60 protein-coding genes and 76 pseudogenes are annotated in these 106,959 nt (G+C 72.4%); 101 read left to right on the forward strand and 35 right to left on the reverse strand.

Annotated elements, in window-relative coordinates; translation table 11 throughout:
• Positions 1 to 6: 6 nt before the first annotated feature.
• The 22 genes and pseudogenes from UK94_RS64575 to UK94_RS64655 form a co-directional block, all read left to right on the forward strand.
• Positions 7 to 534 (forward strand): AMP-binding protein (locus UK94_RS64575; RefSeq protein ID WP_268761607.1); only part of this gene is annotated, 528 nt, incomplete at its 3' end.
• Between the two features lie 1,541 nt (positions 535 to 2,075).
• Positions 2,076 to 2,470, forward strand: a 395-nt coding sequence (locus tag UK94_RS64580) for a TauD/TfdA family dioxygenase (RefSeq protein WP_235489699.1), incomplete at its 3' end; no start/stop codon positions are given.
• Position 2,471: 1 nt separating this feature from the next.
• Positions 2,472 to 3,041: a TauD/TfdA family dioxygenase gene (locus UK94_RS64585; RefSeq protein WP_235489702.1), complete on the forward strand. Its 570-nt coding sequence runs from the start codon at positions 2,472 to 2,474 to the stop codon at positions 3,039 to 3,041.
• The gene (locus tag UK94_RS24875) at positions 3,038 to 4,708 is read left to right on the forward strand and encodes an ABC transporter ATP-binding protein (protein ID WP_055751758.1); all 1,671 of its coding nucleotides are present in this window, start codon (positions 3,038 to 3,040) and stop codon (positions 4,706 to 4,708) included. The genes UK94_RS64585 and UK94_RS24875 overlap by 4 nt, the downstream gene beginning before the upstream one ends.
• Positions 4,705 to 5,124: pseudogene (locus UK94_RS64590) on the forward strand (ABC transporter ATP-binding protein); the annotation flags it as partial. The gene UK94_RS24875 and the pseudogene UK94_RS64590, both read left to right, overlap by 4 nt.
• Position 5,125: 1 nt before the next feature.
• Positions 5,126 to 5,224: pseudogene (locus UK94_RS64595) on the forward strand (hypothetical protein); the annotation flags it as partial.
• A 1-nt stretch (position 5,225) separates the two neighbouring features.
• Positions 5,226 to 6,540, forward strand: a pseudogene (locus tag UK94_RS24880) (ABC transporter ATP-binding protein); the annotation flags it as partial.
• Positions 6,534 to 7,055 (forward strand): iron chelate uptake ABC transporter family permease subunit (locus UK94_RS64600; RefSeq protein WP_235489705.1); only part of this gene is annotated, 522 nt, incomplete at its 3' end. The pseudogene UK94_RS24880 and the gene UK94_RS64600, both read left to right, overlap by 7 nt.
• Position 7,056: 1 nt before the next feature.
• Positions 7,057 to 7,236: pseudogene (locus UK94_RS64605) on the forward strand (Fe(3+)-siderophore ABC transporter permease); the annotation flags it as partial.
• A 1-nt stretch (position 7,237) separates the two neighbouring features.
• Positions 7,238 to 7,580 (forward strand): annotated as a pseudogene (locus UK94_RS64610) (iron chelate uptake ABC transporter family permease subunit); the annotation flags it as partial.
• Between the two features lie 140 nt (positions 7,581 to 7,720).
• Positions 7,721 to 8,635, forward strand: a 915-nt coding sequence (locus UK94_RS24890; protein WP_235489708.1) for an iron chelate uptake ABC transporter family permease subunit, incomplete at its 3' end; no start/stop codon positions are given.
• Between the two features lies 1 nt (position 8,636).
• Positions 8,637 to 8,737 (forward strand): annotated as a pseudogene (locus UK94_RS64615) (hypothetical protein); the annotation flags it as partial.
• Positions 8,738 to 8,874: 137 nt separating this feature from the next.
• The gene (locus UK94_RS24895) at positions 8,875 to 9,168 is read left to right on the forward strand and encodes an MbtH family protein (RefSeq protein WP_011605289.1); all 294 of its coding nucleotides are present in this window, start codon (positions 8,875 to 8,877) and stop codon (positions 9,166 to 9,168) included.
• On the forward strand, positions 9,165 to 9,938 hold a 774-nt coding region (locus UK94_RS64620; protein ID WP_235489710.1), incomplete at its 3' end, for a chorismate-binding protein. The genes UK94_RS24895 and UK94_RS64620, both read left to right, overlap by 4 nt.
• Position 9,939: 1 nt before the next feature.
• Positions 9,940 to 12,203 (forward strand): annotated as a pseudogene (locus tag UK94_RS64625) (chorismate-binding protein); the annotation flags it as partial.
• A gap of 1 nt (position 12,204) precedes the next feature.
• Positions 12,205 to 14,717 (forward strand): annotated as a pseudogene (locus UK94_RS64630) (non-ribosomal peptide synthetase); the annotation flags it as partial.
• Positions 14,714 to 16,435 carry an AMP-binding protein gene (locus tag UK94_RS24905; RefSeq protein ID WP_095212979.1) on the forward strand — a complete coding sequence of 574 codons (1,722 nt, stop codon included), beginning with the start codon at positions 14,714 to 14,716 and terminating at the stop codon, positions 16,433 to 16,435. The pseudogene UK94_RS64630 and the gene UK94_RS24905, both read left to right, overlap by 4 nt.
• Before the next feature lie 450 nt (positions 16,436 to 16,885).
• Positions 16,886 to 17,011: pseudogene (locus UK94_RS64635) on the forward strand (hypothetical protein); the annotation flags it as partial.
• A 1-nt stretch (position 17,012) separates the two neighbouring features.
• Positions 17,013 to 17,092: pseudogene (locus UK94_RS64640) on the forward strand (hypothetical protein); the annotation flags it as partial.
• 36 nt (positions 17,093 to 17,128) lie between these two features.
• Positions 17,129 to 17,971: pseudogene (locus UK94_RS24910) on the forward strand (YqcI/YcgG family protein); the annotation flags it as partial.
• 719 nt (positions 17,972 to 18,690) lie between these two features.
• Positions 18,691 to 19,423 (forward strand): annotated as a pseudogene (locus UK94_RS64650) (AMP-binding protein); the annotation flags it as partial.
• 1 nt (position 19,424) lies between these two features.
• Positions 19,425 to 21,256 (forward strand): annotated as a pseudogene (locus tag UK94_RS64655) (hypothetical protein); the annotation flags it as partial.
• Positions 21,257 to 21,445: 189 nt separating this feature from the next.
• On the opposite strand, the gene UK94_RS24920 reads toward UK94_RS64655, so the two are convergent.
• The coding region (locus UK94_RS24920; protein ID WP_235489713.1) for an MOSC domain-containing protein at positions 21,446 to 21,991 on the reverse strand (546 nt) is incomplete at its 5' end.
• A 343-nt stretch (positions 21,992 to 22,334) separates the two neighbouring features.
• Here UK94_RS24920 and UK94_RS64660 point away from each other — a divergent pair.
• From UK94_RS64660 to UK94_RS64715, 12 genes and pseudogenes are all read left to right on the forward strand, one after another.
• The gene (locus tag UK94_RS64660) at positions 22,335 to 22,496 is read left to right on the forward strand and encodes a hypothetical protein (protein WP_157734426.1); all 162 of its coding nucleotides are present in this window, start codon (positions 22,335 to 22,337) and stop codon (positions 22,494 to 22,496) included.
• Between the two features lie 494 nt (positions 22,497 to 22,990).
• A pseudogene (locus UK94_RS64665) lies at positions 22,991 to 23,102 on the forward strand (FHA domain-containing protein); the annotation flags it as partial.
• Between the two features lie 86 nt (positions 23,103 to 23,188).
• On the forward strand, positions 23,189 to 24,018 hold an 830-nt coding region (locus UK94_RS64670; protein WP_235489757.1), incomplete at its 3' end, for an FHA domain-containing protein.
• 1 nt (position 24,019) lies between these two features.
• A pseudogene (locus UK94_RS64675) lies at positions 24,020 to 24,318 on the forward strand (ATP-binding cassette domain-containing protein); the annotation flags it as partial.
• A 1-nt stretch (position 24,319) separates the two neighbouring features.
• Positions 24,320 to 24,654, forward strand: a pseudogene (locus tag UK94_RS64680) (ATP-binding cassette domain-containing protein); the annotation flags it as partial.
• 1 nt (position 24,655) lies between these two features.
• Positions 24,656 to 25,052: pseudogene (locus tag UK94_RS64685) on the forward strand (hypothetical protein); the annotation flags it as partial.
• Between the two features lies 1 nt (position 25,053).
• A pseudogene (locus UK94_RS64690) lies at positions 25,054 to 25,825 on the forward strand (ABC transporter permease); the annotation flags it as partial.
• Positions 25,826 to 32,489: 6,664 nt separating this feature from the next.
• Positions 32,490 to 32,648: hypothetical protein (locus UK94_RS74980; RefSeq protein ID WP_268761608.1), on the forward strand; the 159-nt coding region annotated here is incomplete at its 3' end.
• A 25-nt stretch (positions 32,649 to 32,673) separates the two neighbouring features.
• A pseudogene (locus UK94_RS64700) lies at positions 32,674 to 32,787 on the forward strand (hypothetical protein); the annotation flags it as partial.
• A gap of 1 nt (position 32,788) precedes the next feature.
• A pseudogene (locus UK94_RS64705) lies at positions 32,789 to 32,949 on the forward strand (cbb3-type cytochrome c oxidase subunit I); the annotation flags it as partial.
• Position 32,950: 1 nt separating this feature from the next.
• Positions 32,951 to 33,896, forward strand: a pseudogene (locus UK94_RS64710) (cbb3-type cytochrome c oxidase subunit I); the annotation flags it as partial.
• A gap of 1 nt (position 33,897) precedes the next feature.
• Positions 33,898 to 34,208, forward strand: a pseudogene (locus tag UK94_RS64715) (cytochrome ubiquinol oxidase subunit I); the annotation flags it as partial.
• A 148-nt stretch (positions 34,209 to 34,356) separates the two neighbouring features.
• Here the strand turns inward: UK94_RS64715 and UK94_RS24950 are convergent.
• Positions 34,357 to 35,457, reverse strand: a complete 1,101-nt coding sequence (locus UK94_RS24950) for a winged helix DNA-binding domain-containing protein (RefSeq protein WP_055751768.1) — start codon at positions 35,455 to 35,457, stop codon at positions 34,357 to 34,359.
• A gap of 490 nt (positions 35,458 to 35,947) precedes the next feature.
• Here UK94_RS24950 and UK94_RS64720 point away from each other — a divergent pair.
• The 5 genes and pseudogenes from UK94_RS64720 to UK94_RS64740 form a co-directional block, all read left to right on the forward strand.
• A partial coding sequence (locus UK94_RS64720) for a toll/interleukin-1 receptor domain-containing protein (RefSeq protein ID WP_235489716.1) occupies positions 35,948 to 36,137 on the forward strand: 190 nt, incomplete at its 3' end.
• Position 36,138: 1 nt separating this feature from the next.
• Positions 36,139 to 37,462 (forward strand): annotated as a pseudogene (locus tag UK94_RS64725) (hypothetical protein); the annotation flags it as partial.
• A 1-nt stretch (position 37,463) separates the two neighbouring features.
• Positions 37,464 to 38,439 (forward strand): annotated as a pseudogene (locus UK94_RS64730) (tetratricopeptide repeat-containing protein); the annotation flags it as partial.
• A 1-nt stretch (position 38,440) separates the two neighbouring features.
• Positions 38,441 to 38,684 (forward strand): annotated as a pseudogene (locus UK94_RS64735) (tetratricopeptide repeat protein); the annotation flags it as partial.
• Positions 38,685 to 38,749: 65 nt separating this feature from the next.
• Positions 38,750 to 39,133 carry a tetratricopeptide repeat protein gene (locus tag UK94_RS64740; protein WP_268761609.1) on the forward strand — a complete coding sequence of 128 codons (384 nt, stop codon included), beginning with the start codon at positions 38,750 to 38,752 and terminating at the stop codon, positions 39,131 to 39,133.
• A 1,827-nt stretch (positions 39,134 to 40,960) separates the two neighbouring features.
• Here UK94_RS64740 and UK94_RS64745 read toward each other — a convergent pair.
• Positions 40,961 to 41,598, reverse strand: a pseudogene (locus tag UK94_RS64745) (phosphotransferase); the annotation flags it as partial.
• 1 nt (position 41,599) lies between these two features.
• A pseudogene (locus tag UK94_RS76485) lies at positions 41,600 to 41,848 on the reverse strand (phosphotransferase family protein); the annotation flags it as partial.
• A gap of 472 nt (positions 41,849 to 42,320) precedes the next feature.
• Here UK94_RS76485 and UK94_RS24980 point away from each other — a divergent pair.
• The 6 genes from UK94_RS24980 to UK94_RS74985 all read left to right on the forward strand — a co-directional run bounded on the left by UK94_RS24980 (position 42,321) and on the right by UK94_RS74985 (position 46,955).
• Complete coding sequence (locus UK94_RS24980) at positions 42,321 to 43,298, forward strand: DUF418 domain-containing protein (RefSeq protein ID WP_235489761.1); 978 nt, start codon at positions 42,321 to 42,323, stop codon at positions 43,296 to 43,298.
• Position 43,299: 1 nt separating this feature from the next.
• Positions 43,300 to 44,364: a histidine kinase gene (locus UK94_RS24985; protein ID WP_095212982.1), complete on the forward strand. Its 1,065-nt coding sequence runs from the start codon at positions 43,300 to 43,302 to the stop codon at positions 44,362 to 44,364.
• Between the two features lie 5 nt (positions 44,365 to 44,369).
• Positions 44,370 to 45,008, forward strand: a complete 639-nt coding sequence (locus UK94_RS24990) for a response regulator transcription factor (protein ID WP_041940701.1) — start codon at positions 44,370 to 44,372, stop codon at positions 45,006 to 45,008.
• Positions 45,009 to 45,387: 379 nt separating this feature from the next.
• Positions 45,388 to 45,900, forward strand: a complete 513-nt coding sequence (locus UK94_RS24995) for a sigma-70 family RNA polymerase sigma factor (RefSeq protein ID WP_235489764.1) — start codon at positions 45,388 to 45,390, stop codon at positions 45,898 to 45,900.
• A complete protein-coding gene (locus tag UK94_RS25000; protein ID WP_055751775.1) occupies positions 45,897 to 46,772 on the forward strand; it encodes a Rieske (2Fe-2S) protein in 876 nt (291 codons plus the stop codon). Before UK94_RS24995 ends, UK94_RS25000 begins: the two co-directional genes overlap by 4 nt.
• A gap of 57 nt (positions 46,773 to 46,829) precedes the next feature.
• A complete protein-coding gene (locus tag UK94_RS74985; protein WP_256789323.1) occupies positions 46,830 to 46,955 on the forward strand; it encodes a hypothetical protein in 126 nt (41 codons plus the stop codon).
• Positions 46,956 to 47,027: 72 nt separating this feature from the next.
• Here UK94_RS74985 and UK94_RS64755 read toward each other — a convergent pair.
• The 4 genes and pseudogenes from UK94_RS64755 to UK94_RS74990 form a co-directional block, all read right to left on the reverse strand.
• On the reverse strand, positions 47,028 to 47,276 hold a 249-nt coding region (locus UK94_RS64755), incomplete at its 5' end, for an OmpA family protein (RefSeq protein WP_235489718.1).
• A 1-nt stretch (position 47,277) separates the two neighbouring features.
• Positions 47,278 to 48,086 (reverse strand): annotated as a pseudogene (locus UK94_RS76490) (hypothetical protein); the annotation flags it as partial.
• Positions 48,004 to 48,630: glutathione S-transferase C-terminal domain-containing protein (locus UK94_RS64765; protein ID WP_235489720.1), on the reverse strand; the 627-nt coding region annotated here is incomplete at its 5' end. The pseudogene UK94_RS76490 and the gene UK94_RS64765, both read right to left, overlap by 83 nt.
• 1 nt (position 48,631) lies before the next feature.
• Positions 48,632 to 48,783 (reverse strand): annotated as a pseudogene (locus UK94_RS74990) (glutathione S-transferase); the annotation flags it as partial.
• Positions 48,784 to 49,142: 359 nt separating this feature from the next.
• Here UK94_RS74990 and UK94_RS64775 point away from each other — a divergent pair.
• Together UK94_RS64775 and UK94_RS64780 are read left to right on the forward strand one after the other, a co-directional pair.
• Positions 49,143 to 49,301: a hypothetical protein gene (locus tag UK94_RS64775; RefSeq protein WP_011605260.1), complete on the forward strand. Its 159-nt coding sequence runs from the start codon at positions 49,143 to 49,145 to the stop codon at positions 49,299 to 49,301.
• A gap of 605 nt (positions 49,302 to 49,906) precedes the next feature.
• On the forward strand, positions 49,907 to 50,202 hold a 296-nt coding region (locus UK94_RS64780), incomplete at its 3' end, for a helix-turn-helix transcriptional regulator (RefSeq protein ID WP_268761611.1).
• Positions 50,203 to 50,727: 525 nt separating this feature from the next.
• On the opposite strand, the gene UK94_RS25020 is transcribed toward UK94_RS64780, so the two are convergent.
• The 4 genes and pseudogenes from UK94_RS25020 to UK94_RS25030 form a co-directional block, all read right to left on the reverse strand.
• Entirely contained in the window at positions 50,728 to 51,423 is a 696-nt protein-coding gene (locus tag UK94_RS25020; RefSeq protein ID WP_268761612.1) for an enoyl-CoA hydratase/isomerase family protein, read from the reverse strand.
• 114 nt (positions 51,424 to 51,537) lie between these two features.
• A partial coding sequence (locus UK94_RS25025) for a DUF72 domain-containing protein (RefSeq protein WP_235489723.1) occupies positions 51,538 to 52,056 on the reverse strand: 519 nt, incomplete at its 5' end.
• A gap of 1 nt (position 52,057) precedes the next feature.
• Positions 52,058 to 52,215 (reverse strand): annotated as a pseudogene (locus UK94_RS64785) (DUF72 domain-containing protein); the annotation flags it as partial.
• Positions 52,216 to 52,329: 114 nt separating this feature from the next.
• Entirely contained in the window at positions 52,330 to 52,545 is a 216-nt protein-coding gene (locus UK94_RS25030; protein WP_011605255.1) for a hypothetical protein, read from the reverse strand.
• A gap of 552 nt (positions 52,546 to 53,097) precedes the next feature.
• On the opposite strand from UK94_RS25030, the gene UK94_RS64790 reads away from it, so the two are divergent.
• Positions 53,098 to 53,640: DUF2637 domain-containing protein (locus UK94_RS64790; protein WP_235489725.1), on the forward strand; the 543-nt coding region annotated here is incomplete at its 3' end.
• Positions 53,641 to 54,460: 820 nt separating this feature from the next.
• On the opposite strand, the gene UK94_RS25040 is transcribed toward UK94_RS64790, so the two are convergent.
• Positions 54,461 to 54,931, reverse strand: coding sequence for a pyridoxamine 5'-phosphate oxidase family protein (locus tag UK94_RS25040; RefSeq protein WP_011605253.1), 471 nt, complete (start codon positions 54,929 to 54,931; stop codon positions 54,461 to 54,463).
• Positions 54,932 to 55,066: 135 nt separating this feature from the next.
• Here UK94_RS25040 and UK94_RS25045 point away from each other — a divergent pair, with 135 nt between their 5' ends.
• The 7 genes and pseudogenes from UK94_RS25045 to UK94_RS25065 all read left to right on the forward strand — a co-directional run bounded on the left by UK94_RS25045 (position 55,067) and on the right by UK94_RS25065 (position 58,652).
• Positions 55,067 to 55,612: a DUF1360 domain-containing protein gene (locus tag UK94_RS25045; RefSeq protein ID WP_011605252.1), complete on the forward strand. Its 546-nt coding sequence runs from the start codon at positions 55,067 to 55,069 to the stop codon at positions 55,610 to 55,612.
• Positions 55,613 to 55,821: 209 nt separating this feature from the next.
• Positions 55,822 to 56,022, forward strand: a 201-nt coding sequence (locus UK94_RS64795; protein WP_235489727.1) for a maleylpyruvate isomerase N-terminal domain-containing protein, incomplete at its 3' end; no start/stop codon positions are given.
• Position 56,023: 1 nt separating this feature from the next.
• Positions 56,024 to 56,394 (forward strand): annotated as a pseudogene (locus UK94_RS64800) (TIGR03086 family protein); the annotation flags it as partial.
• 415 nt (positions 56,395 to 56,809) lie between these two features.
• Positions 56,810 to 57,127, forward strand: coding sequence for a plastocyanin/azurin family copper-binding protein (locus tag UK94_RS64805; RefSeq protein WP_050997403.1), 318 nt, complete (start codon positions 56,810 to 56,812; stop codon positions 57,125 to 57,127).
• Between the two features lie 92 nt (positions 57,128 to 57,219).
• Positions 57,220 to 57,395, forward strand: a pseudogene (locus UK94_RS74995) (metallophosphoesterase); the annotation flags it as partial.
• A gap of 1 nt (position 57,396) precedes the next feature.
• Positions 57,397 to 58,019: pseudogene (locus UK94_RS25060) on the forward strand (metallophosphoesterase); the annotation flags it as partial.
• A 111-nt stretch (positions 58,020 to 58,130) separates the two neighbouring features.
• Positions 58,131 to 58,652, forward strand: coding sequence for a hypothetical protein (locus UK94_RS25065; RefSeq protein ID WP_011605246.1), 522 nt, complete (start codon positions 58,131 to 58,133; stop codon positions 58,650 to 58,652).
• 1,178 nt (positions 58,653 to 59,830) lie between these two features.
• On the opposite strand, the gene UK94_RS64810 is transcribed toward UK94_RS25065, so the two are convergent.
• From UK94_RS64810 to UK94_RS64830, 5 genes and pseudogenes are all read right to left on the reverse strand, one after another.
• The coding region (locus UK94_RS64810; RefSeq protein WP_235489729.1) for an aldehyde dehydrogenase family protein at positions 59,831 to 60,167 on the reverse strand (337 nt) is incomplete at its 5' end.
• A 29-nt stretch (positions 60,168 to 60,196) separates the two neighbouring features.
• Positions 60,197 to 61,303: pseudogene (locus UK94_RS25075) on the reverse strand (aldehyde dehydrogenase family protein); the annotation flags it as partial.
• Between the two features lie 41 nt (positions 61,304 to 61,344).
• Positions 61,345 to 62,091: a cytochrome P450 gene (locus UK94_RS64820; protein WP_313949592.1), complete on the reverse strand. Its 747-nt coding sequence runs from the start codon at positions 62,089 to 62,091 to the stop codon at positions 61,345 to 61,347.
• Positions 62,092 to 62,630: 539 nt separating this feature from the next.
• A pseudogene (locus UK94_RS64825) lies at positions 62,631 to 63,164 on the reverse strand (phosphotransferase family protein); the annotation flags it as partial.
• 1 nt (position 63,165) lies between these two features.
• A pseudogene (locus UK94_RS64830) lies at positions 63,166 to 64,097 on the reverse strand (phosphotransferase family protein); the annotation flags it as partial.
• A gap of 1,107 nt (positions 64,098 to 65,204) precedes the next feature.
• Here UK94_RS64830 and UK94_RS25095 point away from each other — a divergent pair.
• The gene (locus tag UK94_RS25095) at positions 65,205 to 66,095 is read left to right on the forward strand and encodes a LysR family transcriptional regulator (RefSeq protein ID WP_011605239.1); all 891 of its coding nucleotides are present in this window, start codon (positions 65,205 to 65,207) and stop codon (positions 66,093 to 66,095) included.
• Positions 66,096 to 66,141: 46 nt separating this feature from the next.
• On the opposite strand, the gene UK94_RS25100 is transcribed toward UK94_RS25095, so the two are convergent.
• The 5 genes and pseudogenes from UK94_RS25100 to UK94_RS76495 form a co-directional block, all read right to left on the reverse strand.
• Positions 66,142 to 67,011, reverse strand: coding sequence for a glycosyltransferase (locus UK94_RS25100; RefSeq protein WP_011605238.1), 870 nt, complete (start codon positions 67,009 to 67,011; stop codon positions 66,142 to 66,144).
• Positions 67,012 to 67,578: 567 nt separating this feature from the next.
• Positions 67,579 to 68,754 (reverse strand): M13-type metalloendopeptidase (locus UK94_RS64835; RefSeq protein ID WP_313949591.1); only part of this gene is annotated, 1,176 nt, incomplete at its 5' end.
• Position 68,755: 1 nt separating this feature from the next.
• Positions 68,756 to 69,118: pseudogene (locus UK94_RS64840) on the reverse strand (M13 family metallopeptidase N-terminal domain-containing protein); the annotation flags it as partial.
• A gap of 1 nt (position 69,119) precedes the next feature.
• Positions 69,120 to 69,447, reverse strand: a pseudogene (locus tag UK94_RS64845) (peptidase M13); the annotation flags it as partial.
• A 1-nt stretch (position 69,448) separates the two neighbouring features.
• Positions 69,449 to 69,504: pseudogene (locus tag UK94_RS76495) on the reverse strand (hypothetical protein); the annotation flags it as partial.
• A gap of 679 nt (positions 69,505 to 70,183) precedes the next feature.
• Here UK94_RS76495 and UK94_RS64850 point away from each other — a divergent pair.
• The 15 genes and pseudogenes from UK94_RS64850 to UK94_RS64905 form a co-directional block, all read left to right on the forward strand.
• The coding region (locus tag UK94_RS64850) for an AMP-binding protein (RefSeq protein ID WP_235489734.1) at positions 70,184 to 71,017 on the forward strand (834 nt) is incomplete at its 3' end.
• A gap of 1 nt (position 71,018) precedes the next feature.
• A pseudogene (locus tag UK94_RS64855) lies at positions 71,019 to 71,665 on the forward strand (AMP-binding protein); the annotation flags it as partial.
• A 1-nt stretch (position 71,666) separates the two neighbouring features.
• Positions 71,667 to 73,024: pseudogene (locus UK94_RS64860) on the forward strand (thioesterase domain-containing protein); the annotation flags it as partial.
• Positions 73,025 to 73,150: 126 nt separating this feature from the next.
• Positions 73,151 to 73,658, forward strand: a 508-nt coding sequence (locus UK94_RS64865; RefSeq protein ID WP_268761613.1) for an alpha-hydroxy acid oxidase, incomplete at its 3' end; no start/stop codon positions are given.
• A gap of 1 nt (position 73,659) precedes the next feature.
• Positions 73,660 to 74,410, forward strand: a pseudogene (locus tag UK94_RS64870) (alpha-hydroxy-acid oxidizing protein); the annotation flags it as partial.
• A 584-nt stretch (positions 74,411 to 74,994) separates the two neighbouring features.
• Positions 74,995 to 76,320, forward strand: a 1,326-nt coding sequence (locus UK94_RS25125; RefSeq protein WP_235489776.1) for an ABC transporter substrate-binding protein, incomplete at its 3' end; no start/stop codon positions are given.
• Positions 76,321 to 76,714: 394 nt separating this feature from the next.
• A pseudogene (locus tag UK94_RS75005) lies at positions 76,715 to 76,828 on the forward strand (ABC transporter permease); the annotation flags it as partial.
• A 1-nt stretch (position 76,829) separates the two neighbouring features.
• Positions 76,830 to 77,368: pseudogene (locus UK94_RS64875) on the forward strand (ABC transporter permease); the annotation flags it as partial.
• A gap of 388 nt (positions 77,369 to 77,756) precedes the next feature.
• Positions 77,757 to 78,282: pseudogene (locus tag UK94_RS64880) on the forward strand (ABC transporter permease); the annotation flags it as partial.
• Between the two features lie 197 nt (positions 78,283 to 78,479).
• Positions 78,480 to 78,558: pseudogene (locus tag UK94_RS64885) on the forward strand (nuclear transport factor 2 family protein); the annotation flags it as partial.
• A 1-nt stretch (position 78,559) separates the two neighbouring features.
• Positions 78,560 to 79,007 (forward strand): annotated as a pseudogene (locus UK94_RS25140) (nuclear transport factor 2 family protein); the annotation flags it as partial.
• Positions 79,000 to 79,230, forward strand: a 231-nt coding sequence (locus tag UK94_RS64890) for a nuclear transport factor 2 family protein (RefSeq protein WP_235489736.1), incomplete at its 3' end; no start/stop codon positions are given. The pseudogene UK94_RS25140 and the gene UK94_RS64890, both read left to right, overlap by 8 nt.
• A 1-nt stretch (position 79,231) precedes the next feature.
• A pseudogene (locus UK94_RS64895) lies at positions 79,232 to 79,384 on the forward strand (hypothetical protein); the annotation flags it as partial.
• 135 nt (positions 79,385 to 79,519) lie between these two features.
• Positions 79,520 to 79,712: nuclear transport factor 2 family protein (locus tag UK94_RS64900; RefSeq protein WP_268761614.1), on the forward strand; the 193-nt coding region annotated here is incomplete at its 3' end.
• A 1-nt stretch (position 79,713) separates the two neighbouring features.
• Positions 79,714 to 79,909: pseudogene (locus UK94_RS64905) on the forward strand (nuclear transport factor 2 family protein); the annotation flags it as partial.
• Positions 79,910 to 80,465: 556 nt separating this feature from the next.
• Here the strand turns inward: UK94_RS64905 and UK94_RS64910 are convergent.
• A pseudogene (locus UK94_RS64910) lies at positions 80,466 to 80,683 on the reverse strand (helix-turn-helix domain-containing protein); the annotation flags it as partial.
• Positions 80,684 to 81,080: 397 nt separating this feature from the next.
• Positions 81,081 to 81,994 (reverse strand): annotated as a pseudogene (locus UK94_RS76500) (cytochrome P450); the annotation flags it as partial.
• 377 nt (positions 81,995 to 82,371) lie between these two features.
• Here UK94_RS76500 and UK94_RS25165 point away from each other — a divergent pair.
• Together UK94_RS25165 and UK94_RS64925 are read left to right on the forward strand one after the other, a co-directional pair.
• Positions 82,372 to 83,264: LLM class flavin-dependent oxidoreductase (locus tag UK94_RS25165; RefSeq protein ID WP_235489738.1), on the forward strand; the 893-nt coding region annotated here is incomplete at its 3' end.
• 1 nt (position 83,265) lies between these two features.
• Positions 83,266 to 83,364: pseudogene (locus UK94_RS64925) on the forward strand (hypothetical protein); the annotation flags it as partial.
• 334 nt (positions 83,365 to 83,698) lie between these two features.
• On the opposite strand, the pseudogene UK94_RS64930 reads toward UK94_RS64925, so the two are convergent.
• From UK94_RS64930 to UK94_RS64950, 4 pseudogenes are all read right to left on the reverse strand, one after another.
• Positions 83,699 to 84,001, reverse strand: a pseudogene (locus UK94_RS64930) (MFS transporter); the annotation flags it as partial.
• A gap of 25 nt (positions 84,002 to 84,026) precedes the next feature.
• A pseudogene (locus UK94_RS64940) lies at positions 84,027 to 84,123 on the reverse strand (hypothetical protein); the annotation flags it as partial.
• A gap of 1 nt (position 84,124) precedes the next feature.
• A pseudogene (locus UK94_RS64945) lies at positions 84,125 to 84,628 on the reverse strand (MFS transporter); the annotation flags it as partial.
• A gap of 1 nt (position 84,629) precedes the next feature.
• Positions 84,630 to 85,189, reverse strand: a pseudogene (locus UK94_RS64950) (MFS transporter); the annotation flags it as partial.
• 939 nt (positions 85,190 to 86,128) lie between these two features.
• On the opposite strand from UK94_RS64950, the gene UK94_RS64955 reads away from it, so the two are divergent.
• The 18 genes and pseudogenes from UK94_RS64955 to UK94_RS25200 form a co-directional block, all read left to right on the forward strand.
• On the forward strand, positions 86,129 to 86,510 hold a 382-nt coding region (locus UK94_RS64955; RefSeq protein ID WP_235489740.1), incomplete at its 3' end, for an ABC transporter substrate-binding protein.
• Between the two features lies 1 nt (position 86,511).
• Positions 86,512 to 86,719 (forward strand): annotated as a pseudogene (locus tag UK94_RS64960) (ABC transporter substrate-binding protein); the annotation flags it as partial.
• A gap of 1 nt (position 86,720) precedes the next feature.
• Positions 86,721 to 86,886, forward strand: a pseudogene (locus UK94_RS64965) (ABC transporter substrate-binding protein); the annotation flags it as partial.
• Position 86,887: 1 nt separating this feature from the next.
• A pseudogene (locus tag UK94_RS64970) lies at positions 86,888 to 86,968 on the forward strand (hypothetical protein); the annotation flags it as partial.
• A 1-nt stretch (position 86,969) separates the two neighbouring features.
• Positions 86,970 to 87,058 (forward strand): annotated as a pseudogene (locus tag UK94_RS64975) (hypothetical protein); the annotation flags it as partial.
• A 1-nt stretch (position 87,059) separates the two neighbouring features.
• Positions 87,060 to 87,293 (forward strand): annotated as a pseudogene (locus UK94_RS64980) (ABC transporter substrate-binding protein); the annotation flags it as partial.
• A gap of 1 nt (position 87,294) precedes the next feature.
• Positions 87,295 to 87,373 (forward strand): annotated as a pseudogene (locus tag UK94_RS64985) (hypothetical protein); the annotation flags it as partial.
• A gap of 21 nt (positions 87,374 to 87,394) precedes the next feature.
• Positions 87,395 to 87,509, forward strand: a pseudogene (locus UK94_RS64995) (hypothetical protein); the annotation flags it as partial.
• Between the two features lie 598 nt (positions 87,510 to 88,107).
• The coding region (locus UK94_RS65000; RefSeq protein ID WP_235489783.1) for an ABC transporter permease subunit at positions 88,108 to 88,536 on the forward strand (429 nt) is incomplete at its 3' end.
• 1 nt (position 88,537) lies between these two features.
• Positions 88,538 to 88,779, forward strand: a pseudogene (locus UK94_RS65005) (ABC transporter permease subunit); the annotation flags it as partial.
• Positions 88,780 to 89,140: 361 nt separating this feature from the next.
• Positions 89,141 to 89,214, forward strand: a 74-nt coding sequence (locus UK94_RS75015; protein WP_268761615.1) for a hypothetical protein, incomplete at its 3' end; no start/stop codon positions are given.
• A gap of 1 nt (position 89,215) precedes the next feature.
• A pseudogene (locus UK94_RS65010) lies at positions 89,216 to 89,685 on the forward strand (ABC transporter permease); the annotation flags it as partial.
• A 9-nt stretch (positions 89,686 to 89,694) separates the two neighbouring features.
• Positions 89,695 to 90,178 (forward strand): ATP-binding cassette domain-containing protein (locus UK94_RS65015; RefSeq protein ID WP_235489742.1); only part of this gene is annotated, 484 nt, incomplete at its 3' end.
• A gap of 1 nt (position 90,179) precedes the next feature.
• Positions 90,180 to 91,488 (forward strand): annotated as a pseudogene (locus UK94_RS25190) (ABC transporter ATP-binding protein); the annotation flags it as partial.
• Between the two features lie 644 nt (positions 91,489 to 92,132).
• The coding region (locus UK94_RS65020) for a cytochrome P450 (protein ID WP_235489785.1) at positions 92,133 to 92,584 on the forward strand (452 nt) is incomplete at its 3' end.
• Between the two features lies 1 nt (position 92,585).
• Positions 92,586 to 92,777 (forward strand): annotated as a pseudogene (locus UK94_RS65025) (cytochrome P450); the annotation flags it as partial.
• A gap of 26 nt (positions 92,778 to 92,803) precedes the next feature.
• Positions 92,804 to 92,862: pseudogene (locus UK94_RS75020) on the forward strand (ferredoxin); the annotation flags it as partial.
• A 1-nt stretch (position 92,863) separates the two neighbouring features.
• Positions 92,864 to 93,022: a ferredoxin gene (locus UK94_RS25200; protein ID WP_235489788.1), complete on the forward strand. Its 159-nt coding sequence runs from the start codon at positions 92,864 to 92,866 to the stop codon at positions 93,020 to 93,022.
• Between the two features lie 152 nt (positions 93,023 to 93,174).
• On the opposite strand, the gene UK94_RS65030 is transcribed toward UK94_RS25200, so the two are convergent.
• The 6 genes and pseudogenes from UK94_RS65030 to UK94_RS76505 all read right to left on the reverse strand — a co-directional run.
• The coding region (locus UK94_RS65030; protein WP_235489744.1) for an aldo/keto reductase at positions 93,175 to 93,742 on the reverse strand (568 nt) is incomplete at its 5' end.
• Between the two features lies 1 nt (position 93,743).
• A pseudogene (locus UK94_RS65035) lies at positions 93,744 to 94,098 on the reverse strand (aldo/keto reductase); the annotation flags it as partial.
• A gap of 95 nt (positions 94,099 to 94,193) precedes the next feature.
• Positions 94,194 to 94,452, reverse strand: a 259-nt coding sequence (locus UK94_RS25210) for a hypothetical protein (protein WP_235489747.1), incomplete at its 5' end; no start/stop codon positions are given.
• A 1-nt stretch (position 94,453) separates the two neighbouring features.
• Positions 94,454 to 94,580: pseudogene (locus UK94_RS65040) on the reverse strand (hypothetical protein); the annotation flags it as partial.
• Positions 94,581 to 94,845: 265 nt separating this feature from the next.
• Positions 94,846 to 95,023 (reverse strand): annotated as a pseudogene (locus UK94_RS65045) (LuxR C-terminal-related transcriptional regulator); the annotation flags it as partial.
• A 1-nt stretch (position 95,024) separates the two neighbouring features.
• A pseudogene (locus UK94_RS76505) lies at positions 95,025 to 95,637 on the reverse strand (LuxR family transcriptional regulator); the annotation flags it as partial.
• A gap of 3,072 nt (positions 95,638 to 98,709) precedes the next feature.
• Here UK94_RS76505 and UK94_RS65050 point away from each other — a divergent pair.
• From UK94_RS65050 to UK94_RS65075, 10 genes and pseudogenes are all read left to right on the forward strand, one after another.
• Positions 98,710 to 99,010: winged helix-turn-helix domain-containing protein (locus UK94_RS65050; protein ID WP_235489790.1), on the forward strand; the 301-nt coding region annotated here is incomplete at its 3' end.
• A 1-nt stretch (position 99,011) separates the two neighbouring features.
• Positions 99,012 to 99,066, forward strand: a pseudogene (locus tag UK94_RS75030) (hypothetical protein); the annotation flags it as partial.
• Between the two features lie 15 nt (positions 99,067 to 99,081).
• Positions 99,082 to 99,522, forward strand: a 441-nt coding sequence (locus UK94_RS65055) for an AfsR/SARP family transcriptional regulator (protein ID WP_235489749.1), incomplete at its 3' end; no start/stop codon positions are given.
• Positions 99,523 to 99,973: 451 nt separating this feature from the next.
• Positions 99,974 to 100,455, forward strand: a pseudogene (locus UK94_RS25225) (3-oxoacyl-ACP synthase); the annotation flags it as partial.
• Positions 100,456 to 101,493: 1,038 nt separating this feature from the next.
• Positions 101,494 to 101,739 carry a 2-oxo acid dehydrogenase subunit E2 gene (locus UK94_RS65060; RefSeq protein ID WP_235489796.1) on the forward strand — a complete coding sequence of 82 codons (246 nt, stop codon included), beginning with the start codon at positions 101,494 to 101,496 and terminating at the stop codon, positions 101,737 to 101,739.
• Positions 101,736 to 102,033 (forward strand): annotated as a pseudogene (locus UK94_RS65065) (alpha/beta hydrolase); the annotation flags it as partial. The gene UK94_RS65060 and the pseudogene UK94_RS65065, both read left to right, overlap by 4 nt.
• Before the next feature lies 1 nt (position 102,034).
• Positions 102,035 to 102,815, forward strand: a pseudogene (locus UK94_RS25240) (alpha/beta hydrolase); the annotation flags it as partial.
• A partial coding sequence (locus tag UK94_RS25245) for an alpha/beta fold hydrolase (RefSeq protein ID WP_235489751.1) occupies positions 102,815 to 103,638 on the forward strand: 824 nt, incomplete at its 3' end. The pseudogene UK94_RS25240 and the gene UK94_RS25245, both read left to right, overlap by 1 nt.
• Positions 103,639 to 103,712: 74 nt before the next feature.
• The coding region (locus UK94_RS65070; protein ID WP_235489753.1) for a polyketide synthase at positions 103,713 to 104,279 on the forward strand (567 nt) is incomplete at its 3' end.
• A gap of 2,202 nt (positions 104,280 to 106,481) precedes the next feature.
• Positions 106,482 to 106,959 (forward strand): acyl carrier protein (locus UK94_RS65075; RefSeq protein WP_235489799.1); only part of this gene is annotated, 478 nt, incomplete at its 3' end.

A 106,959-nucleotide genomic window follows, 5' to 3' on the forward strand; every position in this document is an offset into this window, starting at 1 on the left:
GTGTGGATGTTGGCGGGGCATGCGATGCATGTTCTGCCGGATGGTCTGATGGGGGATGCGGCGGGGATCGTGCGGTTGGTCCGCGACGAGCGGATCGATTTCGTGGATGTGCCTCCGTCGTTGTTGGAACTGCTGGTCGATGACGGTCTGCTGTCCGGTGAGTGGGTGCCTTCGGTGGTGGCGACGGGGGCGGAGGCGGTGGGTACCCGGTTGTGGGATGCGCTGGGTTCGGCGGGTGTGCTGGGGTTGAATTTTTATGGTCCGACGGAGTGCACGGTGGATGCGACGTGGACATCCGTGGAAAGCGGTTCAGGGCCGCATATTGGCCGGGCGGTCGCGGGGCTGCGGACGTTTGTGTTGGACGGCGGGTTGTTGCCGGTGCCGGTCGGGGTGCCGGGAGAGTTGTATGTGGGTGGTGCGGGTGTGGCGCGTGGTTATGCGGGTCGGTCGGGGGAGACGGCGTCGCGGTTCGTGGCGGATCCGTTCGGGGATGGGGTGCGGCTGTACCGGACGGGGGATCTGGTGCGGTGGCAGNCCGAGGGCACGTTGGAGTTCCTGGGCCGAGCGGACGAGCAGGTGAAGATCCGTGGCTATCGGGTGGAACCCGGTGAGGTCGAGGCGGTGTTGGGTGGGCTGCCTGGGGTGGGCCAGGCGGTGGTGGTTGCTCGTACCGACAGTGGTGTCACCCGTCTGGTCGGCTACGTCACCGCCGATCACGCCAGCACGGTCGACCCTGATGGGCTTCGTGCCGCTGCGGCGGTGGTGTTGCCGGACTATCTGGTGCCTGCGGCCGTGGTCGTGTTGCCGGCGTTTCCGGTTTCGCCGAACGGCAAGCTGGACCGCCGGGCGTTGCCCGCGCCGACGTTCACCGGCGGGGCCACCACCGGCCGAGCCCCGGCGAACGACACGGAGCGGGCGCTGTGCGAGATCTTCGCCGATCTGCTCGGTCTGCCGGAGGTCGGCCCGGACGACTCGTTCTTCGCCCTCGGCGGGCACTCCCTGCTCGCCGCCCGCCTCGTCGTGCGCATCCGCCGGGACCTGAGCGCCGACCTGCCGCTGAGCGCTATCCTGCGCGCGCCCACGCCCGCCGGCATCGCCGGTCGCCTGGACGGGACCGCGGACCTGGTGGCGGACACCGCCCTGGACACCCTCCTGCCGCTGCAACGCCCGCCGTCGCGGGACCGGGGCACGACGGCGGCCCCGCTGTTCTGCGTGCATCCAGGCCTGGGCCTGAGCTGGACCTATGCCGGGCTGCTGCGCTATCTCGGCCCACAGCGGGCGATCTACGGCCTGCAGGCGACCGAGATCGACCCGGACGTGCCGCCCACGGTCCGCGCGATCGCCGAGCGCTACGCCGACGTCGCGGCTGCGGCCGAACCCAGCGGACCGATCCACCTGCTCGGCTGGTCCCTGGGCGCCGTGCTGGCCCACGCGGTCGCGTGCGAGCTTGAGGCGCGGGGCCGCGAGGTTCCGTCGATCGTCATGTTGGACGGCTATCCCGAGCTGGACGGTGGCGCCGGGGACGCCGGTGGCGCCGGGGACGCCGGGGGAGGCGGGGGAGGCGGCCAGGGTGCCGCATCAGGCGGCGCCGCGTCCGCCGAGCCGGTGAACACGGTCTCCCGCTTTCTGCACACCCTGCTGCAACGCTCCGGGCATCCGGTCGACGACCTGCACCCGGACGAGGTCACCCCCGCCGTCGCCCACGCCCTCGCCGAGCGGACCGGCAGCCTGCTGGCCGGCGCCGGTGAGCGGCGCATCGGCGCGGCGGCCCGCAGCCTGCTGGCCGTCGCGTCGGTCGACACCGGTGTGAAGCCCCGGCGGTACGGCGGGCGGGTGGAGTTCGTCCGGGCCCTGCCCGAGCCCGGTGAGACACCGGCCGACCCGACGGACTGGGCGCCTTACGTCGCCGGCGGGCTGCGCGTCCATGCCGTGGACCTCGCCCACGAGGACCTGCTGTCCCCGGCGGCGTTGCCGGCCGTCGGCCCCCTCGTCGCGCAGGCGTTGCGCCCGTGACGAACCTCCCCTCCACCGCAACGACCGATCCGCACAGCCGAGCGAGAAGGGCCGAACCCGCCATGACGGACGCGATCGGGTGGCCGGCGGGCGATCCCGGCGCCACCGGGCTTCCCCTGGTCGTCGAGGGCGACGGGCCCGTCGTCGACCTGCTGCGCCGCGACCGGGACCGGCTGCGCGACCACCTCGCCGCCCGCGGGGCGGTCCTGCTGCGCGGGTTCGACGTCGGCGGGGCCGAGGGGCTGGAGGAGGCGGTGCGGGCGCTGTCCGGCACGCCGCTGCCGTACACCGAGCAGTCCTCACCCCGCAGCGTGATCAAGGGCAACGTCTACACCTCGACGGACTACCCGCCGGCCGCGGAGATCCCGCTGCACAACGAGATGTCCTACCAGGCGACCTGGCCGCTGACCCTGTTCTTCCACTGCGTCGAGCCGGCGCTGACCCAGGGCGCGACGCCNCTGGCCCACGTCCACGCGGTGCACGAGATGATCGACCCGGACGTCCGCGCGGAGTTCGAGCGCCGCCGCTGGATGGCCGTGCGCACCTACGGCGAGGACGTCGGCCTGAGGTGGCGGACCGCCTTCGACACCGACAGCCGCGCGCAGGTCGAGCGGCTGTGCGCCCGCGGCGGGCTGACGCCGACGTGGCTCGGCGCCGACGGGCTGCGGACCACCGCCGTGCGCGACGCCGTGCACCGCCATCCGGTCACGGGCCTGCCGGTGTGGTTCAACCACGTCGTGATCTTTCACGAGAGCAGCCTGCCCGCGGACGTCCGCGAGGTGCTGCTCGACGCCTACGGACCGGACGGCTTCCCGAACAACTCCCGCTACGGCGACGGCGGGGTGATCCCGGACGACGTCGTCGCGCACCTGCGGCAGTGCTACCGGGCCGCGTCCGTGCGCTTCGACTACGCGCGCGACGACCTGCTCGTCGTCGACAACATGTCCGTCGCCCACGGCCGGGAGCCCTACACCGGCCCACGCCGGATCGCGGTGGCGATGGCCGAGCCGTCCGCGGGGGCCCGATGACCCCCGCCGTGCTGCGCCGGTCGATGCTCGCGCACCGGCGGCGGATCGTGGCCGCCGCGACGCTGCTCATCGGCTACCAGAGCGGCGAGGCGCTCGTCCCCGTCCTCATCGGCGTGGCCGTCGACCAGGCCACGGCCACCGGGGACCGGGCCCGGCTGCTGCTCTGGCTGGCCGTGCTGGTCGTGGACTTCGCCGTGCTGTCGCTGTGCTGGCGGTTCGGGATGCGCGTCGCGCTGCTCGGCGGCGTCCGGGCCGATCGGGACCTGCGCCTGGCCGTCACCGCGCGGGCCCTCGACGACCGCGGCACCACCCGGACGGACCTGCCGGCGGGCGCCCTGGTGAGCATCGCCACCGCGGACGTCCGGCGCACGACGAGGGTGAACTTCCTGCTGCCGCACGGCGTCGCCGCGGTGGTCGGCATCGGGGTCGCCAGCATCGCGCTGCTGGTCGTCTCGGTGCCGCTCGGCCTGCTCGTCCTGCTCGGCACGCCCGTGCTGCTGCTGGTGGCGCGGTGGCTGAGCATCCCGCTGGAACGCCGGGCGGAGGTGCAGCAGGACAGCGCCGCGCGGGCGGCGGGCGTCGCCGTCGACCTGGTCCGCGGCGTGCGAGTCCTCAAGGGCATCCGCGCCGAGGAGGCCGGGCGGGCCCGCTACCGGGCCGTCAGCCGCGACTCGCTGGCGGCGACGCTGCCGACCACCCGCGCCGAGGCCGGGCACGCCGGCGCGCTGTCCACGGTGACGGGGCTGTTCCTCGCGCTGGTCGCGCTGGTCGGCGGCCGGCTGGCGGCGTCGGGCGAGATCTCCGTCGGTCAGCTGGTGTCCGCGGTGGGGCTCGCCCAGTTCCTGCTGACGCCGCTGAACACGTTCGGGGAGATCATCGCGGTGCTCGCCGCCGGCCGGGCGTCCGCCACGCGAATCGGCGGTGTTCTGGAGGCGGCGCCGGCGACCCCGCTCGGGCAGGCCGGGCTCGGCCCGTCGATCACCGGCGAGATCACCCTGGCGGAGGTGCGCGGCGGCGGCCTCGACGGCGTCACCCTCACCGTCGAGGCCGGCGAGCTGGTCTGCGTGGTCTGCGCCGACCCGGCCACCGCCGGCGCCCTCGTGCGCTATCTCGCCCGCGAGGCGGACCCGTCCGACGGGCGGATCCTGCTCGACGGGACGCCGTTCACCGCGCTGGCGCCCAGCGCGCTGCGCCAGGCCGTCCTGGTGTCCCCGCACGACGCGAGCCTGTTCGAGGCAACGATGCGGGAGAACATCGTCGCGGGTCGTCCCGGCGACCCGGCCCGCGCGGTGCGGGCTGCCCGGGTCGACCAGATGACCGCCGTCTTCCCGGCCGGGCTGGACACCCCCGTCGCCGAGCGGGGCCGGTCGCTGTCGGGTGGCCAGCGTCAGCGCGTCGCGCTCGCGCGGGCGCTGCACGCCGACCCGCCGGTGCTCGTCCTGCACGATCCGACGACGGCGGTGGACACGGTCACCGAGACGGAGATCGGCGCCGGCCTGCGCGCGCTGCGGGCCGGGCGCACCACCCTGATCGTCACCAGCAGCCCGGGGCTGCTGGCCGTGGCCGACCGGGTGGTGTTCGTCGAGGGCGGCCGGGTCGGCGCCGACGGCCGCCACGACACCCTGGTGCACGCCAACACCTCCTACCGCGAGCTGGTGCTGGCATGAGCACACCCGCGGACGCCGGGCGCGTGCCGGCCGGCGAGCCCCTGCCGGACGCTGGGCTTCTGCCGGTCGCCGACGCGCGCACCACCCGGGCCGCGGTGCGCGTGCTGCTGGCCGCGCACCGGGCCCGGGCGGCGTTCGCCGCGGTCTGCCTGCTCGCCGCGGCGGCGTGCAGCCTGGCGGCGGCTCCGCTGCTCGGGCGGATCGTGGACCTCGCCGCCGACGGCGACGCGTCCGGTCTGACCAGGCCGGTGCTGCTGCTGGCCGGGGCGGCGATCGGGCAGGGGGCGTTGGCCTACGCCGGGATGGCGGCCGTCGCCCGCCTCGGCGAGGAGGTCCTCGCGACGACCCGGGAGACGTTCGTCGACCGTGCGCTCGACCTGCCGCTGGAGCGCATCGAGCGGGGCGGCTCGGGTGACNTGACCTCGCGCGTCACCGAGGACATCGCGATGGTCAGCGAGGCCGTCCGCGGCGCCGTCCCGGAGTTCGTCCAGTCGGCGCTGATCATCGCCCTCACCCNGGCCGGCCTCACCGCCCTCGACTGGCGTTTCGCCGTCGCCGCGCTGGTCGCACTGCCCATCCAGGCCCTGACCGCACGGTGGTACGTGCAGCGGTCGGGCCCGATCTACGGTGCGCGCCGCCGGGCCGCGGGCGGGGAGCAGCAACAGTTGCTGGAGACCGTCGGCGGGGCGGCCACCGTCCGCGCGTTCGGCCTGGCCGGCGCGCACGTCGACCAGGTGGAACGCCGGATCGACCGCAGCATCTCCGCGACCGTCGCGCTCACCCGCTTGCACACCCGCTTCTTCGGCCGGCTCAACATCGCCGAGGCGGTGGGGCTCAGCGCCGTCCTGGTGACCGGGTTCCTGCTCGTCGACGACGGCGCGGTGACCATCGGCGCGGCCAGCGCCGCGGCGCTGTACTTCGCGAACCTGTTCGGGCCGGTGAACTCGGCGCTGTTCCTCCTCGACACCCTGCAGTCCGCCACCGCGAGCCTGGCCCGGATCGTCGGGGTGACCGACCTGCCCGCGCCACCGCGCCCGCCGGACCCGGTCACCTCCGCGGGGGCGGACTCGCCGGCGGACCTGGACGCGGCGCCCGCCGACGGCTCGTTGGCGGTGCGGGACCTGCGCTACACCTACCTGCCCGGTCAGGAGGTGCTGCACGGCGTGAGCTTCGACGTCCCGGCGGGCGGGTCGGTGGCGCTGGTCGGCGGCAGCGGCGGCGGGAAGACCACGCTGGCCAAGCTGCTGGCCGGGGTGCACGCGCCGAGCGCGGGGACGATCCGGGTCGGCGGCAGCGGCGGCACCGGGACGGATCCGGTCACCCTGCGAGCGACCGTCGCCCTGGTCACCCAGGAGGTCCACGTCTTCGCCGGCACCCTCGCGGAGGACCTCCGGCTCGCGGCGCCCCGGGCGAGCGAGACGGAGCTGTGGAACGCGCTGGCCGCCGCCGGCGCGGCCGACTGGGTGGGCGCCCTGCCGGACGGGCTCGACACCGTCGTCGGTGACGGCGGCTTGGCCCTCGACCCGGCGCGGGCGCAGCACCTGGCCCTGGCCCGCCTGCAGCTGGCGGACCCGGCGGTGGCGATCCTGGACGAGGCCACGGCGGAGGCGGGCAGCAGCGGCGCCCGGCAGTTGGAGGCCGCCGCCCAGCGGGTGCTGGCGGGACGCACCTCGGTCGTCGTGGCGCACCGGCTCAGCCAGGCCGCCGACGCCGACCTGATCCTCGTCCTCGACGACGGCCACGTCGTCGAGCGGGGCTCGCACGAGGACCTGCTGGCCGCGTCCGGCCGGTACGCCCAGCTCTGGCGCACCTGGTCGGCACACCGATGCTGACCTCGACCGAGGTGCGCAGCGCCACGGCCGGCGGCGGGGCCGACCGGCACCGTCCGCTCGTGCGCGGCCTCGGGTTCGTCGTCGCGCTGGGCGTCCTCGCCTGCGCCGTCGCGCTCAGCCTCGCCGTGGGCGCCAAGCAGATCGACCTGGGTACCGTCTGGCACGCGCTCGGCCACGACGACGGCAGCGACGACGCGTTCATCGTGCGCGAGCTGCGGCTGCCGCGCACGGTGCTCGGCGTGCTGGTCGGCCTCGCGCTGGGCCTGGCCGGGGCGGTCATCCAGGGGCTGACCCGCAACCCGCTGGGCGATCCCGGCCTGCTGGGGCTCGAGACCGGCGCCTCGGCGGCGGTCGTCGTCGCCATCGCGATCCTGGGAGTGTCCACCCCGGCCGGCTACGTCTGGTTCGCGCTGGCGGGCACCGCGGCGAGCGCCGTCGTGGTCCACACGCTCGGTTCGCTCGGCCGGGCCGCGTCGCCCGAGCGCATGGTGCTGGCCGGCGCCGCGGTCAGCGCCNCACTGACCGCATTCATCGGGGCCGTCCTCCTGATCGACGGGCAGGCGTTCGACCGCTACCGGTTCTGGGCCGTCGGGTCGCTCGCGGGTCGGCCGATGACCATCGTCTGGGAGGTCGGCCCCTTCGCCGTGGTCGGCGCGCTGCTTGCCCTGGGTCTCGGCTCGAGCCTCAACGCGCTGGNGCTGGGGGAGGAGACCGGGCGGGCGCTGGGTGTTCGGGTCGGGACGGTCCGGGCCGTCGCCGCGCTCGCGGTGACGTTGACGTCCGGGGCGGCCACCGCGATCGCGGGGCCGATCGGGTTCGTGGGGCTGGCCGTGCCGCATGCCGCCCGCCTGGTCACCGGGCCGGACAACCGCTGGGTGCTGGCCTACTCCGCGGTGCTGGCGCCCGGCCTGGTGCTGTTGGCCGACGTGATCGGCCGGGTCGTCGTGGCCCCGAGCGAGCTGGAGGCGGGGATCGTCACGGCCCTCATCGGAGCCCCCGTCCTGATCGCCCTGTGCCGCCGCCGGACCGTGGCGCTGTGAGGGGCGCTGCCAGGGGCGCTGTGGGAGGCACCCGGGCGGTCGCCGCCGACACTGGATCGCCGGTGCCGCCGGTGCCGCCGGTGCCGCCGGTTCAGCCGGTTCAGCCGGTTCAGCCGGTTCAACCGGTTCCGTGGCGGGCCGTGCGGTTGCTGTCGGGCCGCGTGTCGATCCGGGTCCGGCCGCGCGCCGTCGTGGTCGGCGTCGTGCTGGCGGCGCTGGTACTGATCTTCGGTGTCTGGACGTTGATGACCGGCGAGTACCCGGCGACGGTGGGCGAGGTGCTGCGCACCCTGTTCGGCGCGGGCCCACCGGGCGCGGAGATCATCGTGACGCGGTTCCGGTTGCCCCGGCTGGTGATCGGCATCGGGGTGGGTGCCGCGCTCGGCGTGGCCGGAGCGCTGTTCCAGAGCCTGTCCCGCAACCCGCTCGGCAGCCCCGACATCATCGGTTTCACCACGGGGTCGGCGACGGGTGCGCTTCTGGTCATCCTGGTCTTCCCCGACAGTCCGATCGGCACCCCGGCCGGCGCGATCCTCGGCGGGCTCGTCACGGCCCTGCTCGTGTACGCCCTGGCCTACCGCCGCGGCATGCAGGGGACGAGGCTGATCCTCGTCGGGATCGGGGTGTCCGCGGTCGCCGAGGCGGTGAACTCCTACCTGCTCAGCCGCTCCTCGCTCGACGCCGCGCAGGAGGCCCAGCGCTGGCTGGTCGGCAGCCTCAACGGCCGGAGCTGGGAGTACGCGGGCCCGCTGTGGGCGGCACTCGCCGTCCTGCTGCCGATCACCCTGCTCCTCGCCCGCCGCATCGAGATCGTGGAGCTGGGGGACGATCTCGCGCTCGCGCTGGGGATCCCGGTCGAGCGGGTGCGCCTGTCGCTGGTGGTCTGCGGGGTGGCCCTGACCGCGGTGGCCACGGCGGCGGCGGGTCCGATCGCCTTCGTGGCGCTGGCCGCGCCGCAGACAGCCCGCCGGTTGGTGCGGGCCGGGACGACGTCCCTGGTGCCCGCCGCGCTGACGGGATCGCTGATCATGGTGGCCGCGGACTTCGCCGGGCAGNGGCTGCCGCACGCGATCCAGCTGCCCGTCGGGCTCAGCACCGGCGCGATCGGCGGTCTCTACCTGATCTGGCTGCTCAGCGGAGAGCTACGCCGAGGCTGAGCCGGCCGGCGCGCGCCGAGAACGGGAGATTGTCGGCGGCGGGCGGGGGGTAGACGAAGGTGTCAATTTTAGGTAAACCTTACTTAAGGGAAACGGCGACGGATGTCGCGGGCTGAGATCCAAGGAGACGGCACCTCATGTCGACCAACCCGTTCGATGACGACAAGGGCAGCTTCTTCGTCCTGACCAACACCGAGGGTCAGCACTCGCTGTGGCCGACATTCGCGCCCGTACCGGCCGGGTGGACGAGCGTGCACGGCGCCGCGAGCCGGTCGTCCTGCCTCGAGTACGTCGAGGCCCACTGGACGGATCTACGCCCGGCGAGCCTGATCACCCGGATGGAGGCCGACCGCGCGGCCGCCTGCGGGGCGGCGGGCGATCTGGACGCGCAGGGTAATCGCGGCGATGTCGACTCCGGCGCTGCGCGATGACGGCGTCGGTGGTCTACCACGAACGGACGGTGCCGCTCGCCGGCGATCCGCTGGCGGCGGCGGCGCGGTTCGCCCGCCACGCCGCGGCACCGGTGAGCGTCTACGAGCACGACGGCGCCTGGCTGTGCGGTTCGGGCGTCCTGGCCGAGATCGTCCTGTCCTGGGACGAGATCCGGTACCGCGCGGGCGGGGAGGACTGGCGAGTCGAGGCGGTCGACGGCGCGCCGCTGCGCGTCCTGGCCCGCGTCCTGGCGAACCTGCCGGTCGCCGACTGGCGGGCGGCCGGCTGGGCCGGCTTCGAACTCGGACCCCGGGCGCTCGGGCTGCCCGGGCCGGTCGGCCCCGACCCGCTCGTCCACCTGGTCATCCCGGCCCGCGAGGCGCGGCTGGCGGCGGACGGCGCGCTGCTGCGCGCGGCCGAGGCGGCCGACCTCGACACGCTGGCCGAGACCATCGGCGGTCCGGCCGACGCGCAGCCGGGGCCGGCGCAGCCGCTGGCCGATCTCGACCACGGCGCCGAGGACTACCGGCGGATCGTGGCGGGTGCCGTCGAGGACATCCAGGCCGGCCGGTTCCGCAAGGTGATCCTCTCCCGGGTCGTCCCCGTCGAGGGCGAGATCGACTTGGTCGCGACCTACGAGCGGGGGCGGCGCGGCAACACCCCGGCCCGGTCCTTCCTGCTCGATCTGGACGGCGTGCGCGCGATCGGGTTCAGCCCGGAGACCGTGGTCGAGGTCGGCGCCGACGGCCGGGTTTCCACCCAGCCGCTGNCCGGCACGACGGCGTTCGACGGCGGTGTCGGGCCGGACGGCCCGGGCGGCGACCGGGCCCGGCGGGAGGCGCTGCTGCGCGACCCGAAGGAGATCTACGAGCACGCGGTGTCGGTGCAGGTGGCTCAGGACGAGCTCCGGCCGCTGTGCGCGCCGGGCACGCTGGTCGTCGACGAGTTCCTGACCGTCCTCGAGCGGGGCAGCGTGCAGCACCTGGCCTCGCGGGTCAGCGGCCGGCTCGCCGCCGGCTTCGACGGGTGGGACGCCCTGGGGGCCGTCTTCCCGTCCGTCACCGCCAGCGGGGTGCCCAAGGACGCCGCCTGCGCGGCGATCCGGCGCTACGAGCCGTCGCCGCGCGGCCTCTACAGCGGTGCCGTGATCAGCGCGACCTCGGACGGCGCCCTCGACGCCGCCCTCGTCCTGCGGACGGTGTTCCAGCGCGGCGGCCGGACCTGGCTGCGCGCCGGGGCCGGGGTCGTCGGGGCGTCGCGCCCGGAGCGGGAGCTGACGGAGACGAAGGAGAAGCTGCGCAGCGTCAGCCGCTTCATCGTGCCGGCCCAGCCGGTCCCGTCAGCCCAACCCGTCCAGGCGGACCCGGTCCCGGTCCCGGCGTCGGCGTCGGCGACCGCGGTCGACGATCTCGAGAGGCTCCGGTGCATCGCCGCCGAGCTCGTCGAGGAGGACCCGGCCGATCTCGCCGACGACGACAACCTCTTCGAGCGCGGCCTGGAGTCGATCGCGCTCATCCGCGCGGTCGGGCAGTGGCGGCGGGCCGGCATCGAGGTCAACTTCGCGGAGCTGGCCGAGAACCCGACTGTGGACGGCTGGTTCACGCTGCTGGCCAGCCGGCAGCCCGCAGCCGCGCGCCAGCCAGGGGCCGAAGGACCTGCCGGCGAGCCGGCCCCGGCCGGCCCGACGACCGTCGCGACGCCCCACGCCGGAGCGGAGGCGAACGGGGTCGAGGTGGCCGGGGTCGAGGCCGGCGAGGGCGAGATGGACGGCGCCGAGTTCCCGCTGGCGCACATGCAGCACGCCTACTGGATCGGGCGCGGCGACGGGCAGACCTACGGCGGCGTCGCCGCCCACCTTTACACGGAGTTCGACGGCAGCGGTCTTGAGCCGGCCCGGCTGACCGCCGCGATCGAGCGTCTCGTCGAGCGGCACGAGGCGCTGCGGACCCGGATCACCGACAACGGCGCTCAGATCGTCGAGGCGCGCTCGGGCTGGCGCGGCCTGACCGTGCACGACCTGCGCGAGCTGGACGCCGACGAGGTCACCGCGCGCCTGGCCGCGGTGCGCGACCGGCTGTCCCACCAGATGCTCGACATCGAACGGGGCGAGGTCTTCTCGACCGCGCTGAGCCTGCGGCCCGACGGCACCACCCGGTTCCACCTCGACGTCGACATGGTCGCCGCCGACGCGGTCAGCTACCGCGTCCTGCTGGCCGACCTGGCCGAGGAGTACGGGCGCCCGGACGAGGTCGCTCCGGCTCCGGCACCGGCCTTCACCTACCGCCGTTACCGGGCGGAGCGCGACGTCGACGCACGCGCGGCGGCCGAGCAGGCCCGGCGGGCCTGGCTCGACCGCCTGCCCGGCCTGCCGGGGGCACCGCAGCTCCCGCTGGCACCGCATCTCCCGCTGGCACCGCAGCTCCCGCTGGCACCGCAGCCGGGCGCCGCCGGCGCGCCGAGCGGAGCGCCCCGGGTGTCCCGGCGGCACTTCCGGCTGCCGCCGTCGGCCCGTGCGGCCCTCGGCCGGGCGGCCCACCGCCACGGACTCACCCCGGCCATGGCCGTCGCGACCGCGTTCGCCGAGGTGCTCGGCGGCTGGAGCGCGCAGCCGCGATTCCTCCTCAACGTCCCCCTGTTCGACCGCGAGCCGATCCACCCCGACGTCAACCGGATCGTCGGCGACTTCACCAGCTCGGTGCTGCTGGAGGTCGACCTGACCGACAGCATCCCGTTCGTCGAGCGGGCCCGCCGCCTCCAGGCGCGGCTGCACGCCGACGCCGCCCACGCCGACTACTCCGGCGTCGAGGTGCTGCGTGACCTGGGCCGCCTGCGCGGCGAACCGGTGCTCGCGCCGGTCGTGTTCACCAGCGCGCTCGGCCTCGGCGAGCTGTTCGACGCCTCGGTGCGCCGGGAGTTCGGCGAGCCGGAGTGGATCATCTCGCAGGGCCCGCAGGTCCTGCTCGACGCCCAGGTCACCGAGCTCGACGGGGGCATGCTGGTCAACTGGGACGTCCGCGAGGACACCTTCGCGCCCNGCGTCGTCGACGCGATGTTCAGCGTGTTCGAACGGCTCGTGCGCGGCCTGGCCGACCTCGGCCCGACCGACGGGAGCGCGGTGACCGGCGCGGCCGCCGTCGCCTGGGACCAGCTCGTCGACGGCCTGCTCGACGCCTCGACGAGGGCGGTGCGCGCCCGGGTCAACACGATCGCCGGGCCGCTGTCCACCCGCCTGCTCCACGAGGGGTTCTTCGCGGCGGCCCGCGACGACCCGAACGCACCCGCCCTGGTGTGGGACGCACCGGCCGGCGGCGCACAGTCGCCGGTGCGCCGGTCGCTGTCCTACGGCGAGCTCGCCGGGCAGGCGACGGCGGTGGCCGGCGCGCTCGTCGCCCGGAGCGTGCGGCCGGGCGACCTGGTCGGCGTCAGCCTGCCGAAGGGGCCGGAGCAGGTCGTCGCCATCCTCGGCGTGCTGGCGGCCGGGGCGACCTACGTGCCGATCGGGGTGGAGCAGCCGGCGGCCCGGGTCGCGCGGATCGTCGACACCGCCGGCCTGCGCACGGTCATCACCGTGCCGTCCACCGCCTCGTCTGCCGATCGGGCCTCGTCTGCCGATCGCGCCTCGTCCGCCGATGGGTCGGCGGCACCGTCCGGGCCGGACTGGCCGGTCGGCGTCCGGCCGCTCAGCCTCGACGACGCGCTCGCCGCCGGCGCGGCCACTGCGTCCGGGGCGCTCACGCTGAGCGCGGCCGACGATCCCGCCCGCCTGGACGAACCGGCCTACGTGCTGTTCACCTCGGGCTCGACCGGGCAGCCCAAGGGCGTCGAGGTCAGCCACCGGGCCGCGATGAACACCATTGACGACCTGGCCGACCGGCTCGGCCTCGGCCCGGGCGACCGCACGCTGGGCGTGTCGGCTCTCGACTTCGACCTGTCGGTCTTCGACGTCTTCGCCCCGCTGTCGTCCGGCGGCGCGGTGGTCGTCGTGGACGAGGAGTCCCGGCGCGAGGCCACCCGCTGGGCCGAGCTCATCGCGGCCCACCGGGTCACGATCCTCAACTGCGTGCCGGCGGTGCTGGACCTGGTCCTGGCCACCGGGGTGCCGCTGGGGGCCAGCCTGCGCGCGGTGCTCCTCGGCGGGGACCGGGTCGGGGTCGACCTGCCCGGCCGGCTTGAGGCCGCCGTCGCCGGCTGCCGGTTCCTCGGGCTCGGCGGCACGACCGAGACGGCCATCCACTCCACCGTCTGCGAGGTCGTCGGGGGCGGGCCGGTGCCGCCCGCGTGGCGCTCGGTGCCCTACGGCACCCCACTGCGGGGCGTGCGGCTGCGCGTGGTCGATGGTCTGGGCCGCGACTGCCCCGACCACGTCGTCGGCGAGTTGTGGATCGGCGGGGCCGGCGTCGCCCGCGGCTACCGGGGCGACCCGGAGCGCACGGCCGACCGGTTCGTCCGCCACGCGGGCGAGCGGTGGTACCGCACCGGCGACCTCGCCCGCTACCTTCTGGACGGCACCGTCGAGTTCCTGGGGCGCCGCGACCATCAGGTCAAGATCAGAGGCTTCCGGGTGGAGCTGGGCGAGATCGAGGCGGCGCTCGCGTCGGTGCCCGGCGTCCGCGCCGGGGTGGCCGCGCTGACCGGTGGCGCGGACGGACATCCGAGCGCGCTCGGGGCCGTCGTCGTCCTGACCGCGGCGGAGGGGCCACCGCGCCCGGCCGACCAGACGGATCCGGCCGACCAGACGGACCTGGCGACGGTCCGCGCCGGCCTGCGGGCCGTCCTGCCCCCGCACATGGTGCCCGACCGGGTCGTCGCGGTGGCCGAACTCCCGCTGAGCGCCAATGGGAAGATCGACCGCAAGGCGGTCGGCGCCCTGCTCGAGCGCGATCTGGACGGGACCCGGCCGGCCGCCACCGCGCCGACCTCCGACCTGGAACGGGTGATCCTCTCAGTCTGGCGGGAGATCCTGCCTCGCGACACGGTCGGGGTGACGGACACAGTCCGAGCCGCCGACACAGTCCGAGCCGCCGACACAGTCCGAGCCGCCGACACAGTCCGAGCCGCCGACACAGTCCGAGCCGCCGACACAGTCCGAGCCGCCGACACAGTCCGAGCCGCCGACACGGTCGGTGCCGCCGGGGAGTTCGGGGTCTCCGGAGCGTTCGGAGTCACCGACGAGTTCTTCGCCCTCGGCGGCGACTCCGTGCTCGCCACCGCGATGGTGGCCCGGCTGCGCGACGAGCTCGACACCGGAGAGGTGACGGTCCGCATGCTCTTCGGCGCGCCGACGGTCGCCGCGCTTGCGCAGGCCATGCGCGCGGCCGAGTCCACCCCCGGCCGGCTCGATCGTGTCGCGGCGATCATCTGGGAGATCGCCTGCCTTTCCGACGACGAGATCGAGGCGCGGCTGCTCGACCCGGCCGGGCCGCCCGGCCCCGCCGACACGCCCGACCCCGCCGCGATCCCCGACCCCGCCGCCATCCTCGACAGGGCCGGCCTGTCCGACGACGCCGGCCTGACCGACGCTGCCCGCACGGCCGGGAGCGAACGGTGAGCGGCGCCCCGCTGGTCACGGCCGCGCCGGCCGCGCCCGCCGAGGCGGGCAGGGTGGACGGCTGGGTCCGTTGGCCGGACGATGTCGCCCGTCGCTACGTGGCCGAGGGCTACTGGGAGGGCGGGCCGCTCGGCGACCGGCTGCGGGCCTGGGCCGAGCGGTCCGGCTCCGCCACCGCCGTCGTGGCAGGTCCGCCGTCCCGGCCGGTCCGCCTCTCCTACGCCGATCTCGACCGGGCCGTCGACGACCTGGCCGTCGGCCTCGACCGGCTCGGTCTCGCCCCGGGCGAACGCGTCCTGGTCCAGCTGCCCAACCGCGTCGAGTTCGTCACGCTGCTGTTCGCGCTCCTCCGGCTGGGCGCGATTCCGGTGCTCGCGCTGCCCGCGCACCGCCGGGTCGAGATCGAGCACCTGGCCCGGCTGGCCGGCGCCGTCGCCTACGCCATCCCGGACACGCACGAGGGCTTCGACCACCGGACGCTGGCCCAGGAGATCGTCGCCGCGGTCCCGTCGGTGCGCCACGTGCTGGTGGCCGGCGAGGCCGGTCGGTTCACCGGCATCGACGCGGTCGCGGCGGCCGGCGCGGACGCCCGGGCCGCGGCGGCGCCGACGCCCGTCCCATCGACCTCCGTCCCGTCGACGCCCGTCCTGCCGGCCCCTGATCCGGCCGGCGTCGCGGTGCTGCTCATCTCGGGCGGCACGACCGGCAAGCCCAAGCTCATACCGCGCACCCACTGGGACTACGCGTACAACGCGGCGGCCAGTGCCCGGCTGTGCGGGCTGACCGCCGAGGACGTCTGTCTGGCCGCGCTGCCCGCCGCGCACAACTTCCCGCTGGCGTGCCCGGGCATCCTGGGAGCGCTCGGGGTCGGCGCGACGGTGGTCCTGGCGCCGTCCCCCAGTCCCGAGATCGTCTTCGAGCTCCTCGCCCGGGAACGGGTGACGGTGACCGCCCTCGTGCCGGCGCTGGCCCGGATCCTCGTCGACGCCGCCGAGTGGGAGAAACCGGACACCTCCAGCCTGCGACTGCTCCAGGTCGGGGGAGCCCGGCTGGACGCCGAGCTGGCCCGGCGCATCCCGGCGGTCCTCGGCCCGCGCGTCCAGCAGGTCTTCGGCATGGCGGAGGGGCTGCTCAACTACACCCGCCAGGACGAGGACGCCGAGCTCTCCTTCACCACCCAGGGCCGGCCGCTCGCGCCGGCCGACGAGATCCGGATCGTCGACCGCGACGGTGCCGACGTCGCTCCCGGCGAGATCGGCGAGCTGTGGACCCGCGGACCCTACACCGTCCGCGGCTACTACCGGGCCGCCGAGCACAACGCGACCGCGTTCAGCCCCGACGGCTTCTACCGCACCGGCGACCTGGTCCGGCTCACCGCGAGCGGCAACCTGGTCGTCGAGGGGCGGATCAAGGATGTGATCAACCGCGGCGGGGAGAACGTCTCCGCCACCGAACTCGAGGAGCACCTGCTCGCCCACCCCGCGATCGCTCAGGCGGCCGTCGTCGCGGCGGCGGACGAGCAGGTCGGCGAGAGCGTCCGGGCGGTCGTCGTCCTGACACCCGGGGCGGGGCTGACCCTCAAGGTGATCAAGGCGTACCTGCGCGGGCGCGGGCTGGCCCGGTTCATGCTTCCCGACCTGCTCACGGTCGTCGACACGCTACCGCTCACCCCCGTCGGAAAGATCGACAAACGGGAGCTGCGCCGCCGTCTCGGCTAGCGCCGCCCGGCGCCGCCGCGGACGCGGACTTGGACAGGTCCGCGCAGGCCTGCGCGGACCTGCACGGGCCCGGGTCTGCACCGGTCTGCGCAACCGTGCCGCGCGCCGCCATCCCGTGGCCGTGCCCGCCTCCCAGGGACGGCCACACGAAGCCGCACCACCTCCCTCACCGGCAGTCGCGTCGGCCGGCTCGAACTGAGTGCACCCCACGACCGCGGGTCGGGATCGGCCCGCGGCTGAGCAAAGAGAGAACAAACAGTGCGAGACACGCCGAAAGCCAGCGGGCGCAGCACGGCCGGCCAGACCGGCCAGACNAGCGCGACCGACGCGTTGCGCGAGGAGATCCTGGATCTGGCCATCGGCCCGATGNCGGGCTGGGGCACCGGATGCGCGCGGGACATCATGGCGACGCTGAAGTCCGACAGCGAGCCCNTTCCCTGCGTCTTCGCGGTGGCCGCGGCCCACAGGGGCGGGCTGCGGTTCGGTTTCGTCGAGGATCTGCGCGACGAGCGGACCTGGTCCGTCCTGCCGGACATCCTGGCCACCTACCTGTCGGTCTACCAGTCGATATCGCGGNACACCTCGCTGGTCGTGTTCTTCGGACCCGGCGAGGGGGCGGCGGGGCAGGACAACGACGACGTCCTGTCCTACGAGCAGNGGTTCTGGTCGATCCTGAGCTACCTGCACGACCGNGACGGCGAGCCCTGGCCGTCGGACATCCCGACCGACACCGACGATCCCGGCTGGGAGTTCAGCTTCCGCGGCACCCCCATCTTCGTCGTCTGCAACACGCCGGCGCACCGGCGGCTGCGCAGCCGCAGCGGTCCGGTCTTCACCATCACGTTCCAGCCGCGCTGGGTCTTCACCGGGCTGGAACCGACCAGCCCGCGGGGCGCGGCCGCACGGAAAGTCATTCGCGAACGCCTCGCCCGGACGGACGAGGTGGATTCGACGCCGCTGCTCGGCTCCTACGGCGACCCGGCCAACCGGGAATGGAAGCAGTACTACCTGCGCGACGACGCCTCGGTCGCCGACAGCTGCCCGTTCCACGCCGGAGCCGGCCGCCGGTCGGCCGACACCGCCGCCGGGAAGGCGACCGTCGAAACGCCCCGGGCGATGGCCGGGGCATCTGTGGCCGGGGCATCTGTGGCCGGGGAATCGGTGGCCGGGGAATCGGTGGCCGAGTCGGCGCGGCCGGCGCCGACCGAGCCGGGCGCGACGGGTCCGTTCAAGGTGGTCGTCAACCAGGAGCAGCAGTACTCGGTGTGGCCGCACGGGCGACCCAACGCGCTCGGCTGGTTCGACACCTCCGTCACGGGCAGCCGGCAGCACTGCCTGGACAACATCGAGCTGACCTGGGCCGACATGCGGCCACGCAGCCTGCGCCGGCGGATGTCGGGACACGCCGGCGCCGGCTCGTCCGGCGGCGCCAGCTCGTCCGGCGGTGCGCCGCGGGTGCGCTCCGGCCGGTACGGCGTGGTCGGCGGCCCGGATCCGGCGGCGGGCCGCGGGCCGGTCGCCACGAGTTCCGTCTGATCGGCGGGGAGAACCATGGTCACGAGCCGGCCTTCCAGCCCCACGCCGGGTTCCCCCGGCGACGCCGCCCAGGGCGGCATCGACCTCGGCCGGCGGGAAGCGGACGCGGAGGACTTCTCCACCGGGCGGGTGGACCCGCTTGTCGGGCGCTCGCTCACCGCCCTGGTGGCCGAGGCGACCCGCCGGACACCGGACGCAACCGCCATCGTCGACCTGGTCGACCTGGTCGACCGGGAGGCGGACGGAGCCGTCACCCTCACCTACGCCGACCTCGAACGACGGGCCGAGGCCCTCGCCGCGTCGTTGCGCGCAGTCGGCGTCGGCCCGGAGGTGACCGTCGGCGTGTGCCTGCCACGCTCGGCCGCTCAGGTGGTGGCCCTGCTCGGCGTGCTGCGTGCCGGCGGCGCGTTCGTCCCGTTGGACGCCTCCTGGCCGGCCCGGCGCATCAGCGCGGTGGCCGACGAGGCCCGGATCTCGGCGGTGGTGGCCGGGACGGCCGGCGCCCCGCCGCAGCTGTCGGCCGGCGCCGGCTTCGTGCCGCTGCTGCGGCTGGACCCCGCCGGCCGGCTCGCCACCGCCGGCACGTCCGCCCGGGCGGTACCGGCCGTGGACCCGAGCTCCGGCGCGGACCCGCACTCGGCTGGGGGCCCCTACTCGGCTGGGGGCCCCTACTCCGCTGTGGATCTGGAGAACCTCGCCTACGTCATCTACACCTCCGNATCGACCGGGACGCCCAAGGGCGTGATGATCCGTCATCAGGCGATCTGCAACCGGCTGCGCTGGCAGGTCGACCTGCTGGGCCTCACCGGCGACGACACGGTCCTACACAAGGCGCCGCTGAGCATCGACATCTCGATCAACGAGATCTTCCTGCCGCTGGTCGCCGGGGCGCGCATCGTGATCGCGCCGCCCGGAGCCGAGACGGAGCCGGGCGCGTTGCTCGCGATCGTGCACGCGCAGGCGGTGACGTTCTGCTATGTCGGGCCGGCCATGCTCGGCGCGATGCTCGAACGTCCGGACGCCGAGGAGGCGGGACGGTCGCTGCGGCACGTCTGGTGCGGCGGCGAGGTTCTGCGCGACGAGGCCTACCGGCGATTTCGGCAGCGGTGGCGGGCCCGGCTCTACCACGGCTACGGCCCGGCCGAGGCGACGATCGGCGTCTCCTGCCGGGTGTTCGACCCGGACCAGGCCACCGCCCGCGTGTCGATCGGCCGGCCGAACCCGAACACCCAGATCCGGGTCCTGGACGCCGACTACAACCCAGTGCCCCTCGGCGCCACCGGCGAGCTGTTCATCAGCGGGTTGCCGCTGGCCCGGGGCTACCTCAACGATCCGCGTCGCACCGCGGACCAGTTCGTGCCCGACCCGTTCAGCCCGGTTCCCGGCAGCCGGATGTACGCCACCGGGGACCTGGGCCGCTTCCGCGCCGACGGGGAGATCGAGTTCCTCGGCNGGGCCGACAACCAGGTGAAGATCCGCGGCTTCCGGGTGGAGCTGGAGGAGATCGAGAACGTGCTGTGCGGTCAGCCCGGCATCCGCCACGCCGCCGTCGTCGTCGTCCCCCGCGCGGCGGGCAACGGCGCGGCGGGCGATGGCAGTGCGGGCGACGGCAGTGCGGGCGACGGCGAGTCGGTCGACGACGAGCTGCGGGCGTACTGCGTGCGCGCGGGGGCGGGCGGGCCGGCGAACCTGCGCGCCGTGCTGGCCGGCCAGCTGCCTGCGCACATGGTCCCGGACACCTTCGTCGACGTCGCCGAGCTGCCGCTGACCGCGGCCGGCAAGATCGACCGGCGCGCGCTCGCCGCAGCCGGCCCACCCGCCGCCCACGACCAACCCCGTACGGGAGGGAACTCCATGCTTTCCGACCAGTTCACGGCGCCGGCGCCGGCCGACCAGATCACGGCGCCGGCGCCGGCCGAGCGGATCACGGCGCCGGCCGAGCAGACCGGCCCGTTGGAACCCGTCGAGCCGGCCGGGTTCGACGAGCTGGCCCGCCGGGTCGAGGCCGCCCAGGACGGCCCGGGCGCGCACGCGCTGGTGCGCTCGTTCGCCTCGAACCCCGCCTTCCGCCCGGCCGCATGGGAGGAGCTGACGACCGAGGACGACCCGTACCGCCGCCCGGTCCGGCCCGCCGACCTGGCCTGGCTGGACTACGGCACCGCGCTGCGACCGGACGACACGCTGAAGCTCTCGGGCCTGCTCGGGCACCGGATGCTGCGCAACATCTACGACGCGGACCTGCTGTACCTGCCGCCGAACCGCAATGCGGCGGCCGATCGCGACGGCGCGGACTTCTACGGCGCGGGCAACCGGCTGCGCGGCGCGCTCGCCCAGCCGGTCCTCGAACGCCACCTGTTCTCGTTCCTGGCGTCCCAGCGCCCGTCCCGCCCGGCCGGCCCGGCCGGCCCGTCGGTCGACGGGGTGCTGGGCGAGCTGCGCGGCTACTGGGAGGAACGCCGGGACCGTCCGGGAGAGGCGTTCGCGGTGCTGCGCGGCACCCGTGAGCGCCGCGAGGCGACGACGTTCGCGCTGCTGCAGCTCTCGGCGTTCCTGCCCGCGGCACGCACGGCGACCGCCCGCGCGTCGCTCGGCGAGTACGGGCCCGCCCACGCGGCCGCCCGGGAACTGCTGCTCGACGACTACCGGCGCTGGGTGGCGGACTCGTCGGCGTGGACGGCCCTGCTCGCCGCGGCCGGGCTCACCCCGACGGTCGGGGCGTACTGGCAGCTCCACCTGAACACCTCGCTGGCCCGCGGCAACCATCTGCACCTGCTGTCCCGCGCGCCGCACCGGCACGCCGAACTGCTCGGCGCGTTCGTGCACCAGCGCATCGACGACGCGGTCGTCGCCACCGCCTGGGCGGACGCGGTCGAGGACGGCCTCGGCGAGCGGCCGGCCCTGTTCACCACGCGACCGCCGGCGGTGACCCCGGACGCCCTGGACGACCTGGTCGGCCGGCTGCTCACCCCGCTGGTCGCGCTGTCGGGCGACGCGGCCCTGGCCGCCTTCCACGCCGGCTTCGTCGACGCCGCCGAACTCGCCCGCCGGTGGGACCGCGACCTCGCCGCGCAGATCGCCTGGGCGGACTCGATCGAGGAGTACAAGGCGAAGGCGCGGGCCATCGACGCCCACCTCACGACCGAGGGGATCGAGGTCGACCTGGACACGTTCGTCGAGTCGTGCGACGAGACGTCGACGACGCACGTCCACGACGAGCACCGACTGGTCATGATCGAGTCAGGCGACATGCACTTCTGGAACAACGTCACCCACAAGATCGCGTTGNGTGACGGCGACAAGGTTCTCATTCCCAGGTCCCGGCTGCACGGATCCACCGTGCTGTCCGGATCGTGCACCTACCACCAGCCGATCATCCCGGACGACATGTACCTGAAGTTCTGAGCGCGCGCCGGTCGGGCGATGCCGCCCGCGCTCCCGGCCTCGCGCGACCGGCGCGGCTACCCGCCGGCGCGGCTACCCGCCGGCGCTGGCGGCGGATCGGGCCAGCCGGCGCTGGACCCGGTGGCGGATGTCCTCCGGGAGCAGGTCCGTGATGCCGCCGAGCGCGGGCAGCTCGTCGGGGTCGGTCATGACCGCCCGGAAGACCTGCCCGACGGTGATCCCGTGATCGGGACGGTGCAGGACGGTGACCGGGTCCCCGGCGGCGACCTCGCCTACGGTCAGCACCCGCAGGTATGCGCCGGGCGTACCGCGCCGCGAAAAGCGCGCAACGAGATCGGGGACATCCCAGAACCCGGCGAAGACGCGGCACGGGGTGCGCGGCGCGGTCACCTGGACCACGGCGGACCCGACGGCCCAGATCTCGCCGATCCGCGCGCCGGTGACGTCCATTCCCACCGAGGTCAGGTTCTCACCGAAGCCACCGGGAGGAATATCGCGGTCGAGGAGACTCGACCACCAGGAGAAGTCCTCGTGCGCGAACACGTACACGGCCCGGTCGACACCGCCGTGAAACGTCAGGTCGCAGATGGTGTCTCCGCGCAGGCCGACCCGGCCGACNTGCACCGGCCCCTCGACGGGACGCTTGTCGATCCCGCTGCGCCCCTGCCTCCCGGTCCACGCGTCGGTCCGGACCACGGCGACGTTGACAGTGAGGACACATCCCATCAGGGGCCACTATCCTAGGGTCGAGCGAAATCCCGAGAATTCCGCCGGCGGTCCGCACGCCCCGCCGCTGTTATCCGCGAATGTCTGTCATCTGCGCACGTCAGTTATCCGCGCACGTCAGTTATCCGCGCACGTCGCACCCCGATTCTATCGGACCCGCCGCTTCCGCCGCTTCCGCCACTCCCACCGGTGCGCTGACGGTCCTTGCCCAGCTCGCCGCCGTCGGCGCGGCCCTGTGGAGTTGGCACTACCCGCCATCGCCTACCCCTCGAAGATCCCCGGCATGGCGCTGACGGGCCTCGGGCTCGGCCTGGTCCTCTCACCGCTCACCACCGACGCGCCGAGTCGCGTCAGCGCCGACGACCGTCCGCAGGCATCCGGCCTCGTCCAGACGTGACGGTTCGGCAACTGGGTGGCACGCTCGGGGTGGCTGTGATCGGATCGGTGATCCTCGCCCGGCAGAGCCGCACTCCGCACCCGGACACGTCGTGCAGGACACGGCGCACGCATGGCCGCCGGCTTCTGGGTCACGGTCGCCGTGGTCGCGGCCGGCCTGCTCGCCGCCTGGACGCTGCTGCCCCGCGACGCCCGGCGGGCCGCTCGGNGGACCGCGTGGTCGGCGTCGCTCGCGGGCTGAGCGGTCGTGCACCGGTCCCGCGGGACTGGTGCGGGCGGGCCCGTCGCGGGCCGACAGGGTGGGTGTTTTCCTGCGTGGGCCCCACACGGGGCTTGTTCGACGACCGCGGGACCGAAAGGATTCGTGGAACTCGGCGGGGCTGACCGCCCGGTGTTTCGTCCTGAAGGGGGAGACCCGTGTCCACGGCAGTTCTGACGGTGACGAGCGAGGCCGGCGAGGTGATCGTGCCCGCGGGGCGACCGCGGTTCATCATNGGCCGAGCGCGCAACGCGGACCATGTGATCGCGGACGGCCGGGTCTCCCGGCAGCACCTGATGATCGAGGAGACGGACCGCGGCTGGGCCGTGCGGGACGTCAGCTCCAACGNCACCTGGGTCGACGGCAGCCGGATGCTGCACACGGTCGAGCTNCACGCGGCCGGCCTGCACGCGGTCGAGCCGCAGGCGGTCGAGGTGGGCCCGGTCGGGGCGAGCCCGGTGGTGAGTCGCGGCGAGGCCCGGTTCCGGCTCGGCACGTCGACAGGCCCCGAGGTCGTCATCCGCACCGAGCCCCCCTCGCCGCGGTCCGCCCCCGACGAGCTCCCCGGCGGGGGCGCGGACATGCAGACCATGCTGCCCCACCAGACCGGATACCTCCCGCCGCGCACGGCGAACCAGGCCACCCGCCCGCCGCGGCGCGAAGACCTCGACGCCGGCCGCCGCGCCACCCCCGCCGGTGCCACCCCCGCCGGTGCCACCCCCGCCGGCGCCTCCTCCGCCGATGCCACCCCCATCGGCGCCTCCTCCGCCGATGCCACCCCCATCGGCGCCTCCTCCGCCGGTGCCACCCCCGTCGGGGCCTCCTCCGCCAGGGCCGTTCCCGGCGGCGCCTCCTCCGCTGGTGCCATCCCCGTCAGTGCGTCCTCTGCCAGCGCCGTCCCCGCCAGCGCCGTCCCCGCCGGCGCCGCCCACGACCAAGCCGAGCGCGGCCAGGGTGACGGCGGGCAGGGTAGCGGCGGGCAGGGTGACGGTGGCCAGGCCGAGCGTGGCGGCCACGCCCGCCTGGACCGTGAGCACGAGCGTGGCACCACCTACCCGCTGCGCCCGGGGACGATGACGATCGGTCGCGCTCGCGACAACGACATCGTCATCTCCGACCTGCTTGCCTCCCGCCACCACGCCTCGCTGACCGTCCAGGGTCCGAGCGTCGAGCTCGTCGACCTGGACTCCGCCAACGGCACGTTCCACGACGGCCGGCGCATCCAGCGCGCACAGGTCGAACAGGGCGACATCATCGCCATCGGNCATCACGTCTTCCAGCTCGAGGGCAACCTGCTCGTCGAGTACCTCGACTCCGGCGACGTCAGCTTCGAGGCCGAACACCTCAACGTGTGGGCCGGCGAGAAGCAGCTCATGCACGACATGACCTTCCGACTGCCCGGCCGTGCGCTGCTCGGCGTCGTCGGCCCGTCGGGCGCCGGAAAATCGACGCTGCTCAACGCGCTGACCGGCTTCCGGCCGGCGGACTCCGGCGCCGTCCGGTACGCCGGGCGGGACCTCTACACCGAGTACGACGAACTTCGCCGCCGGATCGGCTACGTGCCNCAGGACGACATCCTGCACGCCTCGCTGACCGTGCGTAAGGCGCTGGAGTTCGGCGCCACGCTGCGGTTCCCCCCGGACGTGACGGAGTCGGAGCGCGCCAGGCGGATCGACGAGGTCCTCGCCGAGCTGAACCTCACCCCGCACGCGGACACCGTCGTCGCCAAGCTGTCCGGCGGCCAGCGCAAGCGGGTCTCCGTGGCGCTGGAACTGCTCACCCGGCCCACGCTGCTGTACCTGGACGAGCCGACCTCGGGCCTCGACCCGGGCATGGACCTGCAGGTCATGCAGTCGCTGCGCACGCTCGCCGACGACGGCCGCACGGTCATCGTCGTCACNCACTCGGTGGCGCAGCTCGACCTGTGCGACTACGTCCTGGTGCTCGCGCCGGGCGGCTACGTCGCCTACTTCGGTCCGCCACGCGACGCACTGCCGTTCTTCGGCGAGCAGGGCTACCCGTGGGTCTTCCTGCGCCTGCAGGAGACCCCGGGGGCCGAGTCGGCGGCGCGTTTCCGCCAGTCCCGGCATTACGTGCCGGCGTCGGTGACCGCCCCCTCGGCCCGGCCCGCGCCGGAGGAGCTGCCGAGCATTCGGCAGCAGTCGGTGCTCTCGCAGCTCGTCACGCTGAGCAGACGGACGTTGGCGGTCATCGCGTCCGACAAGGGATACCTGCGCCTCGCGGTCGCGTTCCCGTTCGTGTTGGGCCTGATCCCGCGGGCGATCAACGGGAATTTTGNCGACACCCACGACAGGTTCACGCCGAACTCGGACGGGCCCACCATCTTCCTGATCATGGTGCTGTGTGCCTGCTTCATGGGAATGTCGAACTCGGTGCGCGAGATCGTCAAGGAACGGGCGATCTATCAGCGAGAACGTGCGATCGGCCTGTCGAGAGGGGCCTATGTCGGCTCGAAGGTCGGAGTGTTGTTCATCATCACCGTCCTGCAGGTGATCCCGTTCACGCTCATCGGCCTCGTCGGCCGGCAACCCCCGGGCCACCTGGTGTTCGGTAACACGCTGCTGGAATGCATGCTCGCGGTGTTCGTGGTGGGTTTCGCCTCCGGCATGATCGGACTGATGATCTCGGCGTTGGTGGACAACGCCGACAAGACGATGCCGCTGCTGGTCATCGTCACGATGGTGCAGCTGGTGTTCTCCGCCGGCATCGTGCCGATCGGGGGGAAGGCGGGCCTGGAGCAGGTCGCCGTGGTCTCGCCGGCCCGGTGGGGCTTCGCCGCGATGGCCGCGGACGCGGACTTCAACACGATCACCCGGGCCGGCGTCCAGCGGCCGAAGACCGTCAACGGTGTGCCCGTCGCCGGGCAGACCGTGCCGGTCAACCCGCGCGCGCCGGAGCCGGACAGGCTGTTCAGTCACACAAAAAAGCAGTATCTGACCGACCTTGGCGCCGGGTTCGCCGCCGCCGCGGTCTACATCGCCATCACCTACCTGCTGCTGCGCCGCCTGGACCCGAAGCGGAGCAGGAGACGAAAGCCGGCCACCCAGTGACCGGCCACCCAGTGACCGGCCACCCAGTGACCGGCCATCCAGTAGCCGAGCTCGAAGCGATCCACCTGGGCCATCCGTAGGGTGGCGAGGTGGACATCGAGCTGGTAATGGCCGGTCCGTTCCATGNGGACGCAATGCGCAGCCTGTGGAACTGGCTGGGCCGGGAACCGGACCTGCGAGGTCTCGTCCGTCTCCGTGAGTCNCCGCCGGCCGCCGGGGAGATGGGGCCGAAGCTCGACGCGGTCGTCGTCACGCTGCGTTCCTCCGCCGGCCGCTCAGTGCGAGCCCTGGAGGTAGCACTGACCGAGTGNCTCGCCGCGCAGCGGCGGGGCCCGGACGGGACCGGATCCGTGCGAATGACCGTGCGTACCTCGGACCACAGCTTCGAGCTGTCGACCGACACCATCGGGATGACGGACCCCGCGGTACGCCAGCATTTCGAGGACCTTGCTCGGTTCGCGCAGGCGCAGCTCGCCGCTGAGCCGGTTCGTCCGACGTCAGCCACGGTGCAGGACGGCGCGGCTGCAGACGTGCTCACCCCGGAGCAGGTGCGCCTGCTCGCGGAACTGTTCAGCACCCCGATGGCGGCGGTGCGGCTGCTGCGCCACGCGGGACTTGCGCCGGAGCGTTTCCCGACCTTCGACGCCGCCCCCCACGCGGAGGGTTTCTGGGCCGCCGTCGCCGTCGAACTCGCTCACGGCCGGGCCCCGGGCGGCGCGCGTCGCCTGCTCGACACGGCGAAGAGCGAGTACCCGGGTAATCCGGCGTTCGCCCGCGCGCCGCGGAGTTGACAGCGCTACTTCGGGCAGATGCGCTGGTAGGGCATTCCCGGCGCGTAGCGAGCCCATTCCTGCCGGTCGGGGCCGCCGCCCGNGGCAACGCACGCCAGTCGGACCGGATCTCGATGGGACTCCGTATAGGTCGTCAGATCCCACAAACGGGCGGGACGCCCCACGCCCGTGGTGAGGACAAACCGACCGTTGGCCGCGATCAGACTGGTGGTCCAGGCGCTGTTGCCGGTGACCAGCGTGCTGCGTCGGGCCGGATCGGAGAGGTCGGAGACATCCCAGAGTACGGTATCTCCATNGTAGCCCGACGTAACGAGGGTCTTCGAATCGGGCATGAATGCGACCGATGTGAGTCCGCTCTGATTCACAGCCAGCGTCGCCCGGCGAACCGGATGCGCCGGATCGGCGACCTCCCAGATGATCGCGACGCCCCCACTGTCTCCGCTGACGAGACTGTGTCCGTCCGGCGAGAACGCCAGCGCCGTGACCCATTCGGTGTATCCGCCAGCGATCGAGCGCAACACCGGCCGGCGCGGATCCCCGATGTCCCAGAGCGCGATCCCGTCGTCCTTCGGAGCCGCGAGGGTCCGACCGTCCGGTGAGAGGGCCAGCCCGCCGCCGCCCTTCTGGCTGACGCCTGGTAGCCGAGACAGCCGCCTGGGCCGTGCGGGATCGGTGACGTCCCANAGTTCCGTGGCGTTGGCCCCCGCCGCGCCGAGCATCATCACGTTCCCGCTCGGTGCGATGGACACCGATTCGATGTGATCTAGTCCCGTCAGCGTGGCCCGTCGGACTGGTCGCGCCGGGTTGGTGATGTCCCAGAGCAGCACGAGCCCGCTCGCTCTTCCGATGCTCGACGTGACCAGGAGTCGGCCGCTTTGACTGATCGCCATTGCGGCGATGTTGTCGGCCGGATCGGCGACGGTGCCGCGGCGAGACGGACGCCGCGGGTCGACGAGGTCCCACAGGGTGGCAGTGGGGCCGTCCGCGATCGCTGCGATCGGGTCCTCCCCCCCGAGTGCGGGCGCGCCACCGCCGCCGACCAGATCAACCAGTGGTGTCGGACGCGCCCGGTCGACACTCCAGAGCAGCACCGAGCCGTCATCCCCGCCGCTCGCGAGCATCCGCCCGTCAGCGCTGAAGGCCAGTTCCCCGATCTCGCCGGTGTGGCCGCTGAGTTCGGGGCCGCGGACCGGCCGGCCGCGATCGGTGATGTCCCACGTCGTGATGCGTTGATCCGATGGTGATGTCGTCACCAGCGTGCGGCTGTCCGGCGTGAACGCGACGGCGGCGATCGCCGCGTTACTGGCCACGGTGCCGAGTTTGCGAAGATCGCCTCCAGGCGAGATGTTGAACAGTACCGAGGACGTGGCAGCGGTCCGATCCTCTGATGCGGTGGCGAGTGTGCGCCGATCTGGTGAGATCGCGATCTGGGCTACGGATCCTGAGGCTGGATCGCTGGTCCGGGTCAGTAGGCGCGGCTTCGTGCCGAAAAGAGACCACACTGCAATGCCGGCCTCGCGTGAGCCGGTAGCAAGGAGATCTCCGTCGTCGAGGAAGGCCACTGCGCGGACCTCCTCCGGGAGAGGCGGCGTTACGGCGCGTAGGTGCGGATGGGCGCGATCCGTGAAGTCCCAAACACTGGCTCTGCCATCGTCGGCGGCGAGTGCGAGGGTGTGCCCGTCGGCGGCCAGCGCGATGTCGTTGACGTGGCTGTCCACAGTGATCGCCGCTGTCACCGTGGGCCGGCGGGAGTTGGCGACGTCCCACACGACGGTGCGGCCGTCGTCGCGTCCGGCGCCGATCAGGTAGATGCCGTCCGGCGTGAACGTGAGCGCCGAGAGCAAACCCTGGTGCTCACGCATGGTCGCCCTGAGTACCGGACGGGCGGGGTCGCTGACGTCCCACAGGTAGACCAGCCCGGCGGTGCCGTGGGCGCCCTGGTCCCAGGAGGCGCTCGCCATGAGCCGGCCGTTGGAGGTGACCGCCAGCGCGGTGACCATCTTCGGGTGCTTGCTGGTGGCGCCAGTCCTGTACGGCTGGGCGAGCGTCGTGAGCAGGCTGGCCCGGGTCGCGTCGGTGGGGTCGAGGGCCATCGCCGCCGCGCCGAGCCGCAGCGACGTTCGCAGGTCGCTGCTACGCAGGGTGTCGGCCTGCGCGGTCAGGCCGCGGGCCGTCGCGACCCGGCGTTGGTGCAGGGCACTGCGCCACTGCGCCAGCGCGAGGCCGGACGCGAGCAGCGACAGGACGAGCAGGACTGCCAGTCCGGTGAAGACGCCGCGACGCACGAGCGTCCGGCGGCGCTCGGCATTCTCGCTCGCGGCGAGAAAGTCGCTGGCGATCGCGCCTAGAGTCCGTCTACCGGCCGCGGTGTCGTCCGCTGAAACTGCTCTCCCGGTCGGCCGATGGCGTTCGCGTGAGGCGCTGCCAGCGGGGGAGAACCGCTCGACGGCGAGAGCGAGCCGGTTGCCGCGGTACAACGCGGCGGGGTCGCGGCCGTCCATCTCCCAGGAGTGGGCGTCCTCGGTGAGGCGCAGTTCGACCAGCGTTCCCGCCCGGTCCTCGTCGATCCAGCTCCGCAGCGTCGGCCAGGAACGGATGAGTGCCTCATGCGCGATTTCGACGGTGTCCCGATCGACGGTGACCAGCCGCGCGCTGGGCTCGGCGAAGGCGGCGAGGATCACTCCGGCCCGGTCGGGGTCGNCATGTTCGGACAGCAGGTCCGCCCGGTCCCGACTGCGACGGATGTCGTCCGAGCCCCCGGCGGTGACCCGGACCATCCCGAGCATCAGGCCGCGGGCGACCACGCGGTCGGCTTCGCGCAACGCCTGGTACACGCGGTCGGCGGTGGCCGCGATGGCGCCGTCAATACCGCCGGTGGCCTGGTAGCCCCGCACGGTCAGGAGGTCGCCGGACCTGTTCTGCCAGGTGGCGCGAAGCGCGTGCGCGAGCGGCGGGAGCGCCCCCGGGTCGTGTTTGGTGCTGCGGGCATGCATGCCGATGTCGCGCAGCAGCAGTTCGACGAGCCCCGCCTGCAACCCGAGGCCGACCTCGCGGGCCGGCCCCTCGATAGCGTGGCGGACCTGGTCCTGGCTCATCGGCCCGACGACGACGAGCCCGTCCTCCAGGGCGTCCCNCAGTTCGGGGAACTCGGCGCAGCGGCCATAGAAGTCCGCCCGGACCCCGATCAGGACGACGGCGGGGGCCGGTCGCCCCGCGGCCACCGCCTCCCTGCCGGCTGGCGCGTGAGCTGCTTCACCTGGCGTCGCGACGGCGATCAGCGCGCGCACGAACGCCGTGCGGTCCGCCTCATGAATCGACTCGTCGAACAGCTCGTCAAACTGGTCGACGATCAGCAGGAGCCGGGGATCCCGGTGACCGACGTCAGGCCGGTCCGACGGGTTCAGAGAATCCGACGGCGCGTGCGGGTATGAGGGGTCCACCGTCGAGTGCGGCTCCTTGCCGCCGTCCGCCGAGGCGCGCCTGCCCAGCGTCGCGCGGGCCAGCTCGCGGGCTGTCGCGGGGTCTGCGGCGAGCCGCGCGCGCAGCTCGGCCGCGTCAGCGCCCAGCACCTCGGCGAGGGGCTCGGCCAGCGCGTCCAGAGGGTCGACCCGGAGCCGGATGGTGAGCTGTGGCCAACCCGATGATCCGGCGAGGGCGGGAACACCGGCACGCAGCGCGGGCACGACACCGGCACGCAGCAGCGAAGACTTCCCGGCCCCCGACGGGCCGATGACGATCAATGGTTTTGGTTCGGTCAGCCGTTCGCCAATCCGGCGAAGGACGTCGGCGACCAGATCGTCGCGGCCGAAGAAGTATCTCGCCGAGGCAGTGTCGAACGGCTCCAAGCCTGGGTATGGGCAGATCTCCTCGTCATGGGGGGTGCCCTGCGGGTCCGCGGGCTGCTCGCGGGACGGCTGCTCCTCGTCGTACGGGGGAGGCCGATAGGCGTGGTTCGGGCCGAGGACGAGGTCACCGCCGAGATCCGCGCTGTGCCGATGCGGCCGTGGGTGGCCGGCCGCGGGTAGCGTCCTGGCGAGATGCCGGAAGGCCCGTTCCAACGTGATCCACGGAGGTCCACCGGGCTCACCGGATTGCATGAAGTCGATCAGCGAGNCGGTGAACGCGGTCCGCCGCTCGCCGGCTGGGGCGAGCGCTCGTGAGTTCCGGGCCGCCGCCGTCAGCAGAAACCCAGCCTGTGCCCCAGCGAAACCGTAGACGTCGTCCGCACCGGTGACCTGCGCCGGTGTGGCTCGGGCGGAGAAGCAGCAATCCAGGATGACCACGACAGCCCTCGCCGAAGACCGGGAGAGTGCATCCTGAACAATGCGGTACGGCAATGCCTGGTACTCGGGCGGTAGGTCGTCGTTGTTGAGGTCGATGGTCGCATGCGTCGCCAGGTACAGCTCGCCCCGGGCATCGACGAGACCGTGTCCGACGTACCAGACGACCAGGACGTCAGTCGCTTCCCGCGCGGCGATGGTGAGTGCCGAACCCACGTCATGAGGCCACGCCGGATCGAGGATGGTCGTGATCGATGTGGGCGGAACTCCGCAGTCGGTCACCAGGGTTGTCACGAGATCGCCGATGGTGGTCGACACTGGCGGCAGATCGGGCAGCAGCGAGCCCGGCCGGTGACTCGCGGCGCCAACCACGAGGATCCGGCTTCCCTCACCCGCCAGATCAGCGCTCGTCCAACGTCGACTCGCCANGCCCAGTTCCCCATTTTCATGAGCACGTCAGGTGTCGGGCAGGCCCGCGAAATCCCGTCAGGTATCAACCTGAGGCAAGCAGTGGACAGCGCGAATATGCAACGTGTCCGATCGGAGACGAACGCTATCACGAGACCGCCGACACCGATCCGTACCCCCGGTTCCGTCCGGGAAGGCCCAACTCGCGACCCATCTGGGCGCTGTTCTGAGTGCGGCCCGGGAGAACAGTGCGGCCATCGGCTCCGGTCCCAGCCGCCTGCGGGCCCTCGTCAACCCGCCCGACGCCGGTGAGACGCAGCGCGGTGATGGCGATGTTGCGCAGGCTGGCCAGTACGCGGGGGCCGTTGCCGGTCCTGGCTTGGCTGAGGTCCTCGGTGAAGGTGACGTCGCGGACAGCAGGCCGGCGCGGACGGGCAGACCGTGCCGGTCAACCCGCGCGCCCCGGAGCCGGACAGGCTGTTCGAACACTCCCGCCGNCAGTACGTGATCGACATCGGTGCGGGAAGCGGTGCCGCCGCGGTCTACATCGGCATCACCTACCTACTGCTGCGTCGCCTGGACCCGAAGAAGGGCAGGAAACGACGGCGGGCCCCGCAGACCGCCGGTCCGGCGAAATAGCGGCGCGTGAGGCGCGCGAGGCGCGCGATCGTCGTCGCGGCCTCGCGCAGCCGGTCGGGCGGGCCGCCCGTTCGGGTGGAGAACCGGAAGTTCGGAGGTTCGGCCCGCCGGCCGGCCGTCACGGCTGATCTGATCGTCCGCGGACGTCGTCCCGGGCGGGGTGACGACCCGCGTTGCTCGTTCCGCGTCATGGAACATGCTGGTGGCGGGCCGTGAGCCGAGCCGAAACACCGGCGGCGGTCGGGCCGGTCACGGGCGGACCGGCCGGCAATAGGACGTTGTGCGCCTGGCCCGGGTGCCGGAGTTCCCCCGATTGTGGGTCGTCAGNCAGGGTCGGGGCAACCGGTGCGTGGATAACGTGACCAGCGCCGGCAGGTTTTCAGCCGGTGCGCCGAGCCGCGCGGCCCGGGGCCGTCTATCCGTCGGGCCCGTTCCCGCCGACGGTGACGACACATTCATTGTGGGCTGCCCGGCGGCGGTCGTGACACCCGTCGCCGGGACCGCGCGCGCCACCGCCGGCAGCGGCAACACGATCGGGAGTGGAATGTGACACTCGTGCACGATACGCCGGCCGGGCATTCGGACCCGCCGGTGGACGAGGCCCCGCCCAGGGTCGTGAGGAACCTGTTGCAGTACGTGCGGACGACGTCCCACAAGGACATCGCCCTGATGTACTTCATCGTCTCGCTGCTGTTCTTCGCGTTCNCCGGAGTTCTGGCGATGTTCNTGNGGGCCGAGCTCACCCGGCCGGGCCTGCAGTACATCTCGAACGAGCAGTACAACCAGCTGTTCACGATGCACGGCACGCTGATGCTGCTGATGTTCGCGACGCCGATCGCTTTTGNGTTCGCGAACTACCTGGTCCCGCTACAGATCGGCTCGCCGGACGTGGCGTTCCCACGGCTGAACGCGTTGTCGTTCTGGTTCTGGTTCTTCGGCAGCCTGACGGTCACCGCGGGCTTTCTCACGCCGAACGGTGCCGCCTCCTTCGGCTGGTTCGCCTATGNGCCGCTGTCGAACACCGCCTACTCGCCGGGTGTCGGCAGCGACCTGTGGGTGGTGGGCCTGACGGTCTCCGGTCTGGGCACCATCCTGGGCGCCGTCAACTTCATCACGACGATCCTGTGCCTGCGGGCGCCCGGCATGACGATGTTCCGGCTGCCGATCTTCTGCTGGAACCTGCTGGTGACGTCGATCCTGGTGCTGATCGCCTTCCCGGTGCTCGCGGCCGCGCTGCTCGCCCTGGAGGCCGACCGCCGGTTCGGTACGCACATCTTCGACGCCAGCAACGGTGGTGCCATCCTCTGGCAGCACCTGTTCTGGTTCTTCGGCCATCCCGAGGTCTACATCATCGCGCTGCCCTTCTTCGGGATGATCACCGAGATTCTCCCGGTGTTCTCCCGCAAGCCGCTGTTCGGCTACAAGGGGCTGGTCTACGCGACCATCGGCATCGGGGCGCTGGCGATCGCCGTGTGGGCGCACCACATGTACGTCACCGGCGCGGCGCTGCTGCCGTTCTTCGCCTTCCTCACGTTCCTCATCGCGGTGCCGACCGGGGTCAAGTTCTTCAACTGGATCGGCACGATGTGGCGCGGGCAGATCACCTTCGAGGCGCCGATGCTGTTCGCCGTCGGCTTCCTGGTGACGTTCCTGTTCGGCGGTCTGACCGGTGTTCTGCTGGCCAGCCCGCCGATCGACTTCCACGTCTCGGACAGCTACTTCGTCGTCGGCCACTTCCACTACGTCGTCGCCGGCCTGCTGTTCGCCGGTTTCGGCGGGGTGTACTTCTGGTTCCCGAAGGTCACCGGTCGGATGATGAACGAGCGGCTCGCGAAGATTCACTTCTGGACGATGCTCGTCGGCTTCCACACGACCTTCCTGGTCGATCACTGGCTCGGCGTCCGGGGCATGCCGCGCCGGTACGCCGACTACAGCCCGGCCGACGGCTTCACCNCCCTGAACACCATCGCCACCGCCGGCAGCTTCGTGCTGGCGCTGTCCACCCTGCCGTTCCTGTACAACCTCTGGTCGTCCTACCGGAAGGGTCCGATCGTCACGGTGGACGACCCGTGGGGCTACGGAAACTCATTGGAGTGGGCGACGTCCTGCCCGCCGCCGCGGCACAACTTCAAGACGTTGCCGCGGATCCGCTCCGAGCGGCCCGCGTTCGACCTGCACTACCCGGAGGTCGTCGGCCTCGTCGACTACCACGCGACACCGGAGCTCGGCGGCGCGCACACCCAGCTCCCACGGCGCAAGGAATAGGAACCACGCACCCGCACCCGCACCCGCACCCGCACGCCACCGAACCGCCCCGGCTTCCCACGAACCCGGGGCGGTTCAGGTGTCGCCCGTCAGTGCCAGCCGCCGGGCCCAGCCGCCGGGCCCAGCTGCCGGAGTCAGTCGTCCGGAGTCAGTCGTCGAAGTCGACGCTGACGAGCCGGGCCTGGCGGAATGCGGCGAGCCGCTCGGCCTGGTCGGTGATCGACGCGCGTAGGGCCGGTGGGACCGGCCGCCACGGGGTCACCAGCAGCCGCAGCTTCGCGCCCGACGCGCGGGGGCGCCACAGGCCGGCGATCTCGCCGTCCACGAGCACGGCGCCGGGGCGGCCCAGCACCGGCCACAGGGCCTTCGCCCGTGCCTGATCGCCGACCAGCACCGACCTGTCCCGGGCCTGCAGGAACAGGTCGAACGGCCCCAGCAGGCGGACGGTGCGCACCGGCCCCGCGGCCAGCCGCTTTTCGTCGGCGGCCAGCACCCACCGGGACTCACCGCCGACGGCCACCTCGACGGCGTCCGCCGGCCAGCGGGCCTTCACCTCCTTCACCGGGGAGTCGAGGAGCTCCGCCACCTGCTTCGGGGTCGCCGGGCCGAGCAGCCGTAGGCAGGCGCGGACGACGTCGAACCGCTCGGGCACCGAGGCGGCGCGGGTGAACCCGGGAAGGGGCTGCAGGACCGGGGGAGAGGTGCCGGCCGCCAGCTCCAGGCCGGCGCGCAGCGCGGCCAGCCGGAACGGCTGCTCGTAGAGGTGAGTGGCCTGACAGGACCGGCAGGCCCGCAGGTACGGCTCGTCCATCACCTCCGCCAGCCGGCCCGACACCTCGCCTTTGCCCATCGGGCCGGTGACCAGCTCGCGCATCGCCGCGGCGACGACGTCCAGCGCGGTCAGCGGGCTGATGCCGGCGGCTCGCAGCGGCTTGGCCGCATCGAAGATGCGTCGTGCGGCGTCGACCTCGGAGAAGGGCTCGACGGCCGCGGCGACGGCGGGCAGATCGCCTCGGCGGTAAAGGTGCGGTGCCCCGCGCAGCGTCCAGACCGTCGCGAGCTCGTCGCCGCCCTCGGCCGGAACGTCGACCCCGCGCACCGCCAGTGCCCACCGGCCGCCGTCGGGACCGGTGTCCTGGACGCCGAAGTCCAGGACGGCCGCGTCGGCCAGCGCGGTGGACGCGCTGTCGAGCTGCTGGGCGCGCGCCCGGAAGGCCAGGACCTCCGCCCGCGTGACCGCGTCGACCATGGGACCAGGGTAGACGCGGCCTCCGACAGTTCGGGCGTCCATCGCGAGGAGGGCCTGCGTCGTCTTCCGCCGGACTGCTCGAGGGAAAATCGTCATGTCCGAGTCGCGAAGACGGTTCTGATCGCCGGCTCGCTCGCCGACGCGGGCGCGGAGATCGCCCTGGCGGACATGCTCGACCTGGCGGCGAGTTGCGCAACCGCGGTCGCAACGGCTACACCGTCCAGCACCTGCGCTCGGTCGGAGCCCGACACGGCCGGCGACCGGGTGAACATCGCGATGAGCGGCACGTTTCTCCCCTACCGCCACTCCTGACAGCTGCCGATCAGCGGGGCGGGTTCGGGGACCCCCGCTGAGGTGCGGTCCCGCGACAGCACGTCCTCCGGTGGCGACCCCGCCGATCGGACGTCACGTCGGGATCGAGTGGTTTGGGTGACTGTGTCATCCTGTTCGGGTGACGGGCGGGGGCGATGGTCGCGCTCTCGATGTCTTCGTGTCCTGCGCCGCGGACGGGCTCGGCTGGGCTGAGTGGATCGCGGCGACGCTGGAGGACGCCGGGCATCGCGTCCAGCTCGGCGCCTGGGATGCGGTGCCCGGCACCCATCGGGTTTCCTGGCTGGACGGGGTGACGCGGCGGGCAAGCCACACCATCGCGGTGGTCTCGGACGGCTACCTGGACTCGCNGACGGCGCCGGCGGAGTGGGGCGCGGCCTGGTCCCCGCGGATCATGGGCGGCGAGCGCCGACTGCTGGTCGCGCGGGTGACGGACCGGCCGATTCCCGGCCTGCTCGGCCAGCTCGTCCCGATCGACCTGATCGGCCGCAGCCCGCTCGCCGCGCAGACCATGCTGCTCGCGGCGACGCGCGGTGAGGCACCGCCCGGCGAGGCGGGGCGGGGCGCGGTGGGGTGGGGCGAGACGGCGCGCGGTGGGGCGACTCTCGGTGAGGCGGGGGACGGTCGGAGGCTCCCGGACCGCCAGGGCGCCTCTGGCGGGGTGGTGTTTCCCGGGGAGTTGCCGGCGGTGTGGAACGTGCCGCGGGTGGCGGCGCGGTTCGTCGGTCGGGCGCCGGCGCTGGGCCGCCTCGACGAGGCGATGGGGCGTGACGGCGGGCTGGTCGCCGTGACGGGACTGGCGGGAATCGGCAAGACGCGTCTGGCCGTCGAGTACGTCCACCAGCAGCGGAGGGGGTTCGACGCGGTGTGGTGGGTGCCGGCGGGGCGCCCGGAGCTGGTCGGTGAACGGGTGCGGGCGCTCGCCCCCGCCCTCGGCCTGCCGGCGCAGGCGGAACCGGCGGCGGTCCTGGCCCGGCTCGATGCCGCGGACGGCCGCTGGCTGCTCGTCCTCGACGACGCGGCCGGCCCCGGCGAGCTGCCCGGCTGGCTGCGGGCGTCGAGCGGGGCGGGTCGGATCCTGGTGACGTCGCGCATCGACGGCTGGGATGACGCCGGGGTGGTCGTCCCACTCGGGCCGATGGAACGGGCGGAGTCGGTGGCCCTGCTCACCGACCGGCTCCCGGCGGTCGAGCGGACCGTCGCCGGACGGATCGCGGACCGGCTCGGTGATCATCCCCTTGCTCTCGATCAGGCGGCGCATCGCATCCGCGAGGCCCGGGCGCCGGCGGAGACGTACCTGGCGGCGTTGATCGAGCGGCCGGCGGTCGTGCTCGGGCAGGGCGAGGTGCCCGGCCGGCCCGGGGTCACCGCGGCGACGCTGTGGGCGGAGCCGTTGCGCCGCCTGGAAGCGGACGCGCCGGCCGCCGGTGAGCTGCTGCGTCTCGCGGCGCACGGCGACGGCTCCGCGCCGCTGCCGCTGCGGCTGCTCGCGGCCGACCCGGAGGCGATCGACGGCGGGGCGCTGCGCGCGGTCGCGGGCGACCCGCTGGAGCTGGCCGACACCGTGGCGACCCTGGAACGGTCCGGTCTCGCCCATCGGGACGGCTTCGCGTTGGCCGTGCATCCCCTGGTCCGCGCGGCCGTTCGCGCCGACACGAGCGCCGAGCACGCCGACNGGCTCGCCGCCACGCTCGGCCGGACGCTGCACGCGACCCTGCCCGAGGATGTCATCGCCAACCCGCAGGCCTGGCCGGCCTGGCGCGAACTCCTCCCGCACGTCCTCGGCACCGTCGAGGCCACCGACTCCACCGCCGACACACCCCACACCGCCTGGCTCGCCGAGCACGCCGCCGCCTACCTCACCGAACAGGGCCACCCGGAGCAGGCCGAGCCGCTGGCCGCCCGGGCGGTCGCCGCCCACGAACGCCTCGACGGCGCCGACCATCCCGACACCCTCACCGCCCGCGAAACCCACATCCGCGCCGCCCTCAACGCCGACCACCTTGCCGTCGCCGGCCCGCTGGCCGAACGCAACGCCACCGACCGCGAACGCCTCCTCGGCCCCGACCACCCCGACACCCTCACCAGCCGCGAAACCCTCGCCCGCGCCTACCAGCAGGCCGGCCACCTCGACCACGCCACCGACCTGTTCCAGCAGAACCTCGCCGACCGCCACCGCGTCCTCGGCCCCGACCATCCCGCCACCCTGGAAAGCCGCCACCGCCTCGGCGCCGCCCTCGACGACGCCGGCCGCGGCGACGACGCAACTCGCATCCTGCGACCCACCCTCACCGACCGCGAACGCCTCCTCGGCGCCGACCCCGTCGACCCCCTCACGACCCGCCACCAACTCGCCGCCACCTACCGACGCATCGGCGCCACCGGCGACGCCGTCGCCCACGCCGAACCCACCCTCACCGCCCGCGAACGCGTCCTCGGCCCGGACCACCCCCACACGCTCGACAGCCGCCACCAACTCGGCGTCACCTACCGCCAGGCCGGCCGCGTAGTCGAGTCCGCACACGAACTCGACGTGGCACTTACCGGCCGCGAGCGTGTTCTAGGACCCAACCATGCCCGCACCCTCGACAGCGTCCACGCCCTTGCCCGCACCCATCGCTCAGCCGGACGTCCAGACATGGCCGTGTCCCTNTTCGACCGTGCCCTGACCGGACGTGAACGCGTTCTCGGCCGCGACCACCCAAAGACCACTCGAAGCAGGGAACAGCTCGCCGTGGCCTACCTCGCTAACGGCCGACCGGGCGACGCTGCCCCTCACCTCGAACGTGTCCTCGACCGCCACGAACGTCTCCTCGGCCACGCGGACCCGCGCGCCATGGAGGTCCGAGGCAAGCTCGCGACTCTTTATCAGGCGACCGCGCAGCCCGAGGCGGCTCNCCACCACCTCGAACGCCAGCTCGCCACACGNGCCCGAAACGACGGCGTCGCCGACGAACGAACCCTGCGCACAGCCACCGGCCTCGCCGAGGTGTGCCGCCAGACCGGCCGGCTAACCCAGGCCGTGGACCTCGACGAACGCGTCCACGCCATCCGGACCCACACTCTCGGTCCGGACCATCCCGAAACCCGCGCCAGCCGGACCACACTCGCCGACACCTACCGCCAAGCCGGCCGGCACGCCGACGCCGCGCCCCTCTATCGCGACGCTCTTACCGACGCCATGCGTGACCACGGCCCCTATCACCCTGACACGATTCGCTTCCGCCGCGCTCTCACCGACACCACCCGCCAGTCGGACGCCAACAGGCCACCCGCAGCCGAACGGCCACATATGCCCGAACGGCCGCCGTCTACCGAAGCCGGCTACTCCCGTCTGGGCCCTTAACCAGCCGGCTATGGCTGCCCGTCAACGCGTCTCCGGGGACCCGTTGCCATCACCGTCCGGGGAGTCCGCCTCCGCCTCATCGGACGAACGGTCGAGCCTCCCTAACTTGTCGAACAGACGGGACCTCGAATCGTCGCCAGCACGCCACTCACGCGTCGCGCGATCCCTTTCCCNCTCTTCACGAGCCTGCGCCTCCCGCGCATCCGAGTCTGCCTTCAGCTTGTCCACCAGCTCGGCCATCGTCTGGTCAAGCTCTCGCTGCTCCAACTCGAATTCGTGTTCATCAAAGAGGCGATTCGCCAGGTCGTTGTCGTCGCGGGACTGCCAGGTGCGGGTGAACGAGCCGTCCCAGTCGACCGGGCGTAGCGGCGGGTGGGCCGCGGACGACGCATCCGGCGGTTCCGCGGAACCGCCCCGCGGTGGATCGGCCGGCTCGGGGCCGGCGCCACCATGGTCGGCCGGCGGGGACGGGACGGCGTCCCGGTCGGCCTCGGGAGCCTCGTCGGGGCCGGGGTCGGTCGGGGAACTGGACACGGAGATCCTCCCTGTGGCTGGCACCGCCGGTAATGATCCCACTGCGGCCGGTCTGTCGGGCGGCCGAGGGTCAGACGGACGAGGGGCGGTCGGNGTCGGCCTGGACTGACGAGAGGGCCCGGGGTTGCGGGCGGGGAGCGCTGCGGGCGGGGCGAGTGCTTCGGGTGCGGGAGGAGTGCTGCGGGCGGGGGAAGTGCTGCGGGTCGGGGGAGTGAGGGGTCGGGGGAGAGAGGGTCGGGATCGGCACGTGGCTGCGGCGCGGNTGCTGGCTGGGTCCTCGTCGTGNCCGGCGACCTGCGGGACCCCGCGATGGTTCGATGGGACGCGTGACGTCTTCACGATTCACCCCGCCCGGCCCGTTGCTGATGAGCGGGGCCTTCCTGGTCAGCGGGGTGACGCACCTGGTGCGTCCCNCCGTCTTCGAGCCGCTGATCCCCCGGGCGCTGCCCGGTCCCCGGGCGGTCGTCTACGCCAGCGGCGTCGCCGAACTGGTCTGCGCGGCCGGGTTGCTGACGAAGGCCCGGTGGGCGGGACCGGCCAGCGCCGCCCTGCTCGTCGGGGTGTGGCCGGGGAACCTGCACTCGGCGCTCGACGCGACGGCCAAGGCCCGCCGCAGCGGCGGCCGGCCCCGCGACGTCGCTCGGGCCGCCGCCATGTGGGCTCGCCTGCCGCTGCAGATCCCGATGATCCGCGCCGTTCTGTCCAGCTCCCGCCGCGCCGCCTGACGAACCGTCGCTAACCTCCGACCCCGACCCCGACCCCACCACAGCCCCGGCCCCGGCCCCGGCCCTGATCACAGCCCCGGCCCCGATCACAGCCCCGGCCCGGGGGATTGATCACGTGCTCCGAGTCCGGCTCCGGGAGACCCGGCCTTGACGATCGTGGCGGTCCCTACAGGCTGGGCTGCGCGACGTTTCGGTGCTGGGTGATCCACGATCCCGCCGGGCCGTTGAGCATGCGGGCCCGGTGGAGGCGGNGGTGGAACAGCGCGACGAGCTCGGCGTCGTGGCGGCCGTCGTCGGCGAGGACGAAGTCCTCCAGCTCCCGCTNGCCGTTCGCCCAGGACCGCGGGCGCCGACCGATCAGGGCGGCCGTGTCGTCGAGGTCCGCGGCGACGACCGCGGCCCCGATCTCGTCGATCCGCTGCAGGTGTCGGGCGAGCCGCACGGACATGCGGTTGTGGTACCGCTGCGCGCCGGCGCCGAGGTCCTGCCGCTCGAGGGAGCGGGTCAGATGNCGGTGCGCCGGGCCGTAGGCCGACCCNACCGGCTCGGGTTCGTCCACCTCCACGANGTCCACCCCGACGACGGTGGCGATTCCCTCGAGCGCCATCAGGTTGGTCTCGATGCACCAGTGCAGGTTGAGCATGTAGTCCGTGCCGGGCACCGGGTCGGCGAGCACGGAGTGGAACTCGAGCTGGTTCGACAGGGCCCACAGAATGTAGTGGTAGTGGACGGCCTGGAGGTCCACCGCGGTGCCGCTGCGCTCCTCGTAGCGGCGCATGAGGGGGGCGAGGTCGCCGAGGGCGACGAACGGGCTGCGCACCCACATGCCCCCGAGATCCTGCATGGGGTCGCCGACGTGCCCGAACTCCAGATCGAGCAGCGCGGTGATGCGACCGTCGGAATGCAGCAGCTGGCCGGCGTCCCAGACGATGGCCGACTCGCGGCCGCGGGAGTCGGGACGATGCCGTGACAGCCAACCCAGCACGAACTCCTGGAAGGGGTCGGGCCGCTTCTTCAGCTTCCGGTAGGCACTGTCCTCGAAGTGCCGCAGGCCCACCGCGCCGGGATCCTCGCCGGGACCGGCGCGCACGATGCCCGCGTCGACGAACGGCGCCACGTCGAGCGCGTGCAGCCGGACGAGAATGTCGATGTAGTCCTCCATCGCCCGGCGGCGTTCGTCGTCCGGCACCCCCTCGAAGGAGTCCCNTCCCTCGACGCGCGCCATCACATACGCCCGGGGCTCCTCCGACCAGCCGTACACGGCCGGCACCGGAATGCCGTGCTCCTGCAGGACCGACTGGAAACGCATCTCGTGCCGGAGCGGGAACGCCGACGGCGAGTCGACCCGCTCGCCCCGCACATACAGGGGCAGGATCTCGCCGTCGCGTTCGACGTCGACCCACCAGGCCGGGCGCCACCGCGCCTGCCGCTCGATGCGGACGACCTTCCCGCCCACCTCACGTTCCAACCAGCCGGTTATCCACTCGCCGTGTCCTTCGCCGGATGCAGACAACCCGACCTCCCCGCTTCATCGCGAAAGGTCATCATGAGCGTCCTGGCACCGGATGTCACGCCGGATGNGCGCATCACGGATGGACCTGTCCGAGTGCGCAGGGGGTTCAGGCCCCCGCCGAAGAGGGTGTCCAGGCCCCTCGTGGCGGTGNCCGGGCGCCACGAGTCTGAGGGNCATGACGCAGACGCCTCCCGCGACGGCCGCCCCGCCCGGACCCCGGCACTCCCCGCAGCGCGCGCTGGCCCCCGACCTGGCCCGCGGCGCGATGCTACTGTTTATCGCGCTCGCCAACGCCGGGAACTGCGCCTTCGCCGGCCAGCCCGGCATCGACAGCACGCCGCATGGCGCGGAGCGGGTCGTGGACTTCCTGATGATCACGCTGGTGAACAGCCGGGCGTACCCGGTCTTCGCGGTCATGTTCGGCTACAGCCTCGTCCAACTGGCCCGCCGCCGGGCGACCGATCCCGACGGCGGACGGCGCATTCTGCTGCGCCGCAACGCCTGCCTCGTCGGATTCGGCTTCGTGCACGCGACGCTGCTCTACTTCGGCGACTTCCTCGGTGCCTACGGCATCGTCGGCATCGTCGCGACCTGTGTCCTGCTCCCTCGAGGCGACCGCTTCCACCGGCTCGTGCTCTGGCTCTGGGGGATCCAGACGCTGGAGGCGGCGGCCGTCGCGGTGGCGGTCGTCCTGCGGTGGCGACGGGGACCTGCGACGCTGACCAACGCGGCCGACCCGTCGCTGGCGGCGTCGTCCTACGGGCGCTCGGTCCTCGACCGGCTCGCCGAGTGGCCCGTCCACACCGCGACCGTGATTCCCTTCATCGTCATCGTCTGGCTGGGCATCTGGGCGGCGCGGCGGCGCATCCTCGAGGACCCGGCCGCGCACCGGCCGCTCCTGCGTCGGGTCGCCTGCGCCGGCCTGGGTGTCGCCATCGTCGGCGCGCTGCCGTACGCCTTCGTTTCGGCCGGTATCGCGCATGTCGACGCGGGTACAGTGCACCGCATGTCGTGGCTCCACGCGGTCACGGGCGAGTATGCCGGCCCCGGTTACGTGGCCCTGTTCGGCCTCGCGGCGGCACGACTGGCCCGGCCGCGGCACCCACGCTCGGATCGGGCCGTGCGCTGCGTGGACGCCGTGGCGGCGCTGGGACAGCGGTCGCTGACGGCCTACCTGGCCCAGTCGGTGGCGTGGCTGGCACTGTTCTCCCGGTGGGCGCTCGACCTCGGCGGTTCCACCTACGTCGCCACCGTCGCCGGCCTGCTCGTCTGGACCGGGTCGGTGGGGTGGGCCTACGCGATGGATCGGCGCGGCCGCCGGGGGCCGGCCGAGACGGTGCTGCGCCGCATCGCCTACGGCGTCCCCGCGCGACCCGCGCACCGGGCGGTGTGAGGTGAGCGGGACGGCGGGGCGGTCGACGGCCGACCCGCGGGTCCCGACCGCCCCGGCGGTGGCCGCGGTGTCCGTGGTCGCCGTGGTCGCCGTGGTGGTGTGCGCGGCGGTCGCGATCGCGTGGGCGGTGGCCGGCGGCGGCTACTTCTGGCCTCGATGGGTCTGGTTCGGGGTCGCCACCACCGCTGCCGCCGCGTTCCTCCTGGGTTGGACACGGCGCCAACCGCCGGGCCGGCGGCGCCGACTCGCGGCCGGGCGAGCGGTGTTGGTGCTCATCGTGCCGGTCGACGTGACGGTGTGGGCGCTGTCCGGGGGTGGGTACTTCTGGCCGCTGTGGAGCATCACCGCGTGGTCGATCCTCTTCTGCGGGTATGTCTGGGTGGTCAGCCGCCTGCCGGACAGGCGGGAGCAGGAGCTCACCACCAGGGTCGCCGTCCTGGCGCACACCAGGCGCGCGGCGCTGGACGGGCAGGCCGCGGAACTCGCGAGGGTCGAACGGGATCTGCATGACGGTGCCCAGGCGCGCATGGTCTCCCTCGCGCTCAGCCTCGGCATGGCGGAGGACCTGGTCCGCGCGGACCCCGAGGCGACCGCGCGGCTGCAGCGAGAGGCCCGGTCCACCGCGGTCAGCGCCCTGGACGACCTGCGTACCGTCATGCACAGCATCCACCCCGCGGTGCTTGCCGACCGCGGCCTCGCCGGCGCGCTTCGGGCCCTCGCCCTGGACCTCGCGCTGCCGGTGACCGTCGACGGCGACGCCCCGGCGCAGTTGCCCGCGGCGGTGCAGTCGGCCGCCTACTTCGCCACCGCCGAGTGTCTCGCCAACGCCGTCAAGCACAGCCAGGCCACGGCCGGCGGGATCAGCCTGCGGCACGACGGGGCCGTTCTGCGGATCGTCGTCACCGACGACGGGATCGGCGGCGCCGACCCCGCGGCGGGGCTGGGGCTACGCGGCGTCAGGCGCCGGCTCGAGACGTTCGACGGCCGGCTCGACCTCGACAGCCCGCCGGGCGGGCCCACCGTCATCACGATCACCGTGCCCCACGGTCCGGGCCGCCTGCCGTGAGCCGGCTGCGCATCGTGCTCGCCGAGGATCTGACCCTGCTGCGCGACGGGCTCATCCGGCTGTTCCAGGCGCACGACTTCGAGGTCGTCGCGGCGGTCGACAACGGTCCGCAGCTCGTGCGGGATCTCGTCGCGCTGCGCCCGGACGTCGCGGTGGTCGACGTCCGCCTGCCACCCGGTCACACCGACGAGGGCCTGCGGGCGGCGCTCGCCGCCCGCCAGCAGGTTCCCGGCCTGCCGGTGCTCGTGCTGTCCCAGTACGTCGAGCAGCTCTACGCCCGGGAGCTGCTGGCCGACGGGCTCGGCGGCATCGGCTACCTGCTCAAGGACCGGGTCTCGGATGTCGGGCAGTTCATCGCGGCGGTGCGGCGCGTCGCCGCCGGCGGCACGGCGCTCGACCCGAGCGTCGTGGCGAAGCTGCTCGACAGCCGCCGCCGGCCGCTGGACCGGCTCAGCCCGCGGGAGCGCGAGGTGCTCGCCCACATGGCCCAGGGCCGCTCGAACGCGGCGATCGCGGCCAGCCTGGTGATCACCGAGAAGGCGGTCGGCAAGCACACGGCCAGCATCTTCACCAAGCTCGGACTGCAGCCGTCCGAGGACGACAACCGGCGGGTGCTCGCCGTCCTCGCCTACCTGGAGGGGTAGCGCCTGCCCGCGCCGGGATGCACGGGCCGAGGTTCGGGCCCGTGCGCGCCGCCGACCCGCCCATCCGCAGTGGTCGTGCCGAGGTGTAACCCTGCCGTCTATCTGTACGGGTGAGGCGAGAGATCGGCGACGATGGCGAGCTGTGAGGCGGTGGCGACCGGTGGCGGGTGGTCGGGCGTGGATCCGACGACGCACCCTGGCGGAGGAGGAGGCGGTCGGCGGCACCGGCGGCGGCGCGTCGGGCGACGGCTGTGGCGGCTGTGACGGCGGTGACCTGGGTGGCGAGGGTGGCCGAGCCGGAACCGGCGTCGGAACCGGCCGGGGCGGCGGCGCTGGCGTCGGCGTGTTGTCGCGTCCTGACCCGCCGCGGTTGCGGGTGGTGTCCGATGACGTCTATCCCGGCTGGGAGGAGATCTATCGCGACAACGTGGAGCGGGTGTATAAGATCATGTTCGCGAAGGTGGGGAACCGTCCGGACGCCGAGGACCTGACGGCCGAGGTGTTCATGGCGGCGCTGCGTCCCCTGCGGGTGTCGGCTAGCGTCGGTGAGGTGCGGGCGTACCTGGTCGCGACGGCCCGGACGGTGCTCGCCGCGCACTGGCGGCGCACCCTGGGAGTCGCCGTCACGACGCTCGACGAGGATTTCGCTCAGACGATGTTCGCCACCGTGGGCGCCCCGGTCGGCCCGGCGCGGGACAACCCCGCCCGCGCGGAGGCGATCCTGGCCGCGCTGCCCGACCGGTACGCCCGCATCCTGCGGCTGCGGTTCCTGGAGGCGTGCACGCTGCGGGAGGCCGCCGACGAGCTCGGGATCACGGTCGGGAACGCGAAGGTTCTTCAGCACCGCGCGCTGCGCCAGGCGGCCCGGCTCGGCGACGAGATGACCCCGTGAGCGGGCGGGGACTGCGCCGGTTCGTCGAGGACCTCCTCGGCCACCGGCGGCCCAGGCGGTTCGACGCGGGCCCGCAGGACGCCGCCGCCCTGCGCGCGGCGATCACGCTGCGGGCAGCCCGACCCGGCAGCGACGTGCCGAGCGAGGAGTTCGTCGCCCGGCTGCACCGGCGTCTCGCCGACCAGGCCCTTTCCGACCAGACCAGCTCCCACGAGGCCGCCCGTGACCAGGCCGGCCCTGCCTGGGCCGCCTCGGACCGGGCCGCCTCAGACAGCGCGGCCTCGGACCGGGCCGCGTCGGACCGGGCCGCGTCGGACCGGGCCGCGTCGGGCATCGCGGCCGGCGGTGGGGCGGGCGCGGGGCGGCGACGTGGTACGCGGCGCCGGTTCGTCCAGGTCACCTCGCTCGCGGCCGGCTCGGCGGCGATCGGGGCCGGGGTGGATCGGGCTGTCGGCGAGCGTGGCCCCGGCGGCGGTGACCGGGCGGACCCGGCGGTGGCCGGACCGGAGCCGGCGGCCGGGCCCGGCGGCACCCTGGTTCCCGCGGCCGGCATCTGGCGGACCGTCGCCACCACGCCGGACCTGCCCGAGGGCGGCGTGCGGGCCTTCGACACCGGCACCGTGGTCGGGTTCGTGCGGCGGACCGGCGGGCGCGTCCGCGCGACGTCGGGCATCTGCACGCATCAGGGCTGCCGGCTGGCCCTGGACCCGGCGCAGCAGCGGCTGAACTGCCCCTGCCACCGCATGGCCTTCTCCCTGGCCGGTGAGGTCGTGAACTACAAGATCCGCACCCCGCCGCGCCCGCTGCCCAGCCTCATCGTCCGCGAGGTCGACGGCGTCGTGCAGGTCTACGTGCCCCCCACCCCCACCTGAGCACCCCGGGCGTGCACCCTTCCCGGCGCCTGCACCGCAGCGCCGTCTGCCGGCCCGGTGTCACGATCGGGAACTCGGCGACCCGCCTACATCACGATGCTCGACACCCAGGACACGCCCGCGCTGACCCGCCTCCTCGCGGTCGCGCTCGCCGACGAGGCGGCCCGCCGCACCGCGACGTAGCCGTGTTCAGGACGCCGTCCCGCGCAAGACCGCTCTCATCCTGCGGACTCCTGGCCCTTCGGCCGGGTTCGGCTACTGGTGGAGGCGGACGACGAGCTCGACGCGACGGTTGAAGCGTTGGCCCTCGGGGTCGGGGGAGCCGTCGGGGTTGGCCTCCTCGGCCAGGGGGTGGGTGCTGCCGAGGCCGACCGAGGTGACCGAGGCCGCCCGGGTCCCGTGATCGACGAGGTAGCGCCGGACGGTGTCGGCCCGTCGCTCCGACAGGGTCTGGTTGGAAGCGGCCGATCCGGTCGCGTCGGTGTGGCCGCGCACCTGGATGTCNCCGCCGGCGTAGTGGGAGTTGATCAGCCTGATGGTCGCGTCCAGCGTGTCGGTGCTGCCGATGGCGAAGCTGCCGGTGTCGAACAGGGCGTCACTGTTGAAGATCAGGATGAAGGTCTCGCGGCCCGCGGCGTCGGTGGCGGCGAGGTTCTCGCCGGAGATGCCGGTGAGGTCGACGTCGTCGGGCCCGGGCAGCCGGTAGAGCGAGTTCGCCACCAGCCTCGTCCCGTCCTCCGGGGTGTGCGCGTACTGGCTGAAGTCCCCGCAGGGCAGCCGCAGCACCAGCCCGGCGCCGAAGTCCTGGGTGCCGCACGTGGGGTCGGGCGTGCCGTCGCCGGTGACGTCATGCAGACCGGGCTGCGCTCCGGGCGGCAGCGCCGACGCGGACGGGTCCGCCGACGGCGTGCTCGCCGCCGGCTGGGCTGTCGCGGCGGCGCGCGGCGTGCGCGGGGCCGTCGACGCGTCCCCGCGCGAGCCCGGGGAACCTCCGCACCCACCGGCGAACAGCAACCCGGCCGCGACGGCCACCGGCAACGCAACCACGGTCCTGCGCTTCACACCCGCCCCCACGTGCCTCGATGGGCGGGAGGTTACGCGCGGTCGACCCCGGAAGGTCACTGCTGCCGGATAGCTGACAGAAGCGCGGTACAGCGACGGCAGCCGTGCGTGCTGCCGGTATGGCGACGGCAGCCGCGGCGCTGCGGCGACGGCTGCCGTGCCGAGGCGGCTACGCGTCGTCGCCGGGCGCGACGTCCCAGCCCGCCAGGACGGCGTCCGGCTCCGTGAAGGTGGCGAAGTCGGTCGTCGCACGGAAGGCGGGGAGCTGGTAAAGGGCGCGGGCGTAGGCCCACAGGTGCGGGTAGTCCGACAGCGGCGGCAGAGCCGCCAGGTCGTGGCGGCGGCCGCGGTAGCGGACGAGGGAGACCCACAGGCGCACGTCGGCCTCGGTCAGTTGGCCGCCGACCAGGTAGGGGGCGTCGGCGAGCCGGGTGTCGAGCTTCGCGAACGCGTCGAGCAGCGTCGCGCGGACGTCGTCGTCGTGGGCCGCCCGGTGCGCCCCGTGGTTCACCGCCGGGCCGATCCAGGAGTCGAGCTCGGCGATCTCGGCGCGCAGGTGCTCGGGGTAGGTGTCGGCGCCGTTCGACCAGCGGCCGAACTGGGTGGCGAGGTCGATGCCGAGGCTGGTGAAGTCGTTGGACACGACCTGACCGGTCTGGCGGTCCCACAGCGTCGGGACGGAGACGTGGCCGTCGAAGCCCGGCTCGGTGCGCTCGTAGGCGTCGCGCAGCAGGGTGAAGCCGTTGACCGGGTCCGGGCCGTAGCTCTCGCGGAACCCCCAGCCGCGGGCGTCGCGNCTGCCGTCGACGTAGGAGACGCTGATGACGTCCTCGAGCCCGTGCAACGCGCGTTCGAGCAGGACGCGGTGGGCCCAGGGGCAGAACCAGCCGGAGTAGATGTGGTAGCGGCCCGGCTCGGCCAGGAATCCACTCGACCCGTCCGCGGTGATCCGCCCGGCGAACCGGTAGAGCGGCCGGGTGTCCGNGGGATCGCGGTTGATCGTGTACTCGCCGTAGGTCGCCACGTCGGTCGGGCTGGCGTACACCGGCGTCGTGGTCCCNGTGGCGCTGGTGGTCCCGGTGGCGCTGGTGGTGGTCTGGGAGACGGTGGTGGTTTGGGAGACGGNGGTGGCCTGGGACATCCGGGTCCTCCTNGGGGCGCGGCTGGCGGGGCCACGCCGATCACGGGCCCGCCCTGCTCAAGGCCGACGAGCTCTGCGCTATTCCGATCGGGTGAGCAGAGATACCGGCCGCGGCGGTCTTCGAGGGGGCGACCTTCCCGGCTGCCGGCGGCATCGAGGCGCGACCCGTGGCGGTGCCCTACGGGGCGAGGCGGGCCGGGTCGGCGGGGACGACGCGGAACCTGCCGCCCACGATTCTGCCGTACATCTCCGCCGACATCGGCCCGGGAAACGTGGCCCCGACCGACGTGGGTGAACCGTCGTCGTCGACGAAGACGACGGCGTAGGAGTCCGGCGCGGAGCATCTGCCGCAGAGGGGGGACTCGGCGCGGGTCCAGCCTGCGTCGGGCCGAGCGGGACGGCGGGGCGCTGTCATACCGACCCTGCGCCGGGTCGCAGCGGCAGGGACCGGGCTCTCGCCGGCGCCTCCGCGAAAAGGTGAACTAATTTGCCCTCGCCGAAGAAATGAAATGCCACCTTGNCGGCCTCGGCAAGCCGGTACGTTCTCGCCATGCTCCCCTCCTCGTCCTTGGGAGTGCCGGTTACGGCTGTCACCCGCCTGGGTGCACCTACGACGCTCGCGGATGGCGGCCCGCTTGGCGAGGGTGTGAGAGCCGTCATACTGGGTAAGGAAAGGCCGCTCCGGCGGCCTGACGGCAGTGGGCCACCCGTGGTGCGGGGGAGACCTGGTTGCGTGCGACGATCAGCCGACAATCGGTCGACAATCAGTCGACGAGCCGGTCCGGCCTGGCAGCCCGCGCCCGCTGAGGGGTGTGACAACAAGCAGACCAGGTGGAAAAGTCCGGCGACGAACCAGAACCGAGGACTCCGGGTAGACGATGTGATGGACATGCAACCGTGCCTTGNCACCCTCCTGGCGAGCATCGTCGGGCTGAGGAAGGCGGCCGGGCTGAGCCAGGCCCAGCTCGCCAGCCGGGTCCGCTATCAGCCCAGCTACCTGTCCAAGGCCGAGCGCGGCCTGCTCGGGGTGCCGTCCCAGTCGCTCGTCAGCGCGATCGACGCCGAGCTGAACGCCGGCGGTCGGCTGGTCGAGCTGCGGCGGCACGCCTGGTTGGAGGACAAGGGGAGCCAGGAGGGCATCACCTGGCCACGAGCACTGGAGGAGGTGGACACCACGGATCGTCGACAGCTCATGGTGGGGGGAAGTGCCGCCGCCGTCGGTCCCGCNGCGAGTCCGCAACCGCCCGCAACCGTGCCGTCCCCGGGCGGCGTGGGTCGTCGGGCCGGTGGCGGCGTCAACCTGTCCGGGCGCTGGTGGACGGCGTGGCAGACGTTCCGGGACGGCGAGGAGATTCATTCCTCGCAGGAGGCGGCTCTGGAGCAGGCCGGCACGAAGATCCACATCGAGGCGGTCACCCGCGGCCTTTCCACCGAGGAGGGTGGCTACCTCTGGTGGGGTGAACTACAGATCTTCGACGAAGAGATNATCATGGGTTGGTACGTCAGTTCGGAGGGTCCGGTTCGCTCGAAGGGCTCGCTGTTCCTGTCGTTGAATCCGCACGGCGACCGTCTCACCGGGCGGTGGGTCGGGNTGAGCTACGACGGCATGTTCATCGAGGGGTGGGGTGCCGTGGCCCGGGACGAGCAGACCTCGCTCGCCCTCATCGAGCGGCTCAAGAAGCAGTATCCGAGGGTCGCCTGAGTCCCGCCCTTTGCCCGCCTGGTCGGCGGTGCCGCCGGCCGGTCGGGGTCTCACCCGGTGAAGAAACTCTGGTGGCGCCGAGCTTCGGCGTCGACGAACTCCGCCAGGCCGCTGCGTTCGGCCAACAGGAGATTGGCCTTCGTTCCGCGCACGGAACTCAGCGGGCGCGATCCCAGCTCGGTGACCATCGCGGCCACCAACGCCTCGAACCGGTCGTCGGGAAACACCCGGGCCACCAGCCCGATCCGCCGGGCATCGTCCGCGGTCAGTTTTGCCGGTAGGAAGCAGAGGTCACGGGCCGCGGCCCCACCGAGCGCGCGGGACAACGTCCACGGCAGGCCGAGCTCGCTGGTGAGGCCGAGCTGGGGAAACGCGACGGAGAAACGGGCGCGGGCGGCGGCGACCCGCAGATCGCACGCCGCCGCCCAGGCGAACCCGGCACCGGCGCACCCGCCGTTGACCGCGGCGATGGTGAGCTGCGGCATCTCGTGCAGCAGGGTCGCCGACTGGTAGGCCGCCACCGGCGGGAGGTCGGGGCCGCGGTCGCGGTCGGCGAGCACCGCCGTCAGATCCGCCCCCGGGCAGAACACCCGGCCGGCGCCGGTGAGGACGACGACGGACAGCGTGTCGTCCCGGGCGAGCTCCGTGAGCACGGCGTGCATCTCGATCATCATGGTCGTGGTGACGGTGTTGTGCGCGTCCGGGCGGTGGAACCGGACCCAGGCGACCGGCGCACCGACGCGCACGTCCAGGGTGGTCCAGGGGCCCTGCGCCGGATGCCGCGACGNCTCGGTGGTCATCATCCGTCCAGTCTTCTCGTCCGGGCATCTCCGCGCAGACCGTGCCTGGTCGAGCACCGCTCACACGCCGCACAGGCGGCGCAGGCGGCGGGAGTCCTCGACGGCGTAGCCGTGGCCGTCGTTGTTGAAGTAGGCGTAGACGTCCAGGCCGGCGCGCGCCCATTCGTCGATGCGGGCGGCCCACCAGCGCAGCGCGTCGTCGTCGTAGGAACCGGCGTAGAGGGTCGTGGGGTCGGGGCCGTGCAGGCGCACGTACACGAACGGCGCGGTGGCCCGCAGGACACACGGCAGGCCGGCGCCGCTCATGACGCAGTAGGCCGCGCCGTACCGTTCGAGGATCCGGTAGACCGCCTCGTCGTGCCAGCTCGGATGGCGGAACTCGACCGCCACCCGCATCCACGGCGGCACCCCGGCCAGGAAGTACTCCAACCGGGCGTCGTCGCGGCTCTGGCGTCCGTCGAGCTGCACCAGCACGGCCGCTCGCCGGTCGGCCAGCTCCTGCCAGGCGCCCGCGATCCGACTCGTCCACGCCTCCGGTGCGTAGAGCCGCTTGGCGTGGGTCAGGCCGCGGGACGCCTTNACCGACATCACGAAGCCCGGCGGCAGCTGGCGGCGCCAACCGGCGAACGTCGCGTCGGCCGGCCAGCGGTAGAAACTGGCGTTCAACTCGACCGTGTCGTACTCGGCCACGTAGAGCGCAAGGCGGCGACCGGGCGGCGTCCCCGGCGGGTAGAGCACGCCGTCCCAGTGGCCGTAACTCCATCCCGAGGTACCGATGTGGATCGCGATCGACGCTCAGCCTCCTCAGGTCGATGGGCGCCGTGCCCCGCGCGCGACCGCGATCGCGGCGGGTCAGCCATGCGTCGGATGGAGAACGACCTTGGTCCAGCCGTCCTCGCGGTCGTCGAAGTGGCGGTAGGCGTGGCCGTGGGGGTCATGGGCCTGCCAGCCGACGCATTCGCACCCCTTGTCCGCGCCTTCACCGCCGGTCAGGTCGAGGACCTGCTCGACCGGGTCGCCCAACGCGTCGTCGACCGCGATCGCGCCGATCTTCTCGGCCAGCCGCAACCGGTCGGGGTGGCGGTGTTCGTGCGCCCCTCGTACATGTGCAGGTCGGAACCGCTCCGTGGGTCGTTCTCTTTTCGGTGGGTCGTTCTCTTTCCGCCTCTTTCCGCGGGTCGTACTGTCTCGTGGGCCGTTCTGTCGCTGCGTGGGCCTCCGGTCGGCGACGCCATACCCGGCATCGGNCCGCTAACCCGGCCGTCGAGGCATATCTGCGNGGCGGCCGACATCACCCGGGCCAGGAACCACCTGGGCAGGTACTACAAGAAGACGGGCGACGACGCCCCCCGGGAAGCGCGGTAGGCGGCCGGACCGGCGGAGCTCCCCCGAGGTCGGTCCGGTTGAGGGATCGACCGCCTGCAACAGATCCGATTCGAACGGTCAGGGNACACGGTCGCCCGTGGTGACCTGGGAAATGCGCAGGCGGACCCGNCTATCACGGATGGCACCGGGGTGAATACCGACATTCCGTATCGTTCGGGGTGTTCGGACCACGCTCTCGGCTTCGGCGCAAAATGTCCTCTGACGGGGCATTCCGGAGCAGGCGAGGAGATCGGTGTGGACGGTGATCAGCCGGTGAGCGAGGGTCGATCCTCCGGTGTCCGGGCGGAACGGGCGATTCGGATCACCACGGTGGTGGCGGTGGCGACGGTGGCGGTGGTGGCGGCCTTCGTCTCCTACCGGCACATGCGCGGGGTCGCGATCGCGCACGGGGAGGACGCGATGACGGCGGCGGTGCTGCCGTTCAGCGTGGACGGGCTGATCGTGGCCGCGTCGATGGCGATGCTGGCGGACCGGCGCGCCGGGCGGGACCGGTCCTGGCTGGCGTACCTCCTGCTGGCGCTCGGGGCCTGCGCCTCGCTGGTCGCGAACGTCCTGCACGCCGAACCGACGTTCACCGCCCGGATCATCGCCGGGTGGCCGCCGCTGGCCCTGCTCGGGTCCTACGAGCTGCTCATGCGTCAGATCCATCCGGCCGGACGCCGGGCCGCCGGCGATCCGGTCACGACAACCCTCTCCATCCCCCCGCAACGAGGCCCGACGGCCTCCGTCACCACCGCCACCACCATCGCCACCGCCACCATCGCCGCGCCCACGATCNCCGTTGCCACCGCCGTCGACGGGGCGGGCACCGACCGTCCGGCTGTGGCGCCCCCGCCCGCCGGGCCGGAGGGCGGGGCGGACCGGGTCACCGGGATGGCCCGTGCGGGGGAGCCTGCCGCGGGGACGGCGCACATGGCCGCGGGGCTGGACGCCGGGGCCGACCCGCCCGCTGTGCTGGACGTGGCGATGGTGGTGGACGCGGTGGTCGACCCGCCCGCTGTGCTGGACGCGGGGGTGGACGCGGCCGCCGGGGGAGACGGTGCGGCGGACCCGGCCGCGAAACGTGAGGCGATCGCGCGCACCCTCGACCAGACCGGCGGGTCTGTCACCGAGACGGTCGCGGTACTCGCTGCGCAGGGCATCACGGTCAGCAGGAGCTGGGTCTACCAGGTCCGGAGGAACACCCCGTACGCCGACGTCAACACCGGCCCGCCCACCCGGCCCGCGCGCCGGCCCTCCGTCCGTGGACGGCGCCGCGGCATGGCTTCCGAGCGCACCCTCGTCCCGACCTCCAGCCAGTAGCCGACCCGCCCCGCACCCGGCCGTCGCCGGCGAAGGCCCGAGGGCTGCGACTCGACGGCGAAGTGGACGCGACAGCAGGACCGCTGCTCGTCGATGATCGCTCACGGTCCGGGGCGGCGGAGAGAAACGTGTTCCACCGGGCGCGCGCCGCGGTTCCGCGGAACACCAAGATCATCTAGAGCTGCATAAGGTGCATAAGGGCCAGGCGGGCTGAAGCATCTTCGTGGAACCNAGAGCGGCGCCGGCCAACGAGGTGCTCGCACACGCCGTCCGCTGATGGCGAGCGGGGACGCGGCTACTCCCGCTCGACCCTGCGCAGTCCTTGCTCCGGCGTCCAGGACTCGATGACGAGCCTGGTCGCCTCGGCGTTGAGGTGGGTGAGGACGACCTCGGTGATGTCGGCGACGAACATCTCCCCGTCGGGAGGCTCACTCGTCTCGGCCGTCGTCACCGGACCGGCGGGAACGGCCCGCCCGGCGATCTTCGCCTCACCCGGCCAGTCGCCCTCCCTGCCCTCCTCGGGATGGAAGGTCGGGCCGTGCAGCGCGAAGCGGGGATCCCGGCGCAGGTCCGCGCCCTTGCGGGCGCCGGCCATCGAACCGAAGCGGAGCTCGCCGTCGGCGAACGCGCACTCGATGCCCGAGATGCGCGGCGAGCGATCGGCGCGCAGAGTGGCGATGGTCTTGTGGCGACCGGCGTCGAACAGCCGGCGCACCCGCTCGGCGAACTCCGGTTCCGCCTGCTCGATCGCCTTCCATGCTGGCACGCGGCGCAGCATACCGGCCAAGGCCGATCGGCCATCCCACCCCGGGGGCACAGGAGCGCGTCCGGGGCACAGGCTCGCGCCCTTCACGGCGTCGCTCGGTTTGGGGCCCTCGGTCGGGGTACGGCCGGAATAGTGATGACAGCATGGGAAACGACCGCCCGCCAGGTCGCCGATCGGGTCGCCGGGGTCGCGCGGCGGGAGGAAGCGGAGTACTCCGGCGGCGAGCCGCGCCCGCTGGGCGGCTACCTGGCCACACTGGGAACCTACGGCGGCCTGTGTGCCTCGATGGTCGGGGTCGCCCGGCTCGTCGGGGCGACGCCGCCGCAGCGGGTGAGCGCGGCCGACCTCGCGTTGGTCACCGTCGCGACGCACAAGCTCAGCCGGGTGCTGACCAAGGATCCGGTGACGAGCCCCCTGCGGGCGCCGTTCACTCGGTTCCGGGGCCAGTCGGGTCCGGCCGAGCTGGCCGAGGACGCGCGCCCGTCAAGCGAGGTCCGGCACAGCGTTGGCGAGCTGCTCACCTGCCCGTTCTGCACCGCGCAGTGGGTGGCCACCGGCTTCGTGTTCGGGCTGGTGGTCGCCCCCCGGTTCACCCGGCTGGCCGCCTCGGTGTTCACCGCCGTGGCCGGTTCCGACGCCCTCCAGCTCGCCTATGCCCGCCTGGAGCAGGCGGCCGAATAGTCGGCAGCCGGCCGGGACGGGGCCCGGCGCTCCCCGTCCCGTCCCAGCCGGGCGTCCGAGCCCTCGGCTGGGAACCGGGGGGAGCGGCCACGCCGCTTTCGTCACAACTATGGGCATTGGATCCACCGTTAGGCTTCCGTGGGAATCCGGTCGATCACGAAAAGTCACAGCGCTGGTCGGCGCAGGGATTCTCGACTCGGAGGTACACGGTGCCTGACCTGCTGCGGCTCGACGCCGCCGCCCTCGTTCTCGTCGGCCGGGAGGTCGTGACGATTCCGGACGCCGCGCTGGCCAACCCGACGCCGTGCGCCGGCTGGACGGTGCTGGACCTGGTGCGGCACATGAACTCCGAGCACGAACGGGTCTCAGCGTTGGCGCGCGGCGCGCTGTCGGCCGACGCGGCCGGGGATNAGGACCCGCGCGACGATTTCGCGCTGATCGCGGCCCGCTGGGTCGCGACACTCGAGCAGGCCGGCCCGCAGATCGCCGTCCCGAAGGTCGGCCGCGAGGTTCCCACGCACGAGGTCACCGCGGTGCACTTCGTCGACATGCTGGTACACCGCTGGGACCTCGCCCGGGCGCTGGGCCGCCCGTATGCCGCGCCGGACGAGCTCACTCGTGTCGCGCTGCCCATCGCCCGCAGGATCACCGGGCCGGGCAGCGGACTCAACGGTCCAGGTGGTGTGTATCGGCCGCCACTGCCCGAGGATCCGGCTCTCGACCCGGTCGACAATCTCGCCGCGCTGCTCGGCCGGGATCCGCGCTGGCGCACCGCCTCCTGAACCGTTGCGGCGGGGTCAGCCGCGCGCCACGCCCCCCGACGACCGACTGCCACCGGGTGATCGCCCGGGCCGTGTAACCACCCCGGCTATTGACAACCGCGACGACGGTTGCGGTCCACGAGCCGAACAGGGTGGGCCCCTGGCACTGGCCCGGATGACGGGCCGGAAAGGCAGTTATCCGATGTGGTCTTCTTTCGCGATACGCCGACCTCGGCGGCTGTTCGCGGTCGCCGTTCTGGCGGTGGCCATTCCCGGTCTTGCGGCCTGCGGCGGCGGGTCGGACGGGACCTCGCAGGCCGCGGCGCCTGCATACGCTCCGAGCGCAACGGCGACCTCAGGGGCCGGGGCCTCCGGGGCCGGGGCGAACGGTGGCACGACGCCGACCCCGATGCCGGGCATGGCGGGGATGCCGGGGATGGCGTCGGCTTCGGCGGGCGCGGCGGGTGGCGGTGGTGCGGCGGCGGACGGAAAGCCGGTGTCGACGGCCAGGGTGGCCATTCAGAACTTCGCCTTCTCGCCGGCGACCGTCACGGTGAAGGTCGGCACGACGGTCACCTGGACGAACCAGGATTCCGAGCCGCACACGGTGACCGCGAAAAGCGGGCCGGGCCCGGACTCACCGACCCTCGACCAGGGGGCGACCTACCAGTACACGTTCACCAAGGCGGGCCAGTACGCCTACCTGTGCACCATCCACCCCTTCATGGTCGGCACCGTGGTGGTGACCCCGTGAGCGCCGGCGACGAGCGTGGCCCCGGCGATGCCCGGCCCGGCGATGCGCGGCCCGGCGATGCCCGGCCCGGCGAGGCGGACCGACCGGGTGGCATGAGCCGACGGCAGCTGGCCCGCCACGGCGCGTGGTTCGGGGCGGCGGTGGCGCTTAGCGTCGTCGGCGGCGAGGTGATCAGCTCGGTCGTCGGTGGGACGACGCCGAGCGCCGCGGCGGCCGACGACACCGCCACGCTGCGGTTCGTCCAGCTCAGCGACAGTCATCTGGGCTTNACCGGAACGGCGAACCCCGACGTCACCGGGTCGTTCTCCCGGGCGATCGACCAGGTCAACGCGCTGCCGTACCGGCCGGACTTCGTCATGCACACCGGCGATCTCACCCACCTGTCCACCGCCGCCCAGTTCGACCAGGTCAAGCAGATGCTCGGGGGCGTGCGCGCCGGCAGTGTGCACACCGTGCCCGGGGAGCACGACGCGGTCGGCGACCACGGCCGGGGCTACCTCGCGACCTTCGGCGCCGGCTCCGCCGGGGACGGCTGGTACAGCTTCGACCTCAAGGGCGTCCACGTCATCGCGCTGGTCAACACCCTGAGCCTGGAGCGGCTCGGCCACCTCGGCCCGGCCCAGCTCGACTTCGTGCGCACCGACGTCGCCGGCCTGTCCAGCGACACGCCGATCATCGTCTTCTCCCACATCCCGCTGTTCGCCATGTATCCGGCGTGGGGCTGGGGCACGGACGACGCCGCGCAGGCCCTGAGCCACCTGCGGCGGTTCTCCTCGGTGACCTGCCTCAACGGCCACGTCCACCAGCTGTTCACGAAGACCGAGGGCACGGTGACCTTCCACAGCGCCACGACGACCGCCTACCCCCTGCCCCGGCCCGGGGTCGGTCCGGCNCCGACGCCGCAGACCCTGCCCGCCGGCCGGCTCCAGGCCGCGCTCGGCATCCGCGAGGTCAGCCACGTCCAGGGCCGGACCGCCCTGGCGATCAAGGACAGTGTTCTCGCATGAGCGAGACGGGGGCGCAGACGCAGCCGGAGACGGAGACGCTCGCGGCGCCGCGCGGGCCCGGCGCGCCGGGCTGGGCCTCGGCCGGGCAGGCGCGGATCGCCCGGGCGGCGGCGAAGGTCGTCGTGGCCACGCTGCTGGCCTGGAGCGGCTACATCCACTACGACCTGTACGCCGACCACGGGTACCGCCACATCCACACCATCGGCCCGGCGTTCCTCGTCCAGGCCGCGGGTTCGTTCGCCGTCGCGTTCCTGCTCGTGGTCAGCGTGGCGCTGCCCGGGTCGGTCCTGCTGTCGATCCTGGCCGCGGGCCTGTCCGGGGGCGCGCTGGTCGGCTTCGTGCTGTCCCGGACGACCGGCGTCGCCGGGTTCGAGGAACGCGGCTTCACGCCCTCCCCGGACGCCGCGATCAGCGTGGCCGTCGAGATCGGGGTGCTGGTGGTCCTCGCCGCCGTGGCCGCCCCGGCCGCCGTGGCCGCGGTGAGTCGACGTTCCGGCCCCGCTCAGGTCAGCAGGTAGACCAGGACGAACAGCGNCGCCGTCAGGCCCATGCACCAGGCGAAGACCAGCACGGACTCTCGTCGCAGGGCCGCGCCGTCCGCGGGTGGCAGCATTCTCGCCCGGAGCCCGCGCGGATCGTCGTCGGGCGTGCCCGTGTTCATGNATTCCTCCGCGGCTGGGGGACGTTGAAGGCTGGGGGACGTTGAAGGCTGGGGAACGTTGACGGCTAGGGAACGTAGACGCTGTCGTGGCCGGTGAGCGCGCGCATCGCGACCAGCGGCAGGACGAGCATGACGAAGAAGGTGACCTGGAAGACCACGAACCAGGCGCCGAAGCGGGCGAGTTCGAACTTCCACCTCGGTAGGGTGACGTCGAAGTCGAGCCGGGCGTCGTGTTCCTGCCGGCGGTCGAGCCGCCGCCGAGCGGCGAGCTGCCGGGGTGGCCGGACAAGCACGGCAGCGTCCCCCGGGCCGCCCGCCGTCCACGGTGTGCCGAGGTCGGCGGGCGGCGTTTCGGGTTCGCCACGTCGTGGGGTGGTGAAGCGTTCCAGCCCGAAGAAGCGTTCGAAGTAGTTGAGCGTGTGGACGGGCGGTTTGCCGGCCCAGTACGCGATCAGGTTCGGCCATAACGACATCAGCCCGATCGTCCACAGCACGGTGAACCTTCCGCCGTTGCCGAACTCGATGTGGGGACCGAACCCCGGGTCGTAGACCCACCATCCCATCGCGGCGGCGAGGCTTTCGACGAGGAAGTCCCACGTGTAGTTCACCGGTATCGCGAGTACGGCGATGGCCCGCAGCAGGCTCCACCCGAAACGCCNCACGAGGAACTGGCCGATGNGCAGCACGACGAAGGCATGCACCGTCCAGTAGCAGGCGTNGGCGAAGGGCATGAACAACGGATCGTGTGGCGTCTTGACCGGCAGCCAGTCGAGCAGATGATGCTGGGCGAAGGCGGGGCTGTAGACGAGCTGCTGACCCCAGTCGCCGACGGTCTCCATCCAGTAGACCAGCATGCTGTTCGTCAGGAACAGGAAACCCCACGTCAGCCGTCGCCGCCGGATGGTGTCGGCGACGGCCAGGGCGATGATCAGTCCGCCGAGGAGCGGAATGACCCAGTTGAAGAACCACGCTCCGCTGGGGTCGACCAACGCCGGCGGTACCGGCGGTCCGGCGGCAGCCATGATGCTCTTCCTCTCAGCCGCGCCCCACGCCCCAGACGACCGACTTCGTCTGGAGGAACTCGTCGAGCCCGTGTTCGCCCCATTCGCGGCCCAGTCCGCTCTGCTTGTAGCCGCCGAAGGCGGCGTGCGGGCTGAGGCCACCGCCGCCACCGTTGATCGTGACGTACCCGGCGCGGAGCTGCTTGGCGAGGTCGTAGGCGCGGATCGGATCCTTCGCCCAGGCGGCGGCGGCGAGCCCGTAGGGGCTGTCGTTGGCGATCCGGACGGCGTGGGCGTCGTCGTCGAACGGGATGATCACCCCGACGGGGCCGAAGAACTCCGTGCGCGCGATGGTCATGGCGTTGTCGACCNCGGTGAACAGCGTCGGCTCGACGAAGTNCCCCCGGTCGAGCCCGGCCGGGCGACCACCGCCGAAGGCGATCCGGGCGCCCTCCTTCTCCCCGGTGCGGATCAGTTCCTCCACCTTGGCCCGCTGCGCCTCGCTGATGAGCGGGCCCATGGCGGTGTCGGCGTCGGCGGGGTTGCCGACCCTGACCTGGGCCAGCGCGGCGCTGACCTTCTCGACGAGTTCGTCGTGCCGGGACCGGTGCACGAGGGTGCGGGTGAGCAGGGAGCAGCCCTGCCCGGCGTGCAGGGTGATGCCGGCCAGCACGTCGGCGAGCGCGAGGTCGAGGTCGGCGTCGTCGCAGATGACGTTCGCCGACTTGCCGCCGAGCTCCAGCACCACCTTCTTCAGGGTCGGCGCGGCCTGGCTGTAGACCAGCCGGCCGACGCCGTCCGAGCCGGTGAAGCTGACGAGGTCGACCATCGGGTTGGTGGTCAGCTCCTGACCAGCCTCGACGTCGCCGGTGACGACGTTGAGCACGCCGGGAGGAAGCCCGGCCTCCTCGGCAATCTCGGCGATGAGGAAGGACTCCAGCGGCGTCGTGGGCGCGGGCTTCAGCACGACGGTGCACCCGGCGGCGAGGGCGGGCGCGAGCTTCATCATGCTGAGGAAGAAGGGGAAGTTGTAGGCGGAGATGAGCCCGACGACGCCGAAGGGCTCGCGGCGCAGCACGCCCTGGCCGATGCCGGCGCCGACGAACGGCAGCAGCGGCTTCTCCCAGGCGAACGACGGCATCACCCGCTCGGCCATGTCGCGCAGGTGCGCGATCGGGATGCCCACCTGGACGGATTCGGCGAGCCAGCGGACCGACCCCGCCTCGACGATGTTCAGCTCGACGATCTCGGCCAGCCGGCGTTCCATGACCGACGCCATGCGCAGCAGGACCCGGGCGCGTTCCGCCGGTGTCAGCCGCGGCCAGGGCCCGTCGTCGAAGGCCCGCCGGGCCGCCTCGACGGCCCGGGCCACGTCGGCGCGGGTCGCCTGTGGCACCCGCCCGATGACCTCCTCGGTCGCCGGGTTCAGCACCTCCAGCTGCGTCGCACTCGCACCGTCGGACCACGTCCCGTCGATGTAGAGCCGGTAGGAGAGATCGGTGGCCATCACTGCCCCTTTCGAAAGATCGGTGCCGCCTGCGGGCGGCGTCAGACGGCCCACCGCAGGGGCAGGGACTCCAGGCCCCACACCCCGCCGCCGTGTTCGAGGGGAAGCTCGGCCAGCTCGTAGTCGGGAATGAGCCGGTGCCAATCCTGTAAAAGCACGGCGAGTTCCTGGCGGGCAAGGTGGGAACCGAGGCAGCGGTGGGGGCCGCCACCGAAGGAGAGATGACGGGTCGTCGGGCGATCGAGATCGACCCGCCGGGCGTCGGGATAGGCCTGCTCGTCCCGGCCGGCCGCGGAGAGCGGGAACGCCGCCATGTCGCCCTTCCTGATCGGGCAGCCGTGGAACTGCGCGTCCCGGGTGGCCTTGCGGGCCGTCTGCACGATCGGATAGGCCCGCAGCAGCTCCTCCACGGCGTGGGGGATCAGCGCGGGCTCGGCGACGATCCGGGCCCGGTCGGCCGGGTGCGTGGCCAGGTGCAGCAGGGCGTAGGAAGACTGGCCGGCGACGGTGTCGAGGCCGGCCATGAACAGCAGCAGCAGGCAGTTGAGCACGTCCGCGTCGCTGACCGGCTCCCCGTCGATCTCCCAGGAGATCGCGGCGCTGACGACGTCCTGGGCGTGGGGATCGGGGTTCGCCCGCCGCTGCGCGACGAGGCCGGCGAAATAGGTCTGGACGGCCTGCATGCCCGCGAGCCGCACCGAGCCGTCGGGATCGCTGTCGTTGTTCTGGTGCAGGATCATGTGCTCCCACCGCAGGAACTCGCCGAGCTGTTCCCTCGGCATCCCCATGATCTCCAGAAAGATCGTGCTGGGGAACACCTGCGCGAAGTCGCGCACGAAGTCGCACCCGCCCTGGTCGCGCAGGCCCTCGACGAGCTCGACGGCGAGCCGGTNCTGGCCGGCCCTCATCGCCTTCGTCCGGCCGGGCGAGAAGTACGAGCCGAGCAGGTGGCGCCATTTCGTGTGTTCCGGCGGGTCGAGCATGATCGGGATCCATCGGTAGGGCGGATCCGACTCCGTGGGGACGATCACCGAGCTCGACCAGAGGTCGGGCTGCTGGAGCCCTTCGAGGATCACGTCATGGTCCGTGAAGATCCAGTACCCGCCCGCCTCGCCGGTCCGGACGGCCGGGCGGNCGGCGGCCTGGTGGTCGTCCATGCGCTGGAACAGGGACAACGCCGGGGCGGGTGGCGGTCCGGTGACGTAGTCCACGACCGGGCAGGCGTGGGCGTCGGGTCCGCCCTCGGTCGCGGTACTGGTCTCGGTACCGGTACTGGTGTCGGCGTCGGCGTCGGTCATGATCACTCCGTGGTGGTCGAGGGGCGTGCTCAGGACGCGTCGGTCAGCGGCGGCCAGGTGCGACGGTGCAGGGCACCGGACGCGTGGCGCATCACGTGGTCGTCCCGCATCACCCGGTTCCACAGGTAGCGCGTGACATCCTCGTCGCTGACCCGCCGGGCGGCGTGCGCCGCGGCGAGCGCGTCCCGCCCCGCCGGCAGCGACGCCGGCGGATGTCCGAGAAGCAGGGCGAGGTCGGAGCGCTCCAGCTCGTCGCGTTCCCGGCCGCAGGCGTCCAGCTCCCGCAGGTGCCGGACGATCCGTGCTGTTCCCTTCAGCCACTGGGAGGCCAGCGGGTCGTCGACCCGTGGTGTGATCGTCTGCAGCATCGCCAGCACGTCGGCGTACAGGGGCTGCCAGTCGCGTGGTTCCGTCGGCTCCGGCATGACCGGACTGGTGAGTCCGAGACCCATGACGGCGTTCAACGCCTCCAGCCACAGCCGGCGGTGGAGCTGGAGATAGAGCATGAGGTTTCCGGCGTCCTTCTCGGCAGCCGACTGGTCGTCGTCCGCTGCCGGGGTGCCNTCCCTCGCCGGGGTATGGGGGCCGTCGTCGGGAGCGAGTGTCGCCATCGTGGTCTCCGCGAAAACCCGGTAATACAGGATGCGGTCGACGTCGATCGCGTGGCCGGAGAGCTTCTCGTATTCGGCGAGGCGGTCGGGCAGGTGGGTGAAGGTGTCCTGCACGGTCCGCAGGGACAGCCAGGCGATGTCGTCCATCGGATCCCCGACATGGCACAGTTCCCAGTCCAGGACGGCCGTGACCCGGCCGTCCCGGTACAGGAAGTTCCCCGGCCCGGTGTCACCCTGGACCAGCACGACGGGGCCGTCGTAGTCGGGCACGTGGGCTTCCAGCCAGTCCGCCGACAGGCGGACCAGGGGGTCGATCGACCCGTCCGGAGCGGTGGCGCGCCGGCGGATCTGCGCGATGCGCTCCAGGGCATGCTCCCGGGCCGACCGCACCGGCCCGAGCGCGGGCACGTCCAGGCGGGCGGGGTCGAGGCGATGGATCCTGGCCAGGCTTCTGATGAAGTCCTGTGCCACCCGGACCTGCTCGTCGGGATCACGGATGCGGGCGAACCAGGTATCGCCCGGCACCCGTTCGAGCAGGACCGCCTCGTCCACCGGATGGACCGCGTACACGGCGGGAACCGCGATGCCGGCGCTGCCCAGGGCCCGCAGCACCTCGGCCTCGGTGGCCAGCCGGTGGAAGGCGCTGCGGGCGGGCAGCGGCTGCGGGCTGTACCGCAGGAACAGCTTCCCGCCGGTGTCGCCGGTGTCGCCGATCCTGCCGGTGTCACCGATCCTGCCGGTGTCGCCGATCCTGCCGGTGTCGAGGTCGATGAACCAGCCCTGGCGGGTGCCGCCGCCCGGTATCCGCGTCGCGCGCAGAACGGGATGCCCGACCGCCTTCTCGATCCACTCCAGGATGGCGGCCGGCAGGGTCAGGCCGCCCATGCGACGCTCCCGCGGCGGTGCAGCCGCCACTCGTCGATCGGCCAGACGTCCTGGTCCTCGCCGTGCAGGGTGCGGCCGTCGACCGTCCACCGCAGCGCGGTGTTGATGCAGACCGNGGTCCCGCCGGGAAGGATCATCCGGCTCGTGCCCTCGGCCCGGCCGACGGTGGCGCGGCCGTGCTCGTCGACGACCTCGAGGTCGACGCCGGTGATCCAGCCGTGCGCCGGATCGCGGTGCACGGCGCGCCGCCCCTCGACGATCCGGGCGAGCGTGCCGTCGCGGCGGACGTAGCCGGAGTGCACGCGCTCCGGGACCGTGCCGCCCTGATGCGCCTGCGGCGAGGTGTAGGTGAGCAGGCTCAGCCCGGGGGAGGCTGCCCAGGTGTAGCCGACCCGCCGGTAGCCGCGCTCGGCCCGGGGCCCCCAGGAGCGGTCCCGCATGGCGTGACAGTCGATCTCGACCCGCTCACCGTCGAGCAGCAGATGGCCGGTGACGTGCCCGGTCTGGTCGTAGTGCGAGGCCTTCGGATACGGCGGCGCCCCCCGGCGCAGCGGCACCGGCGGTTCCAGCGCGTCGAAGCGCAGGTCGACCCGGCAGCGGCGGCGGTCGTCGTAGCCGAGGTGGTAGGACGTGGCGGGCTCGCGCACCTGGACCGTCATCCCGGTCGGAAACGTCAGGCGGCCCGGCGACGGCTGGCTTGGCGCCTTGAGGTGCGCGAACTGCTCGTAGAAGGGAATGTCCCACGGCGCGCTGCCGGTGGCGTCCCAGATCCAGCAGCCGCCCGCCGTTCCGCCGGCGTTGTGCTTGACCGACGCGTAGAGCCAGGCTCCGAGCGCCCGGTCCGGCACGAAGAACGAGAACCAGAACGTCTCGGTCTCGTAGTAGTCCTCCGACGCGGTGTGCAGGCCGTCGTCGGCGGGGGTGAAGCGGTCAGGGTCATCGTCCATAGCAGCTCCCCTCGTTGCGGGGCCGTCTTCTGGGCAGCTGATCGACCGATGTCGCCGGAATCACGTGCGTCGGCCGTCCCGTGAGCTTCCGCCGGGCCCGGCCGCGGATCAAGAGCCGTCCGGTTGACGCACCGTTTCCCGTCCGAGGACGATCCTCCGCGTGGACATCGAGCACTTAGAGGTGTTTGCCACCCTCGCCGACGAGCTGCACTTCGGCCGGACCGCCGCCCGGCTGGGCCTGAGCACCTCCGGTGTCAGCAAGCGCCTGCAGGACTTCGAGGCCGGCGTCGGCATCCGGTTGTTCGCGCGCACCAGCCGCCGCGTCGCCCTCACCCCGGAGGCGGGGCCCCTGCTCGACCAGGCGCGCCTCGTCCTCGCCAGCATCGAGAACTTCCGGGCCGTCGCCGCCGACACGGCGAACGGCACCGCCGGCACCGTCGGTCTTCTCCACGCCAACAACCACTTCGACGTCGTCTCGTCGCTCGTACGGTCGCTGCGGTCCCGCCACCCCGACCTCAGGCTCGAGTACCGGGAGAAGCCGAACCAGAAGATCGCGGCGTCCGTTCTCGGCGGGCGGGCGGCCCTGGGCATGTGCTGGGGGGAGCTGCCCGTGGGGCTCGACTCCTACCGCTTCGACGTCCTCCTGCTCGACACGGTCTTCGTCTGCTCCGGCCATCGCCTCGCGCGCCGATCCGCGATCGACCTCGACGACCTCGACGGCGAGACCTTCCTGCTGACCGGCCCGGATCCCGCCGCCCTCTGGCAGGCCGCCGGCATCACCATCACCGTCCGCTGCCCGCCGATCCACGGCCGCGACGAACTCGCCACCCGCATCGAGACCGGTGAGGGCCTCGCGCTGACCGCCTCGCGGGCGGTGCCGCGCTACCGGCACCGGGCCGTCGTCGCGGTCCCGCTCGCGGACCCCGCCGCGTGGGGCCGCCTGGATCAGCTCCTGATCTGGCGGACGGGCGAGGACAGCCCCGCCGTCCGCAACGTCGTCGAGACCGCGAAGAAGCTGGCCCTCGCGGGTGCACCGGCCGGCGATCGGTAGGTCGCGGGCCACGGTCGGCGCGGGGGCCCGGGCGCGAGCAGGTGCGTCATCCCCTGCGTGGGGGGCGCCTGACGAGCAGGTGCGCGGGCGGCGGGCCGAACCGGCCGTGGAGGAAGTCGAGCAGCGCCCGCAGGCGTCCTTCGAGGTCCCAGTAGGGGCCGCGCCGGGCCGGTACGACGACACCCGAGGCGAGGTGCCACAGCGCGATGCAGAGTCGAATGAACGCGTGGTAGCGGCCGGAGTGCTCCCGCACGAGCAGCAGGGTGTTGCGAAGCTGCAGGTAGTCGATGGCCGCGGAGGTCGAGCTGATGTGCGGGTTGGTGACCATCGCGCCGCGCACGAGTCCGGACTCCCAACCGGCGGACCGCGCCCGCAGCGCGAGGTCCGCCTCCTCGCAGTACGCGAAGTAGCGCTCGTCGAAGATCCCGACCTCGTCGAGGCAGGCGCGCCGGGCGAACATCAACGTGCCGTGCGGGTGGCCGGCCGGCTCCCAGCCCTCGGCGACGCGCGCGGGCGCGAGGATCCCGCCGAAGTACGGGTCGAGAACCGGCGTCGCCCCGTCGCCGACGTCGGCACAAGCCAGCCCCGCCCGCGGCTGCTCCGCCAGGACGCTCAGCATGCGACTGAGGCAGGTGGGCGCGGGCAGCGCGTCGTGGGGCGCGAGCACCACCCACTCGCCGGCGTCCTGGTCGGCGAGGAACGCCCGGTAGCCGATGTTGGCCGCCGGGCCGAACCCCAGGTTGCCGCCGGCCAGCACGACCGCGACGTCGGCGGCCTCGACCGGCGGCGGGACCACCGAGCCGTTGTCGACGATCGTGATCGTGACGGGGACGTCCTGGGCGCGGAACGCGTCGATCGTGTCGACGAGCCGCGTCGGCTGGTCGCGGTGAACGATGACGACCCGAAGAGGCTGCACGACCTCAGTGCTACACCAGCGCCGCCGACACGCGCGGTGCACCCGCGGGCCGGGCACGGCGGAGGCCGCCCGNCCACCGATCCGTTCGCTGCTCGACGCGACGTTCCGGGAACGCGCGCCGAGTAGCGAACGGTGGCCGGCGCCTGGTTACTGCCGGGCCTGGGCTACTGCCGGGCACCGAACGACTGGCCCTGCTGGCCGCCGCCCACGCCCGTCAGCTGCCNCAGCCGGTTCTCGACGTACTGCTCACTGTGGTGCGTCCTGTCCGCAATCCGCGCGACGAGGTCGTCGATGCCGGTCGCGGCATCGAGNTCNGCCGAGCTGNCCTGATTGAACTGGTCGAGAATGCGGTAGCGAAGCTGCTGCCAGTTCCGGCGCAACTGCTGCTCCACCTGCTGGCGCTGCTCCTGCTGCTCCTGCTGGGTCACCGTGTGATCCCTTCTGGTCATTCCCCGAACGCGGTGAAGGTGCGGGTGGACGGTACCCCGGCCGGTCCGGACAGCGCCAAACCGAAATCGGAATTGAAATGTTAGGCGCCTCTTGTGAACCTGTGGAAGGCGCCATTCTCTACCAGATGCGGACCCGGTCGGTCGGATCCAGCCAGAGACCGTCGCCGGGGGCGGTGTCGAAGACCTCGTGGAACTCGTCGAGGTTGCGCACGATGTTGGCCCGCAGCTCCGGCGGGCTGTGCGGGTCGGTGGTGAGGAACTGCCGCTCGAGCTCGAGCCGCCGCTTGGTGCGCCACACGTAGGCCCAGTTCATGAACAGCCGGCGCCGGTCGTCGCGCGACGCCTCGCCCCCCTGGGAGATGACGTAGGCCTGGTGCGCGATGGTCAGGCCGCCGAGATCGCCGATGTTCTCGCCGACCGTGAGCGCGCCGTTGACCTTCTCGCCCGGCAGGTTGCGCGACTCGAACGCGTTGTACTGCTCCACCAGCGTCTTCGACTTCACCTCGAAGGCGGCCTTGTCGGCGGGCGTCCACCAGTCGTTGAGGTTGCCGGCGCCGTCGTACTGCGCGCCCTGGTCGTCGAAGCCGTGCCCGACCTCGTGGCCGATGACCGCGCCGATGCCCCCGTAGTTCTCGGCCGGGTGGGCGTCGGGGCTGAAGAACGGCCTTTGCAGAATGCCGGCCGGGAAGCAGATCTCGTTGGTGCCGGGGTTGTAGTAGGCGTTGACGGTCTGCGGGAGCATGAACCACTCGTCGCGGTCGACCGGTGAACCTATCTTGGCCAGTTGCCGGTCGGTCTCGAACGCGGCGGCGGCGCGGGCGTTGCCCATCAGGTCGTCACGGCGGACCCGCAGCTGCGAGTAGTCCCGGAACCGGTCGGGGTAGCCGATCTTCGGCCGGAACGTCTCGAGCTTCTCGTACGCCCGGAGCTTGGTCTCCTCGGTCATCCAGTCCAGCCGGGAGATCGACGCGCGGTAGGCCGCGAGCAGGTTCGCGACGAGATCGTCCATCTGCGCCTTGGCGCGCGGCGGGAAATGGCGGGCGACGTACTCCCGGCCGACGGCCTCACCGATCGCGCCCTGGACGAACCCCACCGCGCGCTTCCACCGGGCCCGCAGTTCGGGCGTGCCGCTGAGCGTGCGGCCGTAGAAGTCGAAATGCGTCTCGACGAACTCGTCGGGCAGGTAGGCCGCGGCCGACCGCAGCACGCGGCTGACCACCCAGTCGCGCCACACCTCGATCGGCGTCTCGGTCAGCACGGTCGACAGGTGCGCGAAGAACGACGGCTGGCGTACNCACGCCTGCGCCACCGTCGCGTGCGGGCCGGTGAGTTGGCCGCCGAGACCGGTGACGTAGGCGTCCCAGGCGAACGCCGGGCAGAGCGCCGCCAGCTCCTCGGCCGTGGTCAGGTTGTAGGTCTTCTGGACGTCGCGGGTCTCGGCCCGCTCCCAGTGGCCCTTCGCGAGCAGGGTCTCCAGGTCGAGGATCTGCTGAGCGGCGCCGGCGGGGTCGGGATGTTCGCCCAGCCCGAGCAGGCGGGTCAGGTGGGCGACGTACTTCTCGCGCGTCTCGGCGAACCGGTCGTCGCGGTAGTACGACTCGTCCGGCAGGCCGAGGCCGCCCTGGCTGAGGTGGAACAGGTAGCGGTCGGAGTTGCGGNCGTCGGTGTCGACGTAGGAGCCGAACAGCCCGGGGCCACCCTCACGCTCGAGCTCGCCGAGGAACGCGGCGAGCTCGCGGACGTTGCCCAGGGCACGCGCGGCGTCCAGCCGCGCCCGCACCGGGTCCAGGCCGAGCGCCGTGATCGCGTCGGTGTCCAGGAAGGAGTTGTAGAGGTCGGAGATCTTCCGGGCGTCCTCGCCCTGGGTGGCCGGGTCCTGCGCGGCGAGGTCGGTGATGATGTCTCGGACCTGCTGCTCGGCGGCATCGGCGAGCTGCACGAACGGGCCCCAGCTGGAACGGTCGGACGGAATCTCCGTCTCGGCGAGNCACCGGCCGTTCACGTGGCCGAAGAGGTCGTCCTGCGGTCGGACGTCGAGGTCCATGCCCTCGCGGGCGTCGTCGAGGATGCTCACGGAACGAAAGTCTCCAACCGATCGGGTGTTCAGGGAAGGACCTCGCCGGGAACCCGCCGCCACGGTCACCGGGCGACGGCTCGCCCGCGCGCGGGGGCAGGGGCTCCGCGCGGCGGCCAGGCACGATCAGGTAGCGGGTCGAGGTGCCCGCCCGGCCGGCTCGTCCCGGCGTCGGGCGCAGGCCGGACGATCGCCGGCCCGCCGAGGAAAACGTACCTCGGGAATGCCGGTCGACGGACCTGCCGGTATCGCGTCCGCCAGGCACCGGGGGACGGTCCGATGACAGTGACGTGAGCGTTGTCGATACCGGGCTCGATGGGAGTTCCCCCTCGGTGGNGGTGCCCAGTTCTCGATGGGCGGGGTCAGTCGTAAGTGCCATCGGATTCGTGTGAAATCTGCCACCGGGCACCGAAGAGCTGGTGGTGCCGAGATGCGGTGGCGCTTCGTGGCGGCCCGGGTCGGGAGGGCAGGGGTTCCGGGCAACCACGCATTTACGTCAATGATTACTACGGAGGTGGGTGGCGGGTCGCAAAGTCGTTCGTGTTGAATCTGAGCCGATCGGAGCGCGCGGTCACGGCTCCCCTACCAATGCCCGCCCGGGAGGCGCCATGACAATACCGTCCGTCCCTGGGCGACCGACCCGGCTGACATGAGGAAAGGCCCGCTCTCCCCGCCGACGTCGGTGTCGAGGTCGGCGCCAACGCCGGTGCCGGTGCCGGCGTCGGCGTCGGTCGCGCCGCCGGCGCCGCCGCCGCTGCGGCCCGACGACCGGTTCGGCAACGTCGTCGACCGGATCAGGGTCGTCGCCGCGGTCTGCCGCGACGTCGTGGCGGTCCGCGACGAGCACCGGGCCGTCACCTTCGCCGAGCTCGTCGCCTGGGTGGACGTCGTCGCCGAGCGGATCCTGCGGGAGCCGGCCGCGGCCGACCCGGACACGCCCGTCGCGGTGCTGCTGCCCCACGACGCGAGCGGGATCGCCGCCGTCCTGGGTGTCATCGCGAGCGGCCGGCCCTGCGTGCCCCTCGACCGGCTGACTCCCCCCGACCGCCTCGCGCAGATCGTCGGACTGGCCGGGGCCCCGGTGTGCGTCACCGGGCCGGTCGGCTCCGCCGACCAGCGGACCGCCGCCGCGCTGCCGGGGATCGCGACGACGGTCGACGTCGGCGACGAGCGCGCCGCCGGCTGGTCCCCGGCGCTGGCCGCCAGGGTGGCGTCGACCGCGCCGCGCCGGGTCGACACCGATCCGGCGGTGCTCATCTTCACCTCCGGCTCGACCGGAGTGCCCAAGGGCGTCGTGTGGCACCACCGCGCCCTGCTGGGCATCCACTACGCCATCCAGGTCCGGGACGTGATGCGGCCGGTGCCGGGCGACCGACTGCCGCTGTTCCTGCCGTACTCCTTCATCTCGGGGATGAACCGGATGATCGGCGGCCTGGTCTTCGGTACCACCCTCGAGATGTACGACCCCCGGGTCCGCGGCGTGNGCGACCTGGCCGACTGGCTGCGCGCCACCCGGCCGGCCGGCATCGTGGCCACGCCGGCGCTGATCCGTACCGTGTTCGGCTGCCTCGAGCCGGACGAGGTGCTCGGCGACCTGCGGTTCGTCCTGTCGGTCGGCGAGGCGATCTACGCCCGCGACGTCGCCCTGGCCCGCAGTCACCTGCCGGCAACAGCGGCGTTCCTGGTCTCCTACGGGGCCTCGGAACTCGGCACCGCGACCTGCGCGCCGATCTGGTCGGACGAGGACCTGCCCGACGGCGTGATGCCGGCCGGGCGGCCGGTCGTCGACGTCGCGGTCCGGGTGATCTCGCCGGACGGCGTCGAGCTGCCCCCCGGACAGACGGGTGAGATCGTCGTGGCGGGCCACTTCATCACGGGCGGCTACTGGCGGGCGCCGGCGGTGAGCGCCGCGCGGTTCGGCGTCGATCCGGACGGCACGCCCACCTACCGCACCGGCGACCTCGGGCGCCTCGACGCCGACGGCCAGCTCCGCGTCGTCGGCCGCAACGACGCCGCCGTGAAGATCCGCGGGTACCTGGTCGAGCCGATCGAGATCGAGTCCGCCCTGCTCGCGAGCGCGGACGTGCGCGAGGCCGTCGTCGTGGCCGATCGGAGCACGCAGCGCACCCGGNTGGTCGCCTACGTCGTGCCCGCGACCGGCGCCCGGGTCTCCCCGGCCTCGATCAGGCGCCTGCTGCGGGCCAAGCTGCCGTCCTACATGGTGCCGGCCGTCGTCATGCTGGTCCCCGCGCTGCCGCGGACCGACCGCAGCAAGGTCGACCGTCTGAACCTGCCCCCCGCCCCCACCGGCCCGAAACCGGAGCAGGACCCGCCCCGCGACCAGTGGGAGGAGGCCGTCGCCGGCGTGTGGGCCGCCGCCCTGCACCTCGACGACGTCGGCATCCACGACGACTTCGTCGAACTCGGCGGCGACTCCCTCATCGCCGAGGAGCTGCTCACCAGGATCGCCGACGAGCTCGGCGTCGACCTGCCCACCTCCACCGTCGCCGACGCCCCCACTGTCGCCGAGTTCACCGTCCGCCTGCGCAACGTCGGTACCGACGTGCTGCGCCACCCGACCGTCGTGCCGCTGCGCACCACCGGCGACGGGCCGCCCCTGTTCTGCTTCTGCGGCGCCGGCGGACTGGCCATCGGCATGCTCGGCTTCGCCCGCCACTTCGACGGCGAGCGCCCCGTCTACGGCATCCAGGCCCACGGCCTGGAATACCGCGGCCTGCCCGACTGGTCCATCCACGCCGCCGCCCGCCGCCACGCCCGCACCCTGCGCCTGCTCCAACCCGCCGGCCCCTACCATCTGGCCGGCCACTCCTTCGGCGGCCTCGTCGCCTTCGAGACCGCCCGGCTGCTCACCGAGGCCGGCGGGCACGTCGAGCTGCTGATCCTCATCGACAGCTTCCCGCCCGACCCGGCCGGCGGCGTCTTCGCGGGCGGGGTGCTGCCCTCCGCGCTGCCAGGGAGCCCGACCACGACGTCGCACCCGACCACGACGTCGCACCCGACCAGGACCTCGCACCCGGCCGCGGCTGCGGACCAGGCTGGGCGATCGGACCAGGCCGGGCGATCGGACCAGGCCGGGGGACCGACCACGGGACCGGCGCGCGCCGCGGGAGTCGCCGCACGGGCGGCCGCACGGGGCCTGCTCAGCCGGGCCTGGCGCGCGGCCCAACTTCCGTTGGCCGGCGTCGTCCAGTTCAGGGGCATGAACCAGTACGACGTCTTCTACGACCAGTCCCGGGTGCTCACCAGGCTGTACCGGCCCAGGCCCTGGAACGGGCGGGCGCTGGTCTACACGGCGACCGCGTCGCCGGCGCACCGCCGGGACGTCTGGCGCGCGCTGCTGACCGGCGAGGCGACCTACCGCACCGTGGGCGGCGACCACGACACCGTGCTGCGCGAACCCGTCGTCAGCGAGATCACGGCCGACATCCGGGCGGTCCTCGCCGGCCGCACCAGTCCCCGCAGGGCCTGACCGGCCGGCGCGTGGGTGCTCCTGGCGTGAGGCCGGCCGGGCGGCTGGTGGACCGACTGACAATCCCGGCGGCGGGGAGGATCACGCTCCCGTGACCCGCCGACAGCGAAAGGTCCGTTCGTGAGGGTGCAGGACGCAGTCAACGTCGAGGACGTCCGGAGGCTGGCGCGCCGACGGCTTCCCCGGGTGGTCTTCGACGCCCTGGCGGGCGGCGCCGGCGACGAGGTGTCGCTGCGGCGCAACCGCACGGCGTTCGACCGCATCGAGTTCCGGCCGCGGCCGCTCGCCGACGTCGCCACGCGAGACCTCTCGACGACCGTGTTCGGCGAACGTCTGTCGATGCCGATCATGCTGGCGCCCACGGGCGCGGGCCGCCTCGCCCGATCGAGCGCGGAGATCGCCGTGGCGAGGGCCGCGGCGCGGGCGGACGTCGTGTACATGCAGAGCACCGTGGCCGCCTTCCCGCTCGAGGACGTCGCCGCGCACTCGACCGGCCCCCTGTGGTACCAGCTCTACCTGCCCCCCGACCGCGCCGAGGTCGACGACTTCGTCCGGCGGATCGCGGCGGCCGGTTACCGGGCGCTGGCCATCACCATCGACACGCCGGTCCTCGGTAACCGGGAGCGCGACACACNCAACCGACTCATGAGTCGACCGCCGCATCCCAGAACGCTGCTGCAGGGGGCCGGCAAGCCGGCGTGGGCGGCCGACTTCGTCCGCGGCAAGGTCGACTACCTGCGCGGCCAGCTCGGCGTCGGTGGTGCCGGCGGTCCCGGTGGTGCCGGCGGTCCCGGTGGTGCCGGCGGTCCCGGTGGTGCCGGCGATGCCGGTGGTGCCGGTGGTCCCGGCCGTCCGTCGCCGCTGAGCCTCGACCAGACCCGCGCGACGATCGCGTCGTCGTCGGACTGCGTCACCTGGGCGGATGTCGAGCGGATCCGGTCGTTGTGGGCGGGCCCGTTGCTCCTCAAGGGCCTGATGCGCTCCGACGAGTGCGACCGGCTCGTCGAGCTGGGCGTCGACGGGGTTGTCGTCTCGAACCACGGCGGACGGCAGCTCGACGGCGTCCCCGCGACCATCGACATCCTGCCGGAGGTGGTCGACGCGGCGGCGGGCCGGCTCGCGGTGTTCCTCGACGGAGGTGTCCGGCGTGGCAACGACGTGGCCAAGGCGCTCGCCCTCGGCGCCGCGGGTGTCTTCGTGGGGCGGCCCTACCTGTACGGCCTGGCCGCGGGCGGTGAGGCCGGCGTCCTGCGGGTGATCGAGCTGCTGCGCGCCGAGTTCGACCGCGCGATGGCCCTGCTCGGCGCCGCGACCGTGGCGGACCTCGACCGCAGCCTCGTCTCGGGCGCGCGCATCCCCGCCACCCTGTCACCGTCGACGCCGTAGGCCGGCCCGCTCTACCGGTGGTGCGTGGTGGGGAGGGCGCCGCGGCCTCGATTCCCAGGCCGTCGAGCATGGCCTGGATGCCGTCGGAGTACAGGCGTTCCCGGGCGGTGTCGTCGGCGGTCGGGCTGTCGGCAGTCGGGGTGTGTGCTCCGTTTCCGCTTTAGCCGCGCTTCAGGGACGTTCGAGAGAATTCTTGGAGTCGTACGGACGACTGCCATTCCGCGGCTGCCGAATCCNAAGAGCAGCTGGAAACCCGCATTCTCGTCGCGGTCGGCACTCGTCGGATCATTTGGGGGAGTTTTTTCGTGGCAATGCGCGGTTTCCGGTTCGTTCGTATACTGCCCATCGGGCTGGTGGCCATTCTCGGATTTGGTCTCGCCGGGTGCGGCGGCAGCGGTGGCCCGGCGGGCGCCGGGGGCGCGGGGGGCGACGNGCCGCCGCGGACNGGTGGGAACCTGCGCCTGGGCCTCGGTGTCGATCCGGTCTGCCTCGATCCTGCGCAGTCGGGTATCGCCGACGCCGTCAACATCGAGCGGTCGATCGTCGACTCGCTGACTGCGCAGGATCCGAAGACGAACGCCATCGTGCCGTGGCTCGCCTCGTCGTGGCAGGTCAGTCCGGACGCCACCGCGTTCACGTTCCACCTGCGGCCGGGAATCACCTTCAGCGATGGTTCGGCGCTGAGTGCGACCACGGTGCAGGAGAACTTCGACGCGGTCGTCCGGGCGGGCGGGCGGGCCCCGCTGGCGTCGAGCTATCTCGCCGGCTACCGGGGGACCGACGTCGTCGACTCGCTGACGGCCAGGGTGCGCTTCGGCCAGCCCAACGCGCAGTTCCTGCAGGCCACGTCGACGGTGAGCCTGGGACTGCTGTCCTCGGCCACCGTCGCCCGGCCGCCGGCCGACCGCTGCCTCGCCGGGATCGTCGGTTCCGGGCCGTTCGTGCTGGACTCCTACGTGCCCCGGCAGTCCGTGACCGTGCACCGGCGGGTCGGGTACCGCTGGGCGCCGGCCACCGCGCGGCACACCGGCGACGCCTACCTGGACAAGATCACCTATTCGATCATCACCGACGGCGGGGTGCGGGCCGGCGCGCTCAGGTCCGGGCAGGTCGGCGGCGTGACCGCACTGCCGGTGCAGGACACCGGCCAGGTCCGGCAGGCAGGCCTCACCGTCGCGACGAAGGTCATCCCCGGGGTCGTCGCGTGCCTGTCACTGAACCCGTTCGTCTCCCGGCCCGCCATCGACGACTCGAGTGTCCGCCGTGCCGTGGTCAAGGCGGTCAACCGCGCGGAGGTTGTCAGCACGGTGCTCAGCGACGACTACAAGGTCGCGACGAGCATCCTGGCGGCCTCGACCCCGGGATACGTCAATCTCGGTGACTCCCTCGCCTACGACCCGGCCGGTGCCAGGAAACTGCTCGACGCCGCGGGCTGGGCGGCGGGGCCGGACGGGATCCGACGGCGCGGGGGACAGCGGCTGACCCTCGCGGTCGCCTGGACGACCAACGGCGGCGCCGACCAGCAGGTGCTGGAACTGATCCAGCAGCAACTGCGCGACGTGGGCGTCGAACTGACGCTGCGCCAGTTCGTGACCGGGCAGGCATTTCCGGCCATGCAGCGCGGAATCGGTGACTACGCCTGGGGAGCGGGGGCCTTCCGGACGGACCCGGACATCCTGCGGGCCAAGATCGTGCTGCCCGGGCCCGTCATCCCGCCGGCCCCCGGCTCACCCGCGGATCGCCTCAACGCCGCCCTGGCCCGCCAGGCGGCCACCGTGGACGACGCGCAGCGCAGGAAGGTGGTCGGCGAGGCACAGCAGCTCGCCGTCGACGACGGCATCACGGTACCGGTGTACGAGATCCCGGCCGTGGTGGGACTGGCGAAGAACGTGCGCGGATTCTCCTTCACCNCCTCCGCGAACCTGTTCCTCTACGACACCTGGCTCGGCAATGGCTGAGCTGGCCGCCCCCGCCCCCGCCGCCGCACGGGGACGGGGACAGGGACAGGCGCTCGGGCGTTACCTGGCCGTCCGNCTGGNGCATTCGGTATTCGTCGTGTGGGCGGCCTACACGCTGTCGTTCGTCATCCTCTACCTCGTGCCCGGGGATCCGGTCGAGATGATGGTGAGCAGCAGNGGCGTCATCTCGGTGACCTCGCAGCAGATAGCCCAGCTGCGGNCCGAGTACGGCGTCGACCGCTCGCCCCCCGCCCAGTACCTGACGAACCTCTGGGATGCCCTGCACCTGGACTTCGGCCGGTCGCTGCAGCGTGGCCAGTCGGCGCTGGACATCATCGGCGGCGCGTTGCCGTCGACCATCGAACTCGCCGGCGCGGCGCTCGTCGTCGCCGCGCTCGTCGGATGGGCGCTGGCACTGGGGGCCACCGCCACCCGCGCCCGCTCGACGCAGCGGTTCCTGNTGGCCCTGCCGGCACTCGGGGTGGCCGTCCCGTCGTTCTGGATCGGGCTGGTCCTCCTCCAGGTGCTCTCGTTTCACTGGCACCTGCTGCCCGCCTTCGGTGACACCGGGCCGCGGGGGCTGATCCTGCCCGCCGTCACGTTGGCGGTGCCGACCGCGGCCTTCCTCGCGCGGATGCTGGCCGCGAGCCTGTGGCGGGTCCTGGCCGACCCGCACGTGACGACCGCGCGGGCGAAGGGGCTCGGCCGGTGGCGCATCCACCAGCGCCATGCCCTGCGCAACGCGCTGCCGCCGGTGCTGGCCGTCGCCGGCGTCCTGGTCGGCAACCTGCTGGCAGGGTCCGTCGTGGTGGAGACCGTGTTCTCCCGCCCCGGGCTGGGTCGGGTGGTCGAGGCCGCCGTGACCTCGAAGGACATCCCTGTCGTGCAGGCCCTGGTCGTGTTCTTCGCGGTCGTGTTCGTCACCGTCAACCTCCTGGTCGATCTGGCGCATCCCCTCCTCGACCCGCAGGTCACGCTGACCGGAACCAGGCGCCGATGAGTGGGCTCGCGACGGCCCGCGGCCCTGCCCCGCACGACGGTGGCATCGGTGGGCCGCCGGCCGAGCGGGNTCGCGGCGGCCGGTCCCGGCGGGGCCGGGAGATCGGTCGTGGTGTGCTGCGCCAGCCGATCCTCGCGGCCTCCGTCGTCGTCGTCGTGCTGGCTGTCGCGGCGGCGCTGGCCCCCGCCGCGTTCACCGGCACGGATCCCCTGCGGGTGCGGCCCGCCGCGAAGCTGCACCCGCCCGGCGGCGCGCACCTGTTCGGCACCGACCAGCTCGGCCGCGACCTGTTCGCGCGGGTCGTGCACGGGGCGGGCCTGTCCCTGTCCTGCGCGGCCATCGCCGTGCTGGTCGGACTGGTCGCGGGGTCGCTCGTGGGCCTGGCCGNGGGCTTCGTCGGGGGGATGGTCGATGCCGCGGTCATGCGGCTCGTCGACGTGGTCCTTTCCGTGCCGTCGCTGCTGCTGGCGACGATGCTGGTCACCGCGTTCGGTTTCGGCCCCGTTCAGACGGCCCTCGCGGTCGGCACGAGCTCGATCGCGAGCTTCGCCCGGCTCATGCGGGCGGAGGCGATGCGGGTGCGGGATCAGGCGTACGTCGAGGCCGCCTTCGTCGCGGGCGCGCGGCCACTGTCGGTGCTGCGCCGGCACATCCTGCCCCACACCCGGGGGCCCGTGCTCGCGCTGACCGCGCTGGAGTTCGGCGGGGCGATCCTGGCGGTCGCCGCGTTGGGGTTCCTCGGCTTCGGCGCCCAGCCGCCGACCCCGGAATGGGGGGCACTCGTCGCGGACGGTCGGGGCTACCTCGACACCGGCTGGTGGATGACGGCCGCGCCCGGCCTCGTCGTCGTGGTCACCGTCCTGGCCCTCAACCGGATCTCCCAGGCCTTCGACACCCCGGCCGGCCCGCGCTAGATGACCGGACACCCCCGTCCGCCGTGCTCCACGGCCCGCGCCCGCGGTGCCGCGACCCCCACGGCCGCTCGGTCGCCGCCGGACGGACGGCCCTGCACCCGACCGGCCTGCACTCGACCGGCCTGCGCCCGACCGGCCATGACTCGGCCGGTCTTCGCTTCATCAGGAATCCCTCGACCGGACCTACAAGGAGACCCGTGACCGATATCGGGGACATCCGTACGCTCATCGCGCGGTTCGCGCACCTGGGCGACCGCGAGCGCCACGACCAGTGGGNCGAACACCTCGTCGTCGACGACTTCACCTATCGGACGGAGGACGATCCGCTGCCGGAGGGCGATGGGCTGTACCAGGGCCGTGGCGAGGTCCTGGCGCACTTTCGCGCTGGGGCGTCCGGGCGCTGGCGCGCCACGCACTTCCTGAGTGAGCCGGTGATCGATGTCGCCGGCGGGCGGGCCCACGCCGCCACCGACTTCGCCCTCGTGCGGCTCGCCGACCGGCTGCCTGCGGCCGCGGGTGCGGGTGCCGGAACCGGGCCAGCGCCCGCCGATGCCGTCGAGCACCGGTACGAGGTCGCCGCCGCCGGCCGGTACGAGGACGACTTCGTCCGCGGCGCCGACGGGCGGTGGCGGTTCACCGCCCGGCTGGTCACCCACATGCCGCTCGCCGCGCGCCAGCCGGCCGGCGCGGAGCACTCGCTCGTGGCCGGAGGCGGACATGAGTGACGACGTCCAGGACGTCGCGACCGTGCTGGCCCGGGTTGCCCAGGCGCACGACGACCATCGCGACGAGGAGTGGATCGCCCAGTACACGAGCGAGACGACCGTCTGGGGTGCCCTGGCCGAGGGGCCGCAGGCGGTACGCGCCCTGCTGGGGCTCGCGCCACCCGCAGAGTCCCACACCGTGAACTTCCTGAGCATCCCGGTCATCGAGATCGACGGGCCCGTCNCCCACGCCTCGACCGACAGCTTCACCGTCCGTCTTGACCCGGCGGGCGGCTTCTCGATCACGTCGGTGGTCCGGCTGGAGGACGAGCTGGTCCGGGACGGTGCCGGCCGCTGGACGTTTGCACGGCGGCTTCCCACCCCCCTGCTGCCCCCGGNTGGCCGGCCGGCGGCCGAAGGAAGCGAGGGCGACGGCCATGCGTGACATCGGGCGTGACGGTGACATCGGGCGCGACGGTGATGGCGGGCCGGACGGTGATGGCGGGCGGGACGTGGAGNACGACATCGAGCAGATCCGTCTTCTGATTGCTCGGCTCGTTCAGCTCTACGACCGCCATCGCCACGACGAGTGGATTGCGGCGTACCTGGCCGACGACACGGTCCTGACCTCGCCGGGCGGCACCCTCTACGGCCGGGAGGCGATCCGAGCAGAGATCAACAAGGTCCCCGACACCGGGTGGAGCGGCGTGCACCTGATCGGGGAATNGGCCATCACGGTCACCGGTTCCAGCGCGCACGCACTGACCGACGTCGTCAACATCAAGGTCACCGAGGCCGGGACCTACGCGGTGACCGGCTTCGGCCGCTACGACGACCGGCTGGTCCGCGCCGCCGACGGTACGTGGCGGCTCGCCGTCCGCAATCGTTCCATCGCCCGCGCCGCGGCGCCGGCCGCCGACTGACCACCCGTCCGGACCTCGNCCCGGCCCGGTGATCGTGGGGTTCCCCAGGGGCCGCGCCGGGTGTCCGGATTCCGGCGCGGCGCCTTGTCTCGACTGCTGCGAGCAGGGTGGGTGCGTGGGAGAGCGGTTCCCTGCCTCCTCCACAGGGTTCGGTGTCTGATTTATCCCAGTGGAGAAGGCAGGGAGTGCCGTTCCCAGGAGGACCGCGTCCTCGTCTCGCCGACGTCCCGGCGGCACTCGCGCCACAGTCCTCCAGGGCGACGGCTTGACANGGTCATGCAGATTCNGCGGAACCCGCGCCGCGGGTGCTGACCCCGGCCAGGATGAGTTCGAGGAAGCGCACGCTGCCGTCCGGCCCCGCGGGGGAGTTCTCCCGGACCCAGNCCGCGCCGGTGAGCAGGTCGAACAGCTCGTCGGGGGTGAGGTCCGCACGGACCTGGCCGGCGTCCTGGGCGGCCCNCAGCAGCCGTGCACCGCTGCCGTGCATGGCTGCGCAGGCGGCGTGGGAGGGAGTGCCGTCGTCGTACATGCTGCGGGTGAGGATGCTCACGAGGCNCCGGAAGGTGCTGAAGTGCTGGATGGCCTGGCCCATCCAGGAGCGCAGTGCCTCGAACGGGGGGAGCGAGGCGCGGACCTCGTCGGCATAGGAGATCAACGAGGCGAGCCCGTCACGGGTGGTGGCCTCGACGAGCGCCGCGCGGGTCGGGAAGTGCCGGTAGAGGGTGCCGATCGCGACCCCCGCCTGCGCCGCGATGTCCTCCAGGGAGGCGTCGGNGCCCGCGGTCTCGAAGGCCTTGCGCGCGGCGGCCAGCATCGCGTCGTAGTTGCGGATGCCGTCGGCCCGCCTGGGGCGGTGGGCGATGTACGGCGCGGCGTCCTCCACGTGACCCCTCCTGGGCGGCACCGGTAACCTGAGGCAGTCTCATGCTACCTCGGTGGAGGGGTCGTGCTCCGCCGCCGAGCGCCCTACCAGGTGACGGGGAGNCGGTGGACTCCCTGCATGGTGCTGCCGTGGCGCATGGGCAGCTCGTCGCGCGGCACGGCGAGCCGCAGGTTCGGGATCTTCTCGAACAGGACGCGGTAGGCGATCTNCAGCTCCATCCGGGCGAGATTGCGCCCGATGCACTGGTNGGGGCCGTGGCCGAAGGTCAGGTGCCGCCGGGTGGCCGGNGGGTCGTCCGCCGAGCGGCGCACGTCGAACTCGTAGGGCGCGTCGTAGACCGCAGGATCCCGGTTCGCCATCGAGTTGCAGAAGATGAGGCCCTCGCCCCGCGCGATCACCTGTCCGTCGATCTCCACGTCCTCGGTGGCGACCCGGACGCCCGCGAGATCGGTGACCGACACCATGCGCAGCAGTTCCTCGACGACACCGGGTAGCGCCGAGGGGTCCGACCGCAGGATGGCGAGCTGGTCGGGGTGGTCCAGCAGCGTCACCACGCCGAGGGCGATCATCTGGCTGGTCGTGTCGTGCCCGCCGACGAGCAACGCCAGCGCGATCTTGTTGATGATGTCGCGCCCCAGCCCCTCGTCGTGGACGTGCTCGCCCAGCCGGGACAACAGGGTGTCGTCGGGATCGCGCTCCCGGAGCCGGATCTGCTCGTCCAGGTAGTTCAGCAGCTCCTCACCGGCGGCCTCCGCGCCCTGAGGGGTGGTCGCCTGCAGCAGCCGGACGGTGGCGTCCTCGAAGAACTGGTGGTCGGCGTAGGGGACGCCCAGCAGGTCCGCGACCACCATCGACGGGATCGGCAGGGAGTAGTCCAGGACGAGGTCGGCGGGCGGCCCGGCGGCCAGCATCCGGTCGGCGAGCGACTCGACCAGCCGCTCGATGGATTCCCGCTTGGCGCGCACCGAGCGCATGCTGAAGTCCGCCGTCAGCAGGCCGCGCTGCAAACCGTGCTGCGGCGGGTCGAACCCGATGATGGCCAGGGGCTTGAACACGTCGGCCTCAAAGCGGGGGAGCACGACGGGGAAGTCGGGGCGGGACCGGTCCGCGGAGACCCGCGGGTCGGCGAGCAGGCGGCGGGAGTGCGAGTGGCCGGTGACCAACCACGCCGTTGCGCCGTCGAACAGGGTGACGCGGTTCATCGGCCCCCGCTCGCCGAGTTCCTGGTACTCGCGGCTCGGCTGGTAGGGACACGCACGAGGCCGGGGATACGGCGGAGCGTCCGGGAGCGTCGGCGTGGGGNTGGTCATGAAGGCAGCCCTCCTCGCTGTCCGTGCCGGCGCGGGGTCAGGATCGCCGGGTTCGACGCGGTCACGCTAGATGTGGCACCTGGCGATGACAATGGACGTCTCGGCCGGCTTTAGAACGGCTTTATCGCGCGGCGGGACGGCCGGCGGATCCGCAACCGGGCCGGTGACGAGGGCATGTTGACAACGTGAGGCCAGCTCAGCTTGACTGATCGAGTCGAAATCGAGCCTGCCTCACATTACGTTGGGGAGGCAGCCAGGAGAGGAACCCGATGGTCGAACCATCCTTCGTCTCGGTGCACGACACGGTGCCGGTGTGGCGGTCCGGCACAGCCGCCGACGCGCTGCGGGACACCGTGGATCTCGCCCGCGCGGTCGAGGCGCTGGGCTACCGCCGGTACTGGGTCGCCGAACATCACAGCACGCCCGCGCTCGCCACCTCGGCTCCCGCCGTGCTTGCCGGGCAGATCCTCGCGGCCACCGGCACGATCCGGGTCGGCTCGGGCGCCGTGCTGCTGCCCAACCATGCGCCGTACGACGTGGCTGAACAGTTCGGCGTGCTCGGGTCCCTGCACCCCGGGCGGGTCGACCTCGGGATCGGCCGGGCTGTGGGGGGCTCGGCCGCCGTGGGCGCTCGGTTGGGGGACCCGCGTCCGCGTGGCTTCCCGGCCCAACTCGACGAGCTCGTCGGGTATTTCCACCGCGCAGGCGGGCCCGTGCAGGCACGCGCGGTTCCCGAGCCGGCGGTCCCGCCCGAGTTCTGGCTGGTCGGCTCCAGCCCGAGCAGCGCCGCGTTCGCGGGGGCGCGCGGTCTGCAGTACGTCTTTGCGCACACGATCGTGCCGGGGCTCGCGCCCGTCGCGCTCGACGCCTACCGCAAGGCCTTCCGGCCGTCGGTGCACCTGGAACATCCACGCGGCGCGGTGTCCGCCATCGTGGTGCTCGCCGACTCGGACGACCGTGCGCACTCGCTGGCCGACGCGTTCGTCCTCGGCCAGATCATTCTGCGCACGACCGACCCCGACACCCTGCTGCCGACCGAGGAGGAGACGCGGCGGCACCGCTTCAGCAGCGCGGAGGAAAGCTTCCGCCGGGAGCGGATCGACCCGCAGCTCGTGGGTTCGTTGGCCACCGTGGCGCCGAGGTTCGAGGCGCTGGTGCGTGANTCCGGTGCGGACGAGTTCTTCGCCCTTTCGCAGATCCCCGGGCTGGAGCAGCGGATTCGCTCCTACGAGCTGCTCGCCAAGGCCGCTGCCGCCCTTTGATTCAGCTGTTACCAAGGACTCCGTTGGCACCATTGTCGGGCACTGGCGGCGTCCGGCGCGGTGGTCTCCTGCCGCGCTCACCGCCATCGTCGGCCGTGGCCGGCGGGTGACGGCCAAGAAGCCAGTCGATGGTGGGAAGTCCGGCGGTCTCCGCATCGCAGAAGCGGGCGGCGAGGTTGCCGTCACCGACGGGGATGCGGTTCGTCGCGGCGTTTCTGGTTTTCAGCGGCGTTTCTGGTTTACACGAGCCATTTCTGCGTGCTCGGCTGTTTCAGCCCGCGGGTCAGACGCGCCCCGCACCTGGACAGGTGCGGGGCGCGTCGCGCCGGTGGGGTCAGGACCGGGACTCGACCGCCGCGGGCTCCCGGGGGGCGGGCGGCTCGGGGGCCGTCGCCTCGGGGGAGGACGTGCGGGTGGCGGATGGACGCAGGCCGGGACCGAACCAGAACAGCACGGCTACGACGAACCCGGCGACGCAGTCGACGGTGGCCCAGGTGAAGACGGTGCTGATGTTCTCCGCGACCGGGCGGCCACCGGCGTTGAACGGGATGAGCAGCACCGCCAGGCCGATGCTGCCACCGACGGTCAGCGCGGCCTGCAGGATGCCCGCGGTGATGCCGACGTCCTCCGGACGGCTNGTCGACAGAATGATCATGTTGAGNGGGATGATCGCGAGTCCGACCCCGAGGCCCATGACGACGAGGCCGGGCAGCACCCCCTCCGCGTAGGCACTGTCCGCATCGAGGCGGATGAACCAGGNCACGCCGAGGGCGAGCAGGGCGAGCCCGATGGTGCCCCGGGTCGTGAGGCCGAGACCGCTGAGCCACTTCGTGAGGAGCTGCGTGGTGACCAGCAGCGCGAGGCCGAAGGGGAGAATCGCCAGGCCGGTGCGCAGGGCGCCGTAGTCCAGCGTGGTCTGCAGGTACTGGGACAGGTAGAAGACGAACCCGCCGAGCACGGACGACAGCAGCAGCAGGTTGATGAACCCGCCGACGCGGGTCCGGTTGGTGAAGATCCGCCCGGGCAGCAGCGGCTCGGGGGCCCGGCGGTCCACGACGAGCAGCGCGGCCGCGACCACGACGGTGATCGCGAGCGGCACGACCGTCCACAGGTCGCCCCAGCCACGGTCGGCCGCCTGCACGAGACCGTAGACGAGCGCGGTGAGGCCTGCGGTGACGAGCGCGGCGCTGGGCAGGCTCAGGGACCGGCTGCGGGCGCCGTCGGCGGCCGTTCCGAGTGATCGCAGGGCGATCACCAGGATGATNAGCCCGAAGGGAACGTTGACCAGCAGGCACCAGCGCCAGCTGCCCAGCCCGCCGGTGAGGATGCCGCCGAGGATGAGGCCGGTGGCGGCGCCGAGACCGGTGATCGTCGAGTAGAGGCCGAAGGCGCGTTGCTGGCGCTCGCCCTGGAACACCATGGAGAGCAGGGCCAGACCGGTGGGGCCGGCGAGGGCGGCGCCCGCGCCCTGCAGTACCCGCCCGGTCAGCAGCACGCCGAAGTTGGGCGCGAGGCCGGCGAGCAGCGAGGCGCCGGCGACCAGGCCGATGCCGAGAAGGAACAGCCGGCGGTGGCCGAACACGTCGCCGAGCCGCCCGCTGAGGAGCAGGAGCCCGCCAAAGGCGAGGAAGAAGCCGTTGAGCACCCAGGAGGCCGAGGTCGTCGAGAGACCGAGATCGCTCTGCGTGTCGGGCAGAGCGACGTTCACGATCATCCCGTCGACCTGGAGCATGAACTCCGCTCCCACAATCGCGGTCAGGGCCAGGCCCGATCCGCCCGGTGGCGCCGCCGTTGCGGCGCCCTGCGGACTGGTGGCTGTGGTCATGGCAGGAACCTCCGCGGCTGCACACGTCCCAATATCCTGAGCCAGTCTCAGGTTAATTGACGATCAGTTAACCTGAGGCTGCCTCGGGTAGTCAAGGGTTTGGGTGGACGGCCCGCGGGCGGTGCGCCGTGCACGGCGTGACCAGGCCTGACTCGGCTGGTCAGGGCCCGCCGCAGCGCAGGCACCTGCGCCTCGGGCGAGGCCTGGCCCACCTGCGCCGCCGGCGCCTTCACCTCGAAGACGTGGAACGCCCCGGGATACGGGTGCAGCTCGGTCGGCACACCGGGCGCGGCGAGCCGGCGGGCGTACTCGATGATCTCGTCGCGGCCGACCTCCCACTGCCCGTGGGACAGGTAGGTCGGGGACAGTGCACGGGAGACACCACCACGCAGCCGATCTGCTGCGCACGGTAGTCGAACAGGGAATCGAACTGGGCCCGACGGGTCACCCGGGGTGGCCCGTCGAGGATGTCCCGCACCCCCGGCCGAGGAGACTGGTGGGCGGCCGGAGTTCCNGTCGAGATATTAGGTCAGAGCAGTCAGATCAACTACGGACGGCTCACGCGGACCCATGGGATCCAGCACGGTACTCCCTCGGTACTCCCCCGGTGTCGGTCCCGTCGGCCGAGCCATTGTTGCAGGGCGGGCCGGCGGTCGCGCTGCGCCCTGGCCGGCGTACGGCTCGACTTCAGAACGGCTTTAGACGGCGACCGTAACGTCATGGCCGGCGGAGCCTCCGCAGGCCACCGGCTTACTCGGAATGCCCTGCACGAGGCCGCCGGTGGCTTTTCAGGAATTGCCCGGCACTGTGACGCGCCGTTGCGGTGTATTGGGAATCCGGTGTGCCGCCGGCGCCCGCGGCCGCCCTGCGCCCAGCTCCGCGCCGAGGCGCATCGCCGAGGCTAACCAGTCAGTTCGATGAGACAATTATGGATGTTGGATGAATTCCGGAGTTCGGTTTCGTGCGGCCCCGAGAAGACGGGTGGTGCCGGCGGTCGCGCTCGGCGCCGTCCTGGCGCTGGCATCGTCCTGCGCCGGCGGATCGGGTAGTTCCGCGGACGGGGAAGCCCCCCGAGACGGTGGAACGCTGAACCTCGCCATCGGCAGGGAGCCCGACTGCCTGGACCCGCATCAGAGTCCGAGCGCCGCCGCCCGCGTGGTTTCCCGGCCGATCGTGGACTCGCTGGTGTACCAGGACCCCAAGGGGGCGATCAAACCCTGGCTGGCCAGTCGTTGGACCATCGCCGCGGACCACAAGGCCTACACCTTCACCCTCCGGGACGACGTGCGGTTCACCGACGGTGCACGCTTCGACGCCGCGGNGGTGGTGGCGAACCTGGAACACATCGTCAACCCGAAGACCAAGTCGTTGCTTGCGGCCAGTCTCCTCACCGGCTACGAGTCCTCGCGGGCGATCGACGCGCACACCGTGGAGATACGGCTCAAGGAGCCCTCCTCGGCCCTGCTGGACGCGCTGGCCACCCCGAATCTCGGGATCGAGTCGCCGGCGACCCTCACCCGGGGCAACAACNCGCTGTGTGCCACCATCGTCGGCACCGGGCCGTTCGCCAGCCCGGGCGGCTACCGTCAGCAGCAGGGGATCGAGTACGTCCGCAACCGCGACTACGCCTGGGCACCGCCCGGCGCGGGACACACCGGCCCCGCCCGTCTGGACGCGATCCGGATCCGGGTCGCACCNGACAACTCCGCCCGCTACGGAGCGCTGACCAGCGGGCAGGTCGACGCGATCACCAACCTGTCCCCGGTGAACCTGCGTGAGNTGCGTACCGCCGACGGCTTCCACCTGTTCTCGGTGCCGTTCCCCGGCATCCCCTACACGTACTTCCCGAACACCGAGAAGGGAGTGCTGNCCGACGTTGCCGTCCGCAAGGCCTTTCGGGCGGGGATCGACTGGGCCCAGATCGTCAAGAACGTCTACTTCGGCGCCTACCCCGTCGCTCGCGGGGTCCTGACGTCGACGACGTTCGGCTACGACAAGTCCCAGGAGTCGGCGTACGCCTACAACCCCACCGAGGCCGCCCGGCTGCTCGACCAGGCGGGTTGGACGGCGCGTGACGCCAAGGGGTACCGGACGAAGAACGGCGNGCGCCTGACGCTGCGCCACCTGTGGTCCGACCCGTCCATCGAGGATCTGGCCGTGCAGATTCAGGCCGCCGCCAAGGAGNTCGGGATCGAGATCGTCGANGAGAACATCGACGAGGGCACGTACGTCGACCGGATCCTGTCCGCCGACTACGAGCTCGCCGACACGAACTTCGCCTCCCCCGGCCCGGAGGTTCTCAAGGTCCTCTACGGCTCGGNCAACGTTCCCTCGCCCACCCGAGGGCTGGCCAACAACATCTCCCGAACCNCCAACAGCGAGCTGGACAAGCTCTTCCTGCAGGCCGCGGCCAGCGACAACGTGACAGAACGGCTGCGAGTCTACGGCCAGGCCCAGCGCCAGCTCACCGCGGACGCCGCATCGTTCCCGATCTACTCGCCCCTGTCCACGGTCGCGGCCCGCTCCGCGGTCCGGGATGTCACCTTCGCCATCGACGGCAGCCCGATCTTCTACGACACATGGCTGAGCTCCTGACCTCGACGGCACCGGGGGCCGAGGCCCACGACGAGACGCCGGACGGCGGCGCGCGCCGCCGCCGCCTCGGCGCCCCGTTGGCCCGGCTGGTTCTGACCCGGGTGCTGGCCTCCGTGGCGGTGCTGTGGGGNGCGGTGACGGCGACCTTCCTCCTGCTCGAGCTGATGCACGGCAACACGGTCGACGTGATGCTCGCCCAGTCCCAGGCCGGCCCGGAGGTGCGGGCAGAGCTCATCTCGCGGTACCGGCTGGACGACCCGCTGCCGGTGCGGTACTTCGCCTACCTCGGCCGGGTGGTCCGGGGCGACTTCGGTGAGTCCTACATGCTGCGCAAGCCGGTGTGGCGAGCGATCATCGAGCAGCTCCCGGACACCCTCGTCCTGGTGGCGACGACGGTCGTGGCCACGGTGGTCGCCTCGGTGCTGTTCGCGGCGCTCAGCGCCACCCGCCGCCGGTGGCTGCGCTCGGTGGTCGCCGCCGTGGAATCGCTGGTCGTCGCCATTCCGCCGTTCTGGCTGGGGCTTGTCCTGCTGACGGTGTTCTCCTTCTCCCTGCACTGGTTTCCCGCCATCGGGTCGTCGTCTCCCGCCGGGCTCGTGCTGCCCACCGTCGCGCTGGCCGCGGGGCCGGTGGCGGTGACCACCCGGGTACTGCGCGAGGGGATGTTGCGTGCGCTGGACGAGCCCTTCGTGGTGACGGCCCGCACCCGGGGGATCAGCGAGGGCGCGGTGCGCCTGCGGCACACGCTGCGGNACGCCCTGTTGCCGGCCACGGCGCTGCTGGGCTGGATCTCCGGCTCCCTGATCGGTGGGGCGATCATCATCGAGACGGTGTTCTCGCGCCGCGGGATGGGCCGGCTGGTGCTGTCCGCCGTCCAGAACCGGGACATGCCCGTCGTGATCGGGATCGTCCTCGTCGCGGCGACGACATTCGTGCTCATCAACGTCCTGGTCGACATCCTCACCTGGTTCATCGACCCGCGGACGCGGACCTGACGAGGAGGGGAGACCGATGGCAGTCACACAGAGATCAACCGGGGCGTCGCAGCCGCTCGACGCCGAGCTTGCCGAGACGGGGATCGGGCTGATCCCCGGGCGCGTCGGCGCGGGCCGTCCCCGTCGGCGATCCGTGGTCGGGTTCGGGCTCGGGATCGCGGTACTGCTCCTGCTGGCCTGNGTCGCGGCCGCTCCCGGGCTGTTCACCGGGGTGGACCCGAACGCCGCCGACCTGCGCCACANGCTGCGGGGGCCGAGCGGGGACCACTGGTTCGGCACCGACCAGAACGGCCGTGACCTCTACGCGCGCATCGTGTACGGCGCCCGTCCCTCGCTGCTGATCGGGGTCGGGGCGTCCCTGATGTCGCTGGTCGGCGGCGTCGTGGTGGGGGTGCTCGCCGCCCAGTCGAACCGCGTGGTCGACCAGGTGATCAGNCGACTGCTCGACGTCGTCATGTCGGTGCCCGGCCTGCTCCTGGTCTTTCTCGTCGTTGCCGTCCTGGGCACCGGCAGCAGGAACGCCGCGGTGGGCCTGGCGGTCGTTGGCATTCCCGGCTTCGCCCGGGTGACCCGGGCGGAGGTCATCCGCGTCCGGTCCGGTCACTACGTCGAGGCCGCGCATGGGCTGGGATGGAGCAAACTGCAGGTGGTGGTGCGCCACATCGTCCCGAACACCGTCGGACCGATCGTCGCGCTCGCCACCGTCGGTCTCGGCAGCATGATCGTGGCGAGCTCGTCGTTGAGCTTCGTCGGGCTGGGCCCCCGGCCGCCGACCGCCGAGTGGGGGGCGATGCTGGCTGGCAGCCGCAACTACCTCGAGGTGGCCTGGTGGCCGGCGGTCTTCCCCGGCCTGGCGCTCACCATCGCCGTGCTCGCCGTCACCGTGGTGGGGGAGCGGATCCAGGGNCTGACCCGATGAGCGCGCCGAACAGGCCGCCGGCGCGGGACGAGCCGTTGCTCGCGGTGCGCGATCTGCGCGTCTCCTTCGCTCGGGAGCATCAGTCGTCCCGGGAGCGCCGGTCGTCCCCGGAGCAGCAGGTCGCGGAGGCGGTGCGGGGAGTCTCCTTCGAGATCCGACGAGGCCAGATCGTGGCGATCGTCGGCGAGTCCGGATCCGGTAAGAGCGTGACCGCCCGCAGCCTGGTGGGCCTGGCCGGCGACAACGCGGCGGTGCGCGCGCGGGCGTTGTCGTTCGACGGCCTCGATCTGCGCACGCTGGGATCCCGGCAGTGGCGCTCGGTGCGCGGCGGCAGGATCGGCTTCGTCCTGCAGGACGCGATGGGCTCGCTGGACCCCCTGCGTTCCATCGCCGCCGAGGTCGGCGAGCCGTTGCGAGAGCACCGCACCGTCGAACGCGGCCGCGTCGAGGAGGAGGTCGTCCGCCTGCTGGCGGAGGTGGNCATCCCGAACCCGCGGACCCGGCTGCGCCAGCATCCCCACCAGTTGTCCGGTGGGCTGCGCCAGCGTGCGCTGATCGCGTCCGCCCTCGCCGCACGGCCCGATCTGGTCATCGCGGACGAGCCCACCACGGCGCTGGACGTGACGGTGCAGAAGCAGGTGCTCGCACTGCTGCGGGAGCGCACGGCGGACGGCACGGCGATGCTGCTGATCAGCCACGATCTCGCGGTCGTGGCCGAACTGGCCGACCACGTCTACGTGATGCGGGATGGGGTCTTCGTCGAACAGGGGCCCACCCGGACCGTGCTCGACGCGCCCGCCCACGCCTACACCCGCCAGCTGCTCGCGGCGGCCTCGGCCCTGGGTACACACGGCGGCGGGGCGCCGGCACCCTCGACGCCCGTCGCCGCCGCACCGGTGCGGGTGAGCCCCCCGCCCGGGCCGGCGCCGAGGGTGCCCGCCGATCCGGCTGCGGCGGTGCTGGCGGCCCGCGGGCTCGTCAAGACCTACGAACTCCCCGGCCGGCAGCGGCTGACAGCGGTCGACGACGTCTCCTTCGTCGTGCGGGCGGGGGAGACCGTCGGGCTCGTCGGGGAGTCCGGGTCGGGCAAGACCACGGTTGGCCGGATGCTGATGGGGCTCGTCGCACCGGACTCCGGCGAGGTCACGGTGGACGGTGTCGGGTGGACCGCGCTGGACCGCGCCGCCCGGCGCGCGGCCCGCCGGCGGGTCCAGATGATCTACCAGGACCCGCTGGGCTCGTTCGACCCCCGTTACACGGCCCGCCAGATCCTCGAGGAGCCGCTGCGCGTGTCGTCGACGTCGGCCGCCGACCGGGCGAAGCGGGTGGGGCAGCTGCTGGAGCATGTCGGGCTCGGACCGGAGGTCCTGCCCACCCGGGCCAGGGCACTGTCCGGGGGCCAGCGCCAGCGGCTGGCGATCGCTCGCGCGCTCGCGTCCGACCCGGAGGTGATCGTCTGCGACGAGCCGGTGTCGGCCCTGGACGTCTCGATCCAGGCACAGGTGCTCGAGGTGTTCCGGGACGTGCAGGCCCGCCTGGGCGTCGCGTACGTCTTCATCTCCCACCACCTGGGCGTCGTGCACTACCTCAGCCATCGGGTGGTGGTCATGCACCGGGGGCAGGTCGTCGAACAGGGACCGGCGGAGCAGGTGTTCGGCGCTCCCCGGCATCCCTACACCCAGGCGCTGCTCGCCGCGGTCCCCCGCCTGGCCGTCGCGCAGAAGGACACCACCGAGTCGGCCACCGCCGAGTCGGCCGACGATGTCGTTGTCGGCCCGCCGCGACGCTGAAGGCATTCTTAACCGCTCTTGCCGGTCGTACGCCTCTACCACTACATTCCTATGGTGGCCCTCACTCGTCGGCCCGGGTCATAACTTCGGTACTGTCGACGACTTGCAAGATTTCATGCGGAAGGATCCCGCGAATGACGCAGGCCCCACAGTATCCGCAAACGCGGACCTNCCCCTACGAGCCGCCGCCGGCATATAAAGAGATCGGCCAGGAAGGGCCGGTCGTCAAGGTCAGNCTGTTCGACGGCCGCGAGTCCTGGATGGTCACCGGATACCGGGAGTCCCGAGAGATACTCACGCATCCGAACCTCTCGTCGTTGNGTACCCATCCAAACTTTNCCATCGTGGCGCCGCGGTTCCGTTCGCCGGTGGCGCGCAGCCTGGCCCTCCTCGCGATGGATCCGCCCATCCATGACGTGTACCGTCGCTATCTCAACCCNCATTTCAGCCTCCGTTCCGTGCGGGCGATGAGACCGGAGCTTGAGCGCATCATTGCCGGTTACGTCGATCGGATCATCGATCATGGTCCGCCGGCGGATCTCATCGAAATGCTCGCCGTGCCGATGNCCTCGCTGATCATCTGTCACCATCTCGGTGTTCCCTACGCCGACCACGACTTCTTCCAGGACTGCAGCGGCAAGGTGATGCTGGCCGGCGAGGAGGAGGCCGGCAAGGCGGCCCAGGACCTCGTCGAGTATCTCGACAATCTGGTGACGGAGCAGCAGCGCAACCCAACCGACGGCCTGATCGGCCAACTGGTGCGGGAGCGGGTCAGCGATGGCGACATCGGCCACGACGAACTGGTGTCGATCGCGCTCGTCCTGCTGATCGCGGCCCACGAGACGACGGCGTCGACGCTCGCGATCGGCATCATCAACCTGCTCGGGCACCCCGAGGAACTGGCCAAGCTGCGGGCCGACATCTCCTTGCTGCCCGGGGCGATCGAAGAGCTGCTGCGTTACGTCGCGACCACGGACCTGGTCGCCGTCCGGATCGCCAAGGGCGACATCGAGATAGCGGGGCACCACATCCGGGAGGGCGAGCCCGTCCTGGTCTCCGGCACCCTGGCCAACCGCGATCCGCAGGTGCACCAGCGNGCGGACGAGTTCGACATCCAGCGCGACGACACGTTCCACCTGACGTTCGGATTCGGCATCCACCAGTGCCTGGGGCAGAACCTCGCCCGGCTGGAGATCGAGCTGGCGCTGCGCGAGCTGATCACCCGTCTGCCGGGACTGCGCCTGGCCGTGCCGATGGAGGAGCTGCCGATCCTCAGCGCGGGCACCGTGNAGCGTGTCCTCGAGCTTCCCGTCGAGTGGTAGCGGCGCTGCGGGTCGAGGCCGACCGCGACCTGTGTATCAGTGCCGGGCGCTGNCTGGCGACGGCGCCGGACGTCTTCGACCAGGACGAGGAGGGTCTGGTGGTCGTCGTCGAGCCGGATCGGCCGGCCGGCGACGAGCCCCTGCTGCGCAAGGCCCAGTATCTGTGCCCGGCCGCCGCGATCACGCTGCTCGGTGGGTCTGCGACCGGGTGATCTTGTGCCCGGCCGCCCCCGTCGCGAATCGTCGTGAAGATCGTGGGCCGTCATGCATCGTCGTGGACGTCGAGGATGCTGCCGAGGATGCTGAGGACCGTCGTGGAGCGCCCCGCCGGCCGACCGGGACAGGTCGACCGGCGGGGCGTCCGTCAGAGCTCGATGAACTGCATGCTCTGCTCGTTCCAGCGCGCACCCGCGATGTGCCCGGGCGCGACGCTCGCCTCGATCGCGGCCAGGTCCTCGGCATCGAGGTCCAGGAAGGCGGCCGCCGCGTTCTCGTCCAGGTGCGAACGCCGTCGGGTGCCCGGAATGGGCACGACGTCGAGGTCGCGATGGTGCAGCCAGGCCAGGGCCAGCTGCGCCGCGCTCACGCCCCGCTCGTCCGCCAGCCGGACCAGCCGGTCCACGACGGTGAGGTTGCGGGGCAGGTTCTCGGCGGCGAAGCGGGGCTGGGCGATCCGGCGGAAGTCGTCGGTACCGAGCTGGTCGACCGAGCGGATGGTGCCGCTGAGGAAGCCGCGGCCGAGCGGCGCGTAGGCGACGACCGTGATGCCCAGCTCGCGGCACAGCGGCGCGATCTCGGCCTCGATGTCACGGGACCACAGCGACCACTCCGTCTGGAGTACTCCCAGGGGATGGACCGCGTGGGCGCGGCGGATCGTCGCGGCCCCGGCTTCGGACAGCCCGATCTCGCGGACCTTGCCGGCGGTGACGAGCNCGGCCAGCGCCCCGGCCGTCTCCTCGATCGGTACCGAGGGGTCCACCCTGGTCAGACACAGGATGTCGAGATGATCGACACCCAGCCGACGCAGGGAGTCCTCGCAGCTGCGGCGGACGTGGTCGGCGTCGGCGCGGATACCCGAGCCCACACCCGGTCCGGGGCGGACCACGCCGAACTTGGTGGCGATGACGGCCTGGTCGCGCCGGCCCCGCAGCGCGCGCCCGATCAGCTCCTCGTTGCGGCCGTGCCCGTAGACGTCGGCGGTGTCGAGCAGGGTGATCCCGCGTTCGAGCCCACGATGAATGGTGGCGATCGCCTCGGCGTCATCGGTCGGACCGTAGAACTCGGTCATGCCCAGACACCCCAGCCCCTGGGCGCCGACGGTGAGAGTGCCGATCCGCCGGGTGGGCAGGCGGGTGATGGAATCCTCGGAGGAGGTCCGGGAGATCACCGTCCGTACAGCACAATCGAGGAGATGTAGGTGTCGTGGGTCTCCTTGACCAGGGGCCGGAACTGGCGGTAACCGATGGCCCCGCGCAGGGGGCCGTCGACGACGACGGCGGGAAAGGTCGCCGGCTCCCCGGCGGTCAGGCGGGCGTCGTCGACGAGCCCGCCCGACCGCACGACGTTTCCGTCCAACAGCGATATCTCCTCGCCGAAGTACGCGATGTAATGGCCGTCGTCGGCCTGCTGGTAGAGCATTCGGNCGCCACCCACCGTTCTCCCCAGCAGCGTCCCGTCCGGAGCGAATATGTCAAGCTCCACGGTGGCGACATCGTTCTCGGTCGGTGTCGCTCCGGTCAGGTCGTCGTTGGTCGACTGGTACGCGGTCACCTTCTCGGTAAGGTCGCGCAGAATCAGCGACCTCGCCGGCTGGCGGAGGCCGTCGACCTCGGCCGAACTGGTCTCTGGGGGAGCGGTGAACGTGAAGACCGCGCCCGTTCGAGCGAGATCCTCCGGTGCGGTGNGGCCGGTCGTCGACGTACCTGTCATGGTGTCGGTCCCTCCTGGCTGCGCGGCCCGTCGCGCCGTCGGTCCACCGGCCGGCCGAGCCCTCGGTCAATATTGTCCAAATGCTATGTCGGGGGGCTCAAATGGNTCTAAAGAGAAGCGTCGGGCGCTGGTCCTCGGCCTGGCCCGTACCGGTGCTCCGGGTCACCGCGAGAGCCAGCTCCACCATTGAGTTCAATCCGGTCTTCCGATAGATTCGGGTCAGGTGGACGTCGACTGTTCTGATGCTTATCGTCAGTCGCTCGGCGATCTCCCGCCGTTTCATGNCCGACGAGATGAGGAAGGCGATCTCGCGCTCGCGCCGGGTGAGCGCGCCGAGTATCTCGGAGTCGACGGGGTCCGGTGGTCGGGGCTGGTCGGGTCGGCTGGTTCGGCTGGGTTGGCCGGCCTGCCGGCCCAGCCAGTCCAGCAGGGTGCGGGCGTCGCGGCGCCCGGCGATCTCCGCCGCCAGGTCGGCGAGGTCCGCGGCCTGCGAGGCGCGGCCCAGCGATCGCAGCGCCGCCGCGGCGAGACCGAGGGAGTAGCACTGATCGATCGTCATGCCTACCGAGGCGAACAGCGTGGCCGCCTCCAGGTAGCACGCGGCGGCGTCGGCGGTCCGCCCGGTCCCACGCAGCACGTGGCCACGCGAGAGGAGGGCGAAGGCCTGGTGAGAGGGCAGCGATACCGCGCGGGCGTGGTGCTCGTTGCGCGCGGCCCACTCGGTGATGGGCAGTCCGGCGTCGAGCCCGGCCGCGCAGAGCAGCTCCCAACCTCGGCCGCGCTGCATCAGTGGCAGCCCCGTCAGCTGCGCTCCCCTGCCCTCGTTGAGCAGCAACGTCACGCAGTGCTGCGGATCGCCGTCAAGCCAGGCCGAGATGGCCAGAGAAAGGATCGCCATCGACGCACTGCCGNTGACGTCGCCGCGCAGTGGCATCTGCGGCTCCTGGGGGTGCCCGGACAGCGCCTGCTTCGCCAGTGCGCGCGCCCGCCCGCTGCCCGGCGGCTGCAGCCATACCTCGCTGAGCGACTGCAGGGCGAGAGCCTGGGACCAGCGCAGGGTGGAGGTGGTGCCGGCCTCATGGTGAGCCGCCTGCGCCGACTTGCGCGCCTGGCGGAGCAGCCCGAGGTTGCGCTCGGCCTCGCTGAGCAGCACCAGCAGGCTCGNCAGGATGAAGGTCCGCTGCGACCGGTAGGCCGTTGCCACCCCGCGGCCGAGGTGATGGCGGGCATCCGACCACCGGCCGAGATAGAGGTCGGCGAGACCGACCGCGAAGATGTATTCCAGTCGTTGGCTGACCAGCCGCTCCGGGCACCGGGAAAGGGCATCCCCGGCGGCGGACGCGTCCGTGCAGGCGGCGTCGAAGTCCCCCGCCTGCATCGAGGCGAGCGCTCGGATGGCAAGCAGCCCGCAGATGTCCGCGTCCGTCCCGTTGCGTCGGGCGACCTCTACCGCGGCGTCGATGAGCTGGNGGTCGTGTGTTCCGATCATCATCGCCATCCGCAGGCCGTGGGCGAAGACCATCCGGGGCCAGGCGATCGAGGATCGGGCCGCGGGCAGATCCAGTTGCTCACCGAGCAGGCCGAGGGTCTGGACGTCGTGGCTGGCGATGCCCTCGATCACGCTGACGAAGGCGACCTGATCTGCCCAGTCGGCCTCGTGGAGATCCTCCTGGTGGCGGCGGATGTCGAAGAGTAGGGCACGGCTTTCCGTCATGCGCCCGGAGTTGCCGAGCGCGGCGACCAGGGCGAGTCGGGCCTTGCGTCCGATCGCGCTGGTGGGGGAGGTCCATTCGGTCACCGTGGTGAGCCACGAGATGGCCTCCGAGACATCGAGCTCCATGACGTCCCACGCCGCCGCGACGATCTGCGCGAGTTCCTCAGGCCGCGCGCGGAAGAGCGAGTGAACCAGATGGAAGCCGAGCTCTCGGCTGGTCAGGCCCCGGCTGGCGAGGCTGCCGATGGCGCGCCGGTGGGCGTTCTTCGCCCAGATCGGATCCATCGACCGGTGCAGGAGCGTGCCGAGGACGTCGTGGCGGATGGAGAAGCCCTGCCCGATCCCGTCCGGCCGCAACAGGTCGCGCTGTACCAGCACCCGCACCGCCGCGGAGACCTGCGGATGGTCCAGCTCGGCAACCNCCGAGAGCAGCTCGACGTCGAAGTGGTCCCGCAGCACCACGGCTGCCTGCAGGACGCGGTGCTCCGTCGCGCTCAGGCCCTGGGTCTCGACCAGCGCGGCGAACTCGAAGGGCGCGACGATCGAGTTCTGGCACTGCCGCCTGCTCTGTTCGAGGGCCAGCAGCGCGCGCAGGTTGAAGGGATTGCGGTCGTCAGGACGGATCTCCCGCGTCAGTGGTCGCGACAGCAGGGCGACGACCTGCTCGTTGGTCAGCGGCGCCAGCTCGATCCGACTGGCGTGGCCGAAGGTGACGCCGAGCGAGATCGCCTCGGCCAGCTCCATGGGGGTCTGGCGGGGCCGCAGCGAGACGACCACGTCCCACCGGGGACGGATCTTCCCCGCTGCGATCGCGGTCAGCTCCCCTATCGTGGCGGCGCTCGCCAGATGGGCGTCCTCCAGGACNAGCAGGCCCCGACTGGCCGACCACCGCCGCAGCCGCGCGACGTTCTCGGCCGGCAGGTCCGGTGAGCGGGGCGGCGGGATGTGCGACAGCGCGGACTGCAGTGGGCTGTACGAGTCCGCGTCCTGGCCCGGGGAGTGGCGGTAGACAATGGCCGGGCGCTCGCTGGAGTACCGGTGGCGCACCAGGGCGGCCAGCAGATGCGTCTTGCCCGACCCCGGGTCGCCGACGACCGCGATCAAACTGCCTGCGCGGGCGGGCTCGCATACCAGGGTCTGCAGCGTTTCCAGCTCGGCCGTCCGCACGACGGTGGACTCGGGTGGGTTGATGTGCGCGGGTGCGTAGGGCGTCATGGCGTGGAGCNACGACTCCATCTGGCATTCCCCTTGTCCCCGGAAGCGTCGGGCCGGGCGCGGGATCCGCGACCGTCGCGCGCGGTGACGCGTTCATTGTGTTGTATTTTTGCAGCCTCGACACGAGGTTCGGCCGCCTGGGCGGCCGTGCGTGGCGTGGGCCGGCCGTGCCGGCCATGGCGGGCGGTTGGATGCGATCGCGCCCGCGCGGCGTATATCACACCGTTGTGTCCACCACCGGCCGTGGCCGTGGGTGAAGGTGCGCGGATGAGTGCTTCGCACCATAGCCAGAGCGGCGGCACGAGTCAGAGCGGCGGCACGGTACGATGTGGCTGCGACATCCCCATGCGGATCTGCGCACGGCCCGGCCGCCGGAAAGGCCGCCCGCGAGGGCGGAAAACAGCAGTGCCCCGATGCCAGAGATCGGAACAGTCGTGCCTACGGACACAAAGCGCTGGACACCCGGGCGAAGTCTATGTGGGCGCGACGAGATGGGCTGCGGAGCACCTTCGCATCCTACGAGGAGCCTCTTCGTACTGTCCACCGTTACGGTCCGTCCTGCCCGTTCCGGTCGTCGCCCGCCCGGCCGCGGATATGTGGCCCGCTGCCTGGTCCGCTGCCTGGTCGGCTGCCGCTTCCAATGGCCGCCGCCGGTACCCGCCAATGGTTGCGGTGTGTAATCGGAGTCGGGGGTCGGCGGGGGAAACGCGCGCCTTCGATACGATCGCGGTCGGGGCCGATCCCGTCCGCGGGAAACGATCGAGAGTGATGCGCCGGTGCGTGGAGCACCGCACCGGGCCGGCTCGCCGGGCTGTTCGGCCGGTTGGTCCCACGCGCCGAATCGGCGTGGGCGGCGAGCGGATCCGTCCGTGCCGCGGGCATCGAGCCGGGCGGGCGGGCCGAAGTTCCGGCGCGGTGCAGGGCTGAGGCCGCCGAGATCGGGATCCGGCGGCGCCCGAACGTCGAGTCGCCCCTATGNCCACGACCCGGCCGCACTCGGCGAGTACGTACGGGCTGGGCCGAAGATACGCACTTCCGCTGATGTGCCTGCTTCGTCCGTCTGGTGAGAATGGCCGACGCCAGGTGAAGCGGACACCGGTCCGTCTCCCCGTCCGTGGAGGACAGACTGTGGAAGCCACGCGATACGAGTTGCTCGGGCCTCTCCAGATCAGGAATGAAAAGCCTGTCAGGATCAGCGCGCCGAAAGTCGAGATCCTGCTCGCCGCGCTTCTGATCAGAGCGAATCGTCCGGTCTCTGCCGAAGAGCTCATCAGCGAGATATGGGGGGACGACCGCCCCAGCCGGGTCCGGGCCGGTCTGCATGTCTACATCTCCCAGCTGCNCAAGATCTGCATCGGCCCGGAAGGTCGCGGAGCGGTCATCACCACGCACGCGCACGGCTACGTCCTGCGGGTGGACGACTCGCTGACCGACGTCCACGACCTGCAGCAGCTGCATGCGCGCGGGCGGGCTGATCAGGCCGACCAGCCGGAGCGGGCGTTCGTCAGCTTCACCGCCGCGGCCGCGCTCTTCCGCGGGCCGGTACTTGCCGGGATCCGGGACGGCGACATCGTGAGCACCTTCATACGGTGGGCCGAGGAAATGCGGCTGGAGTGTCTGGAGTCGATCGCCCGCTGCTCCTTGCGGACCGGACGTCACCGGGAGCTGGTGTGTGATCTCACGAACTGGATCGACGAGCACCCGTTCCACGAGGCGTTCCGGGAACTGCTGATGCTGGCCCTGCATCTGTCGGGTCGGCGGGCCGAGGCTTTGCGCGAGTTCCAGTGCGCGCGGCGCCTCATGCGGGAGGAACTCGGGCTCGAGCCGAGCGAGACGATGCGTCAGTTGCAGAACNCAATCCTGAACGACCGGCGTGACCTCGTGGTGGCGGGTTAGCGGACCGGACCGGTGGTCGTCCGCGGCCGTCGAGCAGCGATACAAGAGTCTCTTTAGCGTGGCGTAGTAGTTTTTCGNCACAACGGAAGGCGACATCTACAGTAGAGGTGAAGATATGCCGCGAGGTCCAGTGCGGTTGCTCTCCGCCGGAACCNCTCTGCCGGGGCCGCCCATTGACACCGCCGCGTTGGCCGGCCGGTTCGGAATGGACCACCTGTGGCAGCAGTGGGTCGACACCTTCATCGGTACGAAGACCCGGCACCTGGCGGTGGACCTGGCGACCGGCGAGCCGGGCCAGTCCCTCGCCGACCTCGGGTACATCGCGGCGGCGAAGGCCCTCGAACGGGCCCGGATCAGCGCGGAGGATGTCGACGTCGTCGTCCTCGGCACCGCGACCCCGGACGACCTCATGCCGGCCACGGTCAATGTGATCGCCGATCGACTGCGGATCGACGGGGTGCCGACCTTCCAGCTCCAGTCCGGCTGCTCCGGCGCGGTACAGACTTTCGACGTCGCGACCTCCCTGCTGGCGACCGGGCGCTACCGCACGGCCCTGGTCATCGGCGGGGACGTGATTGCCAAGCACTACGACGTCAACGTCAAGCTCGCCGCGGTGCCGCCGCGGGAACTGGTCAACTTCGTCCTGTTCGGCGACGGGGCCGGGGCGGCGGTGCTGTCCACCGAGGACCGTCCCGACGCCCCCGTCGTCCGCGCGGTACTGACTCGCCTGACCGGCCTCGATCGTGAGCCGGGTCAGGTGCTGCGGTGGTTCGGCCTGGTCGACCGGGACGGGCCTGTCGTCGCGGCCCAGGAGGACTACAAGGCGATCGAGGAGTCGGTGCCGCAGATGAGCGAAGAGGTGGTCGACGAGCTCCTCGACGACCTCGACTGNCAGCGCGCCGAGGTCGACTACCTGCTTCCGCCTCAGCTGTCCGTGGCGATGACCACAAAGATCACCAGCAGGCTGAACCTGCCGTCAGCGCGGGAGATCTCCTGCGTCGAATCGACCGGAAACAACGGCAACGCGTTGCTCTTCTTCCAGCTGGATCAGCTGCTGGAGATCGTGTCGGGGCCGGCGAAGGTNCTTGCCGTGGCGATCGAGTCGAGCAAGTGGATCAAGTCGGGTCTGGCGCTGGAGAGAGCGTGACCGGCCCACCGGAAAACTGAAGTGAACGGCTGGAGGTGAGTGTNGATGGCCGCCATGACGAGAACCACGTTCGTCGGTCTCCTGCGGGACGAGATAGGGCTCGACGTGAACGTGGAGGATCTGGGACTCGGTCTCGACGAGCTGCCCGGCTGGGATTCGGTGCAACTNCTGGCCGTGCTTGTGATCCTGGAGAGAAATGCCGATGCCCAGATCTCCCTGCCGGCGCTGCTGGAGGCCGGGAGCCTGGAGTCGATCTACCAGCTGGTGCATGCATGAGCGAGCATGAGTTTCCCAGTCAACGGCAGCACACCCTGTTCTTCCTCGATCAGATCAGGGATTTCTCCCCCGTCTTTCTGGACACCGAGGTGGACGCGACCNCGATCGTCGCCGGCCGCGCGAAGGCCGCGGCGGCGGGCGGGCGTCGGTCCGTGGTGAGCTATGTCGTGCACGCCGCGGCCGGCGTGCTGCGCCGGCACCCCGAGGCCAATGCGGCGATCGACGGACGGATCGAGCCGCGCCTGGCAACCTTCGACACGGTGAGCGCGAAGGTCACGCTCGATCGGATCCTCGACGGGCGGCGGGTGGTGCTGGCCACCGTGCTTCCCGACCTGCAGAGCGCGAGCCTCGCCGACATCCAGGCCCGGCTCGACCAGGTCGCCGCGGGTGACCCGGACACCGCCGAGGACTTCGCCGCCATCCGGGCGCTGCGGGAGTTGCCGCCGGCGCAGGCCCACGAGAGATTTCGCGCCGCGGCGGCACGGCTGGAACTGCGCCCGGCCATCGTGGGCACCTTCAGCGTCACCTCGTTGGGGCACAGTGTCGTCGACTCGTTCCACTCGGTCGGCGGCACCACGATCACTCTGGGGGTCGGTCGGATCGTCGACAGACCCGTCGTCCGGTCCGGGCAGGTCACGGTCGCGCCGGTGCTGCGGCTGTCGCTGACCTTCGACCACCGGGTGATCGACGGCGCGGAGGCCGCCGACATCCTGACCGAGATCACTGCGGCGCTGGAGGCGGTCGAGCAATGAACGACCTCGCCGAGCTGAAGCGGTTCGTGGTGGCGCACGCGATCTCGCAGAATCTCGCGGCCGACCACTACGCGAGCCTGCTCGACGCGATCACGACCGACGCGGGCGACGGGCCCGGCTCGTGGGCCCACGAGTGGATCCGCGCCGGCGAGGAGCTCGATGCCGCCGGCCAGACCCTGGCCGCCTGCCAGTACTACAACATGGGCCGGTTCCCGTTCGTCGACGGTCCAGGCCGGGCGCGTGCGCTGGGTCGCTGCGTCGACGCGTTCGACCGGTGGCGGGTGACGCAGCCCGNCCTCGACACGGCGGAGATCCAGATCGACGGGCTGCCGGTCCGGGTCCTGACGATGGGGCTGTCGGCCGAGAACCCCAGACCGCTGGTGATCATGACAGGTGGCATCGTCAGCCCGAAGGAGCAGTGGGGTGCGGTGCTGCCGCAGCTGGTCCAGTTCGGCTTTGCCGGGGTGGTCGCCGAGCTGCCGCGGGTGGGTGAGAACCCGCTGCCCTACCGCGGTGACAGCTGGCGGCTGTTCCCGGCGATCCTGGACACCCTGAGCGGGCAGGCTCGGGTCGAGCAGACCTACCTGCTCGCGCTCAGCTTCAGCGGGCACCTCGCGGTCACGGCGGCGCTGCACGACCCACGGGTGCGCGGCATCGTCGGCAACGGCACGCCGGTGAGCGACTTCTTCACCGACGCCGCCTGGTGGCGGCGCGTCCCGAAGGTGACCAGGGACACCCTCGCGCACCTCGTCGGTGTCAGCGCCGAGGAGGTCTTCGCGCGCATCGGGCCGTGGGCGCTCGACGACGAGCGGCTGCGCGCGCTGGACATCCCGCTGGCCGTCGTGGCCGCACGCCGCGACGAGATCATCCCGGCCGGGGACGTCGACCGGCTCAAGGCCGCGGTGCGCGATCTGCGGCTGGTGGAACACGACGACGTGCACGGTGCGCCCTCGCACCTCGCCGAGACCCGTCTGTGGAGCCTGCACGCGATCCTCGACATGTGGCCGGGGGCCGACGACGGCGTCAAGGCACAGCTTGCCGCGGCTGTCGCGGGGGCGCGGTCCGGGTCGGGCTGATGACCATCACCGGCGCCCCGGACCGCGGCGTGTGGCTGCGACAGTTCACCACCACCATTGGCACCACCACTGCCGCCGGCACCACCACTGCCGCCGGCATCGCCACTGCCGCCGGCACCGGCGTCGCCACCGGTGTCGGCGCCGGGGGGCGGGTCGTGTGCTTCCCGCACGCAGGCGGCTCGGCCGCGTTTTTCCGGCCGCTGGCGAGAAGCCTGGGCGGGCGTGCCGAGCTGCTGGCGGTGCAGTATCCCGGCCGGCTGGACCGCTTCGACGAACCCGCCGTCAGCGACCTGCGGGAACTGGCCAGGCAGGTCGCGGCCCAGCTCGCCGCGCTGGACGACGCGACGCCCACGGCCTATCTCGGCCACAGCATGGGGGCGCTGGTCGCCTTCGAGGCGGCCCTGCTCGCCCCGACAGCGCCCGTCCGGCTGTTCGCGTCGGCGGCCCGCGCCCCGGCAGCGATCCGGATCGACCCGGCGATCCTCGTCGACGACCGGTCGCTGGAGGAGGAGGTGCTCGCCCTGGGCGGCACCTCCCGCGCGGTGCTCGACAACACGGATCTCCGCAGGATGATCTTTCCGGCGATCCGGGCCGACTACGAGGCACTGCGCGGATACGTACCGATCCCCGGCGCGCGGGTCGACTGCCCGATCACCGTGCTGACGGGCACGGCCGACCCGAGGGTCAGCGTCGGCGAGGCGCGGCGATGGCGCAACCACACCGCCGGCGGCTTCGAGTCCCGGGTGTTCACCGGCGGCCATTTCTACCTGGTGCCGCGGGCGCGGGAGGTGGCCGACGTGGTGGTGGCGGCCCTCCACCGGCANGCACACGGGGACCGCTGAACCCGAGCGGACCGCCGCGTCGAGCAAAGCGCGGCTCACAACTGGAGAGGACACCATGGACAGCAGCGCGAACGCCTCGGCCAAGGAGCCCGTCGCCGTCATCGGGCTGGCGTGCCGTCTGCCGGGCGCGCCGGATCCCGAGGCGTTCTGGCGGCTGCTCGTCGAGGGGCGTAGCAGCGTGCGCGAGGTGCCGGCGGGGCGCTGGGACGCGGCGGCGCTCGACGACCTCGTGGCCCCTGGCCAGCGCTACGGCGGCTATCTCGACGCGATCGACGAGTTCGACGCGGAGTTCTTCGGGATCTCACCGCGCGAGGCGGCGGCGATGGATCCCCAGCAGCGGCTGATCCTCGAGCTGAGCTGGGAGGTCCTGGAGGACGCCGGCGTGCTGCCCGCCTCGCTGCGCGGCACCGCGACCGGGGTGTTCATCGGCTCCCTCGCGGACGAGTACGCGGCGCTGTCCCGGCATTCGACCTCCCGGCACACCCTGACCGGGACGACGCGGGGCATCATCGCCAATCGCGTGTCCTACACCCTCGGGCTGGGCGGGCCGAGCATCGTGGTGGACACCGCCCAGTCCTCGTCCCTGGTGGCGGTGCACCTGGCCTGCGAGAGCCTGCGGCGCNGGGAGTCGACGACGGCGCTCGCCGGCGGGGTCAACCTCATCGTCGATCCCCGGGGCACGGCCGCGGTGACCCGCTTCGGTGCCCTGTCCCCGGACGGGCGCTGCTACACGTTCGACCGCCGGGCCAGCGGCTACGTCCGCGGGGAGGGCGCGGGGCTGGTCCTGCTCAAGCCGCTCACCGCGGCGCTCGCCGACGGCGACCACGTCCACGCGGTCGTTCTCGGCGGGGCGATCAACAACGACGGGACCACCGACGGGCTCACCGTGCCGAGCGCGCAGGCGCAGGCGCAGGTGATCGCCCGCGCCCGGGCCGAGGCCGGAGTCCGACCCGAGCAGGTCCAGTACGTCGAGCTGCACGGCACGGGCACACCGGTGGGCGACCCGATCGAGGCCCGCGCGCTCGGCCTCGTGGCCGGTGGCGGGGCCCCGCTGCAGGTCGGGTCGGTCAAGACAAACGTCGGCCATCTCGAGGGCGGGGCCGGGATCACCGGCCTGCTCAAGACGGTGCTCAGCATCGCCAGGCGGTCGCTGCCGGCCAGCCTGAACTACGCCGAGCCGAGTCCGCAGATCGACCTCGCCGCCGCGCACCTGCAGGTGCGCGACTTCGGCGGTGACTGGCCACGGCCCGAGGAGCGGCTGGTCGCCGGGGTGAGCTCGTTCGGGATGGGCGGCACCAACTGCCACCTCGTGCTGGCCGAGCCGCCGTCGCCGTCGCTGTCGCCGTCGGGTGGCGAGGCGACCGCGGGAACGGTCGCCACCCTGCTGGTGAGCGCGCGCACCGAAGCCGCGCTGTGGGCCCGGGCGCGACAGGTGCGCGACCTCGTCACCGAGCGCGGCGGGGTGCCCGCGGGCCTGGCCCGCACGCTCGCCGCGACCAGGACGGCGTTCGGGGTCCGGGCCGCGGTCACCGGGGACGCGCTGGCAGGCCTCACTGCGCTCGCCGAAGGGCGCGCCGATGCGGGGATCGTCACCGGGCAGGCGGTCGCCGGCGCGGTCGCGGTGCTGTTTCCCGGGCAGGGCAGCCAGCGGCTTGGGATGGGACGGCGGGCCTACCGGGACTTCGCCGTCTGGCGAGACGCCTTCGACGAGGCCGCCGCCGCGCTCGACGGGTACCTTCCCCGGCCGATCGGCGAGGTGATCTGGGCGTCCGGCGCGGACGCGGAGCTACTCGGGCAGACTCGGTACACCCAACCGGCCCTGTTCGCGGTCGAGGTGGCCACCTTCCGGCTGCTCGCGTCGTGGGGAGTCGAACCGGCCCTCGTCGCCGGGCATTCGATCGGCGAGGTGGCCGCGGCACACTGCGCGGGCATCCTCGACCTGCCGTCAGCGGCCAGGATGATCACCGCCCGCGGCCGGCTGATGCAGCGNCTTCCCGGCGGCGGAGCAATGCTGGCCGTCGCCGCGCCGCAACACGAGATCTCCGTTCTGCTCGCGGGACACGAGGAGGTGGCGGGACTCGCCGCCGTCAACGGACCGTCCTCGGTCGTGGTCGCCGGCGCCCGTGCGGCGCTCGACGCGGTCCGCGCCGCGGCCGCAGACCGGGGCTATCGCACCCGGTGGCTCGAGGTCAGCCATGCCTTCCACTCGCCGCTCATGGAACCGATGCTCGAGGAGTTCCGCGCGGAGCTGGCCGGCATCACGTTCCGTGCGCCAGTGATCCCGTTCGTGTCCACGGTGACCGGGGAGCTGGCGGACGCCGGCGATGCGGACTACTGGGTCGAGCACGCCCGGCGCCCGGTCCTGTTCGACGCGGGCCTGCACCGGCTGCACGAGCTCGGGGCCGCCATCCTGGTGGAGGCCGGCCCCGGCCGTACGCTCAGCGGGCTGGGCCGGGCGAGCCTGGGACGGGCCGCCGCCGTCGTGCCGGTCCTGGGTGATCAGGACGATCTGGACCTGGCGGTCGGGCGGCTGTTCGTCGCCGGGGCGAGCCTGGACTGGGACGCGGTGTTCGGACCCGGTGGCCCGCGCGTGGCCTTGGCGACCTATCCGTTCCAGCGCGAACGCCACTGGCTCGAACTCGGGACCGGGGCCGACCCCGCGAGCACCCCGCCCGCACCCGGACCGAAGNCCGCCGCCGAGGCGCAGCCGGCCGTCGAGACGCCGCCTGCCCTCGGGCCGGAGCCCGTCGTCGAGGCGGTGGCGGGCGAGCCGAACTCGTCCGGGCCGGACGTCGAACAGGTGGTCCTCGCGGAGCTCGCCGCGGTGCTGGGGCACCGCGACGCCGCGGCCCTGGACCGGGCGGCTCCCTTCCGGGACCTGGGACTCGACTCGCTCGGCATGACCGAGCTCAGCGACCGGCTCACCGGCGCGCTGAACACCGAGCTGACCACGGCCACGCTGTTCAGCTACCCCTCGGCGGAGGCGCTCGTCGGCCATCTGCGCGGCGACCACGCGCGCGGAGCCGCCGGCGAGCCCGCGGCCGCGGCGGTGGTGACGGCTGCTGTGCGGGCGGGTTCGGCTGATCCGGTGGTGATTGTGGGGATGGGGTGCCGTTATCCGGGTGGGGTGGTTTCTCCGGATGATCTGTGGCGGGTGGTGGTGGATGGTCTGGATGTGACGGGTGATTTTCCGGCTGATCGGGGTTGGGATCTGGAGGGTTTGTTTGATCCGGATCCGGAGCGGGTGGGGACGACGTACACGCGTCGGGGTGGTTTTTTGTACGGGGCGGGGGAGTTTGATG

This window comes from Frankia sp. AvcI1 (assembly GCF_001420875.1).
In the GTDB taxonomy this organism is placed as follows: Bacteria; Actinomycetota; Actinomycetes; order Frankiales; family Frankiaceae; genus Frankia; species Frankia alni.

Coding starts and splice junctions, on each gene's coding strand:
- UK94_RS25065 (WP_011605246.1), top strand. CDS start 58,131: ATGAGCGAGACGGGGGCGCAGACGCAGCCGGAGACGGAGACGCTCGCG.
- UK94_RS64805 (WP_050997403.1), top strand. CDS start 56,810: ATGGCGTCGGCTTCGGCGGGCGCGGCGGGTGGCGGTGGTGCGGCGGCG.
- UK94_RS24950 (WP_055751768.1), bottom strand. CDS start 35,457: ATGGTCGACGCGGTCACGCGGGCGGAGGTCCTGGCCTTCCGGGCGCGC.
- UK94_RS64820 (WP_313949592.1), bottom strand. CDS start 62,091: ATGGGGATGCCGAGGGAACAGCTCGGCGAGTTCCTGCGGTGGGAGCAC.
- UK94_RS24895 (WP_011605289.1), top strand. CDS start 8,875: ATGTCGACCAACCCGTTCGATGACGACAAGGGCAGCTTCTTCGTCCTG.
- UK94_RS24980 (WP_235489761.1), top strand. CDS start 42,321: ATGTTCGGCTACAGCCTCGTCCAACTGGCCCGCCGCCGGGCGACCGAT.
- UK94_RS25045 (WP_011605252.1), top strand. CDS start 55,067: ATGACAGCATGGGAAACGACCGCCCGCCAGGTCGCCGATCGGGTCGCC.
- UK94_RS24875 (WP_055751758.1), top strand. CDS start 3,038: ATGACCCCCGCCGTGCTGCGCCGGTCGATGCTCGCGCACCGGCGGCGG.